This is a genomic window from Rothia sp. 11254D007BW (genome assembly GCF_053548195.1).
The window spans coordinates 2,294,966-2,395,174 of sequence record NZ_JBPWPK010000001.1 but is presented as its reverse complement, the minus strand read 5'-3'; the positions used below and the strand labels follow the sequence as shown (position 1 = coordinate 2,395,174).

The window sequence follows — 100,209 nt, the reverse complement described above, 5'->3', positions numbered from 1 at the left end:
GCTGCGGCGTTGATCTCTGAGATAGTTGCGGGCATGCCCTCGAAGGGGCCTTCCTTAACGGTGACGGCCTCGCCAATCTCAAAGCCGGTCTCAACAGCGGGAGCAGCCTTGGGAGCGGCGCCTGCTTCTGCCTGCTCAGCTTCAAAGACGGGAGCCAGCATGTCGACAACCTCATCGAGGCGCAGGGGAACCGGGTTGTAGGCGTCCTGCCCAACGAAGCCGGTCACACCGGGGGTGTGGCGCACAACGCCCCAGCTCTCGTCGGTCAGGTTCATACGCACCAGAGCGTAGCCGGGGACGCGCACACGGCGAACCAACTTCTTGGTGGTGTTCTTGACTTCCATGACCTCTTCCATGGGGACCTGAACCTCGAAGATGTCATCTTCAGCGTTCATGGTCTGAGCACGGGATTCGAGGTTAGCCTTGACCTTGTTCTCGTAGCCAGCGTAGGTGTGAATGACGAACCATTCACCTTCCTGGCGGCGCAGCTTAGCCTTGAACTCTTCGAGAGGGTCAACGGCGGGCTCGCCAGCTTCTTCAGCTTCAGTGACTTCTTCGACGACCTCAGCGGCTGCTACTTCAACAGCCTCGTGGCCCTCTTCGGTTGCCTGCTCTGCAGGTTCTACGACCTCTTCGGTTTCAGGTGCAACTTCCTGCTCGGACACGCTTTCCTGCTTTCGTCATTGGGGTTTACTTGAAGGCGCGCACGCCCTACATACACAAAAGATTCTACGGGTTAGGCCGCCGTCGGCCTAGCTTCGTGCTTCTAGTTGATGCCGTTACCAAAAATCCAGAAGGCTCCCTGACCGAAAACGTAATCTAGGCCCGAGATGAAGAGCATCATAAAAGCAACGAAGAAAAGAACAATAATCACATACTGCACCAGTTCTTTACCGGTGGGAGTGGTGACTTTTTTGAGTTCTGCGATAACTTCGCGTAAGAACTGGAAAATGCGGCCGAAGAAGCCCAGCTTCTTCTCTGCGCCTGGTTCTTCAGAATCGGCGGTCCTGGCGGCGATTGATTTAGCCATGGTAGGCCCGCCCCTTTCTAGACTCATCATGAACATGAACTGTTCGATTGACAAATAAACCTGTGAGGCTTGAAGCAGGGCGGACAGGACTCGAACCTGCAACCTGCGGTTTTGGAGACCGCTGCTCTACCAATTGAGCCACCGCCCTTTGAAGGTTATCCCTTCAAGGAGGCTTGAGACCCTTGCGGGCACAAACCTAAAGCTGTTCGGTTGCGAACAACGTTATCTACTGTAGAACATATTTTTTGCTTTGGCAATTTGGTGCGCGCCAGCCCCTCTTCAGGCTCCCGCCCACCCTATGATTTAAGGGGTAGGTGCCAGCCGCCGCGCTGGCGTCCGCACCCTTTTTGCCATAACCCAACGGTCCTGCCCGCAGGACGGAAGCGAGAACCTCCCCATGACTGCCCGCGTATCACGCCGCATTGGCGCTATCGCCCCCTCGGCCACCCTCGTCGTTGACGCTAAAGCTAAGGCCCTCAAGGCGCAAGGACGCCCGGTTATCGGCTTTGGTGCGGGCGAGCCCGACTTCCCCACCCCCGACTACATTGTGGACGCCGCCCGCAAGGCTCTTGAGGACCCCGCCAACTTCCGCTACACCCAGGCCGCGGGCCTGCCCGCCCTCAAGCAGGCGATCGTTGAGAAGACCAAGCGTGACTCCGGCATCGATATCGACGCCTCCCAGGTTATCGTGACCAACGGCGGCAAGCAGGCTGTCTACCAGGCCTTTGCCACCGTCATTGACGAGGGCGACGACGTGCTGCTGCCCGCCCCCTACTGGACCACTTACCCCGAGGCTATCCGCCTGGCTGGCGGCAACCCCATCGAGGTCTTCGCGGGAGCCGACAAGGAATACAAGGTCACCCCCGACATGCTGGAGGCAGCCTACACCCCCGCCACCAAGGCTCTGATTTTTGTGTCCCCCTCTAACCCCACCGGTGCGGTCTACACCCCCGAAGAAACCAAGGCTATTGGCGAGTGGGCACTAGAGAAGGGCATCATCGTGCTCACCGACGAAATCTACGAGCACCTCACCTACGACGGCGTACCCTTCACTTCCATCGTCAAGGCTGTGCCCGCCCTGGCTGAGAACACCGTCATTCTCAACGGTGTTGCCAAGACCTACGCCATGACCGGCTGGCGCGTGGGCTGGATGATTGCCCCCGCCGACATCACCAAGGCGGCAACCAACCTGCAGTCGCACATGACCTCCAACGTCAACAACATCGCCCAGCTAGCGGCACTTGAAGCTGTTTCGGGCTCCCTCGACGCCGTCAACGAGATGCATAAGGCCTTCGACCGCCGCCGCAAGACCATCGTTGAGGGGCTTAACGCTATCGAGGGCGTCCACTGCCCCACCCCCAAGGGCGCCTTCTACGCCTACGCCGACGTCACCGGCCTGCTGGGCAAGACCATTGCGGGTAAGACCCCGCAGACCTCCGCTGAGCTTGCCGAAATCATCCTGGAAGAGGCTGAAGTAGCGGTTGTTCCCGGTGAGGCTTTTGGCCCCTCCGGCTACCTGCGTCTGTCATACGCCCTGGGCGATGAAGATCTCGCCGAAGGCCTTGCCCGCATGCAGAAGCTGCTGGCAACCGCAAAGTAGTTTGCCTGATTCGGGTACGCAGGACGCCCCTTTGCCGACTAACCTTCTTGCTGGTTCGCTCTGGCTCGCAAGCTCGCCAGATTCACGCCGAGATTATTTTCCTCGCGCGCTCGGAATCTCGACGCTCATCGACTGCAATTCATGCCAGCCCCAGCCAGTCGGCGCCAGGGGCGTCCTGCGTACCTACTACCTCACCCGACATAAAGTCATCACTGACTCTAACGGCGAGGTTGAAAACATACAGCGCAACCTACCCCACAGCTACCCAACGCAATCCCTCTTTACTACAATAGAAACCAACAAAGACCCACACTTTGGACTGCCTAAACGGGCAAAAACCCAACAGGGTCACCACCATCATTCCCCACCAGGAATAACACAAGGAGTTTCTCCATGAAGATCGGTCTGCTCACCTCCGGCGGCGACTGCCCCGGCCTGAACGCTGTTATCCGTGGCGCTGTGCTCAATGGCGTCAAGACCTACGGCGACGAGTTCGTTGGCTTCCGCGACGGCTGGCGCGGTGTTGTTGAGGGCGACTTCATGGATCTGCCCCGCACCAAGGTTCGCGGCCTGGCCCGTACCGGCGGCACCATCCTGGGGACCTCCCGCACCAACCCCTTCGACGGCCCCAAGGGCGGCCCCGAGAACATCGAGATCATGATGGAGCGCAACGGTATCGACGCTATTGTCGCTATCGGCGGCGAGGGTACCCTGGCTGGTGCTAAGCGCCTGGCTGACGCGGGTCTGCCCGTGGTTGGTGTTCCCAAGACCATTGATAACGACCTGCAGGCAACCGACTACACCTTCGGTTTCGACACCGCGGTTTCTATCGCAACCGATGCTCTGGACCGCCTGCGCACCACCGGCGAGTCCCACCACCGTGCCATGGTCGCTGAGGTCATGGGCCGTCACGTTGGTTGGATTGCCCTGCACTCCGGTATGTCCGGCGGCGCTCACGCTATTCTGATTCCCGAGGTTAAGGTCTCGATGGAAGAGGTTTCTGGCTGGGTCAAGGAAGTTCACGACCGCGGCCGCTCCCCCCTGATTGTTGTTGCTGAGGGCTTCATCCCCGAGGGCTTCGACGATGTGATGGCTGGTAAGGGCCAGGAGAAGGACGGCCGCCCCCGCCTGGGCGGTATCGGCGACTGGGTTGCGCAGGAGATTGAGCGCATCACCGGCATTGAAACCCGTAACACCACCCTGGGTCATATCCAGCGCGGTGGCGCCCCCACCGGCTTTGACCGTGTGCTCTCCACCCGCCTGGGCATTCAGGTTGTCGACATGATTCACGACAAGGAGTGGGGCAAGATGGTTGCCCTGCAGGGCACCGAAATTAAGCGCGTTGACTTTGCTGAGGCCCTTAACGGCCTGAAGACCGTTCCGGTCCACCGCTACGAAGAGGCTAAGGTTCTCTTCGGCCGCTAGGCCACACGCCTCATACTAGAAATGACTGCCTCCCCAAGGATTCTTGGGGAGGCAGTCATTTTTATGGGCACTTGTTTTACCGTTTCTGTGCCGTATCTACCGTGGTGTGGGCTCAGAGAACTCTAGCGCAGAAAGTCCCCCATGTTCCGGCGTCCTGCCACCTGGCCGGCGTCCGGAGCAACAATCACGGTCTGGGTGGCGGCGTACTGGCTGGTTGCGGGGTTGCCGTCGGCGTCCGTATCTCCCCCGTCCACCACGCGCAGGGTGGCGGCGGGGTCAACCGAGCGTTTCAGGACGGCCAGGGCAATAGGCCCAGCCTCGTGGTGCAGGGCCACCGAGGTCACGGTGCCCACCTTCTTCTCGCCGTTCATCACGGCAGAACCGGCAGCGGGCAGGGTGTGCTCGGAGCCGTCCAGGTCGAGGAAGGTCAGGCGGCGGGGCGGGTGCCCCAGGTTGTGCACGCGGGCCACGGTCTCCTGGCCCTTGTAGCAGCCCTTCTCCAGGTGCACGGCGGTACGGAGCAGGTCGAGCTCGTGGGGGATGGTCTTCTCATCGGAGTCCACGCCCACGCGCGGGCGCCAGGCCTCAATGCGCAGGGCTTCAGCAGCCCAGGAACCGGCCAGCTGGGCTCCTTCGACCGCATCGAGCAGGCGGTGGGCGGGCACGATGGTCAGGTAGCGGCGGTAGGCGGACGCCGGGTGCTCGTCTTCCCCAGCGGACGCGTAGGTGTAGCCCCCGGGGGCAATGCCGGCGCCCCAGGGGTCAGTCCAGACGATGCCGCCTGCCAGCACGGCATCCGCGCCCTCAGCCTCGCGCGGGTCAAGGGTGGACCCCAGCACCGCGTGGGTTTCGGTGCGGTCGGTAATCTCAACGCGCAGCATGAACTTCATGCGGTTCAAATACTCGGCCAGGGGCGCAGCCTGGTCTCGTTCGGTGATCAGCCAGACCGCGCCGTCCTTCTCCACAGCGAAAGCAGAGAACTCGATACGGCCCTGCGGGGTCAGCAGAAGAAGCTCGGTGGAGCTCCCCTCCCCCAGCCCGGCTAGGACCTGGCTTGAGAGGGTGGTCAGCCAGCTCAGGCGGTCCTCGCCCGCAACCGTCACCACGCCCAGGTTGGAGTGGTCAACCAGGGCAAGCCGGGTACGGCGGGCCAGGGCCCGCTGCTCAGCAACCGGGTCGCCGTAGTGGGCAGCGACCCCGGCGTCCGCCCCGGACGCCGCAAAGGCGCCCGGGCGAGACAGCAGGGGGCTACGGTAGGCAGTCACTGCTGGTCACCTGTAAGGTTTTCGCCGCCGAACATGGTGGTGCCCAGATCTTCACCGGTCATGGACGAGGTCTTACGCAGCTCAGCCGAAGCGTGCTTCTCAAGCTTGCGGGTTTCGGGGTTAGCGGTTTCCCAGTCCCACATGAGGTTGCCGTTGACCAGGCCCCAGAGGCGTACGGAACCGGCATAGTCCTTAGTGATGTCGTCCTTGAGCATGTTGCCGGTCTGCATACGCACCACCGGGCCCTTAATCATGCCCACATAGTTTTCGGTCAGGCCACCGGGGTGGGCGATGGTGGCCAGCAGGTTGAAGCCGCCGTCCTCGTTGCGCAGGGACTCAACGGACTCAGCATCCTGGTGCACAGGAACCACATCAGCAGGCACCAGACCAGGGCCGACGTCGCCGTCCACCTGAGGGCGGTCAATCTGCCAGAAGCCGGTCTCAACAGTGATGGTGCGCAGCTTCTGGCCCTGGTCATCGAGCAGGAAGCTCTCGGCGCGGTATTCAATGAAGGGCAGGCCGTCCTGGCTGAAGGTAATAATCTGCCCGAAGGGAGTTGATTCTGAGCCCTCATACCAGAGGGAGCCGGTACCCTCCCAGGTGCCCAGCAGCCAGGAGAAGGGCACGAGTTCGGGGGTGAGGTTGGTGGGAATTTCAATAGCCATACACACCAGTGTAGTGCGGGAGAAGTGCGGGCGACAGAGGCGTCCCTCTGACGACTAACCTTCTTGCTGGTTCGCTCTGGCTCACAAGCTCGCCAGATTCACGCCGAGATTATTTTCCTCGCGCGCTCGGAATCTCGACGCTCATCGACTGCAATTCATGCCAGCCCCAGCCAGTCGTCTGCCGGGGCGCCCCCGCTGCTCCCTTCACCTTAGGTGCCCGAAATATAAAGAAAACCGGCCCGCGCGCTACAGTGCGCGGGGCCGGTGTCTAAGCCTGTGGGTTACTTACTTCTGGCCGCGGAAGAGGCCGGTGAGTACAAAACCGATGCAGGTGAAGATAGCCAGACCTGCCAGGCCCAGAAGGACGAGGAAGAAAATTTCAAGTGCAAGAATACTCATACCGCTACACTACCATGCGAGTGAGGAAAGTCGCACATACATAGGCGATGACTCCGATAAATGCTACGGGTGTTACGCCCAGGGTAACGGCGCCGCGGCGGGGCCCTTCCTTGGGGCCTGCCGAGACAACCCGGATGCCGATAAGCCCCAGCAGCAGGCCGACGGCCAGGCCGATGGTGATGACGGGGTAGGCGGTTTCAACGTCCCTGGCTAGGATGGCTAGCCCCACCCAGCCTGCTACCGATACCGAGGCGAGCACACCCGAGACGCAGCTAATGACCGACTCCAGGCGCCCCACAGCGCCTTCGCCGCGGGCTAGTTCTGCCATGAAGCTTGCGACCACGCCCACCGCTGCGATAGCGGGCAGGAAGGCCAGGGGGGAACTGCCGGGGTTGAGCCAGGAGTAGAGCAAGGAGGCTACGCCCGATATCAGCACGATGACGGAGTGAGAGGTGATGCGGCGGCGGCCGCGTAGTTCGGCGATGCCGGTAGCTGCGGGCCAGCCGCCGGCGATGAGAAGGACGGCGCCCAACCCGGCGAGTGCTGCGAGGTCAGGTGAGATAGCTGCGGTGATGACCAAGGCTATGAGGGTGATGAGGGCTGAGAGTGCCACCAGTGTGTAGCGAGAACGGCGGGTTGTGCCGATACGCCCGATGGGCCCTTCGTAGACAGTTTTTTGGCGGGCTCGCCGTAGCTTGGTGAGTTCAGGTACGAAGGTGCGAATGGCACGGGTGTGGGTAGGCTCTTTGGTAGTCACGGGGGCGTTTCATCTTACTGTGTGGTGTACCGGGTGTGTGGGTGCCGGCGTCCTTCTTATCTTCCCGTATTACGAACCTGTTTATCAACGTCTGTACCCTGCGTTTTATACTGAGGGTTGAGTTGACCTGTTCTAGGGAGTGGTGGAGCGTGCTGCATATTGTCGTATTGAGTGATTCTGCGACCGATGGCGCCGACGTCGCTCAGTCGCTGGGTCTTTTAGCCCATCAGCTGTCTGTTCTCCCCCTGGGTGCTGCCCCCTCACTGATTCAGGCTTCTGGGCCGAACGTGGTCTTGGTGGATGCCCGCGACCAGCTGGTGGCTGCCCGTAATTGTGCCCAGCTGTTGAAGGGCTCGGGTTTTTCTGTTCCGCTGCTGATGGTCCTGACCGAGGGCGGTATGGCGGCGGTGGCTCCCCACTGGATGGTGGACGATATTGTGCTTGAGTCGGTGGGTCCTGCCGAGCTTGAGGCCCGTCTGCGTCTTTTGACCTCGCATGTCGCTGAGGAGTCTGAGCCTGAGAGCACGGTGATTCGGGCCGGTGGTATCACGGTCGATGAGGCCTCGTATTCGGCGCGTTTGCAGGGGTCGCCCCTGAACCTGACCTATAAAGAGTTTGAGTTGCTGAAGTTTTTGGTGCAGCACCCCGGGCGGGTTTTTACGCGTGCCCAGCTTCTCTCTGAGGTATGGGGTTATGACTACTACGGTGGTACACGCACGGTTGATGTGCATATTCGCCGTCTGCGGTCGAAACTGGGCCCTGACCATGAGCAGTTGATTACGACGGTTCGCAATGTGGGGTATAGCTTTAACTCGGCGCGGTCGGATTCTAGGTAGGCTTAGAGGAGCTGCGATGTGTGTAGGAGGCGCGTGTGGTCTATGAAATTGTTTCACCCAAGGTTTCGGGTGTTGTGCTAGCTGATTTTGAGCGGTTGGCTGAGCTGGCCCGGCGGCAGGACGGCGCCTCCCCCTTCTCTGAGCAGACCTTTGTTGAGCTGCGCAAGGCAGCTGCGGGGGCGGACGCCGGTGTGCGGCTTTTTGAGGCCCGGCAGGCTGGTGCACCCCTAGGTTTCGCCGCCCTGGTGAGGGAGGGCGAGCTCTGGGTGCTGGAGGCCGCTGTCGCTCCCGAGGCCCGTGGCCAGGGCCTTGGCTCGCCCCTGATAGGCGCGGCGGTTGAGGCTGCCGGTGACGAGCCGCTTCGGGCCTGGGTACACGGTGGTTCTGATACATCTAGCCCTGCCCTGCAGGCGGCAACCCATCTGGCCGATAAGCTGGGCTGGCGCCCTGGCCGCGAACTCTACAAGCTGGGTCTGGCCCTGACCGACGAGGCGCGGGCGAGCGTCCGCGCCGATGCCCAGGCCCGCCCCCTCCCCGCTGGCCTAGCGCTGACCACCTACACCCCCGACCGGGCTGAGGCCTGGGTGCAGGTCAATGCCCAGGCCTTTGCCCACCACCCCGAGCAGGGGCGCCTAACCCTCGATGACCTTGCGGCCCGCACCGACTCGGACTGGTTCCGGGCAGAAGGGTTCTTCCTGGCGGTAGAACAGGACGGGCAGCTGGCAGGCTTCCACTGGACCAAGATTCCTACCGGCCAGGGCGAGCGCCCCGAAGGGGAAGTCTACGCGGTAGGCATCGCGCCCGCCTGGCAGGGTAAGGGGCTGGGTAAGGCCCTGACCCTAGCCGGCATGGCCTACCTAGCCGATGCTACCGACAAGTCCGGCACCCCCCTTGACCGCATCGTCCTCTACGTCGATGCCGACAACACCGCCGCTGTAGCCCTCTACCGCTCCCTCGGCTTTACCCCCCTCACCATCGACCGACAGTACGCACCTGCCCACCCCTAATCTTTACCACCACCCCTCGTATTGAAAGGCACACCATGACCACCACACCGGCAGAAACCCCGGCCCACCCCCATATCAACGGCGATATTAACAAGCTCGAACGCGCCGAAACCCGCGTAGACCGTATCGACGTGGGCGAAAAAATCAAGCAGCCCAACCTCGAAGGCGATTTCGGCAGCGACCGCTTCCTTGACCGCGAAATCAGCTGGCTCGAGTTCAATACCCGAGTGCTCGAACTGGCAGAAGATCCCAACCTTTACCTGCTAGAGCGCCTGAACTTCCTCTCCATCGTCACCAGCAACCTGGACGAGTTCTTCATGGTGCGCGTGGCCGGCCTCAAGCGCCGTATTGCCACCGGCATCGCCGTGCCCTCAGCAGCCGGGCTCTCACCCGAAGAGCAGATGGAAGAAATCTCCGAGGCCGCCCACGCCCTGCAGGAGCGCCAGTACCGTGTCTTCCATGAGCAGGTCTACCCCGAACTGGAAAAGGAAAACATCCGTATCGTCGGCTGGGCAGACCTCTCCTCCGCAGAGCAGGAGCGCCTCTCCCGTTTCTTCCGCGCCGAGCTCTTCCCCGTACTCACTCCCCTGGCTGTTGACCCGGCCCACCCCTTCCCCTACATTTCTGGCCTGTCACTCAACCTGGCCGTCATCGTCCGCAACCCCCAGACCGGCAAGGAGCTCTTCGCCCGCCTCAAGGTGCCCGAAGCCATCGAGCGCATGGTGGCCGTTGACGGCGCCCGCGCGGTCAAGTCCTCCTCGGGCGAGGTCCGCTTCATCCCCCTTGAGGTCATTATCGCCGAGCATCTCGACATGCTCTTCCCCGGCATGGAGGTCGTGGAGCACCACGCCTTCCGCGTGACTCGCAACGAGGATCTTGAAGTTGAAGAAGACGACGCTGAGAACCTGCTCAAGGCCCTAGAAACCGAGCTGCTGCGCCGCCGCTTCGGCCCCCCGGTGCGTCTGGAGGTTGAAGACACCATCAACCCCACCATCCTTGACCTGCTCGTTTCAGAGCTGCGCATCGACGAGCACGAGGTCTACAAGCTCCCCGCTCCCCTCGATTTGCGCGGCCTGTCCGATATCGCCAAGACCAACCGTCCGGCCCTGCACTACCCCAAGCACATCGCCCACACCTCCCGCTGGCTCAACGCCAACGAGACCTCCAAGGCAGCCGACGTCTTTACCGCAACCCGCGACCACGACGTCCTGCTGCACCACCCCTACGACTCCTTCGCCACCAGCGTGCAGGCCTTCCTGGAGCAGGCCGCGGCCGACCCGGCCGTCCTCGCCATTAAGCAGACCCTCTACCGTACCTCCGGTGACTCCCCCATCGTGGACGCCCTCATTGAGGCAGCCGAAGCCGGCAAGCAGGTGCTGGCCCTGGTTGAGATTAAGGCCCGCTTCGACGAAGAGGCCAACATCAACTGGGCCCGCAAGCTCGAACGCGCGGGCGTGCACGTAGTCTACGGCATCGTGGGCCTCAAGACCCACTGCAAGCTCTCCCTGGTCGTGCGCAAAGAGGCAGACGGGCTGCGCCGCTACTGCCACATCGGCACCGGTAACTACCACCCCTCCACCGCCCGCTTCTACGAGGATCTCGGTCTCATCACCTGCGACCCGCAAATCGGTGAGGACGTCTCCCGCCTCTTCAACCAGCTCTCCGGCTACGCCCCGAAGACCACCTACAAGCAGCTGCTGGTTGCCCCCCGCTCCCTGCGTTCGGGCCTGATTGACAACATCAACAAGGAAATCGAGCACAAGCGCGCGGGCCACACCGCCAAGATCCAGATTAAGTGCAACTCCATGGTCGATGAGGCCATCATCGACTCCCTCTACCGCGCCTCCCAGGCAGGGGTTGAGGTCAACGTGGTCGTTCGCGGTATCTGTGCCCTGCGCCCCGGCGTCCCCGGCCTCTCCGAGAACATCAAGGTGCGCTCAGTCCTGGGCCGCTTCCTTGAGCACTCCCGCGTCTTCACCTTCGAGAACGCCGGCAACCCCAAGGTCTACATCGGTTCAGCAGACATGATGCACCGCAACCTCGACCGCCGTGTTGAAGCCCTGGTGCATGTGAAGGCAGAAGCCCACATCAAGTACCTGCTCGATATGTTCGACAACTACCTCTCAGAGAAAACCAGCAACTGGCACCTGGCAGCCGACGGCACCTGGGAACGCCACCACCTGGCAGCCGACGGCTCCCCCCTGCGCGATGTGCAGGCCTACTACCTGGCTAGCCGCGACCAGAAACGCAACAAGCGAGCCTAAGCCGGGCGCAGACGTCCGCGCCTTGCCCACCGCTCACAGCTAAGGGGCATAGAATGTCCTTGGGTTAACATTCGGTTAACTCAAGGACATTCTCAATGCCCGCCCACCCCCCACGGAGCTTCCCACATGCCGCACACCGAGACCTTCTACGCCGCCCACACCCACGACGGAGCGCTCTCGCTCAGCCGGGGCCCCCACAACCGGGCAGCTGTCAACGCAGCAGGCGCCATCATCTGGCGCTGGCACCACGACCAGGTGCAGGTCCTCATCATCCACCGCCCCCGCTACGATGACTGGTCCTGGCCCAAGGGCAAGCAGGACCCCGGCGAAACCCTGCCCGAAACCGCCATCCGGGAAATCCGCGAAGAGGTCGGGCTCAACGTCACCCTCGGCGCCCCTCTGGCGGTGACCGCCTACGAGGTCAAGGGCAAGCCCAAGGAGGTCTACTACTGGGCAGCCGAAGCACCCGCCGGGCAAAAAGCCGTTGCTGACGAGGGCGAAGTGGACGAGCTGCGCTGGGTCACCCCCAAACAGGCCCGCACCATGCTCACCAACGCCACCGACAAAGAGCCCCTCGACGCCCTGCTGGCCCTGGCCCACGCGCAGAACCTGCGCACCCGCCCGGTGATTATCGTCCGCCACGCCAAGGCCAAACCGCGCGCCAGCTGGGCCGGGGCCGAAGGCGAGCGCTCACTTGCGGCTACCGGCAAGCGCCAGGCTCTGGCGGTAGGACGCCTGCTGGAGGCCTGGCAGCCCGAACGCATCATTTCCTCCCCCTGGGTGCGCTGCATGCAGACGGTCTACCCCTATTCGAAGGCCTCTGGCATTTCCATCAAGGAGAAGCGGGCTCTGACCGAAGCCCACCATGCCCGGGCGCCCAAGCACGCCCGTAAGGTGGTCGAGTCCCTCTTTGAGAAGCGGGATAAGTCGGTCATACTCTGCACCCACCGCCCGGTGCTGCCCACCGTCCTTGAGGTTCTGGGCGAGCACCTGAATAAGCAGCTACGCCCCCATCTGCCCGTGCATGACCCTTACCTCAAGCCCGGGGAGATGTGGGTCTTGCAGGTGTCTGTGGCCCACCCCAAGACCGTGGTGTCGCTGGAACAAATTAAGCCTTTTGACGATTAAAGAAGATATGACTGTTATTCCTACCCCCTACGAAGACCTGCTGCGCGAGATTATGGCGACCGGCGATGAGAAAGCCGACCGCACCGGCACCGGCACCAAGAGCGTCTTCGGCCGTCAGATGCGCTTTGACTTATCTGAGAGTTTTCCGCTGATCACCACCAAGAAGGTGCACTTCAAGTCGGTGGTTATTGAGCTGCTCTGGTTCCTGCGCGGGGAGTCCAACGTACGCTGGCTGCAGGAACGCGGCGTGACTATCTGGGATGAGTGGGCGGACGAGGACGGCGAACTGGGCCCGGTCTACGGGGTGCAGTGGCGCTCCTGGCCGGCCGGTGACGGGCAGACCATCGATCAGATTGCCAAGGTGCTTGACTCGCTCAAGAACAACCCCGACTCCCGCCGTCATATTGTCTCTGCTTGGAACCCGGCTGAGGTTGACGACATGGCGCTGCCGCCCTGCCATGCCCTCTTCCAGTTCTACGTGAAGACCCGGGAGGACGGCCAGAAGGAGCTCTCCTGCCAGCTCTACCAGCGGTCTGCCGATATGTTCCTGGGCGTGCCCTTCAACATTGCCTCCTATGCCCTGCTGACCCAGCTGATTGCTGAAGAGGTGGGTATGGTGCCCGGTGAGTTTGTCTGGACCGGCGGGGATTGCCACATCTACTCTAACCACTACGAGCAGGTCACCGAGCAGCTGTCGCGCGAGCCCTACCCCTACCCGCGCCTGCGCATTAAGAATAAGAAGCCCTCAATTTTTGACTACGAGTTTGAGGACTTTGAACTGGTAGATTACCGCCATCACCCCCTCATTAAGGCCCCGATTGCGGTCTAGGTACGGGCACAGCTATGAGTATGAAGGGTAAAGAAGATTCCGTATCGCAATCTCTGCCGGAGCTAGCGGCCATCTGGGCTCAGGCAAGTAACGGGGTGATTGGCCGCGACGGCGATATGCCCTGGTACGCCCCCGAAGATTTAGCCCACTTCAAGGCAGCCACACTAGGAGCCCCGGTCATGATGGGTCGGGTGACCTGGGAGTCCTTCCCGCCCCGCTTCCGGCCCCTACCGGGGCGGCTCAATCTTGTGATTACGCGTTCTGTCTCGCAGGTTGAAGAGAAGGACGGGGCCGTCTGGGTTCCTTCCCTCGATGCGGCTTTGGGGGCGGCGCAGAGTTTAGCTCCGGACGCCCCCACCTACTGGGTCATTGGCGGCGGCTCCCTCTACGCCGAGGCCCTGAGCCGCACCGACCTACCCGGAGTAGCGGGTGGGCAGGTAACCCGGGTGGAGCGCACCCTCTTTGAGGCTGAGATTCCAGGGGATACCTACGCCCCCGAGCTGGGGGCCGACTGGGCTGCAGAAGCCGAGGGCGCACCCGTCCGCTCAGATCGGGGCTATGCACTGACCGCCACCGGTGTGAAGCTCCCTCTCACCATACGGTTCCAGACCCTGCGCAAGACAAAGGCAGCAGGTCAGCGCCAATAGTTTGAAACAAAACGGGCAGGGGAAAGCCGCCCCAGACCGTCCACAATTTTGGCGGCTGCATCTTCCAAACCGTGCTCTTTACCTGTTTCCTCAAAAGCCTCTGGCAGGTAGCTAAGAATCTCTTCTACGAGCTCTTGGGCCCGTTGCCTCGGCAAGCCTAAACGCTGTCCCTCAAACACTAAACCTTCGTCAGAAATCTGAGTAAATCTATAGTTTTTCTTAATTCCCATTGGAAAATAAGCCAAGCTTTCATCCCCGATATGTGCAGCAGCAGAAATCAAATCGTACAACGGGGCAAGCTCACTCCCGCTCTCCCGATGCACCAAAGAATAGTTCTTGGCATGAGCATCTGTACCAACTACGCCTACGTTGAACACCAAGCCTTTAAAGAAGTCCTCTTGAAGACGTAAGCGATCCCCCGGCTTAGTTTTTTGGCGGAACAGTTGGCCTATCTCCCCAGCTCCAGGGCCACCATCACGATGCTGATACTTCTTCTCAGGCGGTATACCCAGTGCTTGCAACAGGTCTTCCTGGTGTACCCGGCGAACAGCATCGTCAAGGATATAACGGTCGTAGCGGGGAACAATAACCGCTGTTAAGCTACTTGTTCTACTCCGCCACAGTTCAGGATCAACAGCATTAAGCCCGCATTTAACGGCTACCTTCATTGTCAAGAACTCAGCAATATCGATATTCTCAACAAAATAATTATCTTCTGTTTTAACAGGCTTAATGATGTGGGTAGTGGCGATACCTGTTCCCGGCTGGACCCATTTACCCTCATGATTTCTGGTCAGTGATAGCTTTGGCTGGGCTCCTGCCACGCTAAATCGAAAAGCTTCAGAAGCAATCAGCGTTTTCCCGCGATAAAGCTCTCTACTTTCTTCTAGTAGTTGTTCAAAATCTGTTTCATTCAGCACGGGTTGCTGAGAAAGGTTAGCTCTCTGTGCGTCGCTACTGCCCTTGCCCGGCGGTAAAAGCTGAAGAGCGCCTGCAACGTCTTGCCCGTAGCGCTCAAGTAAACCAAAAATGGATCCTGCTGATACCCCTGCCGCACGCGCCATATTTTCTAAAGCTTGAGCATTATCGGGTAAAAGGCCTTTAAGGAACGGTAGCGCTACTTTATTTTTATGCGTCCGGTTTCGTTCAGGCATAGACAGGGAAAGGGGCACCGAACTTTCATATCCTGGGGAATAGGCAAAAGTGATTTGCCCATTTTTCTCCATGAATGTGCCACACAGTTCACCATCTAGGTAGGCATTGAGTTCGCTCATGATGCGGCCTTTACTTGAAGCTCTAGGTTTAAAGCCCAAAAAGCATCTAGTACCTTATAGAGCTCAACCGTTGGCTTACCTTGTTCAAGGTCAATGTACCATTTGCGGGATACGCCAATCTTGGCGGCCACTTCTTTTTGAGTAAGACCGAGCTCTTCTCGGCGGAGACGGACGACTTCCCCCACTTCTCCAGTGATGTGCAGGGTTCGTATACCGGTGGCATCTTGCTGTGTCATACCGCAAGTGTAACCGAACGACCACTTTTCCTAAAGTAATCATACGGTTACTTTAAGTAAAGTCACCGTACGATTACACTTTCTCTCACCATACGGTTCCAGACCCTGCGCCGGGAGCTCGTAAAAGCTAGACTGAAACCATGACTTTTACATCTGGTGATTCCGTAGGCTTTGTTGGTTACCGTGGCATGGTCGGCTCCGTGCTCATGAAGCGCATGCTCGAAGAAGGTGACTTCGAGGGTATCAACCCGGTCTTCTTCTCCACTTCCCAGGCCGGTTCAGCAGCCCCCACCTTCGGCGGGGCGCTGGAAGAGTCCACTCTCAAGGACGCCCACGATATCGACGAGCTCGCCAAGCTGCCCGTCATCGTGACCGCCCAGGGTGGCGACTACACCAAGGCAGTACACACCCAGCTGCGTGAGCGCGGCTGGAGCGGTCTCTGGATTGACGCCGCCTCAACCCTGCGCATGAACGATGACGCCGTCATCGTGCTTGACCCCATCAACCGTGACGTCATTGACCGCGGTCTGGAGTCAGGGGTTAAGGACTTCATCGGCGGTAACTGCACGGTCTCCTGCCTGCTCATGGGCCTGGGCGGCCTGTGGAAGCAGGGCCTGGTTGAGTGGGGCACCTCCATGACCTACCAGGCAGCCTCCGGTGGCGGCGCCCGCCACATGCGTGAGGTACTCAAGCAGTTCGGCGATATCAACGGCTACGTAGCAACCGAGCTGGACGACCCCGCGTCCGCCATCCTTGAGATCGACCGCAAGGTGCTGGAACTCCAGCGCTCCGGCGACCTCGACACCACCCAGTTCGGCGTTCCGCTAGCAGGTTCACTGATTCCCTGGATTGACTCTGACCTGGGCAACGGCCAGTCCCGCGAAGAGTGGAAGGCCGAGGCTGAGTCCAACAAGATTCTGGGCCTTGAGGGTGATGACCGCGTGGTTCTTGACGGCCTGTGTGTGCGTATCGCAACCATGCGCTCCCACTCTCAGGCTCTGACCCTGAAGCTCAAGGAAGACCTGACCGTTGAGGAAATCGAGAAGATTATCGATAAGGACAACGAGTGGTCAAAGGTTATCCCCAACACCAAGGACGCCACCGTCGAGGGGCTGACTCCCGTTGCGGCGTCCGGCACCCTGGATATCCCGGTGGGCCGCATCCGCAAGCTCAACATGGGCCCCCAGTACATCTCTGCTTTCACCGTGGGTGACCAGCTGCTGTGGGGCGCCGCAGAACCCGTGCGCCGCATGCTGAAGATTGCGACCGGCACCCTTTAGACTGGTGCTATGACCAAGAACGAGATGCCCCCGACTCACGACTCCCACGAGGAGCTGTGCGGGGGCATTCGTGCTTTAAATTTTAGGGTTGATAAGGGGTCGGACGTCCCGCCCTACTCCCAGCTGCGGCGGGCTATTATTGCGGCACGGGCTTCCGGCGCTCTGGCTGCCGGTGACCGGCTACCGCCCATGCGGGCGCTGGCTGCCGAAACAGGTCTTGCAGTAAACACGGTGGCGAAGGCCTACAAGGAGCTGGAAGCCGCCGGCGCCATTGAAACGCACGGCCGGGCAGGGTCCTTTATTACGGCCCTCGACTCAACCGCGCACAAGGCGCAGACCCTGACCGAAAAGTACATTACAGCCATGCGCAAACTGGGCTTTGAAGACCAGCAGATCCACGAGACTCTGGATCATATGCTGGGGTTCGAAAGCTAGAACCCATTAGACTCAAGAGTCTCTGCAAACCTCACCAGCCCAATTTTTCTCAACCCCACCAGATACTCCGTGTGAGTTACCTCTGGGTTCTTCATGTCTCGCACAATGTCTTCAGCAATTTGTTTGATTCTCTGCGGGTTCAGTGCAAACCGGTCGCAGAGAAAATCATCTGGATGAACGGCCCTCACATCAAATGGAGCTAAAGTCTCTTCAGGGAAGTCTTTCAGATTAAAAGTAACGATAAAGTCAGCACGAGCTCGAACTGCTGCTGCTAAAACATGGCGATCTTTAGGGTCGTTACCCATCTGATGTATCAGCGATTCATACTCACAAACTTCTGCATCTGGGAAGTATTTCTGCATATTTCTCACGCGCTTCTCAGCCTGCCCAGGCGTTCGCATGAACGCTGTCTGCAAGTTGCGTTCTACTTCCTCTAGAATCCCATGCGACCAGAGGGGCCTGTACTCTTTTGCATCTGCTAGGCGCAGAAGTAAGTCGCACGTTGGCATCGGTAGCAGTACACATGCATCGAGAACAGCAGATAGCCCAGACATTAAGATTTTCCTGACGGAATGCGAGTCTGCGCAAAGCTTGGAGGTAGGTCAAAGTAGCTACCGTCTGCTGATGATTCTTGCGTTTGTTCTTGGAGGAAAGCTTTACGCTCTCTTCGCTCTTTCTCTTCATACTGAATCAAGTCTGCGAGAAGCACACGGCGATGGCGGCCAACAGTAGTATAGGGAATATCACCAGATTCGAGAATTTTTACGAGTGTTGGACGAGATATTTGGAGATAATCAGCAGCTTGCTGAGTGGTGAGCTTGGTATCGGTAGGGGTAATCGAAACAGCCTTGTTATGGGCTAAGGCATCAACGATGGTTGTTAGTGTGTCATATATGGGGAAGGGAATGACCTGTTTTTTACCATCTGGCGATAGCAGCGCAGGCTGAGCCCCCTCACCTTCAGTAGAAGCGCTGTGCAAAAAAGAAAAAAGTAGTTCTAAGTCTGCTTCATGGAAGGTGGAGGGTTCAAGAATGGAACGCTGATTATGCTGGGTGACGGTCATACCACCACTATAGCACTATTCGAAATATTCGAAATATTATGATGTTTGCCTGTAGTGGCAGCCCGTTGGGCAGTAGTGGCTGCGGTTGCTGCGGCTGGCCCAGCGGGCGGCGGTGCGACGGCGGTGGGCTCGGTGCCGCTTAGCCTCTATCTGCCGCCAGATGTTCAGCACCTTAGCTTTCGCCCACACGTTCAGGCGGTGGGCCCAGTGGAATTCGGTACCCCACAGGCTCATGCCCATGAAGATGAAAAGCCAGCCGGGGCCGGGCGTCACCAGCATGATAATGCCGGCGACGATGCACAAAAAACCTAGCCCGATGATGAGCAGGCGGTAGAGCAGGAGCAGGGCGGCGTGCCGCCCCATGAAGGCGCGGAAGCGCTCCATACGCCGGTGTAGGCGTCCGCCCTGCCCGCTCTCGATTTCTTTCTCTAGGCTCATGGCGCCCCTGCGTTAGAGAGTGAACCCAACGACCACAGGCTCAGGGACCAGGCGCACCCCGAAGCTTTCCTCGACCCCGGCTCGCACAGCGCGGGCGATAGCCGCGATATCGGCGGTCGAGGCGCCACCGCGGTTGGTGATAGCCAGGGTGTGCTTGGTAGAAAGCGACGCTCTGCCGCCGGCAAGCTCAGCGGCCTCGCCCTCAAGGCCGAAGCCCTTATCGAACCCGGCGTGCTGGATCAGCCAGGCGGCAGAGAGCTTGACCATGCCGTCCAGGGGTTCACCGGCGGGGGTGGTTGCCGGGTAGCGGGGGGCGTCCTCGGGGAGCTGGGCTGCGACGTCCTGCCCCACGATGGGGTTGGTGAAGAAGGAGCCGGTGGAGTAGGTATCGCGGTCGGCAGCGTCCAGCACCATGCCCTTGCCGGCGCGCAGGCGCAGCACGGTTTCGCGCACCAGGCGGGAGTCGGCGCGCTCCCCCACCTCAACACCCAGCTGGCGAGCCAGCTCAGCGTAGCGGACGGGGGCGGACTGGGAGCCGTGCGGCAGCTGGAAGTCTACGGTCAGCACCACATAGCGGGGAGACCCGTTGACGGTGGACTGCTTAAGGATCGAGTCGCGGTAGGCGAACTTCAAGTCGGCGTTAGCGAAGGTCTTGTAGCCGCCGGTTTCGCGGTCCCAGGTGCGAACCGAGGCGATGGTGTGGGCGACCTCAGAGCCGTAGGCCCCCACGTTCTGCACGGGGGTGGCACCCACGGTGCCGGGAATACCGGAGAGGGCCTCGATACCGGAGAGCTCGTTCTCTACGGCGTAGGCTACCAGGTCGTCCCAGGTGTGGCCGGCTTGCACGCGCAGGGTGGTGCCACCGCAGGCGTAGTCGCTCACGGTTTCAATACCGGTTGAAGCGATGTGCACCACTGCCCCGTCAAAGCCCTCATCGGCTACCAGCAGGTTAGAGCCCCCGCCCACCACCAGCAGGTCTTCTCCTGCACGGTCGGCGGCGGTTACGGCATCAATAATTTCCTGCTCGCTGGTGGCCTCAACGAAGAGACGGGCGGGGCCGCCCACAGCGGCAGTGGTCAGTTCACTTAAAAGCTTGTCAGTCACGGTGCCTATTCTACCGGCTCTGCCCGGGTGCCGCCTGCGAGCGTGCTCACCGGGCGCTGGGAGCTGGGCGCGGGCGTCCTGGCGGCTAACGCCCCTAGAGCTTTTCGGTGTGGACGGTGTTGCCCGGCTTCTTGGGTTCCAGCTGGCTGGTGAGCAGTAGGGACACAACCACAAAAACCAGCACGGCGAGCAGGCCGTTGCGGATGCCAAAGTGCTCCCCCAGCAGGCCCAGCAGGGGCGGGCCGCCCAGGAAGGCCGCATAGCCGATAGTTGAGACAACGGAGACGCGGACGGCGGCCTTGAGCGGGTCGTCCGAGGCAGCTGACATGCCGGTCGGGAAGCCGAGGGAGGCGCCCAGACCCCAGACCAGCAGGCCGACAAAGCCCAGGGGCACGGTAGGGGCGAAGATGAAGAGGGCCAGGCCGATAATGGCGAGCGAGCAGGTGGTGCGGAGCACCGGCACCCGGCCAAAGCGGTTGAGCAGGGCGGTGCCGCCAAAACGCCCCACCATCATGGCTACCACGAAGGTGAAGTAGCCGAGAGACCCGATGGTGTTGCTGGTGCCGTAGTCGTGGGTGAGGGCGAGCGCGACCCAGTCGTTGGCGGAGCCTTCGGCCAGTGCCATACCCAGTACGAAGAGGCCGATGAGGATGGTGTGTTTGTCGCGCCAGGCGTCGCGCACCCGGTAGGAGCCGACGGCGGCGATGGCCTGGGTGTCGTCCTGGCCGTAGTTTTCGCTGTGGCAGAACTTGAGGGAGATGAGGACGAGGGCAGCAACCGCTAGCGCGAAGTAGGCCATGTGAACGGCGAAGGGCACGCCCAGGCGGGTGTCGAGTGTGCCGATGGCGGCACCGGCTACGGTACCGATCGAGAAGAAGCCGTGCATGATGGGGGTGACGTAGCGCCCCAGTGCCCGCTCGTTGGCTACGCCCTGCACGTTGGAGGCCACGTTGGAGACAGCGCTGCCCAAGCCCTGAAGCATGAGGCCAAGCAGGGTCACGGGCACGCTGGCAAGGTGCACGCCCAGGCCGATCATGAGCATGCCGGTGACGGTGGTGGTGTAGGCTGCAGCGATACAGCGGATAGCGCCAAAACGGGCAACGAAGGCACCTGAGAAGCTCACGGCGCAGAAGGAGCCGATAGTCATACCCAGCAGCAGCAAGCCCATGGGCCCGGAACTCAGCCCCAGCCCGTTAGCCACATCGGGCAGGCGGGTCAGCAGGGCAGAAACCACTAAACCGCTGGCAAAGAAAAGCCCCAGCACAGCCCTGTACCAGGTCTTAATCTGCCGGTCGGAAAGCTGGGTGCGGGGTTTATGTGCCATGGTGGGTAAGGTCGATTCTCTCGTAGTAAAGCTAAGAGGGCGCGAGTGTGTTTGTGTCCTGCTGTCTATTCTAGTGGTCGTGCACAACAAGGCGCCCGCTCAATCTCTGAACGGGCGCCTTTAGTGCGCAAGGTGGGGGCGTTAAGCGAGCTTCACGAGAGCCTGGGCCTTCATCAGCACCTTCTGCTCCTTGCCCTCGCTGTCGGGAGCGGTGACGGTCAGGTCGATGCGGGCGGTGCGGGCGTCCGCGTCCAGGGCACCGACCTTACCGGCAACCGAGATGACGTTTCCGCCGGTAGCTGGAGAGGCCGCGTCATCAGCATCGGGTACCGGAACCGGTTTGGAGAAGCGGGTCTGGTAGTCCACAATCGCACCGGCGTCGCCTACCCAGTCGGTCACCAGCTGCACGGCAGCGCCCATGGTGAACATGCCGTGGGCGATGACGCCGGGCAGACCCACAGCGGTTGCGAAGCGCTCGTTCCAGTGGATGGGGTTGAAGTCGCCGGACGCGCCCGCGTAGGCCACCAGGTCAGCGCGGGTGACAGGGATCTGACGGGCACCAATCTCGGTACCCTTTTCAAGGGAGTCAAAAGAGATAGCCATGGGTTAGTCCTCCGCCCGAACCAGCAGCGATGAGATGCAGGTGGCGACCTTTTCGCCCTCTACAGTGGTGATTTCTTCGCGGGTGGTCAGCATAGCGCCGGCTCCCATGACGCGCACGCTATCGACGTGCACCTCGGTCAGCAGCTCGTCCCCTGCCACGATTGGGCGGTGGTGGGTGAAGCGCTGGTCAGCGTGGACCACTCGGGAGAAGTCAATACCGGCTTCGGGGTCACTAATCAGGGCGGCGTCTGCCTTCTGGGCCAGAATAATGGCGAAGGTGGGCGGGGCAATCAAGTCGCTGTAGCCTACGCTCTGGGCAGCCTGCACATCAAAGTGCAGGGGGCTGGTGGCCTTCACGGCTGTAGCGAATTCACGGATTTTCTCCCGCCCCACCAGATAGGGCTCTGTGGCCGGGTAGGTGCGGCCTACAATCTCTTGGTTAATAGCCATAGAAACCACTCTACAAACAAAAAACCTGCCAAGCTAATGCTTGACAGGTTATCTGAGCCCCGACCGGGAATCGATCCCGGGACCTCCATCTTACCAAGATGGCGCTCTACCACTGAGCTATCGGGGCGTAGCGGTGGACGGGCTCGATCCGTCGACCTCACGATTATGAGTCGTGCGCTCTAACCAGCTGAGCTACACCGCCACGTATGAACTTTTGGGTTCATACAGAGCCCCGACCGGGAATCGATCCCGGGACCTCCATCTTACCAAGATGGCGCTCTACCACTGAGCTATCGGGGCAACAGATACTAGCTTACGGTACAACCTTTGGAAGACGCAAATCTAGAACCTGTTTTTTTGGGTGTTCTAGGGCACAAGTTGAAATGGTGCCCTATGGGTAAGGTGGCGCAGGCTCGCAGCGAAGCTGCTGGCTCGGATGAAGTGAGCAAGTGCGAGCGCGCGAGCACATAAGAGCGAACGGAATCCGCCGTCAGGCGGGGCGTGAGGGTCAGGCTTGCGCCTATTCCGCCCGCAGATTATTTTCCTCGCGCGCTCGGAATCTGCTGGGCTCCATCGAGCGCGAGCCTGCAGAACCTTATCCTTAGAACTTCTTGCGGCCCTTCTTCTTGCCACCGAAGCCGCGGTCGTCGCGGTCGAACTTTTTCTTTCCGCCAAAGCCGCGGTCGTCACGGTCAAATTTCTTGCCGTCGAACTTCTTCTTGCCGCCGAAGTCCTTCTTACCGAAGCCGCGGTCGTCACGGTCGAACTTGCGTCCGCCTCCGCCGCCCTTGGGGCCGCGGTCGCGCTTGATGTTGATGAATTCGCCGGCTACCTGGGTGTCGCGCAGGCGCTCGAAGAAGTCACCGGGCAGTTCTGCTTCGGGTAGGGAGACGATGGTGAAGTGCTGACGGATGTCGATTGCACCGACCTGCTTGCCCTTGAGGCCGCCTTCGTTGGTGAGAGCACCGACGATAGCTGCGGGTGAGACATGGGAGGAGCGACCTACGTTGAGCTTGTAGTCGACCATGCCTTCTTCGGAGTGGCGGCGGCCGCCGCGGGGCTTGTCGTCGCGGTCGAAGTCGCGGTCACGGTCGCGCTTCTTACTCTTGGGTTCGGGCATTTCTTCGGCCAGGAAGGGGCGACCCTGCTGGGCGATGACGGCCAGGGCTGCTGCGATTTCTTCGCCTTCAACGTCGTGTTCGTTGGCGTAGGCGTCGATGAGTTCGCGGAAGAAGCTGAGATCTTCGGTTTCGATGGTGTCGGTGATCTGCTGGGCGAACTTCTGCTTGCGGTTGGCGTTGACGTCTTCAACGGTGGGCATGTGCATCTGTTCGACCTGCTGGCGGGTTGCCTTTTCGATCTGACGGAGCATGTACTTTTCACGCGGGGTCATGAAGAGGATGGCTTCGCCGGCGCGGCCTGCGCGACCGGTTCGGCCGATGCGGTGCACGTAGGATTCGGTGTCGTGGGGGATGTCGAAGTTGACGACCAGGGAGATACGCTCGACGTCGAGGCCGCGGGCGGCAACGTCGGTGGCAACCAGGATGTCGATGCGGCCATCGCGCAGGGCTTCAACAGTGCGTTCGCGCTGGTTCTGGGGAATATCGCCGTTGATGGCGGCAGCCTGGTAGCCGCGGGCCTTGAGCTTGTCGGCGACTTCTTCGGTTTCCTTCTTGGTGCGGACGAAGGCGATGATGCCGTCGTAGTCTTCGACCTCAAGCACGCGGGTCATGGCTTCGAGCTTGTGGGAGTGCATGACCTGCATGTAGCGCTGGCGGATGTTGGCGCTGGTGGTGGTCTTTGACTTGACGCGAATTTCTGCGGGGTCGTTGAGGTACTGCTCAGCGATCTTGCGGATGGTCTTGGGCATGGTTGCTGAGAAGAGGGCAACCTGCTTGGAGTCGGGGGTGTCTGCCAGAATCTGTTCTACGTCTTCGGCGAAGCCCATGCGGAGCATTTCGTCGGCTTCGTCCAGTACCAGGTACTGCAGGTTGGAGAGGTCCAGGGAGCCCTTTTTCAGGTGGTCGATGACGCGGCCGGGGGTACCGACAACGACCTGGGCGCCGCGCTTGAGGCCCGCCAGCTGGGGGCCGTAGGGTGAGCCGCCGTAGACGGGCAGCACGGTGAAGTCGGGCATTTCGGTTGCGTAGGACGAGAAGGCTTCGGCAACCTGCAGGGCCAGTTCGCGGGTGGGGGCTAGGACGAGTACCTGGGTGTCTTTGGAGATGCCGTTGATGTCGGCCAGTTCTGCCAGGGTTGAGAGGGCAGGTAGGGCGAAGGCTGCGGTTTTGCCGGTGCCGGTCTGGGCTAGGCCGACGACGTCGCGGCCTTCAAGCAGCAGGGGGATGGTTTCAGCCTGGATAGGTGAGGGCTTTTCGTAGCCGACTTTTTCGAGGGCTGCCAGGACGCGGGCGTCCAGGCCCAGGTCGGTGAAGCGGGTGCCGCCGTCCTCGTCCTTTTCTACCTGCTGGGTGGGGGTGTCTACAACCGGTTCCTGGAAGATGGCGTCGGTTGCGGTTTCTGCGTTAACGGCAGTATTTTCAGTCAATGTTGTCCTCATCGAGTGGGGTTTCAGCACTCTCACTGAGGTGGAGGTGCTGTACGGGGTGTCCCCGTGGAATGCTCGCGAGGGGCCTCAAAGATCAGAGGTCTTCGGTTCGTGGGCGCTGGCTATCAGGGGTGCGCGCTTGGGCGAGCTGATTACACATCAGGTTCTCTAGTCGAAGGTTCAACGGTCTGCTTAGCCTAAGTATGTTCGTTGAACGCGCGTGGCCCTGTGGTTGTGTGCCAGTAGCGGGCGTGGGCGCTGAAGAGAAATGGTCGGGGGTTCCCGAGTCTTACGTTTTCAACTCTACCCTAGTTTGGGCGTTTTGGGCCCGGGTGGTGATAGAGGGTACAGCTAGCGGGTGCGGACGGCGATGTCGATGGTGCCGATGGTGCGGTAGTGAATGTAGGTGGCGGTACCGTAGCGGTCGGTGGCGTAGGCGACGGCGCTGCTGGGCGGGTTGCCGCCCCAGGCGCTGCCGAGTTTGTCGACGAGCACGTAGTCGGGGCCGGGTTCCCCGGAGTGGCCGATCCAGTAGGCGGTGTGGTTGGGCACCAGGTAGGTGAGGACGGAGAGGTCGGCAGCTACGGTGGCGCCTTCTGGGATAGCGGCGACGGCTTCAGCCTTCATCTGGTCAGTGGTGGAAGGCTCTGTGGTGGCAAAGTCCGGGTCAGCCAGCTGGGCCAGGGGCTGGTTGGGCAGGAGTCCTAGGCTGATGATGAGGGCGAGCGCGGGCAGGGCTACCGGGGCGCGGTGGCGCAGGGTTGCAAGGATTGTGCGGACGGTGCGCCCGGCGGGTGTTGCCCCGAGCCGATAGGCGGGGAGGTGCGTACGGGCGACGGCTCGGGCAAGCACATCGAGCAGGGCGGTGAAGACGATGGGCATGAGCACGAGGTTGTAGTGCCAGGTGGGTTCCCAGTAGCCCTCTTGGGGTGAAAGGAAACGCCAGATGAGGGTGGGGGCGGCGATGAGGGCGAGGGGGCTGGTGGTCCAGGCCAGGACGCCGGTGAGCAGAAGTAGCCCGAGGGTGGCAGTTTTTTGCCAGGGGTAGAAGAGCTGGGCGAAGGCGCCGAGGGGGTCACCGATAGCCGCTGCGATGTCGAGCTTATCGGAGTAGTCGAAGACTCCCCCGGTATTGAAGTGGGGCAGGATTAGGCCAATGGCGAGCAGGGGCCAGACTATGCCCCAGAGCATGAGCAGGCTGGCTTCGGCGACTGCGGGAGTATTGCCCCAGGAGCGCAGCAGGGTGCGGTAGCGTTCGCGGCGGGGGCGTATAGGGGCGGACACCGAGGGGAAGGCTATGCTGCTGGCGGTTGAGAACCAGCCGGTGCGGGCCAGGGCAACGAGCCCGATCACGAAAACCGTGATGCCGACGTCCTCTTTGACGAAGACCAGAGGGGCTGCCCAGTAGATGGAGCGGCGTAGCAGGGGGGCGGGGGCATCCGTCAGGCGGGTCATGGCCAGGTAGCCCAGGCTCATGACGAGCAGGGGCAGGGCGAAGGCAACCTCGTGGAATTGAACGGCTACAGCCTGCTGGATACCGAAGCTCAGGGCGTAGGCAAGGCCCAGGGCCAGGGCTGCCCAGGGGGCCAGGATTCGCTGGGCAAAACGCACTAGCAGGTAGACAGACAGGGCGACCAGCCCGTTTTGCACATAGAGCAGGGTGGCGGGTGTAGGCCAGAGCCAGTAGAAGGGGGTCAGTAGCACCGTGACGGGGTGGAAGTGGTCCCCCAGCAGGTTGAATCCCTCCCCCTTGATCGGCACAACCGGGGCCTGCCCTGAGGCATATGCCTTAGCCAGCTGCGAGAAGATACCGAGATCCCAGGAGGGCACCACGTAGTGCCGCCACTGCAGCCAGGAGTAGACGCTGTAGAGGGCAAAGACAGCTAGGGCCAGGGCTGCAGCGCTGATACGCGCCCTGATGGGGTGGGCTTCTGCTGGCAGTAGGGGGGAGCTCATGCGCCTTCTTCGTCTGAGGTTGGGGTGGGCGCCACGGGTGCGGCGTCTTGTACGAGTATAGACAGCAAAGTGGTTCTGTGGGTCGGGTAGAGCGGGTGTGAGACGATGGTGAGCATGTTGCGCGCGCATTTTGTTCTGGAACCAACCCACCGGGTCCACCTGGGCCAGACCTTTGCTCCCCTACAGCGCGGAGCCTTTGACCCCCTCTTTCGTCAGGTAGCCGGGCCTGCTGGCCCTGTTTTTTGGGCGACTGCCCGCGAAGCTGGGGTGGGTCTGCTTGTTCGTTTTGCCAGGACGCACCCCGCCGACCTGCGCGCCCCAATTGAGGTAACGATTTGGGCGGGTGCCAGCTCCCCTAGCGGTACATCATCTGCGTCCGCCCTGGAAGCTTTTGCGGCTCGCGTGCCGGGCTGGGTGGGTGAGCAGGACCGCTGGGCCGGCTTCTACGCCTCAGAGGCCTGGGGGCAGCTGCCAGCTAGGCTGGTGCGGGCACGGGCCGAGGCACCGGGGCTGCGGCTACCCTCTGTTGGCCTGCTCTCGCAAAACCTGCTACTCGCCATCACCGAACAACGAGTCACCGGCATCGAGGCTATGGGAGGTATGCGGGCCCTGCTACGCCAGTACGGTGAACCAGCTCCTGCAACCGGGCTCCCCGACCAGCCGCCGGGGCTTGTTATCTTCCCGCAGGCGTCCACCTTTGCCCAGATTCCTGACTGGGCCTACCACCGCGCCGGCTTTGACCGCTCCCGCTCATCTGCCATGGTGCACTATGCGAACCGGGCTGAGTCCTTCGAACGGTTTGCCGCCCAGCACAGCGTGAGCGAACTCGCCCGGGCACTGAACTCGGTTCCCGGTATTGGCCCCTGGACCATCGCAGAAACCCTGCAACGCTACTGCGGCCACCCCGACGCCGTCAGCGTGGGCGACTATCATCTCGCCCACCACGTCACCTACGCCTTCGATGGTACCCGCGGCGATGACGCCCGCATGGTAGAGCTACTTGCTCCCTATGCCGGGCACCGCCAGCGGGTCGTGGCCCTCATTAAGGCCGCCGGGATCAGCGAACCGCGCCGCGGCCCCCGATACGCCCCGCAGGATATGCGGTCCTTCTAAGACGAAGTCGCCCTCCCCCAATTAGGGGGAGGGCGACTTATATAAAGAAAGTTAGTGGCCTTAGGCCTGCTCAGCCTGGGCTGCTTCAGCCTCGGCAACCTGCTTGTGCACCTCGGCCATATCCAGACCCTTGACCGCGTCGATAATCTGGTCGAACTGCTGGGCATTCAGGGCGCCGGGCTGAGAGAAGACGAGAACGCCCTCGCGGAAGCCCATGATGGTGGGGATAGAGGTGATACCTGCTGCGGCGGCCAGCTGCTGCTGGTCTTCGGTGTCGACCTTGCCGAAGGTGATATCGGCGTGCTTTTCAGAAGCAGCTTCGAAGATGGGGCCGAACTGCTTGCAGGGGCCGCACCAATCGGCCCAGAAGTCGAGGAAGAGAATATCTGAGTTTTCGACGTTCTGGGTCAGGTTTTCCTGGGTAATTTCAATGGTTGCCATGAGAAACACGCTACCGGTTTTATCGGGGCTTGTCTAAAGACTGTGGCCGGTTTCTCTGATAATGAAGCTAGCTCACTAGGGGAATAAAAAATCCCGCCTCGTGTGAGGCGGGATTTTCGCTGTGGCAGATGAGGGATTTGAACCCCCGTAGGCAATGCCAGCTGATTTACAGTCAGCCCCCTTTGGCCGCTCGGGTAATCTGCCGTATTCAATTTCTTGAATGTGTTCGTTTGAGCGAACAGTAGAATACTTTACACACTTTTAGGCAGCTTGCCAAACCGAAAGTAGCTTTTGTTGTAAAGACCACTTAAGCGGGCCGACCGGCGCGCTGTGAGAGCGGACGCCGGTCGGGGCTATGTTAGTTAGACGCAGAGCTTGCCGCGAGGGCTTCTTGCTCTAGCAGGAGCGATATTTCAAGGTTTTCCAGGTAGGCATAGGCCTGGTCAGGGGTGCACATGCCACCGCGAATTTCACGGGAAAGGTTTTCTTTCACACCCTCGAATCTGGCAACCAAACCCGAATTGTGAAGGGTCTGGCCGAGACCGCGAGCGAAATCAAAGGACTGATCGCCCTGATGCTCCTCATCTGTCATGGGTTCCGCTGCCTGAGCGGAGGCAAAACCGTCCGCCGCCAAATCTGCAAGGAGAGCTTCGTAAGCTCGTTGCATGGTTTCGTCAGTTACAGCTAGTACCTGGTGCGCTGCCGGAGTGGTTCCTGAGCCGGGCTGTATACCGGCTGCAGCGTGGGCAGCTGTCTTCTTTTCAGCCATGACTTCATCCTCCCAAACCAAGATGAACTTTAGCTGAGAATGGTGTCACAGTTTCATAACGATTGAGATAACCTGCATACCCTCCGAAAAACAGGGTACCTTTGTAGAGAAGCCCCTCCCCGCACCGTTATGTCAGGGGCATAAGTCACACCGTCTACAAGCAGAAGAGGTAAATACCCGTGGCAAGCGATTCATCATTCGACGTTGTTTCAAAGGTCGACAAGCAGGAAGTTTCTAACGCCCTCAACCAGGCCCAGAAGGAAGTAGCCCAGCGCTACGACTTCCGCGGTGTCGGCGCTGAGATTGATTTCTCCGGCGAAAAGATCCTGATTAAGGCAAACTCCGAAGAGCGCGCCCTGGCCGTGCTCGATGTCTTCCAGTCCAAGCTGGTCAAGCGCGGTATCTCGCTCAAGTCCCTGGATTCTGGCGACCCCTACGCTTCAGGTAAGGAATACCGCATTGAGTCCTCCATCAAGGAGGGTATTGCCCAGGACCAGGCCAAGAAAATCTCTAAGCTCATTCGTGAGGAGGGCCCCAAGTCGGTCAAGGCCACCATTCAGGGCGATGAGCTGCGCGTAACCTCTAAGTCCCGCGATGACCTGCAGGACGTCATTGCCCTACTCAAGGGCGCCGACCTTGAGGTTGACCTGCAGTTCGTCAACTACCGCTAGGCACCTGCCCCGTGGCGGACGTCCGCCCCTCAAAACGCGCTCCCCGCATACCTGGTATGCGGGGAGCACTTCTTTAACCTGTTCAGATTTGTACGGTCAACTTTCAGTCAGCGTGACCTGAAGTCTAGAGCTGCCCGTTCTGACGAGCCATATTTTCGAGGCGGGCGATACGGTCAGCCATGGGCGGGTGGGTGGCCATCAGGTTCTTAATCGAACCACCGCCTCGGAAGGGGTTAGCAATCATCATGGAGGCTGCACCTGCGGTTTGGCGGTTTTCGGGGTTCATGGGGTAGCGTGACACCCCGTTTTCCAGCTTGTGCAGGGCGGATGCCAGTGCCAGCGGGTCGCCGGTGAGGCGGGCGCCGTCCTCGTCGGCATCGTATTCGCGGGTGCGGCTAATGGCCATCTGCATGACGGCTGAGGCCAGGGGCGCCAGGAAGGCGATGAGCAGGGTGAAGATGAGGCCGCCACCGCGGTTTTCTTCGCGGTTACCGCCAAACATGGCGCCGAAGGTAGCGAACTGGGCGATAGTACCGATGACAGATGCGATAGCGGCGGCAATTGAACCGGTCAGAATATCGCGGTTGTAAACGTGCATGAGCTCATGGCCAATCACACCGCGCATCTCGCGCTCATCGAGTAGCTGCAGAATACCCTCGGTGCAACAGACCGCGGCATTCTGAGGGTTACGGCCAGTAGCGAAGGCGTTGGGGGTCATGGTCGGGGCAACGTAGAGCTTGGGCATGGGCTGGTTTGCCTTAGCGGAGAGCTCTTCAACGATGGCATAGAGGCCAGGAATCTGCTCGCGGGTAACCGGGTAGGCGTTCATGGAGCGGATAGCGAGCTTGTCGGAGTTCCAGTAGGTGTAGGCTACGGTACCTACCCCGATAAGACCAAAAATCAGGATAAAGATGGAGCTTCGGGTGAAGTAGGCAAACCCTGCTCCGATGAGGAGGAGAAAACCAACCATTGACCCCATCAAGAGGGCTGTTTTGAGGCCGTTGTTATGGCTGTGCATAAAAGAGTCCTTTCGTTGGGGCTTGATTACCAGAGTAGATGTTCTAGCTGGGATATCCCCGGTGTTCCGCTAGAGGCTTGAGAAAAGCGCCTGCTGTATCTCGTACGAGAAGCAGCAGGCGCTTTTATCTAGTAGCACGTGATGTCTTGAATCTTGCTGAGGCCGAGGTAGCCTTCGAGCAGGTAGGCGGCATACGGAGATTCGATAAGGACGGGCGGCAAGTAGGTGGCGAAACCGGAGGCCCAGTTGGCGCCTTCAGTGTCAGTGACGATAAAGGTGATCATGCACATCCGGTTATCTCCGATGGGCTGACCAATAGCGTCCCACGGTATCGATGCTATGAGCTGGTAGTAGTCAGCGCTTCCCTGCCAGGAATCATAGTCTGGAATTGTCGGCTCGACCGGAACGATCGGATCAACAGGCTCAACCGGGTCAGTAGGCTCAACCGGAACAGTCGGGTCGGTAGGGTCAACTGGCTCGACAGGATCAGTAGGCTCAACCGGAACAGTCGGATCGGTAGGTTCAACTGGCTCTACCGGAGTGGTCGGGTCAGTTGGGTCGACGGGAACCGTGGGGTCGACAGGCTCAACCGGGTCAGTAGGTTCAACGGGAACCGTGGGGTCAACAGGCTCTACCGGAACAATCGGGTCGGTCGGTTCAACTGGCTCGACCGGAGTGGTCGGGTCAGTTGGGTCAACAGGTTCTACCGGATCAGTAGGTTCTACCGGAACGGTCGGCTCAGCCGGAACAGTCGGGTCGGTCGGTTCAACTGGCTCGACCGGAGTGGTCGGGTCAGTTGGGTCGACGGGAACCGTGGGGTCGACAGGCTCAACCGGGTCAACAGGCTCAACCGGAACGGTCGGGTCAACCGGAACAGTCGGGTCGGTAGGTTCAACTGGCTCGACCGGAGTGGTCGGGTCAGTTGGGTCGACGGGAACCGTGGGGTCGACAGGCTCAACCGGGTCAGTAGGTTCAACGGGAACCGTGGGGTCAACAGGCTCTACCGGAACAATCGGGTCGGTCGGTTCAACTGGCTCGACCGGAGTGGTCGGGTCAGTTGGGTCAACAGGTTCTACCGGATCAGTAGGTTCTACCGGAACGGTCGGCTCAGCCGGAACAATCGGGTCGGTAGGTTCAACTGGCTCGACCGGAGTGGTCGGGTCAGTCGGGTCAACAGGAACCGTTGGGTCAACAGGCTCAACCGGGTCAACAGGCTCAACCGGAACAGTCGGGTCGGTAGGTTCAACTGGCTCGACCGGAGTGGTCGGGTCAGTTGGGTCAACAGGAACCGTTGGGTCAACAGGCTCAACCGGAACAGTCGGGTCAACCGGAACAGTCGGGTCGGTAGGTTCAACTGGCTCGACCGGAGTGGTCGGGTCAGTTGGGTCAACAGGAACCGTTGGGTCAACAGGCTCAACCGGAACAGTCGGGTCAACCGGAACAGTCGGGTCGGTAGGTTCAACTGGCTCGACCGGAGTGGTCGGGTCAGTCGGGTCGACGGGAACCGTGGGGTCGACAGGGTCAACCGGTTCAACGGGAACTGTCGGGTCGGTCGGTTCAACTGGCTCGACAGAATCAGTAGGCTCAACTGGGTCAGTTGGGTTATCAGGCTCTACCGGAACAGTAGGTTCAACCGGAACGGTCGGGGCAGTCGGGTCGCCAGGCTCAGTAGGTTCAACGGGAACCGTGGGGTCAACAGGCTCGGCCGGAACCGTCGGTTCAACCGGAACAGTCGGTTCAACAGGTTCAGCCGAATCTGTAGGTTCACTAGGAACCACCGGTTCAACGGGAGCCACCGGCTCTACCGGACTTTCAGGTTCTACAGGAACAACCGGGGCGACCGGCTCAACCGGTGCCTCAGGCTCGGTAGGCGCGGTCGGCTCAGTAGGAACCACAGGAGCTTCAGGCTCTGGTGTACTGGGCTCCACAGGGGTCACCGGCCCTACAGGATCAGTCGGCGCAACCGGCTCACCGGGTATAGCCGAATCCACCGGGGCAGAAGGAGCTACTGGAGCACTAGGCTCTACAGGATTAGCAGGTGCTTCAGGGGCGCCAGGCAGCTCAGGATTAGCATTGGGGACTTGCACTGCAACCGGCTCAGCAACGGGCGCAGCGTTCCCCTGCGAAGGGACAGATGGGTTGCCTGCCGACACAGCAGGTTCGGTTTCGCCACTACTAGCTGCCGGGGTAGCAACGTTACTGCCTTGGTCAGCATCGGCCTGCTGGGAGGTAGCATTTTCTGAACCCGCTGCCTGGGCCAAAGAATTTGTGGAGCCCCCGCCGTTAGCGCTGTTATTCCCCTGCACTGCGGAAGGGCCGTTAGCAGCCACAGATGAGCGAAGGGTTTCAGCGGTCATACCGCTAGAAACATTCTGGGGCTCATTCACCAGGCTATCGGTGACTCCAGAATTTTCTTCATTTGCTTGAGCCTTCGGAGTCTGCAGCTGAGAGTCTGCGCTGATGACCGCCGATCCTGCCGAAGAATTATTGACCAGAGCCATGCCACCGGCAACCGCGCCAATAGCGGTTACGACAGCGGCAGCACCCGCTAAAGCCTGGCTGCCGGGCGTCCAGCGTCCGCCCCCCAGCCCTGAGAAGAGACCGCTCTGAGCTCCAGCACCGGCGGCTGCCCCACCGGCTACGCCACCGGCAAGGAAGGGCAGCAGCACCTTGGAACCATCGGTAATAACGGGCACCAAGCCCGCCAGCACGGGGAAAACCCAAACGCGCATGGACTTGTTGATACCGGCCAGGGTCAGATATTCCGAGGTGCAATAGGAGCACACCGACAGATGCAGACGCAAGGCTTCGCTACGTTTTTTGGTCAGGGAGCCACGCACCATAGAGCTCAGGTGAGGTGAGTACTGGGCGCATTCGTCGGTCTTCGGCGCGTTCTGATGGGCCCGCAAGAAACCTTCGCGAAGGCTCTCACGAGCACGGGTTGCCAGCGCCGAAACAGCGTTGGCAGAGAGGTTCATGGTCTGGGCAACTTCGCGAGGCTTCTTATCTTCAACCTCGGTCATCCAGAGCACGGTCTGCCAACGTTCCGGCAAACCGGTAAAGGCACTGATGAGCTCATCGGACTCATGTAATTTCAAGACGGTTTCGTCCAGCGAACCCATTGACTCCAGGTGTTCCTCTTCACTAGGAACTTCCTTTTGAGCAATGAGCCCGTTTTCCGCTGCCAGGTGGGCGATAGTGGTGGCCAGGTACCCACCCATGAATGTTCGGGGGCCCTTACCGTTTTTGAGAGCCTGGAGCACACGCACAAAGGCTTCCGAGACGATGTCTTCTGAGAGGGTGTTGTTAGAGGTGTGCTTATAAGCAATGGCACGAGCCATTGACACGTAACGTTCATACAGAACGCCGAACGAATCTAGCTTGCCTTCGCGGACGTCCGAGAGCAACAGCTCGTCGGTGGGGCCGCCAGTAGCTGGTTGCGCGGTGTTGTGTGATTGCATGAAAATCCCTGGGTTTATGCGAGTTACCCCTAGTTAGAGTGGTGGGGCATTCTATTAGTCTATCGGGATTCTGCCGCGCGTGCAGTAGTTTGTGGAAAGAACAACAGCAGCCCGGCTCCTTACGGACTGCAGGAGCCGGGCTGATGTTGTCCCTAGCGGTAAAGCGGTGCGAGCCTCTCTACCCTCTGTTGAGTGACGGCGGCGCCCTTCCCTGGAGGCACCCCCGCTTGGCGGTGAGTGTGTAGCTTGTGCGCCACCACCCACGAACAGTGTTGGCACTTAGCGTTTCAGTGCCTGCGAAAGCATCTGAAAGTGTATTGGGTTGTGTATATTTGCCCGAGCACAGAACCCGCGAACGGCCCTGTGCGGTGGGGCTGCTTTGGCGTGTGGTGGGCAGAGCCGCTCGATAAGTTCCAGCAGCGGCGGCTCTGCACCTTAACACATCACAGTGTTGGCTCCCTGCCCGTTGGGCTGTTTTCCCCTAGTCCCAACGGAGGCGCCGTTGTGCTCGTCGAATCCCCACGATTGACGGGCACGTTTTATTCCCTTGTTCCCCGCTCTGCTTCCCATAGCAAATTGGGGTGGTGCGCTACCAGGCGATCATGAAACCGGTAGGCACACCCGACAGTTTTTCGCTGTCATAGATAAAGAGTGGCTGGGGCCCGTTTCATGACGCGAAAACAGGAAGTTTTTTTAAAAAACTTTTTCACCAACCCTTAAATACGCCGCTGACAAGCCTTTTCGCAACGCGAAGTTTTTAAAAACTTTTTAGATTCTGGAGGAATGAAGCGGCACTACAGCCCCAACGAGTGGCAAGGACGCGGGCAAACAGCGCCCGAAACAGGACGGGCTGGGTGCACCAACTGGGCACCCTCAACGAGGGGGGGGGGGGGACCCAGCCAACCCTGAGGCAATCCTCAGCCTCACCTTATTGTGAAAGACTCAGAATAAAGATATTATGGTGACATGATGTCAACAACGAGCACCCTCGGAGCCAACGGCTGCAGCCACATCCCCGGCAGCACCGAGCCCCCTGCCAGTGCTTACCAAGAAGCCTGGTCGGCCCAACTCCGAGCCAAGGGACGCCGCGTCACCAAGCAACGCCTCGCCGTACTTGCCGCTGTGCACGACAACCCCCACTCCACCGCAGACGCCGTTGTTACCGCCGTCCGCCAGGAACTACCGGGCATCACCGTACAGTCGGTGTACGTCGTCCTTGCCGACCTCACCGACATCAACATGCTCCGCAAGTTCGAACCACCGGGATCAGCAGGGCTCTACGAGACCCGCACCGGCGACAACCACCACCACGCCTACTGCATCCGCTGCGGCAGGGTCGAAGACGTGGACTGCGCCGTCGGGGCCGCCCCCTGCCTCACCCCCAGCGATTTTCACGGCATGGCACTTCTCAGCGCCGATGTGCTCTACCGAGGCATCTGCGCCGACTGCCAAAACGCCGACGAAAAAGAAGTGGCCCTCGCCCAGCAGGCAGCTGCCAACCAGGCACTGGCCAGCTAGGGCAGAGCGTCATCACCCTCTGCCTGACTACTAGAACCGCCCCTAGAGACAAGCAGAAAACAACCCCACACAGGAAAGTAGGAAAAATGAACAACCCGATTAAGCCCGGTTCATTTACCACCACCACCCAGGGTGCCCCCGTTGCCTCAGACAACGACTCCCTGACCGTAGGTGCCGACGGCCCCATCGTCCTGCACGACGCCTACACCGTCGAAAAGCTCGCCCAGTTCAACCGCGAGCGCGTCCCCGAGCGCGTTGTCCACGCTAAGGGCACCGGCGCATTCGGTGTCTTTGAGACCACCGAAGATGTCTCCAAGTACACCCGCGCAGCTCTCTTCCAGCCCGGTGTATCCACCGAGATGCTGATTCGTTTCTCCACCGTTGCCGGTGAGCAGGGTTCACCCGACACCTGGCGCGACCCCCGCGGTTTTGCGGTGAAGTTCTACACCACCGAGGGCAACTACGACCTGGTCGGTAACAACACCCCCATCTTCTTCATCCGCGACGCCATCAAGTTCCCCGACTTCATTCACTCCCAGAAGCGTCTGCCCGGCAACGGCCTGCGCAACAACGACATGCAGTGGGACTTCTGGAGCCTGCGCACCGAGTCAGCCCACCAGGTAACCTGGCTCATGGGTGACCGCGGCATCCCCGCTACCCTGCGCCACATGGACGGCTTCGGTTCACACACCTACCAGTGGATTAACGCTGAAGGTGAGCGTTTCTGGGTCAAGTACCACTTCAAGACCGACCAGGGCAACGACTTCCTGACCGGTGCTGACGCTGAGCGTATCGCTGGCGAAAACGCTGACTACCACCGTCAGGACCTCTACGAGGCTATCGAGCGCGGCGAGTTCCCCTCATGGACTCTCTACGTTCAGGTCATGCCCTACGAGGACGCCAAGACCTACCGCTTCAACCCCTTCGACCTGACCAAGGTCTGGCCCCACGCCGACTACCCCCTGATCAAGGTGGGTAAGATGACCCTGAACAAGAACCCCGAGAACTTCTTCGCTCAGATCGAGCAGGCTACCTTCTCACCCTCTAACTTCGTTCCGGGTATTGCAGCCTCCCCCGACAAGATGCTGCTGGGCCGTATCTTCTCCTACCCCGATGCCCACCGCTACCGCGTTGGCACCAACTTCGCTGACCTACCCGTCAACTACGCGAAGAACGCTGAAGTGAACAACTACAGCCAGGACGGCGCTATGCGCTACACCTTCAACAGCCCCGACACCCCCGTCTACGCCCCCAACACCTTCGGTGGCCCCCACGCTGACGCTGCCCGCGCCGGTGAGGGTTCTTGGGAAGCTGACGGCGCTCTGGTTCGCGCTGCTGCTACCCTGCACGCTGAGGACGACGACTTCGGCCAGGCTCGCACCCTCTACGCCGATGTCATGGATGATGCTGCTAAGGCTCGTCTGGTAGAGAACATCGCCGGCCACGTTGGTGCTGTTGTCTCTGACGAGATTCGTGAGCGTGCCTTCAAGTACTGGGATTCTGTACACGAAGAGCTCGGTGCCCGCGTCCGTGAAGCCTACAAGCACAACAACGAGAAGAACGACGAGCCTACTCCCCAGACCACCTAAGGTCTGCGGCCGAGCCTAGCTTGTCGTGAAGAAGCCGCCCCCGGCGTCCTGATTTTCAAGGACGCCGGGGGCGGCTTTTCATGTCCGGCACACGGTGCAGCCGGTCTACTGCCCTCAGGGTGAGGGTGTGTGGTGTTAGACGGCGATGTGCTTGGGGGTGTCTTCTTCGTCGCGTTCCTTCTTCTCAAAGGGCCACCACCAGGCAGCTTCACCCAGCATATACATGGTGGCGGGGATGAAGGTGGTGCGGATGAGGAAGGCGTCCATGGCAACGCCCAGGGCTAGGGCGAAGCCGATGGGGCGCACTGCGGTGAGGTGGGAGAAGATGAATCCGGCGAAAACAGCGACCATGATGACGCCGCAGGCAGTCACAACGGCTCCACCCTGCTTGTAGCCCAGTACGACGGCATCGCCTGCCGAGTGGCCCTTGCGGTGGGCGTCGCGCATGCCCGAGACGATGAAGATTTGGTAGTCGACCGAGAGGCCAAACAGGATGCCGATGAGCAGGATGGGCAGGAAGGCCAGGATAGGCCCGGGCTGGGTAACACCGAAGATGTCAGCTAGCCAGCCCCACTGGTAAACAGCGACGACGGCTCCGAACGATGCCAGGGTAGACAGCAGGAAGCCGATAGTGGCCATGACCGGCACGATGATGGAGCGGAAGACAAAGGCCATCAGGACCAGGCAAAGGGCAATCACGACCCCGAGGTAGAGCGGGATAGAGCTTGAGATACGTTCTGAAATCTCGATGTTGGCTACGGTGGAGCCGGTCAGGCCGATGGTGGTTGCGGTAGCTTTTTCGGTTGCTTCCAGTTTGTCGTTCATGGCATGAACGGTGGCGAGGGTGCTGTCTGCCGAGGGCCCTTCACTGGGGAAGAAGGCCAAAATGGCGGTGGCGTTGTCGTCACTGGTAGCGACGATAGCGACGCTTTCGATTTTATTGTTTTTGAGGCGGTCTGCCACGTCGAGGGCGACATCGCGCAGGCGGGCTTCGTCGCCGGGGACGGTGAGGGTAAGTCCCGCGATGATAGGCCCGTTGACGCCTTCACCGAACTTTTCGGAGATGGTCTGGTAGGCCTGGTAGGAGGTTGAGTTGGTGGCCTGGTATGAGCCGTCGGGCAGGCCTAGTCGAAGGGAGGTGGTAGGGATAATCGCCAGTACCAGCACAGCTACCGAAACGAGGGTCATAGCAATGGGGTGGCGGGTCACGAAGCCTCCCCAGCCCTTGTAGGCAGCTTCGATTTCGGCGAAGGCTTCACGGCGGTTACGGGGTACCTGGATTTCCTGGGTGCGGGCCAGGTTGAGCTGTTTCAGTTCCTCCCGTTGAGCGCGGGTGAGGACACGGGTGCCCAGCAGGCTCAGGACGGCCGGTACCAGGGTGAGCGAGGAAGCCACGACGAGGGCTACGGCAAAGGCACCGGCGAAGCCCATGATGGCGAGGAAGGGTAGGCCTGTCAGGCAAAGGGCAGACAGCGCGATGATGTTAGTCATTCCAGCAAAGAGCACGGAGTGACCTGCTGTTGAGTTGGCGGTGCCTACTGCGTCCAGCACGTCTTCTCCATCGCGCAGTTCTTCGCGGAAGCGGTAGAGAATCAGCAGGGCGTAGTCGATACCGACGCCAAGACCCAGCATGAGGGCGAGGACGGGGTCGGTGGCGGTCATACCGATGAAGGCAGTACTGGTGTACACCAGGGCAACGGCGGTCCCGGCCCCGATGAGGGCGAGCACCAGGGGTAGACCGGCGGCTACGACCGCCCCCAGGGTAATCAGCAGGACGATAAAGGCTACGACCAGGCCAATAATTTCTGAGATGCCGAAGACGTCGCTGACGTCTTGGTCGAGTTCGTAGCTGTAGTTGACGGTCAGGCCGGTGTCTTTGAGCGTGTCAAAGGTGCTAAAGACTTCTTCCCGCACCGAGGTGGGCAGGGAGTTAGTGTCTTGGTTGAAGGCGATATTGACGATGGCTGCGGTACCGTCTTCGCTCACCGTGTTCGTATCGGCCGCCGCATCTAGTTCGCGCTGGGCAGCATCGACCTTATCCTGGTTGGATCGCAGGGTGGTGCGGGCTTGTGCCAGGGCGGTTTCTTGAGCCGCCAGGTCGGGGGCTAGTGCCGCAATTTCTTCTGAGCTCAGCCCCTGAGGTAGGGCTGCTTTAGCGGCATCTAGCTGGGCCTGTCCCTCATCAATTTGCGCCTTGGCTTGGGCTAGCTGGGCTTTAGCGTCCTCAAGTTGTACGGACGCCTGGGTCACCGCATCTGCTGCCACGAAGGGGTCAAGGGAACCAGCAACCTCGGGCAGCTGGTCGATCGTAGTAACAGCCTGGGCGATTGCCTGCTTCTGGGTGTCATCGAAACCGTTGTCGGCTTCAAGAACCACGTAGCCGCTAGAGATACCGTTGTCGGGAATCTTGGCTTGAAGGTCTTCCCGCACAGCTTCAAAAGAAGCCCCCGGCATGGTGTAGTTAGCCGTTGCACCGCGTGCTAGGGTCAGTGCCCCAACGGCTGCAAGAATCAGAAGTACCAGCCATATCACGATGGTGGCTCGGGCATGACGAGCCGCGGTGAGGCCGAGCGTGCGCAGGGCGCCTGTCATGGGGGAACTCCTGAAGTAAGGGGGTGGGGGTTTACTGAGATTCTACTACTGAAATGAGCTGGCGCACCTGTTCCATAGGGAGAGTGGCGTGGGGTGCCAGAGCGTTGATGCGTACAGCGCTACTTTCACCGGCGGCAAAGAGTTTGAGGGCCTCGAGTGCCGGGGCGCTACGTACCACCAGGGTCGGGTCAAGAGCAGCAACTTCGGCAGCTGTTGTAAAGACTAAGGCGACGTTTTCTTCGCTGTCATCGTCTTTCTTAAGCATGACAGGGTGGCCTACCGGGTCATCTGCACGTACACCCAGCAGGAGCACAGACGCAGGGGCTGTGAGAGCCATCAGCAGATCATGCATATTTTCTTCAACGAGAGCTCGTTGGGCAGGCATGTTATGCGGGGACCCAATCACCCACTGGATCTGGGCTTTTTCAATAAAGCACTCGTGCTCGCTACCGGGGTCCAGCACCAGCACGTCTATCGTTTCGTCGTGGGCTACCTGCAGGAAAACCTTCATGGCGTGTTCTACCACCAGGCGGGGGTGAGGGGCGTTCAGCACCTGAGCTGAGTAGGTTTTAGCAGGTTCAGTTGCTGAGTAGGCGGTCAGTGCCCTCATTCCGTTAGCGAGGCGCAGCACCTGGTAGTTGAGCTGAGGGGTACCCTCAGGAGTCACCGTGCTCTGGGAGATATCCATGATGAGATTGCCACCCTGGGCGGTGCGGACGACGTTCGCTAAGGACTGCTCGCTCCTGGCGGTTGCGAAGCCCGCCAGGGCCTCAGTCAGATAGCGGTTGACGGGGCCTACAGGCAGGGCACCTTCCCCACCGGTTTCAGCGAAACCTGCGCCCCGGCGTCCTGCCAGACGCACGGCAGCCCAGTCAGGCACGTGCTCGGGGTCGCGGGGGAAAAGTTCAAAGTGGGCGCGAATGTCGCGGGCACTCAGGCGGCCCTCGCCGTTCCAGTCCACCGGCTCGTGGGCACGGTCGTAGGACGCCCCAATCTGGTACTGGGGCTCAGGCCAGTTGCTGGCGGTAATCACCACAGATGCGGTGAACCAGGTGCCCTCCCCCTCAACAAAAGAGGCGTGCTGCAGCTGCTCAATAGCGGGAAGCACAGGGCTATTAGATTTCACCGGCCCCACGGTGCCCACATAATCCTGCTCATCGCGTGATTCAGTAATGCGCACAAATACAGTTTCAGAGAGGGGCTTGATATCGAGTACCAGCTCATTCCAGCCGGGTTCAACCTTGACCGTGCCCAGCATCCAGCTACCAATAGCGTTCAAGGCATCTTGCACCATAGCGGGGCGTTCAATCTCGGTGTAACGGGGCGAAGAAGGCGACATACTGTTCCTGAAGGTTTGGGCGAAGCAAAGCCCTATCGGCGCTACCGGAGGTAAAGCCAAGGGGCGCGAGTTATCTACCCCATTAAACCAAGAAACTACCCGCCTCGGGGCAGAGCACACCCGCCTTCTTCCTGAGTGATTCTCCCCTAGTTTCAAGGAGGGTGCTGAATATGTCAGAAATTCAAGCTCTTACCACGGCAAAAAGGTGCGGGAGCCCCATAAGAGTTGCTAGCCTTGACCGTATGACTACTACACTGCAGGATCTGATTGACGATTCAATCTTTATCTCCACCGAGTACCAGGCCCGTCTTGCTGAAATCAGCGGCGGCGCAGAATGGACGGTGGATTTCTCTGCACCGTCATTCACCCTCCAGTCTGATGCTTCCGTAAGCCTCACCCCCTACCTGCTGGGTACTGAATCCGAGAACCGCGGTTCCTGGATTTGGTCGTGGCAGGAGCTCGGTCACTTCCCCGACCGCGTCGTTTCGGCAGCAATCCAGGCGCGTGAAGGCGGAGCGAAGCACAGCATCTCTGAGCTCACCACCGATGAGCTCCCCCTCGACTCGGGTCTGGCCCGCAAACTGACCCTGGCCTCTAAGGCGCTGACCGGCGTCTACGCCCACTACCCCGTGACTGCCGGGGCAGGCGTCCGTGCCTGGATTCTGCTCGATGGCAGCCAGCTTGAACTTGAGGCTCCCACCGTCAACCGTATGGGCCAGGTTATGGCACAGGCCCTGCAGACCGGCACCGCCGTGAACCACCTACGCGCCGTAGATTCCTACGCCAAGCTGCGAGGCGCCCACATTGCCTGGGACACCGAGGCAACCGCCGTCATCACCGCTTCGGACGGCGCCCTGCGCCTCTGGTTCGATAACGGCAAGATTTCGGGTATCGAGGCTGCTGAGCCCCAGGTCGGTGCCGACGAGCTGGCTCGCCTGGCGCAGACTGCCCGTGACCTACGCGAACAGCTTGCTGCTGAGCGTCAGGGCATCGAAGCTGTAGCAGCCCAGGAGGCCGCTGCCCAGGTCGTAGCCCGCGAAGAGGCTAACCGCCTGGCTGCTGAAGAAGCTGCCCGTGAGGACGAGGCCCGCGCCGAAGCCGCCCGTGCAGCCGAGGCTGAAGCTCTGGCCGCTGAACAGGCCGCCATCGAAGCTCGCGAAGCTGAAATTGCTGCCGCTGAAGAACGCGCTGCAGCTGAAGCAGCTGAGGCCGAGCGTCTTGAGAAGGAACGCGCCGAAGAGGCTGCCCGTGAGGAAGAGGTCGAAGGTACCATCACCACCGACCGGGTTTACCCCAACGCAGAGCAGCCCTACGACCGCGAACCTGCCGAGGACGCCCGCCCCGGCCGTGTCACCACCAGCGCTATCGCCGATGAAGATATCGTGCGCGATGAGCCCGTTCAGGTAGAGGAGCCTCAGACTGGTTCCGTTGCTGCGGAGCAGGTTATCGAAGAAGCTGAGCACACTGAGCAGGCCCCCGCCGGCTACGAGCAGGTTGACGAGCCTGCCCGCCCTGCCTCAGACATCCGTCTGGCTGGCCAGGCACCCGATCTTGAGGCTGAACGTGCAGAAGCTGCGACTAAGCCCAAGCCCAAGGAAGAAAAGAAGGGCTTCTTCAGCCGCTTCTTCGGCCTCTAGGCTTCATCCCGAGCACCTGTCAGTGGCTACCCGGTATGCACCGGGTAGCCACTTTCTCGTAGCGCCGCTGACTCACATTCCCCGTGAGCGGTAGAAGTCCCTACCTAACGCAGAACCCACACACCACCGAGAGAAGCACGAGGAACGCAACGGTGAGCACAGCCAAAAATGAGCAGGTAGTAGGCGGTCTCTACGCCTTTTTCTGCTACCTGATCTGGGGGCTTTTCCCCCTCTACTTCATGCTGACAGCCCCAGCCACTCCCCTAGAGATCGTGGCGGGCCGCGTGCTGTTTTCGCTGGTCTTCTGTTTAGCCCTGCTCCCGCTCACCCGGCAGGTCAAAAACCTGCTGACGGTGCTAGGCAACCTGCGCCAGGTCGGCCTTCTACTGGTCGCTAGCTTGCTTATCTTCGGCAACTGGCTGCTCTACGTCATTGCCACCACCAGTAACAACGTCATGGAAGCCTCCCTGGGCTACTACATCAACCCCATTGTCTCGGTCGCCCTAGGCGTCGTCTTCCTGGGTGAGCGCCTGCGCCCCCTCCAGTGGGCCGGTATCGGTGTTGCTGCGCTCGCGGTGCTGGTGATGGTGGTCTTTTACGGCTCAGTCCCTTGGCTGGGCCTGGGGTTGGCTTTCACTTTCGGCTTCTACGGGCTGGTCAAGAAACGGATTGGGGCGGTGCCGGCCCTGGTATCTCTGACCATGGAGACCCTGCTCCTGACCCCTCTGGCAGCTGTACTGATGTGGTACTTTGCGCACAGCGGTCAGCTTACCCTGCTGACAGAAGGCCCAGCCCATTTCTGGATTCTGGTAGCCAGCGGCGTCCTCACGGCGGTGCCCCTGCTTCTCTTTGCGGGAGCCGCTACCCGCGTCCCGCTCTCTGTGCTGGGCATGGTGCAGTATGTTGGCCCTACCCTGCAATTCCTCGTTGCCCTGTTCGTGACCCAGGAACACCTCTCAGCAGGCCGCTGGGCAGGCTTCGTGCTGGTGTGGGTCGCCGCGGCCTTCTTCATCACCGACTCCCTGCTCACCCAGCGCAGGGCACGAACCCGCATGCCGTCCGCCGAGGTTCCCTCCCCCGACACCAACACAGGTATGCTGCCCCAGATCAAGAACGACTAGGCAAGGCCCAAGTCGGCTGAGACAGCCCCACAGAAAAACAAGCACATAAAAGCAGCCCAGGCCCGCAATCAAGGGGTCTGGGCTGCTTTTATGCTCTGGCGGTGCTGAACCTACCGGGCTGATTCTACGGGGCTAAATCTACTGGGCGGTGGGGTTGAGCACGCGGGAGAGGAAGAGCTGGGTGCGCTCGTGCTGGGGGTTGCCGATGACGGCGTCGGAGGGGCCCTCTTCGACGACCACGCCGCCGTCCATGAAGACCACGCGGTCAGCCACATCGCGGGCGAAAGCCATCTCGTGGGTTACCACGATCATGGTCATACCCTCGGCGGCAAGCTGGCGCATGATGGAGAGCACGTCGCCCACGGTCTCGGGGTCAAGAGCACTGGTGGGCTCGTCAAAGAGCATGAGGGCGGGGTTCATGGAGAGGGCACGGGCGATAGCGACGCGCTGCTGCTGGCCGCCGGAAAGCTGGTCGGGGTGGCGGGCTGCCTTATCAGCTAGGCCTACCTTTTCGAGGTTGGCCAGGGCGATTTCTTTGGCTTCGGCTTTAGAGCGCTTGAGCACCTTGACCTGGGCAACGGTGCAGTTTTCGAGCACGGTCAGGTGGGGAAAGAGGTTGAACTGCTGAAAAACCATACCCACGGAGCGGCGCATGGCGTCGATATCAACATCGGGGTCGGTTACCGAGTGACCGGCCACCTCGATGCTGCCGGAGTTAGGGGTTTCGAGCAGGTTGACGCAGCGGAGCAGGGTGGACTTACCCGAGCCGGAGGGGCCGATCAGGCAGACGACCTCGCCGGGGGCTACCGACATGTCGATGCCCTTGAGCACTTTGACGTCGCCGTAGGACTTATGCAGGTTGGTAATGGTGACGGACGCTGGTGCGGTCTGAAGAGTCATGGCTGGTTCTTCCTGGGGTAGGTGGGTGCTTTACTTGCGGGAGCGGGCCTTGGCGCGCTTTTCGAAGTGGCGGGCAAGGAAGCCCAGCGGGACGGTAATAATCAGGTAGCAGGCGCCTGCCAGGACGAGCGGGGTGAGGCCCGCGCCGGAACCCGAAATGCCTTCACGGCCGAACTTGGTCAGTTCGTACTGGGCTACCGACATACCGAGCAGGTAGACCAGGGAGGAGTCCTTGGTCAGCAGGATAATCTCGTTGGTGAGCGGGGGCAGGACGATGCGGAAGGCCTGAGGGATGATGACGGTGACCATGGCGCGGGTGTGGCTCATACCGAGTGAACGAGCTGCCTCGTACTGGCCCTTGGGCACAGCTTCCAGGCCGGCGCGCAGTACCTCACCGATGTAGGCAGCCGACACCATACCCAGGGCCAGCATGACGGTGACGTAGTTGTTCAGGCGCAGGCCGAAGGCCAGGGGGATGCCGTAACCGAAGGCAATAAAGACCAGCAGCGCGGGCAGACCGCGGAAGAGCTCGATGTAGAGCGAAGCTAGCCAGCGGTAGGGGGCAACCGATGAAATCTTCATCAGTGCCAGCAGAACACCGCCAGCCAGGCCCACCACGAAGCCTAGGGCCGTGTAAATCAGGGTGTTCTTGAGGGCAACGGTGATGATGTTGGGGAACTGCTGGGCAATAATCTCAGGGTTAAAGGCCTTATCGCGCAGGGTTCCCCAGTCAGCGACAAGAATAACGACGAGTGCGATGATAGCCAGCAGGGCGTACTGGGCGTAGCGGGCGTAGGTTTGTTTCTGCCGGGTCGACAGTGCCATGGGTGGTCTTCCTTTTGTTCCCCGGTTGCCCGGGATCATATCGGCGAAGGACGGGAGATAAACGGGTGAGGGGTAGGCTGCGTCTGCGCTAGCCTACCCCCGTTGGTGAGCTTGGGTTTATGCTACTACCCGTTATCCGTGATTACTGGGATACGCCCAGGTATTTTTCGCGCAGGTCTGCCAGACGGCCGTCCTCTTCCATCTTCTTGAGGGTGGCGTTGGCGGAGTCAAGCAGGGCGGTGTTCTCGGTCGCTACGGCACCGGCAATCTGCTCGCCAGTCTCGATTTCCTGGACTACAGAGAGGGATGAGTCAGAGGTCAGCATCTCAGACAGCACCGTGATGTTACCGACGATGGCATCGACCTGGCCGGTCTGTAGTGCCTGCAGGAGCAGGCCGTTGTCTTCGTACTGAACAGTGTTAGCGCCGGCGTCCTGGGCGTACTTTTCGCCACTGGTAGCCTGCTGTACGCCGATGTTACGGCCGGAGAGGTCAGCGTCGCTCTTGATGTCGGAGCCAGCGGGAACCAGGATCGCCAGGTTGTCGTCGACGTAGGAGTCGGTGAAGTTCATGACGGTCTTGCGCTCATCGGTGATAGTGATGCCAGACAGGGCAATGTCGCACTGCTTGGAAGAAAGGGCTACACCGGACTGGATGCCCTCGAAGCTGGTAGTGAACATTTCGGCTTCGACGCCCAGGTCTGAGGCGATAGCTGCTGCGATATCGGCGTCCAAACCAACAATCTTGCCGTTTTCTTCGTATTCGAAAGGAGCGTAGGGAGGGTTGGTGCAGACGGTCAGCTTGCCCTCTGAAATCAGGGAAACGCCTGACTCGGTGGTGGTACCGGTGCTAGAGGAGCCACAGGCGGTGAGCATCAGGGCGGCTGCTGCGAGAGCGAAGGGGGCCTTCTTCATGGTGTACCTCGTATCTAAAACTGTGTAGGTGCGATGTGCTTTGAGCTTTATTCTGCCCCGCTATGCGTAAAAATGCAAACCTATGCATGAATATTCATTATGAATTTTTTACACACCCCCAAGGTGAGCTTTAGACACAAACATGACAAAATAGGCAGGGTGAACCGAGCAGACCTTAACAAAAAGACCACCGACATCTCCTCCATGTTCGATCAGGTAGCCGAACGCTACGACCTGATGAACGGCATCATGTCGCTGGGCCAACACATCTACTGGCGCAAGCAGACCGTTGCTGCGGTCGACGCCCACCCCGGCCAGAAGGTCCTTGACGTCGCCGCCGGAACCGGCACCTCGTCCGAGCCCTTCGCCGACGCCGGTGTTAAGGTCATCGCTGCCGACCTCTCCGAGGGCATGCTAGCCGTAGGCCGCCGCCGTCGCCCCGACATCGAGTTCGTGCAGGCGGACGTCACCGCCCTTCCCTTTGCCGACGAAGAGTTTGACGCCGTCACCATGAGCTACGGCCTGCGCAACGTCGCCGACTACCCCCAGGCCCTGCGCGAGCTCTACCGCGTGACCAAGCCCGGCGGACGCATCGTCATCAACGAGTTCTCCACCCCCACCTTCGCCCCCTTCCGCGCCATCTACCGCAACTACATCATGAAGCTGATTCCACCGATTGCGCGCAAGGTCTCTTCTAACCCCGAAAGCTACGAATACCTGGCCGAGTCCATTCTTGCCTGGCCCGCCCAGGACGAGCTGGCCCGCCACTTCACCGAAGCAGGCTGGCAGAACGTTCAGTACAAGAACCTGACCGGAGGCATCGTAGCCCTGCACCGCGCTTATAAGCCCGAGCAGTAAACCCGGTAGACTTACACCAGCAGCTTGCCGCGGCTCTGGGCCGCAGCCACCCACCGAAGAAATGTGAAAGACACCGTGACTGAACCCACCAGCTCCCCTATGAGCGTTGAAGCGCTCATGCCCGAAGCTGACTTCAACCTGCCCAAGGGGTTTGAACTCATTGCGCAGGACGCTGAACTCGGCCCCAAGATTCTTGAGGCCCTTTCTGAGGTTGAGCAGCGCCTAGAACGCGCGGTTGCCCAGACCAACCACCTGGCAGACGTAGCCTCCCGCCACCTGCTTTCTGCCGGTGGCAAGCGGGTGCGCCCCCTGCTCACCCTGTTGGCAGCAGAGGCCGGTGGTGGCATCAACGACCGGGTCATCGACGCAGCTGTTGTCGTTGAGCTGACCCACCTGGCCACCCTCTACCACGACGACGTTATGGACGACGCCCCCAAGCGCCGCGGTGTAGATACCGCCCAGAACATCTGGGGCAACTCGGTCGCCATTCTGACCGGCGACCTCATCTTCTCCCGCGCCTCCCTGATTGTTTCCGAACTGGGTGGCCGCGCTCTAGCTGTGCAGGCCCAGACCTTTGAACGCCTGGTACTGGGTCAGCTCTTTGAAACCACCGGCCCCGAGAAGAACGAAGACATTCTCAGCCACTACATTAAGGTCATCGAGGGCAAGACCGGCTCCCTCATCGCGGCAGCCGGCTCCTACGGCACTATCCTGTCGGATTCCCCCGAGGCAACCGTGCAGATGCTGGCCCGCTACGGCGAGCTGGTAGGCGTGGCCTTCCAGCTGGCCGATGACGTCATCGACGTCACCAGCTCGGGTGCGGCATCCGGCAAGACCCCCGGCACCGACCTGCGCGAGGGCGTCCCCACCCTGCCCACCATCCTGCTCGACCGGGCTGCCGCAACCGGCGACCTGGAAGCCCAGCACGTCCAGCAGCTGATTCAGGGCGACCTGACCAGCGACGAGGCTCTAGCCGAGGCCGTTGCAGCGCTTTCGGCCCACCCGGCCACCACTGAAGCCTGGAAGATTGCCTACCAATGGGCTGATGACGCTATTGCGGCCATCGAGCCCCTGCCCGACTCAGTGGTCAAGGAGGCCCTCAAGTCCTTCGCTCACGCCGTCGTCCACCGCGACGCCTAGAGCTACTCCCGGCGGGAAACCGCCGGGATTTTTTTACCCAATTTTCTATCCACTATTTGAGATTTATTTATCACTTGCTAGCCTGAACCCACATACTACAAAAGATTCATTCACACTTAGCCCTGCGGAGGACTACTCACATGAGTTCAAACCCCACCTCGGCGCCCAAGAAACGCGAAGGCTTCTCAAGCCGCAAGGTCTTTATCTTTGCAGCTATCGGTTCAGCCGTTGGCCTCGGTAACATCTGGCGCTTCCCCTACGTCGCCTACGATAACGGCGGCGGCGCCTTCATGATTCCCTACCTGGTCGCCCTGCTGACCGCGGGTCTGCCCTTCCTCTTCTTTGACTACGTCATCGGTCACCGCGCCCGCGCGTCCTCTCCCCTGGCCTTCCGCCGCCTGAACCGCAAAACCGAGTTCATCGGCTGGTGGCACATGGGCATCAACTTCATCATCGCTATCTACTACGCAGCGATCCTCGCCTGGGCCGCCCGCTACTTCATCTACTCCTTCACCCACGCCTGGGGCGACGACCCGCAGACCTTCTTCTTCGCGGACGTCCTGCAGCTGGCTGACCCCGTAGCCCTCACCTTCGATTTCGTGCCCGGCATCCTCTACCCCCTGATCGGCATCTGGGTGCTTCTGGCCCTCATCATGTCCCTGGGCGTGCAGAAGGGCGTGGGCCTGGCTAACGTCTTCTTCATCCCCGTGCTGGTCATCATGTTCCTGGTCATGGTCGGCTACTCACTTACCCTGGACGGCGCAATGACCGGCCTCGATGCCCTCTTCACCCCCGACTGGGCCGCTCTGACCGAGCCCGGTGTCTGGGTTGCAGCCTACGGCCAGATCTTCTTCTCCCTGTCCATCGGCTTCGGCATCATGATCACCTACGCCTCCTACCTGAAGAACAAGACCAACCTGACCGGCTCCGGCGCGGTTGTGGGCTTCGCTAACTCCTCCTTCGAGCTGCTGGCCGGTATCGGCGTCTTCGCAGCCCTGGGCTTCATGGCAACCGCCGCTGGCACCCAGGTCTCCGAGGTAGCAACCTCAGGTATTGGCCTGGCCTTCATCGCCTTCCCCACCATCATCTCCCAGGCCCCCGGCGGCACCCTGATCGGTGTGCTCTTCTTCGGCTCCCTGCTCTTTGCAGGCTTCACCTCCATGATCTCCATCGTCGAGGTTATCGTTGCCGGTGTTGAAGACAAGTTCAACCTGGGCCGTGTGCGCTCCACCCTGCTGGTCATCGCCCCCATCGCGGTAATCTCAACCCTGCTCATGGCCACCACCTCCGGCCTCTACGTCCTGGATATCCTGGATAACTTCGTCAACCAGTTCGGCATCCTCGCCGCAGGCCTGGTCTCCATCTTCGTAGTTGCCTACCTGCTACGCGCCCTGCCGATCTTCCGCGACCACCTCAACGAGCGTTCGTCCTGGAAGATGGGCAAGCTCTGGATGTTCCTGCTGGCAGGCATCACCCCCGTCATCCTGGGCTACTCCCTGATCAACACCTTCATCGACCTGATCAACGAACCCTACGAGGGCTACCCCGACCAGATGCTCAACATCTTCGGCTGGGGCATGGTCATCACCCTTCTGGTTGTAGCTATCATCATCTCCATGCTGCCCTGGTCTAAGACCTCACGCGCAGCCCTGACTCCCCCGGCTCCCCCGGTTGCAGGCGGCAAGGTCGTTCACGGACACGTAGACACCACCGCGCAGTCGGCAGCCCAGTCAGCCACCGAAAAGGAAGGTGCCTAGCATGAGCTCCATCGCCATCGTTATGCTGATTGTCTCTATCGCCTTGATCTGGGGCGGCCTGGGCCTGGCCCTGATTCATCTCTCCCGCAACCCCGATGATTCGGTGAGCGAGGTAGAGTCCGACGAAACCGCTATCCCCTGGGCCGCCGAAACCGCCCAGAAGTAACCCGGCTCCCCGCAGAGAAAAGCCCCTCCACACGCAGGTGTGGAGGGGCTCTTACGTTACGATTCAGCGCAGACGGGCGCCTGCAGGCTCGTAGCGAAGCTGCTGGCACCGGGGCTGGCGTGAATCGCTTGTGAGCGTCAGCGAACCAGCGAGAGGGTCGGCAGCGAGCATGAGCCTGCGGGCGCCCGAGCCCCGCCACTGCTCGAAGACCCTACGGCCGCACCACCCTGACGCTGATTCCGTTCTCGCCCCAGGCTGCTGCGAGTTCTTCGAGCTGTGCAGTGTGCGGGGTGGTGAAGAAGCGGCGGACGGCCGGGGCGAATTTCTCGTGCTGGGCTAGTTGGCCGTGTTCCAGGGTTGAGAAGATTCCGCCGCCCCGGTCGTCGTAGACCAGCACGTCGAGGTTGGGTTTGCGTTCGAGGGGGCCGATGTTGAGGGAGCCGGTGTCGTGTAGGAAGGTGAGGTCCCCGACGAGCACGCGCACCGGGCGGTTGAGGGCCAGGGAGATTCCGGACGCGGTGGCGATGGTGCCGTCGATGCCGGCTAGGCCGCGGTTGGCAAAGACCAGGGGTGAGGCTGCCAGGGAGGGGGCGATAAGGTCAAGGTCGCGGATGAGGTTGGATGAGCCCACCATCAGCACAGCGTCATCGTCTAGGCAGCCCCGCCAGGTGGTGTCGGCGAGAGAGTAACCTGCGGTGCGGTCGGCTGAGCTCGCCCCGGGTTGGGCGTTCAGGGTGTAGGCGCCTGCCCGGTAGTCGGCGACCTGCTGGTTCAGTTCCCGGGCTAGTTCCTGCCCGGCTTCGCTCCAGCTGGTCGTCCAGTCGTGGCCGTCCTCGGTGGTAGCTCCCCGACCTGTGCCTGCGAAGTCGGCCAGTTCAGCCAGGGTCGCGATCTCCCGCAGGTCAAGGGCCCCGGGCTCATACCAGGGGGCAGGTGAGGGGGCGTAGAGGGTGCGTTCTACCGCGGAGTTGGTCAGCAGGGTGGCAACCGGCCGGGAGAGGGTGGGGTGACCGAAGATAACGGCCCGCTCAATCTGCTGCCCCAGGTGCCCTGCCAGTACCTGCCGGTAGGCGGGCACAGCCAGGGGTGAGAAGCGGGCGTTCGATGAGGGTTCGGCCAGCAGGGGTAGACCCTGCTGCTGGGCAAAGGCCTGGGCGATAGGCCCTGCCCCGTCACCGGCCACCACGACGGTACGGCGGGTGGTACCGGCGCCGTCCGTCCGCCCAGCCCCCTTGCCAGTTCCTGCGCGTAGCCAGCTAGCTGCGCTGGGGTCAGCCGGGGGTAGTGGGGTGGCAGGTGCCGGTGGGTTTTCGGCCAGCGAGCGCGCCCACCGTTCTAGGATCTGCTGGTCTAGAGGGTTGGGGGTAAGCGGGGTGTCAAGGGCCAGGTTGATCTGGACGGGGCCCCGCGGGGTGCTTGAGGGAACGTCCCAGTTATCTGCTGAACGCCCGGTCAGTGCAGCGAGCGCCGCGTTGAGTTGGGCGCTCTGGGAGTCTGCGGGGTCGGCTGTGTAGTTTTCGAGGGTGCAGGACGCCCGTGTGTGGGCGGGAGCAATCGCTTGCTGGTCGGTGGTTTGGTTGGCACCGGTGCCCTGGAGCCGGGCAGGGCGGTCGGCCGAGAGCAGGGCCAGGGGTGCGCCAGCGTGGTAGGCCTCCATGAGGGCCGGGAGGCACTCGCCCACGGCGGTGCCGCTGGTGGTGACCATGCCGACCGGATGGCCGCTGGCCTTGGCCAGCCCCAAGGCGGTGAAGGCGGCACTGCGCTCGTCGATACGCACGTGGGCCTCTAGTACCCCGGCCTGGTCCAGGGCTGCTAGGGCGTAGGCCAGGGGGGCGGAGCGTGAGCCCGGGGCTAGCACGACATGGCGCATGCCTGCCCGTACCAGGGTATCGAGCACAGAAATTGCGGTCACGAATGAGGGGGAAGGTGCATCAGTCACCCCACCAGTTTACTCGCTGCGCTCAGCGCTGGGGCCAGTCCGGTTTCCCGCCAAGACCTTCTCGGAGGCAGAGCAGGGCAGGCTTCGGTGGGCTAGGGCGGGCCCTAAGCTGCCGCCTGGTCTAATATGCGGTAGCAGGCCTCGATACGGCGATGCCACCAGACGGTGCGTTCGGGGCTGGCTGCTGCCTCTTCGAGGAGCCGGGGGTCAGGGGCGATATCGCGCAGGGGCAGGTAGCCGTCTCGGGCTACGAGGGGGCTGGGGGTGACGTCCTGAGCCAGGAGGGAGACCGTGCCCAGCCCGCACCCGTAGGGCAGCTGGGGCAGGGCAGCGGCTAGAGCCGCGCCGGTACGAATACCCACCGAACTTTCAAGAGCCGATGAGACAACCGCAGGTAGGGCGGCCTGCTCCACTAGCTCTAAGGCCCGTCTGACTCCTCCCAGAGGTGCGGCCTTAATAATCATCAGGTCAGCTGCTCCCAGACGGGCGACCCGTAACGGGTCATCGGCCTTACGCACAGCCTCATCGGCGGCGATCAGCAGAGGGTTACCCCGGACCCGCAGTGCCTCGCGCACCCGGGCTAGGCCCTCGATACCCGGAACAGGCTGCTCGGCGTAAAGCAGGTCGTAGTCAGCCAGCTCGGTCAGGGCGCGGACGGCCTGGCCCTCCTCCCAGCCGCCGTTGGCGTCAATCTTCAGGCGAGCCCCGGGGCAGGCCGCGCGGACGGCCGCTACCCGGGCCAGGTCCTGGGCCAGGGATTCTTCAAAGGGCAGCCCGGCCTCAGCCACCTTGATTTTGATTTCCCGCACCTGCCCCTGGTAGCGGGTTAGCACGTCCTCTACCGCCTGAGCAGGCACCGCTGGAACCGTGGCATTGAGGGGAATACTGGTGCGCAGTGGTTGCGGGTAGGGCAGCCAGGCCGCCTCGATAGCGCAGGCTAGCCAAGCGGATGCCTCCACGGGCTCATATTCGAGGAAGGGGGCAAACTCGCCCCATCCTTCCGGCCCCTGAATCAGAGCGGTTTCACGTAGGCTGACACCGCGGAACTTCACCCGCATAGGCAGGGCTACTACACGGGTCGCCGACAAGATTTCTTCAAGCGGGGGCAGGGGAACGTTAAGGGGCAGGGCGCTAGCTGTCATACTTTCTAATCTACTCTTCTACCGCTTCTGCGGGGCTGTGTTCAGGTGCTCGCGCAACATTAGGGGTTCTCTCAGGAAAGTCCCATGTGAGTTTGCCACAATAGCACTACAGGCTGAGCCTGTTAGCTCTTAGCAGGGTCTAGGGCTGAAATAGCAGGTACAGCTTGGTAGGCTCGTTGAGGTGTCTACACGCAGCAGAAAGGTCTTTGGGGATAACTGTGAGTTTTGAGAAGCGCGATTCTAACGCTGTTTCTGGCACACCCGACGATGCCACCGAGGTGCTAACGCCCCAGACCTATAACGACCGCACGGTTGCCCTACCGACCAGCCCCGGTGACGACGCCACCGAGATGCTTCCTGCTTCTCGGGCACGGGCTACTTTTACAGATGATGACGCCACCGTGGTACTCCCTGCCGCGCCTTCTGCGCCCCAGGGCGAGGTTCTGAAAGCTAAGCTCCAGGCCGGTACCGCCAGTGGCCTGGCGGCAGCTAAAACCGGTTTTGCCGCCGCGCAGGCAGCGGCCCAGGAGGCAGCGCACCGGGTCAAGAAGGAACGTGCCGCCCGGGCGGCGAGCAAGGCCCGCGCCCAAGCGGCGGCCCCGCGTCCGGACGCAGTCAGCGCCCACCGGGCGCCACAGGCTAGCTACGGGGCCCCTGCCGCTGCTCAGCAAGGACGCCCCCGCCCCGGCCACCCGGCGCAGGGCTACGGCCAGGCGCCCTACAGCAGCCAGGCTCACTCAGGGGAGTACTCCCCCTCGGGCCGGTTGCATATGCTCACTCCCTCGCATATTCGGCAGACTCGCCCCTCGCTCTGGACGCTGATCCAGCACTTCTTTGCGGCAGGAACCCTCTTCTGCCTTCTGGTGGCAGCCTTTGTTTTCTTTATTACAACGTCAACCGGCCAGGAGCTCGACGAGATTTCCTTCCAGGAGTTCTCCTACCAGTTCATGACCTACACTGAGCAGACCTCTACCCTGCTCGACTTCATTCCCACCGCCGCCGGTATTACCGCGGCTATCGGCATTCTCTTTGTGCTGCTGTGGAAGCACCGCTTTGTGCCCGCCCTGGTGGGTGTGGCCATTGCCGCCGGTGCTAACCTGACCACCCAGCTGCTGAAGAACTACATCATCGTCAAGCCCAACCTGGGTATTCAGGAGGCCCTGGGCAACTCAGCGCCGTCCGGTCACACGACCTTTGCGGCGGCTGCGGGCCTGGCCCTCTTCCTGGCCTCTCCCAAGCGCTTCCGCCCCACCGTGGCCCTGATTAGCATGGTCTTTACGGTAGCGGCCGGTTACTCCACCGTGGTCAATGGCTGGCACCGCCCAGCCGATGTGGTCACAGCTATTCTGGTCACCGGTCTCTGGGGCGTATTAGGGCTCGTGATTCTGCGTTTCATGCGATCAGAGGAACTCGATATGAGCGATACCCAGCGATCAGGGCTGATCCTGGTTCCCCTGCTTTCTATCTCGGGGTTCTTCTCGGGCTTCTGCGCCCTAGCCCTCTACTGGGTTACCTACACCAACCCGATTCCCGGCTCTGCCTTTATGGCAGCTATCTGTCTCATCGGGGCGGTAGCGGCTCTAACCACCAGCACGCAGATTGCCCTGCTACGCCCCCAGAATAAGAAGCGCAGCGCCTACCGGAAGGTCTGGGCTTACTAATACAGACTGGATTCAGTTTAAAGACAAGAGCTACCCGGCATTGAGCTGGGTAGCTCTTTCTGTCTCGCGCCTAAGCTTCTGAGCAAATCGTGCGAGGTGCTTCTAACCCTGCCCCAGGGTAATGGGGCCGGTCAGGCCAGAGGCAGCATCCCCCTCAAACGTGACGGTCGAGAGCCCCTGCCCCTCAGCCTCACGGGCTTCAAGCTTCGTGAGACGGTCGAGCAGAATTCGGGTGGATCCCCCCGAATAGGGTAGCTGGTACATGGAGGCTGTCGTTGCCCCCTTGACCTTCTTCAGGGCAGAGTCAGCAATTTTCTGTACGGCGTCTTCCATGGTGTCGGCCATACGCTCGATGAAGGAACTCTCCACCGGGGTGCCGTGCCCGGGAACGAAGATGCGGTAGCGGTCGAGCCCTGCCAGGGTGCGTAGGGTGCTAACCCACAGTTCGGGGTAGGAGTCGTCGAAGGCGGGGTCTGAGCCCTGCTCGATGATGTCACCGGCGAACAGGACGTCGTCTACCCCTACCAGCACGTCGCCGTCGGTGTGGGCCAGGCCCAGGTACATGAGGGTCACGGCCCGCTGGCCCAGTTCTACGCGGGTAAAGGCCGGACGGGTACCGTCGCCGGGCAAGAACCGGGTGGGTACAACAAGCTGAGTGTTAGGGCCAGCCTGGTGGGCCATCTCGGGTTCTAGCACCTCAACGTAAAGACGCTGGCGGTCGCCGTAGCTTTCGATAGCGCGGGCGGCGCGGGGGTGGGCCCAGATGTCGGTGACTCCGTCAGCTGCGAACACGGCGTTGCCCATGAAGCGGTCGAAGTGCGCATGGGTGTTGACCGCAACCAGAGGAAGCTCGGTGACCCGTCGCACGGCTCTCAGGATCTCGGCTCCCTGACGGGGCCCGGCGCCGGTGTCAACCACCATAGCCTTCTCTGCGCCCACAATCAGACCGGAGTTAAGACGGTAGTTATCCGTTGAGATCTGATAGATACCATCGGCAATTTCAAGAGTTCTAGCCATACTCTCTAAGGTACTTGAAATAAAAGGTGCCTACCGTGTTTACGAGTGGCTAAGCAGTTATTTCTCACCACACTGCCCTTCTTTAACGGTGTTACGCAGGTTGAGCGCAATCTTATGTCATAAAAAGATGTATCACCTTAGCTACCAGCTCATCAGGGGTAGCTGCCCTCAACCCGCTAGCTTCCCCTGGGCACTAGACTAGTGGGGTGATGTCTATCAAAACCGCTCCTGTTCCCGTTCCCTGCGGCCGTTATGCGCCTTCCCCTTCCGGTGACCTGCACCTGGGCAACCTACGCACCGCCCTACTGGCCTGGATGATGGCCCGTACCGCGGGAGGCCGTTTTGTGATGCGGGTGGAGGATTTAGACCGGGTCAAGAAGGGGGCGGCAGAGCGTCAGCTGGCCGACCTTGCCGCCCTGGGCATCGACTGGGACGGGGAGGTGCTCTACCAGTCCACCCGCCTAGATGCCTACGCGGACGCCCTTAACCGTCTGTGCGAGGCCGGGCTAGTTTACGAGTGCTACTGCACCCGCAAAGAAATTCAGGAGGCCTCCAGTGCCCCGCACGGCGCCCCCGGCGCCTACCCCGGCACCTGCCGCAACCTCACCGAGGCAGAAAGGGCTGAGCGCAGGCAGCTGAGGCCGGCGTCCTTGCGCCTCAAAGCCCAGGTGAGCAAATGGACTGTCACCGACCGTTTCGCCGGGGAATACACCGACGCTGTCGACGATTTTGTGCTGGTGCGGGCCGACGGGGTCTACGCCTACAACCTGGTGTGTGTGGTCGATGACGACTACCAGGGGGTCACTGAGGTGGTGCGCGGCGACGACCTGCTGCCCTCGGCTCCCCGCCAGGCCTATCTAGCGCACCTGCTGGGGTTGCAGGTGCCTGTCTACGCTCATGTCCCCCTGACTCTCAACACCGAGGGCAAGCGCCTGGCTAAACGGGACGGGGCCGTGACCCTTGCTGAGCTCACCGCCGCCGGGGTCAGCACCGACCACATCATGCGCATGATTGCTGCCTCTATTCCGCTGCCCCCGCTCACCGGGGCGAGCGCTGGCGAAAGCGGCCCCCACCTGCCCGAAACCGCCGCTGAGATGCTCTCTGTCTTTAGCCCAGACCGTATCAAGCAGGCCCCCTGGACGGTGGTAGACCCGCTGCTCGAAAGCACCTGCGGGCTTTAGGAGGCGCTGTGAACCTCGCTGACCGCATACCGGCCGAACGCCGGGGCACCGCTGCCCTGCTTCTAATCCTCACTGGTTCCCTGGGTATTCAGATTTCAGCTGCGATTGTCTCGGTGCTCTTTGCTAGCGTTGGCCCCACCCAGGTCGCCGCCCTGCGTGCCCTGATTGCCGCCATAGTCCTGTGGGCGCTGGTGCGTCCTAACCCCCTTGCCCTGCGGCGGCGGGACCTTCCCCAGGTGCTGGTCTACGGGCTGGTGCTGACCCTGATGAGCGTCTGTTTCTACAATGCGGTGCACCATATTCCTTTGGGCGTGGCGGTGACCTTTGAATACCTGGGTGCCTTTGTGGTGGCCCTGCTCGGTGTGCGGCGCCTGCGCGACGGGCTCATCGCCTTTTTCGCTCTGGCCGGGGTTGTGATGATTGCCGGGCCTACACTCGCGGGGGACGCCCACCCTATCGGCTTTATCTGGGCCCTCGGGTCAGCCGCCTCGATGGCCGGCTACACCATTTTCTCGGCCCGCATGGGTTCAGCGTCCGCCGCGACCAGCGGCCTGCGCGGCACCACCATGTCGCTGGCTTTTTCGGCCCTCATCCAGCTGCCCCTGTCAGTGCCCGCTATGGCGGGGCTGGACGCGGACGCCTGGTTCAAGCTGGCGCTCTCCGCCATCGTGGGCGTAGCCCTGGCCTATTCTGCCGATAACATCGCCGGGCAGCTGACCAGCGCCGCCGTCATCGGGGTGCTCTTCTCCATCGACCCCGTGGTAGGGGCCATCGTGGGCACCTTCATGCTGGGTGAAGTGCTCTCTGCCTGGTCCTACCTGGGCATTGTGCTCATCGCCGCCTCCGGCGCCTACATCGTCTGGCGCACCAACAGGTCAGCCATCGCGGTAACACTGCATACATCGGCCCTACCCGTGATAGATCCACGCTCACAGAAGCACTCTTAAGAAAAGCTCACCGTTTTTGTACGAAGATTCTAAATAGCTTCAGGCGGTGAGATAGTGTCACCCAGACCCTCAGGGTGTAAGCTAACGCACAGACCAAAACGTGTGCCTCAGCAAATACCTCAAGTAATCTAAACAGGATACTTTAGAGAAACTGCACATAAGGGAAGGTGCGCCGACGCACCCACCCCAGCCCGCACGTCCTCGCCTACAACCCAAGGGGAGCTCATGAGCAACACCACCTACCAGCTGATAGCCCTGGCTATCTACTTCACCGCCATGGTCGGCATCGGCATCTGGGCCAAGTCCAAGAACAACAACCTCGACGACTACGTACTCGGCGGGCGCTCCCTCTCCCCCACCGCAGCGGCCCTGTCAGCGGGTGCCTCAGACATGTCGGGCTGGCTCCTCATGGGCCTACCCGGCGCCCTCTACATCACCGGCCTGGCTGAAGCCTGGATTGCCATCGGCCTAACTGCCGGCGCCTGGCTTAACTGGAAGTTCGTAGCACCCCGCCTGCGCGCCTATACAGAGGTCTCCCGCAACTCGGTGACCGTCCCTTCCTTCTTCCACAACCGCCTGCGCGACCCCCGCGGCATCATCCGCATCTTCGCTGCCCTGGTCATCCTGATTTTCTTCACCTTCTATGTCTCTTCCGGTATGGTCGCCGGGGGTGTCTTCTTCCAGTCCTCATTCGGCGGTAACTACCACACCGGCATGCTGCTGGTCGCCGGCATCACCGTTGCCTACACCCTCTTCGGTGGCTTCCTGGGTGCAACCTACACCGACGTCGTCCAGGGCCTGCTCATGCTCACCGCCCTCATCGTCCTACCGATTATGGCCCTGGTTTACGTCGGCGGCTTCTCGGGCCTTGAAACCACCATCGAGTCCGTTAACCCCACCGCCCTCTCCTTCTTTGCGGGCACCACCGTGTTGGGCATTCTTTCCTCAGCTGCCTGGGGTCTAGGCTACTTCGGCCAGCCCCACATCATCGTGCGCTTCATGGGTCTACGCTCAGCCCAGGACGCCACCGCCGGCCGCCGCATCGGCATCACCTGGATGATCGCCACCCTGGTCGGTGCCATGAGCGCCGGTCTTATCGGTATCGCCTACTTTGCCCGCCACCCCGAAGCGACCCTGACCGACACCACCAATGCTGAGTCAGTCTTCCTGGATATGTCCCAGATTCTGCTCCACCCCCTACTGGCCGGGTTCGTGCTGGCAGCGGTGCTGGCGGCTATTATGTCGACCCTTTCTTCCCAGCTGATTGTCTGCTCATCTGCCCTGGCTGAAGACCTCTACAAGCTCACCAGCGGCGGCAAGGAACTCTCAGACGCCAAGGGCCTCTGGCTAGGCCGCGCGGGCGTGCTGGTTGTCTCTGTTATCGCAGGCCTGCTGGCCTGGAACCCCGACTCCTCTGTGCTCTCCCTGGTCTCCTTCGCTTGGGCTGGCTTCGGCGCAGCCTTCGGCCCCATCGTGATTCTCTCCCTCTACTGGCGCAAGCTCACCGCACTTGGCGCCGTCGCGGGTATGGTGGCAGGCACCATCACCGTCTTCGTCTGGGGCTACAACGAGGTGCTCTCGGGTTACATGTACGAGATTGTGCCCGGCTTCCTGGTCAACCTGCTCTTTGCCTACCTGGTGTCGGTTGCCACCTACAAGGGTGACTCCGCCACCGCCCGCGAAATCAACGAAGAGTTCGACCGCGCAGTGGAGCTCTCCCGCTAAGCTAGTTTCCGCTAGAACCGCCAGCCAAGGTCCTTCTTTTATCAGGACGCCGCACCCCGCTCCCCTGCCCCTCATGCAGGAAGCTGGGGGCGGCGTCCGTCCTTTCTTCCGCTGAATGGCGGCAAATCTCTGCTGAATGTAACCGAAAGCTTCATGTGCGTGTTCTTTGAACGCGCAGATGAAGTTTTCGGTTACGCACAAGGAACCAGCAGCGGGGACGCCCTGGGTAGACTGGTGGCTATGACTAACGAACTTCCTGCCAAGGTTTCTGATATTTTTGACCCCCGGGCCTGGCGCCTGGTCGAGGGCTTTGAAGACCTGACCGACATCACCTACCACCGACAGGTAGAACGCAACGAGGCCGGTGAGATTCTGCGCGACCTACCAACCGTGCGCATCGCCTTTGACCGGCCCGAGGTACGCAACGCCTTCCGCCCCCACACCGTCGATGAGCTCTACCGGGTGCTGGATCACGCCCGCATGACCTCCAACGTGGGTACCGTACTGCTGACCGGCAACGGCCCCTCAGCCAAGGACGGCGGCTGGGCCTTCTGCTCCGGCGGCGACCAGCGCATTCGCGGTCGTGACGGCTACCGCTACGCCGAGGGTGAGACCCGCGATTCCATCGACCCGGCCCGCGCAGGGCGCCTGCACATCCTGGAGGTTCAGCGCCTGATTCGTACCATGCCCAAGGTGGTTATTGCCCTGGTGTCGGGCTGGGCTGCCGGTGGCGGCCACTCCCTGCATGTGGTTGCTGACCTGACTATTGCGTCAGAAGAGTACGGCAAGTTTAAGCAGACCGACGCAACCGTTGGATCCTTTGACGCCGGCTATGGCTCTGCCCTGCTGGCCCGCCAGGTAGGCCAGAAGTTTGCCCGCGAGATTTTCTTCCTGGCCAAGGAGTATGACGCCCAGCGCATGTACGAAATGGGCGCTGTGAATGACGTAGTGCCCCACGCCGAGCTTGAGAAAAAGGGCCTGGAGTACGCAGCCCACATTGCCCGTCAGTCCCCGCAGGCGATTCGTATGCTCAAGTTCGCTTTCAACCTGCCGGACGACGGCATGGTCGGCCAGCAGGTCTTTGCCGGTGAGGCCACCCGCATGGCCTACATGACCGACGAAGCCGTCGAAGGCCGCGATGCTTTCCTTGAGAAGCGCGACCCCAACTGGGAGAACTACCCCTACTACTTCTAGCCGCCCACCGGCGTCCGCGCACCCGGCTCAGAGCCGCGCAGGCTAAGTGCCCACCCGACTCTCGTACTGCCCACCTTCTCTGTGGGCAGTACGAGAGTCGGGTGGGCTTTCGTTCCCTGAGCAAAAGAATAAGACGATACTTCCCCTGCAGCGTGCGGTATTCCAAAGGAAAAACATTAGCTCTTGAAGATACCGCCTCGCAAGCGTACAGTTTTCTGTACAGGAGGTTCTGATGAAAACTATGACCTACACCGAGTCCCGCGCCAATTACGCCCAAGTACTCGATATCGCAGTAGAAGACCTTGAAGAAGTCGTCATCACCAGGGCAGGGCACGAACCTGCCGTCATTCTTTCACTTGCCGAATACGAATCACTCAAAGAAACCGCTCACCTCTTACGTTCGCCTGCCAATGCCCGTAAGCTACTCGATGCAATCGACGAACTTGAAGCAGGTGGAGGCTCCAACCAGGCACTCCTCGAAGATTAGGCAACGGCGTGGAACTTATCTGGAGCAATCAGGCCTGGGAAGATTACCTGTGGTGGCAAAGGCAAGATCGCAAGGTTCTCAAAAGAATCAATACCCTACTCAAAGATATCCAACGCAACGGCAACGAAGGTATTGGCAAGCCAGAGGCCCTGCGCAACAACCTCTCCGGCTACTGGTCACGCAGAATTACCGAAGAACACCGGCTGGTCTACAAAATCGTGGGCAACTCTGTGCGCATTGCTGCGGTGAGGTACCACTACGAGTAGGACGCCCCACCCCGTCTTCTCCACGGAAGGTAGGGCGGGGCGTCCTTGCGTTCAGCTCGGGGCTAAGCCTCAGGGCCTGCCATGCGCCGGGCAGCTTTGCGGTTGTCAATGGCTCGTTCTTCGAATTCCAGCTCGATGATACGCAGCTTGTTCTTGCGGTGCCAGGTCAGCAGCACGTTAACCAGAAAGACCAGGAAAACCAGCATGAAGACCAGGTAGGCCAGGCCAATCACAGAAAGAACGGCTTCCCCAGTAGTGGGCACCAGCGGATTAGTAGCAAGTACAGTCATGATTAGGCTCCCTTGTCGGTGTTACCTGTGGCATTCTCACCCAAGCCCAGGCGCTTACGAATCACCCGAATCTCGGTCTTATTTTTCTTATGAAACCCCAGAAGCACTACAAAGAAGAGCACCAGCAGGGCCAGGTACAGTAACAAAAGTGCGATTTCTGCACCGGTTACTTCAAGCATGGGTTGGCTCCTATCTCGACCTTGAGAAGCAGAAGGTGTTACCTACAAGATTACCAAGTAGGCATACTATTTGGCAATAATCACCAGGCGTAGACTAAAAAGAGCCATGACACTAGATTCCCTTACCCCGCTCCCTGCACCCGTCCTGCCCGAGCCGGGAGGCGCCGTCCGCGTCGGAGCAAATCAGCCCGCCAGCCCCGCCCAGCAGGTCACCGAAGCCCTGCACACCTTCAGCACCCGCTTTGCAGAGCTAGAGAGAGGGCAGGACGCACCCGCCCTGGTGGTCACGACCAGCGGCTCCACCGGTACCCCCAAGCAGACGGTACTCTCTACCTCAGCATTACGTGCTTCGGCTCAGGGCACAGAAACAGCCACTGGGACAAGCAGCGCCCAGTGGCTCCTGGCTCTGCCCCTGCAGTACGTTGCCGGGGCGCAGGTGGTGGCGAGGTCTGCCCTGGCAGGTACCGCCCCCGTCCTGACTGCTTCAGTCAGCGAGGGCACCCGCTTCACGGCCCAGGATTTCATCCGCTCCGCCGAAAAGCTCTCAGCCCCGCAACGGCTGGTCTCCCTGGTACCCACCCAGTTACACCGCCTGCTCGAAACCCCGGTGGGTGCCCTCCGCGAAGAAACCCTCGCGGCCCTGCGTTCTTTCTCCGCAATTCTGCTGGGCGGGGCACCGGCCAGCGCCGACCTCATCGCAACCGCCCGCGCCCTGGAGCTCCCCGTAGTGCGCACCTACGGGTCGGCCGAAACCGCCGGGGGCTGCGTCTACGAGGGCAAGCCGTTGCCGGGCGTCCGCGTGCAGATAGAAGCCGATGCCGCCGACCCGCAAGCCCCCGGACGCATCTGGCTGGGCGGGCCAACCATTGCCAGCGGTTACGCCAATGACCCTCAACGCACCGCCGCCCACTTCTTTGTAGACAGTCAGGGAACCCGCTGGTACCGCACCGACGATCTGGGCACCCAAGACCTGCGCACCGGAACCCTCACCGTAGCGGGCCGAGCCGACGACGTGCTGATTTCCGGCGGCATCAAAACCAGCGCGGCAGCCGTAGCTACCGCCCTCGAAAGCCACCCGGCCGTGCGCGAAGCCCTGGTGGCCGGGGTTCCAGATGCCCGCTGGGGTACCGCCATCACCGCCGCCGTCACCCTGGTGGCGGGCAACAGCGCACGCGCTTCTGAGCTTGCGGACGCCATCCCCCAGCTGGTGGCAAAAAAGCTGGGGACGGCGTCCGCCCCCAAACTCGTTAAGGTGCTCCCTGACATGCCGACTCTTCCCACCGGCAAGCCTGACCGGCGGGCCGTCCAGGCGCTCCTTGCAGAAGCCTGGAAAGCCCAGTCGGCAAACCGGGGTAGGTCACGCGGCCACTAGCGGGCGTCCACCGCTAAAAAGTGAGAGAATGGTGTGTATTTGTGGCGTAGCGACGCCACATCGAAACTTGGGTTGATAAGGAGCACAACAGTGGCAACGGTTGCACAGTGGATTGAAGGGGCGCGTCTGCGCACGCTCCCTTTGGCGGCAGCTCCTATCATTGCTGGTTCTGCGGCCGCCTACGAGGTGCACCAGTTCAAGCCCGGCCGCGCCCTACTGGCCTTCCTCGTGGCCTTCTTCTTGCAGGTGGGCGTCAACTACGCCAACGATTACTCCGATGGAATTAAGGGCACGGACGAGGTCCGCGTGGGCCCCCTGCGCCTGGTCGGCTCGGGCGTGGCCAAGCCCTCCCACGTGAAGATGGCAGCCTTTATCTGCTTTGGTCTGGCCGGCCTGAGCGGGCTGGCCCTGATTATGCTCTCGCAGCAGTGGTGGTTCCTGGCTATCGGTGCCTCGGCTGTGCTGGCGGCCTGGGGTTACACCGGCGGCAAGCACCCCTACGGTTACATGGGCCTGGGCGATATTTTCGTCTTTATCTACTTTGGCCTGGTCGCCACCCTCGGCACCATGTTTACCCAGAGCAACCAGCTGACTCTGAGCTCCTGGGTCTTCGCCGTCGCCCTGGGGCTTTTCTCCTGTGCCCTACTGATGGCTAATAACGTACGCGATATTCCCACCGACATTGAGGCGGGTAAGAAGACCCTAGCGGTGCGCCTGGGCGACCGCGCTTCGCGCATCACCTACGCAGCCGAGATGGGACTAGGCCTGGCGCTGACTGCCCTGCTGGTACCCCATAACCCCTGGTATGCCCTGGCCTTTATTCTGATTGGGCCGGTCGTTCATTCAGCCCTGGTGGTGCTCTCAGGGGCTCTGGGCCGCGACCTCATTCCGGTGCTCAAGCAGGCGGGCATTATTGCGCTGATTTACTCGCTTCTGGTGGCTCTTGCCGTGGTCCTTTACCCGCTCGAAATCTTTGCTGAGCGGGCTACCGTCTTTACCGGCTACTAAAGACCCTGGCTACGTCGGGCCGCTTCGTCTAGCTCGTCTTCAAACGCCTGATTTTCATCTTCAACCCTTGTTTTCTTGGGCTTGTTCTTGCGGCGGATCATGCGGTTAAAGTCGGCTGCTGCGGCGTCGTGCAGGCGGGGGAAAGCCAGGTAACAGATGGCGAAGCCAATGATGGCCCCGAAAATAATAGCCAGAATGAAGCCCACGCCAAAGTAGTAGGAAGCAAAAAAGGCGGCGGCTGAAAACAGCAGGCGGAGCAGGGAATACTTCAGAAAATTCACCCCCTCATTCTACCAACCTGCTGGTGGTGCCTAGAGGAGGCAGGCGCGTCCGCTCATCTAGCACGCTGTGAGCGCACAAAGCGGGGTGGGCGGGGCCTGTCGTGGAAAAATGGGGGTATGGGTAGAGCTATTTTGATTATTGGCGGCGCCGCTCTTCTGCTGGGCGTGTGGATTTATTCGATTCTGGATGCCGCCCAGACCGACCGTTTGCGCGTTCGCACCCTGCCCAAGGGGGCCTGGCTTGCTGTGCTGGTGCTCTTTCCACTGCTGGGGTCGGTGCTGTGGTTTTGGCTGGGGCGGCCGCGCGGGTCGCGCCACGGGTCTTTTGGGGCGCCTGTTGCTAAGCCTCCGGTGGCTCCCGATGATGACCCTGAGTTTTTGAAGTTCCTTGAGGCCCGGGCCCGGCGCGAACGTCAGGACGCCGAGTGGCAGGAACGTAAAAAGCGCAAGGACGCCGGTGGGCAGGGCTCTGCCCAGGGCGAGGAGGCCACCGAGCCGGACGACGAGTCCTAGTTTTTTCGAACCCCACGTTTTGTCACGAGCCCCACGGTTTACAGGTGGGGCTCGTGACAAAGTATGGGGTTCGCTCTTATTTCTTGGCCTGGCGGTAGGCCCGGTAGTGCCTTCTGGTTTCAAGTACACCCCCGATGACAATGACAACTAAGAGTGGCAGGCGCCAGGTCAAGCTAGCGTAGTCATCGGTCGTATATAGGCCGTAGCCCCATATACCGAATATTGCGAGCATGAGTAGAGAGTGCAGATAGAGACGGTAGGGCTTGACCTTCTTTTGTTCTGAGAGGGAACGGGCATAGGCTACCGGGTGGCCGAATTCTTCGAGGTAGCTACTTCCGCTTTCATACGCGTGCTCTTTGACTCTGGAAATTTCTTCCCGCACGCGGGCGTCTGAGATATCGCCGCGCCCCCTCAACTCCTGCTTGAATCGAGCAAGCCAGGTTTCATCGTCCTGGTAATCTTCTTCCTCATCTAGGCCTGTAACCTGCGGGGGTGAGGGCAGCAGAAAGCCCGCAGCTGTTCCCAAAACACCCAGCCCCAGGGCTGCCACTAGGTGGGCCCAGTGGGGCAGGCGCTGGGTGAAAACCTCGTAGGAGGCAAATAGACCAAGGCCGATAGCTGCTGAGCCGGCCAGAATAACGAGCGCTGTCAGAAGTACGGCAGCGGTAAAGCCAAATTTTTTACGGCTATGTTGGAAGGTAACGAGCTGAGCAAGAAAAAGCATGCCCAAGGCCCCGGGAAGAAGATAGAAGCCCAGCGGCTGGGAGCTCGGCCTATCGCTGGGTAGTACACTGACCACCCAGAAAAGGATGCTAAAGAATGCCCCGGTGAAGAAACCTGCCACCATTACTTCTTTGAGGGCCCATGGCTCGTCTTTGGAAAATACCTGGGTCCCCTTTTCGCGCCAGGTGGTGATTTTTTCTGCGGCCCATTCCTGAGGGCTACCGTAGAGTTCGGTGGCGCTTTCGCCGCTTTCTGCGATCTGTCTAATGACGCGGTTGATGGCGCTTTCGCTGGTTACTGCTTTGACACCGTTTGTAGCGAGGGTCGCAAAGGCAGTTTGTACCCAGTCTTTGTCTGCCGGGTTGTCGCTGGCTTCTTCGATTGCGGCGGTCAGGCGTTCGTAGGGGTTGTTTGCCATGTCTCCTCCTTGAGTCATATAGAAACGTCTGGTGGGTTTAGGCTCCGAGGGCGCTAGTGAGCCGGGCCAGGGTAGCTCGTTCGTCGGCGAGCTGGCGGGCGCCTGCGTCCGTCAGCCGGTACTGGCGGCGGGCGGGGCCGCTCTCCCCTTCCGTCCAGGTGGTGGTGACGTACCCGGCTTCCTCCAGTTTGGACAGTGCCGGGTAGAGGGAGCCGCCGCGCAGGCGTCCGTAGCCCATCTCTTCCAGGCGGGTAGCCAGGCCGTAGCCGTGCAGGTTTTCTTGAGCCAGGCAGGCCAGGACGGCGGTGGGCAGGGTTGCCCGCACCAGGGCCGGCGGGTAGGTGGTGGGGTTCATGGGCACCTCCTTCTGTACCTAAGTACAACATATACCTAGATAGGTTTCAAGACTTTTGTCGATTATTACCGAACAGCACCTACGCAGAAGCCCCCGCATACAATGTGCGGGGGCTTCTTTGAACCTGTGGAAAAGCGTCAGCGATAAACCGGTTTACAGACCCGAGTAGGAGTGCAGGCCCGAGAAGTACACGTTGACCACGGTGAAGTTGAAGATGATGCAGAGGTAGCCTGCGATGGAGAGCCAGGCGCTGGGCGGGCCTGACCAGCCGCGGGTGGCGCGGGCGTGCAGGTAGGCTGCGTAGACGACCCAGATGATGAAGGTCCAGACTTCTTTGGTGTCCCAGCCCCAGTAGCGGCCCCAGGCTTTCTCGGCCCAGATGGCGCCGGCACCCAGGGTGAAGGTCCACATGGCGAAGCCTACGGTGTTGAGGCGGAAGGAGAAGTTTTCGAGGGCGGTGGATGACGGGATGAGGCGCATGAAGCCGAGGCGGACTAGGGAGCTATCGTTGCCTTCGATGATGTGGCGTTCGCGGGAGGTTTGTACCAGCTGCAGGATTGCCATGGCGAAGGTGATGGTGAAGATGGCTGAGGCGAGCACGGCAATGGACACGTGGATGACCAGCCAGTAGGACTGCAGAGCGGGCACCAGCTGGCCTACAGGGGTGGGGTAGGCGATGGTGGCTGCGGTCATCATGGTCAGGGCGAGGCCAGAGACCAGGGTGCCTACAAAGCGCAGGTCGCGGAAGATGAGGAAGCCCAGGTAGACCACGACTACGAGCAGGGCGCCGGTGGTGCAGAACTCGTACATGTTGCCCCAGGGCACGCGGTTAGCAGCAAAGGCGCGGGAGAGCACACCGGCCAGGTGAATCAGGCAGCCCAGGGCCAGAATGACCACACCGGCGCGGGCGGCAGGTCGGCGTTCGCCGCTACCGTAGCGCATCTCTGAGTCGGCGACGTGACCGGCGATCTTTGCAGCTGCTGATTTCTTGTAGCCCATGCCGCGTTCGCCGGTGCCCTGTTCGGTGCCGCTAATGCGAGCTGAGCGGGCATTTTTGACGCGGGCACCGGCACCCACGAGTTCCTTTTCAGTTTCGGGGGCCGTGGCGGCTTCAAGGCGCTTGGTGGTGCGGGAGTGGGCAGCGACGTCCCAGGCAAAGGCTACGAAGGCCACCATGTAGGTGATCGCCGCAAGGTACATAAAGAGTTCGCTCCAGCGGGCGAGCTCTATATTGACTTCTGACATGGTGTTCTCACTTCACAGGTTGAGGTAGGGCGCGGACGCCGGTGCCCGGCCGGGTTGCCCCGGGGCGGGCGGTGGGTAGGTTAGGCTTCATCAAATTCTAGTCCCCACCGCTCTGCGAAGAGGTCGGTGAGTTTGTCGGCTTCGGTGGCGAGGCGGGGGTCTTCGCCGCGGGCCAGGAGGCCGTATTCGACGGTGAGTACGCGGTCTGGCCCGGTGCCGCTTTCGGTGGCTCGTACCCAGACGCGGCGGCGGGCGACGAAGACCGAGATCAGCAGGCCGCCAAAGAGCAGGGTTGCTGAGACCAGGGCAATCGGGCGACCGGGGTCTGACCTGATCTCAATGCCAGCGTAGCGCTTAACACCCAGGAATTCGATAGTTCCGTGGCCATCGGGCAGGGTGGCGGTGTTGTTGCTGGCATCGAGCACAATGCCGTTACCGGCGGCCATGGTGTTGAGCGGGCTCAGGCTATCAACATCGAGTACATACACGTTTTGGGGCACGCCGTTATCGAGCCCGAGGTCGCCCGCGTAGCTTTGGAGCACCAGCATGGGGTTAAGCAGGTCTGAGTCGATAGAGGTGGGGGCGCTGCCGGTGGTGCGTTCGCCGGTGGGCAGGAACATGCCGACGAAGCCCAGCTGGTCGGGGTGGGCGTCCGGAACCTTCAGCACGATAGATGAGAGGTAGCTACGGCCCGAGGGTAGGCCCACCACGGGCCCCTCGTAGGCAACAGAGCCGTCAGTGTTGGTGATACGGACGACCGGCGAGTAACCGTTGCCCAGCAGGTAGATAGAGGTTCCCTCAAAGTAGATGGGTTCATTGACTCTGAGGGTCTGCTCGCGCTGTTCACCGTCTGCACTGGTGAGGGTGAAGTCAGCTTCGTAGTTGATATCTGAGCCGTAGGTGGGTGAGCCTTCCTGACGGTCGTATTCGACGGTCAGGTTGTTGAGGGTGGCTGAGTAGGGCACCAGCCAGTCGGGGTTGTAGTTGGTGCCGGGGCTGAAGGAGTCATAGGCAACCAGGGAGTTGACGAAGGTTTCGTCCTCGGTCACCACGCGCTGGCCGCTGTAGCCAAAGAGGGAGCCAAGCGCTACCGCAATCAGCACGCCGATCATGGCCAGGTGGAAGAGAATGTTTCCCAGTTCGCGCAGGTAGCCGCGTTCAGCAGCAACGTTCACGACTCCCGGAGCTTCTTCGCGCACCTCGATACGGTAGTGGCGCTTTTTCAGCACGGCCGCAGCGTCCTCAATAGCGCGGGAGGCTGTTAGCTCCCCGGCACCCGCGCCTACCGGAATGGTGAGGGTGCGGTGCTGGGGTAGGCGGGAGAAGTTCTTGGGGGTGCGGGCGGGCCCTGACCGCATGGCTTGATAATGCTTGGTAGCGCGGGGAAGCACGCAGCCAATCAGGGACACAAAGAGCAGAATATAGATAGCCGCAAACCAGACCGACGAGAAGACGTCAAAGAGCTGGAGCTTATCAGCGATAGGGCCCCAGGTGGGGTGCACCTCGATGTAGTCGGCTACAGCGGCGGGGTCCTGAATACGCTGGGGAAAGACCGAACCGGGCACAGCGGCGACCGCCAGCATGAGCAGCAGGAAGAGGGCGGTGTTCATCTTGGTCAGCTGCGTCCATGCCCAGCGGAGCATTTCCAGCGGGCCTAGGGCCGGGGCGTCCTGAGTCTCTGCCATGTTTTCCTTGCTATCTTCGGTTCGGTGCGTCAGTGTGGGGTGTGTTTAGATGGGGAGTTCGTAGACCGGCATGCTGGCCTGGAACCAGGACATCAGCTGCGTCCAGAGGCCGGTCGCCAGAAGCAGGCCGATGATGATGAGCATGATGCCGCCCAGGCGCTGGAGCAGGAGTCGGTTTCGGCGGGCCCAGCCCATGGTGTTGACGCCGCGGGCAACGCCCAGCGCCACGAGCAGGAAGGGGATGCCTAGTCCCAAGCAGTAGGCCAGGGTCAGAAGCACCGCCTTGGTGTTATCGGAGCCTCCGGTGTAGACCAGGGTCTGCACGGCCGCGAAGGTCGGGCCGATACAGGGGGCCCAGCCCAGACCAAAGGTGATGCCCAGAATCGGGGCGCCCCAGAGGCCGGCCGGGGGTTTGGCTTCAATTTTGCGGTCGCGTTGGAAGAAGTCGAAGCGGCCCATGAAGACCAGACCCATCACAATCACCAGCAGGCCCAGCACCAGGTTGACCCAGCCCTGCCCACGCAGCCAGGGGGCCGCCCCCAGCTGGGCTAGGACCACAGACATAAGCACGAAGATAAAGGAGAAACCCAGCACAAACAGGCCGATACCGGTGACCATACGCAGGTTGCGGCGGCGGGGGCTCATCTCTCCCCCCGATAGGCCGGTCACGTAGCCCAGGTAGCCCGGCACCAGCGGTAGTACGCAGGGGGAGGCAAACGAGACCAGGCCCGCCAGTGCCGCAAGGGGCAGGGCGAGCCAGAGGGAGCCGTCGAGAACGATATTGCCGAAGCTAGGCACTGACCTGGTCTTCGAGCAGGGTGCCCAGCACAGACTTGTCGATTTGCCCCAGAATACGGGCCGCTACGCGCCCTTCAGCGTCGAGGACGACCGTGGTCGGCACCGCCTGGGCAGGCACGTACTTGCTCATGGCAAGCAGCACCTTGCCGGTCACGTCGCGGAAGGAGGGGTAGGGCACGGAGAAGTTCTTCTCAAAAGCCTCAGCGGTCCCCTTTTCGTCGCGCACGTTGGCCCCGTAGAAGGCGACCTTCTCACCGTAGGTGTCGTGCAGTTCGTTGAGCCAGGGAGCTTCCACGCGACAGGGGGCGCACCCTGCGTACCAGAAGTTCAGCAGCACGGGCTTACCGCGCAGGTCTGCGGCGGAGACGACGGTACCGTCAAAAAGTTCGCTTTCGAAGTCAACGGGTTCACCGCGCTCACCAGCAGCGTATTCGGTGACGCTACCATCACCGGCGATGTAGCCCTTGGAATCTCCGGCATCTGCCTGGGCAGCCAGGGAGTCCTGGCTTGATGAGCAGGCAGAGAGCAGGCCAACAGTTCCTAAAGCGGCGATGCTCAGGGCCTGTTTGCGGCTCACACGGGTGGGGAAAGAGGTAGACATGAATTACAGGTCTTTCAGGTCAGTGTAATGTGCGCTTACAGTCGGTGCCATTATGACCCCGGTAACTGAATAACACCTGAATAGAGCTCGGCAGCAGGCTCAACATAGGAGAGTTTTGGCTTGCCAGGGGCGAAAATATTGGGGAAGGTAAAACTTGTAATGGAAGCTAAATTGCACTGGCGACTGCGCGGGTCGTGCGGCAACGCCCCACCCTCTACAGAGGTGCGGGCCATCCAGATGGGTAGCTGGTGCGAGACAATAATCGCCTCAGCGCCGTCCCCGCCCTTCTCGTAGGCGGTGCGGGCGGCGTCCTTAATAGCCTCAGCCATGCGCGTTACCTGGTCCCGGTAGGGTTCACCCCAGGACGGACGCAGGGGGTTGAGCAGGTGCTTCCAGTGGCGGGGGTTGTTCAAGAGCTCCTGCTTATTCACGTGCAGACCCTCAAAGTAGTTCCCGGCCTCAATCACGCGTTCATCGGGCTGGGCAACCAGGCCCAGCAGTTCCTCGATGGGGGCAGCCGACTCGCGGGTGCGGGTGAGCGGGGAGCAGACCAGGTGCACGATGTTGGCACCGGCGTCCGCGCGGCGCTTGAACTCTTCGGCAGACAGGCGCACCATCTTCTGACCCGTCTCAGACAGGTGGTAGTTGGGCAGACGCCCATACACGATACGGTCGGGGTTGTGCACCTCGCCGTGGCGCATCAGGTGCACGGTGACAGTTGCCGAAGAAGTATTCATATCTCTAGTCTCTCAAACCTAGTCAGTAAGCGCTAACCAGCAACCCCGCCGGTTTACTCCGCCAGTTTCTTCTCAATAATCTTCGCCAGGCGTTTGGCATTGACCTGCCAGAAGTCCTTAACCTCACCATCAACCCGCAGCACCGGGATCTCGGTGCGGTGACGCTCCAACAGGTCGGGGTGCTCTTCAACGTTGATTTCTGTATAGGTCAGCCCGTAGCTGCCTACCACCTGGCCGGTCGTCTCCCGAGCAGCTTCGCACAGATGGCAGCCGGGCTTAGTGAGCAGTTCAATGAGTGGTGTAGCCATTACTCCACTCTAACCCGTCGCTCCCCCACGAGGCGAGCGGGCTCGTCCGCCCCGAAAAGTCCGGTGATACAGCGCGAGCCCCGCACCGAAACAGGTGCGGGGCTCGCGGTGAAGAATTTACTTCTTGTTGCGGCGCTGGTGGCGAGTCTTGCGAAGAAGCTTGCGGTGCTTCTTCTTAGACATACGCTTGCGGCGCTTCTTGATAACTGAACCCATTGGATTCACCTCACTTATTAAATAGTGGTCGATACCCGGCCGACAGCAACCACCCGGGGGCGGTAGGTCGGTAGCTATCCGGGCGCTATACCGGTATAAACGCTCCAAAGCACGCATAAAGGGCATAGCAATACCCTCGGCGTGAAAAAACGCTCTCTCCCAAGCCTACAGGCAAACAGGGCTTTTCGCCGACTGTTCACCGGCAAGTGAGAGCATTTTCTCGTTTTATCTGCCCTCTAGCGGTCGCTAGTGGCGTACTCGTAGCCCTCGCGCAGAGTAGCGGCCTCTTCTTCGGGATCCCCCTCCGCATCGGCGTCAAAGAGTTCTTCGTCGGCTTCAGTATTGCCCTGAACGGGGGCGCTTTTACGGAAACCAAAATATCCAACAACGTCAAAACGCTTTTTGGAGGGCTGATTTCTGTCGCCCTGCGGGGCTACGGCTTTAGCACCATCGCTGGCAGTTTCTTCCCTTGCGTCCTGCGACTCGGGGGCCTCGCTGGCCGTGGGCGTCTCGGCTTCCTGGGAGGCTGCTGCCCCGGGGTCAGGGCTGGCGGCAGAGCTAGCGGCGCGGACGACCGGGCTCACCGTCCCTCGCCTCCGGCGGCTTACGCTCTTGGCAGGGGGCAAATCTGCTGTAGGGGCTACTTCGATAGGTTGGATGGTGGTGAGAGCTTCAAAGAGCTCAGGCTCAATGGGGCCGCCCCAGTCTTCTGGCACCAGCTCCTGGGTCTCTACCTCAATGGGTTCAAGATTGACCCCGCTACCGCCCTGATCCGAGGTATCAACATCTACCGGGTGGCCCGCTTCAGCAAAACGCTCCTGCAGGTTAGCCTTGAGCAGGGTCTGGGCTAGCACCGCGTCACCGGAGCGGGCAGCATCGACAATAGCCCGGTACTCCATACGCAGGCGAGACGACGTAGCGCTCCACAGCGGCACCTGGCTGACCAGCTCAAAGCGGGCCTCAATCATGGCATCTCGTAGGGTAGCCAGCAGGGCGGAGGTCAGAACATTACCCGAGAGCCGCCCTAGCTGGATGTGGAAGTCTGCTTCCAGGTCATGGAAATCGCTGAGACTAGTAGCAGGATCCTGCATAGCCTCAAGGATGCGGTCCAGCTCTTCAAAGGCCGACTGGTCGTAGCTGGGGCCGGCAAGAGCGTGGTTTTCTAGGAGCAGGCAGGTTGCCAGTAGATCCTGACGAGGAGACCGCGAACTAGCCAGGTAGAGGCTAACCGCCGGCCCAGCGGAGGCCGCAGGCTCCCGAACCAGCTGGGCGATAATGCTCTTCTTCCGCCCCTCGTAAAGCCTGAGCACCCCAATTTCCTCGCAGCGCTTGAGGCTCTCTCGCATGTGGTTCTGACTGATACCCACCTCGCGGGCCAGCACCCTGTCATCGGGCAGGTCATCGCCCAGGTGTAGGGTCTGGTTAATCAGTTCATTCTCGATCCAGTCGAGAAGCTGCTGATGGTGTGCCATACAGTCTTACAGTGTCCTTTGAAATAGCAGGGAATGAGAGGGCAAAAAATCTAGCGGGAGCTACGGCGGCCCCAGCGGGTGAGCTTAGCCAAGAGACCTCGTTCGTCGCTGGCACCCTCGTCAGTCTGCCCATGGGCCTGGTCCTCGCTCGCCTTAGCCCGGGCCTCAGCATCGGCTACAACCTGGCGGGCAGCTGCCAGGGAATCCTCGTGCTCAGCTACAGCCGCAGTGGGCTCTACTTCTACTGCTTCTGCCTCAACGGTTTCTACGGCCTGTACCTGCGATACCAGGCTCTTCCGGTTTTCTTGAGCCGCTACAGCCTTGAGGGCCGTTTCCTGGGCCATCACTTGTTCGGGGGTGGGCACCTTGAAGCTAATCGGCCCTTCGTCCTTTGTATCCAGGCTCAGGTTCTGGGCAAGCTGGCGCACCTGCTCGCTCACAGCGTCCTGCTGGTCCACGATGCCCTGTTCTACCTCAGCGACAAGGTCGCCCTCATCTGCTACCCGGTTTTCAAGCACGGGGGTAAAGGGGGTTAGCGGAGTGAAAGTAATACCGGCGGTGTTGGGGTGGGGCACGTCCACGGCCGGAGCGGACGCCTTGTCCTGCTGCTCAGGAGCAGACTGGGTAGCGGTCGAGCTTTCTCCGGCCTCCTCTGCCTGTATTTCTTCGAGGGCAGGGGCGGCCAGCAGCCCCTCCGCCCAGGCTGTAACGGTGGTCAAAGGCGTGGGGGTAATGGAGTAGAACCGCTTTTGGCCTACGGCTTCGGTTTCAACCAAACCGGCAGTGCGGAGTACCTTGAGATGCTTAGATACGGTGGGCTGACTGACGCCCAGCTCCTCAACGAGCTCGCCAACGGCTAGTCGTTCGACGGCTAGTGCCTGGAGGATGTGTCGCCGCGTGGGGTCGGCGATAACAGCAAATACGTCGTCTTTCATACTGACATCTTTACACATATATACCCACAATTGCATGTTTGACCAGCAGAAATGGGGACACTCTTCGTCTATACCCAGCTAGCACACAGAAATTTTGGGTCCAACGTTACGCCTTAACACTCCATCGCCTCGTCGCTAGTCGTACCAGGGGTCAAGACCCCACAGGGGGAATACTTCCTTGCGGGTGGCCATAATGCTGCGGTCTACACTGCTGGCTGGGTCATAGCCAACCTCCCAGGAATACCACCAGAGGTCCACGGGATCCCCCATCATGGTAGGCACCTTGGTACCATACTTTTCAAGCATATAAGCCTGCCATGATTCCGGAGTTGGCATATTTATATCGAGGGGCTGCCCGGCCGCCACCGCAATAAGGTGGCTCCAGGAGCGGGGCACAGCGTTATAGATGGAGTAGCCCCCTCCCCCGGTGGCAATCCATCGCCCCTCGCACAGCTCGTCCGCCAGAAGAGAAATGTGGGCGGCAATCTCTCGCTGCCCATTGATGCTGATGTTCAGGTGCGACATGTCATCGGCCAGGTGGGAGTCGCAGCCGTGCTGGCTGACGATTACCTCGGGCTGGAACTGCCGCAGTAGGCTAGGGACCACCGCGTCAAAAGCTCGAAGCCACCCTGAATCGGTAGTGCTTTCGGGCATGGCGATGTTAACCGAGGTTCCGGCAGCCAACCCTTCGGGGCCCACTTCGTTGGCGAAACCTGTACCAGGAAAGAGAGTCATGCCGCTCTCGTGCAGGGAAATGGTCATGACATTAGGGTTATCCCAGAAGATACTTTGCGTACCGTCCCCGTGGTGGGCGTCCACATCGATATAGACGACCCGCTGCACCCCCGCTTCAAGCAGGCGGGCTATACCCACGGCGCAGTCGTTATAGATACAAAAGCCGCTGGCGTGATCGCGTGAGGCGTGGTGCATGCCCCCACCGAAGTTAACGGCGTGCTTGACCTTACCGCTCAAGATAGCTTCGGCAGCCTGGTAGGTGCCCCCGGCGAGTCGGGCGGAGGCCTCGTGCACCCCCTCAAACCCGGGGGTATCTTCGGTACCCAGCCCACAGCTGGCAATGGTTAGCGTAGGGTCGGCACTGATTTTTTGCACCGCGTCGATATAGGGGTAGTCATGGGCCAGCATGAGCTGGTGCACGGTGGCAATTTCGGGTTCTTCAAGCTCTACCTGCGGGAGGTCAAAAATCCCTAAATCACGCGCCAGCTTAGCCGTGGCGTCAAGTCGCGAGGGGTGCATGGGGTGGTAGTCGCCAAAATAGTAGTTGGCCATGGCGGGAGTCCAGAGCACACGCACGTCGGTGGGCGTGAGGCTGTCGATAATAGCCACCAGCACTACCTCCTTTGGTAAGTTGAGTCACACTTACCATTAAACACATAAAAACTCTGCGGGCACCACACCCCGCTTGTATGACACGCAGACTACGCTAGAGACGGCAGAAGAAAGCGAGGTGAAGAACGTGGGCAAAATTGTGCGCAAGGTCCAGGAGCGCAAGCGGGTTCTGGACGCCATGGAACAGGGGCAGCTGGAATACCAGCAGCTCCTTCAGATTGTTAAGTTTTCGGCAGCCTTTCAGGCTCGCTTGGCCCACCTGCGCGATCTGGTAGACCGCCTCTTTGGGTCGTCGTCCTCGCGTATTGCCATTGCAGCCTTCTTGCTGGTCATTATTTTCTTCTCGCTCATGCTCTACACCCCCTGGGCCTCACGCGATGGCCAGCAGGTGGAGTTCCACCACGCTGTTTTTACGGCGACTAGCGCCGTGACTGTCACCGGTCTCACCACGGTTTCCACCGCCGAACAGTGGACTTTCTTTGGCCAGCTCATGATTCTCTTAGGTTCGCAGATTGGTGGCCTCGGCACGCTCACCCTCACCTCCATCCTGGCGCTGGCGGTGGGGCGCAAGCTGGGGTTGCGCTCCAAAATTATCGCCCAGGAATCCCTCAATATCGGACGCCTGGGTGAGGTTGGCTCAGTGCTCCGCACCGTGGCCTTCACCTCCATCGCCATTGAGGCCCTGATCGCCTTCACGCTTATCCCCCGCTTCCTGGTGCTGGGGGAGCCCCTCTGGCAGGCAGTCTGGCACGGCGTCTTCTATGCGGTCTCATCCTTCAACAACGCGGGCTTCACCCCCCACTCAGACGGCATTGTACCCTACGGCCACGACCTCTGGATTCTCTTCCCCATCGCCCTGGGCGTCATGGTGGGCTCGCTCGGCTTCCCCGTCATTCTGGTGCTGCGCAACAACCTGCGCTTTAGCAAGTGGAACCTCAACGCCAAGCTCACCATCATCGGCACGCTGGTGCTCTTCTTCCTGGGCTCCTTTGCCTGGGGTGCCCTGGAGTGGGGCAACGACCGCACCATCGGCGCCATGGGCGCAGGCGATAAAATCCTCAACGCTGCCTTTGCCTCGATTATGACCCGCTCCGGCGGCTTCAACCTGGTCGATATGGCAGATATTCACCCGGTCACCATGTTGCTGACCGACGTGCTCATGTTCATCGGCGGCGGCTCGGCCTCCACTGCAGGCGGTATCAAAATCACCACCATCACCGTGGTCTTCCTGGCGATCCTGGCAGAAGCACGCGGCGACCAGTTCGTCGTGGCTTTCAACCGCACCATTCCCGATGCTGTACTCCGTATCGCTATCTCCGTAATTATGATGAGCTTCGTGTTTGTACTGGCAGGCACCACCGCTATTATGCTCATCAGCCAGGTCGGCCTCGACAGGGCTCTCTTTGAAGTCGTCTCGGCCTATGCCACCTGCGGCCTGTCTACCGGGCTCTCGGCCGAGCTGCCACCGTCCGGAACCTATATTCTCTCCATCCTCATGCTGATCGGCCGTATCGGCACCATTACCATAGCTACCGGCCTGGCGATGCGCTCCCGCCGCCGCCTCTACAAATTCCCCGAAGAAAGGCCCATCATTGGCTAGAAAAGATTTCCGCCCCGCCCATAGTGCCCCCGTGCTGGTGATTGGCCTAGGACGCTTTGGTTCGGCTACCGCTGCCCAGCTCGTCCGCCAGAATAAAGAGGTTCTTGCTGTTGAGAAAGACCCCGTCCTGGTGCAGAAATGGTCGGGCGATCTCACCTACGTGGTGGAGGCCGACGCCACCGATATGAATGCCCTGCGTCAGCTGGGGGCCCAGGACTTTACCGCCGCCGTAGTGGGTGTGGGCACCTCTGTGGAGGCCTCGGTGCTGATTACCGCCAACCTGGTGGACCTGGGCATTGAGCGCATTTGGGCTAAAGCTATCACCCCTTCTCATGGCAAGATTCTCTCCCGTATTGGAGCACACCGGGTTGTTTACCCGGAGTCGGACGCCGGGGTACGAGCAGCCCACCTGGTCTCCGGGCGCCTACTGGACTTTATCGAGTTCGATGACGATTTCGCCATCGTCAAGATGTACCCACCCAAGGAGACCCACGGCTTCACCCTGGCAGAGTCTGATGTGCGGTCTAAATACGGGGTGACCATTGTGGGGGTAAAATCACCGGGTGAAGAAATTACCTACGCAACCCCCGACACCCGGGTTTCTTCACGCGATTTATTAATCGTTTCAGGCCAGGTAGATCTTATTGAAAGATTTGCCGCACGACCCTAACAGGTTTATACCTACAAGAAGCGGTTGACCATACCCTATACCCACCTGAGCATAGAAACCACCCAGGTGTCTTCCGAAATAATTCGGCTTTTTTCAGATTTCAGGGTGCATAAACTCATAAATTGGCATATAGTTGTAACTACCTCTAAAGGTGCGAGTGATTACTGAACGGTCCGCGAACCCGTTCAAGTAGCTCAAGGCCTGAAGATTCCTCAGATGGTTCCCCCTAATCCCATCTGCTTCAGGTTGCGAGCCTTCTCTTGAAGCCGGATCCCTACCGGCAGAAGAGAAAGCTGAAGGCCAGTCCGATTCCCTACGGACTGGCCTTTAGTGTATCCAGACTGCTTTTGTTTGCAAGGAAAAGCAGGCTGCTTACCTCAGCCCCATCAGGGGTTTTGGTAATACAGCCTGCTTTTACAGATCCTCTTTTTTAGACTAGGCCTGTACTATTTTTCGGAGCTGAACTCTTCGGTCATTTCCTCGTTCCGAGCTAGGCAGGCCCGCATAGCGGTCTCCGTCAGCTCAAAAAGGCCACCATCAATATAGGCGGTAATCGCCTTATCTGTGGTTCCCTGGGGGCTGGTGACCGCCTTACGGAGATCCTGGGGGTTGGGGTCAGCGTCCAGCAGGTAGCCCGCACCGGCTACCGTAGCGGCTGCTAGCTCGGTAGCAGTTTTTTCGTCCAGGCCCAGCTTAACTCCAGCACCGGCCATGGTTTCTGCGAGCAAGAAGGCGTAGGCAGGGCCCGAACCAGATACGGCGGTCACCGCCCCCATCTGCTCTTCCTCGACCTCAATCACCCGGCCGGCTGCCCCCAGGACCGAAGCGGCGGCGTCCTTAAGCTCCTCCGTCACGGTCTGCCCCACTGAGATAGCAAGCACGCCCTTGCCCACCCGCGAAGGAGTATTGGGCATGCAGCGGATTGCGGGCTGCCCCTCGGGCAGGGCCCGCTGTAAGGCTTCCAGGGTGATACCGGCAGCAACCGACACCACTACAGTATTCTCACCCAGAGCCGGTGAAATTTCGCGGGCAAGATCAAGGATCGCGTAGGGCTTGACACCCAGCAGTACCACGTCGGCCCCTTCAGCGGCTTTGAGGTTAGCCTGGGCGTCGTCCTCGCCCGCCAGAATCGTGACCCCCTGGGCTCCCTCCCCCAGCTTCTCCCGCAGTTTCGCAATGCTGGTGTGCGACCCAACGGTTGCGCGCACAGAGGCGGGATCAGTACCCGCAGCAAGCAGGCCCGAGGCGATAGCTCCGTTCATGGAGCCGGTTCCGATAAAAGCAACAGTAGTCATGATGTTCTCCTTCGAATATGACACGTACGATAACGCGGCCCAGGCTCGTGCTCGCTGCCGACCCTCTCACCTGGTTCGCTAGCGCTCACAAGGTGATTCACGCCAGCCCCGAGCCAGCAGCTTCGCTACGAGCCTGGGCCGCGAATTCTCCTGATACGCACCGAGATTGTTTCCTCACAGGCTCCCCAATCTCAGCACTTATCGAGCTAGGTGGGTACGGGCGAACTGCAGGGTCTCGTAGAGCATATCGTCGCGGGCCCCTGCGCCCTTTGCCTTACGGGTTGACACTTCAGCGCAGACAACGCCGTCGAAATCACTGGCTGCGATGTACTGCAGGGTCTCGGCGACGGGCTGGGTGCCGTGGCCGGGTACCAGGTGTTCGTCCATGACCTTATCACCGGATCCGTCGGTCAAATGCACGTGCCCCAGACGGGAGCCGATGCGTTTGACGGCTTCGAGGGAGTCGTCCCCGGCTGCGGCTGCGTGGGAGAAGTCCCAGGTCATCCAGTCGTAGTCGAAGCGGGAGGGGTCCCAGTGGGGGGCGTACATCTCTACCGCGTGGCCTTTGACTGACCAGGGGTACATGTTCTCTACCGCGATTTTGACATTTTCCAGTTCAGATATTTCTCGCACGCCCGCCACGAAGTTCTTGGCGTAGAGCTTCTGCCAGCGGAAGGGCGGGTGGGCGACGATGACGTCCGCCCCTACAGCCTTGGTCATTTTGGCCGCCATCTGCATCTTGTTCCAGGCCCGGCCCCAGACCTGCTGGGTTAGGAGCAGGGTGGGGGCGTGAATAGCGGAGATGGGAATCTGGTATTTCTGGATTAGGTCGAGCAGGTCGTGGGGCTCTTGGGAGAGGGCCGAGTGGGTGATCATGACTTCCACGCTGTCGTAGCCCAGGTCTACGGCGGTTGAGAAGGTTTCGGGTACGCCGAGCGGGAAGAGGCAGGAGGTAGAAAGTGCCACCGGCACGGGTTTGCGGGCGGACGGGCTCTTGGGTGCGTCGGTGCTCATGGCTAGTCCTGCACGAATTCAGCGAGGGAGCGGGGGTCGATCATGGCTTCGGGCCCCTGCTGGGAGAGGTAGTTCATGCGTCGTAGTACCAGGCCCTCGCGCAGGGCCCAGGGGGAAACGCGCATGCGGTCTACGCCGAAGACGGCCATGGCGGTTTCTGCCGCGATAGCCCCGGCTAGCATCTGTTCAGCGCGGACGTCTGAGACTCCGGGCAGGCCGGCGCGTTCTTCGGGAGGCATAGCTTCCAGGCGGCGGGTCCAGAGTTTGAGGTCTTCGAGTGACATTTCGCGCTTGACGAAGGAGCCTGCCGAGTAGGGGGCTGCCCCGCAGATACGGGCGAGGGAGCGGAAGGTTTTGGAGGTGCCCACGACCATGTGGGGCTGCCCGTAGGCCAGCAGGGTCTCGGCAACGGGTTCGAGGGTTTCGCGCACGTACTTGCGGAGTTTTTTGATTTCCTTGGGGGACGGCACGGGGGCGCTGAACCAGTCGCCGGTCAGGCGGGTGGCACCCAGCGGCACGGAGATTGCGTCGTCGGGGTAGGCGTCCATGCCGGTGGAGAACTCGAAGGATCCGCCACCGATGTCGAAGTTGAGAATACGGCCGGCGCCCCAGCCCTGCCAGTGGCGCACGGCGTGGTAGGTAATGGCGGCTTCCTGGTCGCCGGTGATTTCGGTGAGGTTGACGCCGGTCTGGTTCTGCACGTGCTGCAGCACCTCGGGGCCGTTCTTGGATTCGCGAATGGCGCTGGTGGCAAAGGCTAAGAGGTCTTCCGCCCCGTGCTCAATCGCGTAGAGCACTGCGGACTTCACGAAGGCGGTGAGGCGGTCGCGGCCCTCGTCGGTGATGTTGCCGTCCGCGTCGATGTAGCGGACGAGCTGTAGGGGCTCCTTATGGGCTGCGGTGTAGGCTTCGGGGCGGGAGCCTAGCTGCCCCTCAATCAGAAGCAGGTGGCCGGTATTTGAGCCAATATCGAGCACGCCTAGACGCATGGGTCCCCCTTGAGTGGTGACAAAAAGTTTTCCTGCCTACCAGTGTACAAGGACGGGACCCATGCGATAACCGGCTACTCGCCCGCTTTCTGAGCGGTGCTCTTCTTGGTCGTAGTCTTCTTGGCTGTGGTTTTTTTAGCCGTGGTTTTCTTGGCCGCCGGCTTCTTGGCGGCGGTCTTGCGCTTAACCGGGCCCTTAGCTCGTTTCTCAGCGAGCAGCTCAACCGCGCGGGTGTGGGTCAGGGACTCGATGGTTTCGCTGCGGGGCACCGTAATGTTGGTGACGCCGTCGGTGATGTAGGGGCCGAAGCGGCCGTCCTTCACCACAATCTTCTTTTCAGAGACCGGGTCTACGCCGAGCTCAGCGAGCGGGGGCTTGGCGGCGCCGCGTCCGCGCTGCTTGGGTTGGGAGTAGATCTCCAGGGCCTGCTCCAGGGTGATAGAGAAAATCTGGTCCTCGGTCTCCAGAGAGCGGGAGTCGGTGCCCTTCTTCAGGTAGGGGCCGAAACGACCGTTCTGGGCGGTGATTTCGGTACCCTCAGCGTCGGTACCGACCACGCGAGGCAGAGCCATAATCTTGAGGGCGTCGTCCAGGGTGACGGTCGCCAGATCCATGGACTTGAAGAGGGAGCCGGTGCGGGGCTTCTCAGCCTTGGGCTTCTTCTTGGGCTTGGGCTTACCGTTCTTGTAGTACTCGGTGGGCTGGGCCTCCATCCAGGCGGCAATTTCTTCCTCGGTCATCTCGGGGATGACCTCGGTGACGTAGGGGCCGAAGCGGCCGTCACGGGCCACGATGGTGCGTCCGGTTTCTGGGTCTACGCCGAGTTCACGGCCGTCGTTCTTACCGGCTTCCAGCAGTTCAGCGACCTTCTCTTCGGTCAGCTCATCGGGTGCCAGATCAGCCGGTACATTGGCGCGGATGGGGTCCTTGATTTCGCCGGTTTCGGTGTCAATCTCGCCGCCGGTCTCAAGGTAGGGGCCGAACTTGCCCACGCGCAGGTTGACCCCGGGGGCGACCTCTACAGAGTTGATTGCGCGGGCGTCGATGTCGCCCAGGTTATCAACGATAGGCTTGAGACCGCGCTTGTCTCCCCCACCGAAGTAGAAGTGAGACAGCCACTCGGGGCGGGCCTCTTCACCGCGGGCAATGCGGTCAAGGTCTTCTTCCATTTCGGCGGTGAACTCGTAGTCCACGTACTTGGCGAAGTGCTCTTCGAGCAGGCGGACGACCGAGAAAGCGGTCCAGGAGGGCACCAGGGAGCCGGAGCGGTTATTGACGTAGCCGCGGTCCATGATGGTCGAGATAACGGCTGCATAGGTTGAGGGGCGGCCAATACCGAGCTCGTCCATAGCCTTGACCAGGGATGCCTCGGTGTAGCGGGGCGGGGGTGAGGTTTCGTGGCGGGCAGCTTCGATGTCGCTGCCGCGCAGGGTGTTACCCTCTGCCAGGTTGGGTAGGCGCTTGTCGTCCTTACCGTCCTTGGTCTCGCCCTTACCTTCTTCTCCGCGCTTGACGTCCTGGCCTTCCTCGTAGGCAGCCAGGAAGCCGCGGAAGGTGATGACGGTACCGGAGGCTGCGAATTCAGCATCCCGGCCGTCGGCGGCGGTTGCCGCAAGGCGGACGGAGGCGGTGGAGCCCTTGGCGTCAGCCATCTGGGAGGCGACGGTGCGCTTCCAAATCAGCTCGTAGAGGCGGAATTCGTCGATGCTCAGCGCATTCTTGACCTCGGCGGGGGTACGGAAGGAGTCCCCCGCAGGGCGGATCGCTTCGTGGGCTTCCTGGGCGTTCTTGGACTTGGAGGTGTAGACGCGCGGGGAGGCGGGCACAAAGTCAGCGCCGTACAGCTCAGCTGCCTGCTTGCGGGCAGCCTGGGTCGCCTGGTCAGACAGAGCAACCGAGTCGGTTCGCATGTAGGTGATGTAACCGTTCTCGTAGAGGCGCTGGGCCACCTGCATGGTGGAGCGGGATGAGAAGCGGAGCTTACGGGCGGCCTCCTGCTGCAGGGTTGAGGTGGTGAAGGGAGCAGCGGGGCGGCGGGTGTAAGGCTTAGTGTCGACCGAGCGGACGGCGAAAGCGGCGGACGCCAGCGCGCTAGCCAGGGAGCTGGCTGCGGCTTCGTCCAGGTGGGCGACCTTGCCGCGGGCGCTGGTCTTGAGGGTGCCGTCGTCGGCAAAATCCTTGCCGGTAGCCACGCGGGCACCATCAACAGCGGAGAGCTTGGCGGTGAAAGATTCGGAGGCGGAGGTGGTGAAGGTACCGGTGAGGTCCCAGTAGGTGGCTGAGCGGAAGGCCATGCGTTCGCGCTCACGCTCTACGACCAGGCGGGTTGCCACAGACTGCACGCGCCCGGCTGAAAGGCCGCGGGAGACCTTGCGCCAGAGCACCGGTGAGAGCTCGTAACCGTAGATACGGTCGAGCACACGGCGGGTTTCCTGGGCGTCCACCAGGTTGTTATCAATGTCGCGCAGTTCGTTGAAGCCACGCTGGATCGCTTCTTTGGTGATTTCGGGGAAGGTCAGACGGTAGACGGGCACCTTGGGCTTGAGCACCTGCAGCAGGTGCCAGGCAATGGCTTCACCTTCGCGGTCACCATCGGTTGCCAGGTAGAGGGCATCGGACTCTTTGAGCAGGCGCTTGAGCTCGGTGACCTTCTTCTTTTTATCGGGGTTGACCACGTAGTAAGGTTCAAAGCCCTCGTCAACGTTGACAGCGAACTTGCCGACGGGGCTCTTTTTGAGCTCATCGGGCAGCTCTGAAGGCTGGGGAAGGTCGCGGATATGCCCCATGGAGGATTCAACGATGAAGGCATCGCCCAGGTACCCGCTGATGGTTTTTACCTTCGAGGGGGATTCCACGATCAGCAGTGACTTGCCGTGCTCGGTGGTTGCCTGAGTGGGCACAGAGGGCTCCTTGGGGTTGGTTTTACGCGTGTATGCATAACAATAGCCGACTTACCGCGCTTCGTGTCTACTTAGACCGGTGTGACCTTTGAGAGCTGAGAGCGGGGCGGGCGTCAAAGACCCGCCCCGCCGCGAGGTTTAGAGCTCGTCGGTGGGCTCTGCCCCGATTTCGAACTCGCGCCCGCTGACGCTTACCGGCTCTACCTCAACCCAGTTGGTCTTGTAGGTTGGTGAGTAGGTGCGCAGGCCCAGGGCTTCGACCGCGTCGAGGTCGGTTTCGCTGGTGAGCCAGTGGGCGTTGCCGTGCACGACAACGGAGCGGGCTGTACCGTCGATGACCTCGTCAATTTCGAAGGCGGCTTTGCGGCTGATGACGACTTCTGAGAGCTTCTGGCCGGCTGCGGTGCGGAAGTAGATTTTTTTCTCGTGCACCACAAAGTTGACGGGGTAGATATCTACCTCCCCGCCAACAGCCAGGGCCAGGCGGCCGAACTCGTGGGCGGCAAGCAGCTCCCAGCAGCGGTCTTCAGACAGGGTTTTAATAGGATTCTCTACCATGGCCCCAGTCTAGTCTCCCTGGTCAATCCGCAAAAAGCCCTTTTCGAGCAGTTCGCGCATGTTACTGATTAATACTTGTCTGGGTTCTTCGGTCTCCCAGCCTAGGAGGGCAGCCAGGGCACCCACGATTTGCCCGGCGGTCAGGTCACCGTCGCAGGCCGAGACAAAGCCGGAAGTCTCAGTGGTTTCTAGGATGGTGCGGCGCAGGCCTGCCCCCGCCCGCAGCAGAATAACCGAGGGGTGCTCGGAGCCGGGGGTGGAGTGGCGTTCTTCGGTGACGTCGCCCGCTACCACCAGGTGCTTCTCTAGCAGCTCGGCATCGCTCAAGGCGGTGACCTGATCAAAGTGCTCCACCGCCTCGGTGATGAAGGGGGCGATGGGCTGCTGGATGGGGTAGGTGATTTCTTCGAAGCGGTGCAGGCGTTCCCCTGCGGACGCCGGGTTCGGCTTACGCAGCCAAATCATGCCAAACCCGATGGAGCCAACGCCGCGGGAGGCGAAGTCGCGCAGGTAGGCGGTGTAGGCGGCTTCAAAGTGGGCGGGATCGCGGTTTTCGCTGGCGTCGCGCAGCCAGGTTTCGGCGTACTGTTCTGGTTCAAGTACCTCGCGCTGGATGAACCAGGCTTCGGTCTCATCCCCCACCCAGGCGCGGGGGCGGTCTGCCCAGTCGACGGGGCCGTCCTGCCCGTCAACGGGGATTTCCCAGTTACCCAGCATCTGGGCGCGCCCACCGGGGGCGAGCACGGTGGGTAGCTGCTGCACCAGAGTTGAGACGATACCGTCCCCTGCCATGCCGCCGTCGCGGTAGGTGAACTGGTCTTCGGGGGTTTCATGGTCGCTGCGCGGGGTGATAACAAAGGGCGGGTTAGAGACCACCAGGTCAAAGGTTTCACCGGCGACCGGCTCCAGCAGGGAACCTAAGCGCAGGCTCACGCGCTCTTCGAGGTTGGTCGCGTCAAGGTTCAAAGCGGACGCGTTGAGCAGCAGGTTGAAGCGGGTAAAGGCCAGGGCGCGCTCAGAAATATCGGTAGCGGTCACGTGACGGGTGTGGGCCAGCAGGTGGAAGACCTGGATGCCGCAGCCGGTGCCCAGATCGAGGGCCCGGTCTACGGGGGTTCGCTCGGTGAGCTGGGCCAGGGTAAGGGAGGCATGGCCGATACCCAGCACGTGGTCCTTCCGCAGGACGCCGGGGCGCTGGTGGGCGCCCAAGTCGCTGGCTACAAAGAGTTCGGTTCCATCGTCGGCGGCGTGCGGCCGCAGGTCTACGGCGGCCTGTACCAGGCCGTCCTCGGTGGGCTCCGCCAGCCCCAGATCCAGCAGCAGGTCCAGGCTACCTGCCCCCAGGGCGTCCTCAAGGTCCCCACCGGGCAGGGCGGTGCCAAAGAGGAAGAAGCGCACCAGCTGGGCCAGGTTCCGCTGGGCGGTGGTAAAGGTTTCTGATGTGGCCTCCTGCCCCAGAATCTGGCGCACCCGGTAGAGGCCGGGCACCACCTGGTCGCGGGTCATGGCCTCAAAAGCGCGGGCCCCCAGCAGCTCCTCGATACCGTCGTAGGTGTAGTTGAGCTCGGTCAGGGCAGCGTGCAGGCGGGTGAGGGCGGCAGTATCGGCGCTGACGGGGGCACCGGGAACACGAGAAAAATCAGAAGTCATCACGCTCTCTATTTAACCGTATGAGCGGTACGGTAGAGACATGTTATTTGCTTTCTCAGTAGCTCCCACCGGCGGTGGCGACCCCTCCGGGTCCGTCCACGAGGCCGTTGCAGAAGCCGTCCAGATTGTCCGCGACTCAGGTCTCCCCCACCGCACCGACGCCATGTTCACCACCATCGAAGGTGACTGGGACGAGTGCATGGCCGTCATCAAAGCCGCCACCGAAGCTGTTGGCAAGTACGGCAACCGGGTCTCCCTGGTACTCAAGGCCGATATTCGCCCAGGTCACGATTCAGGCGAACTCACCGGCAAACTCGACCGCCTCGAAGAAGCCATCGCCCGCAGAGCTGAAGGCTAATGCGTATCTGGTCTGTGCACCCCTCTCTGCTCGATGCCAAAGGGCTAGTGGCCTGCTGGCGTGAGACCCTGCTTGCCCAGAAAGTGCTCCAGGGGCTCACCCAGGGCTACACCAACCACCCCCAGCTGAACCATTTCAAAGCCTCTAGTGACCCCCTGGCCTACATCTGCACCTACCTGCACGGGCTGGCTGATGAGGCTGATAGACGGGGCTATAACTTCAACCGCAGTTTGCTGGTGCTCCCCGCTCAACCTGAGTTGTCACCGCTACCGGTTACCGACGGCCAGCTAGACTACGAAATCTCATTTTTGGCAGAAAAAGTAAAAGCCCGTTCCCCGCAGTGGTATGACCAGCGTTTTTCCACGTCACCCACTAAAGTCACCCACCCACTCTTCACCGTCGTACCCGGCCCCATCGAAAACTGGGAAAAGGTTAAATAGTAATCAAGGTGATTTTTTCTAGAGGTCTGGGTTATATTTACCTTATGGCAAATGCAGAAAAAATTGCCGAACTGGAAAAGTCCATCGCTGACTGGAAGGAAAAGGCCGCTAACGGTGGCCCCGACTTCATCGCAGAGATTATCGAGAAGCTTGAGGCCGAACTGGCCGTAGAGCAGAACTCCTAAAGATTTTTCCCTTCGGTATTACCACACCAGTTCAACCGTTATCCAGGGGCGCGCAAGCGCGCACATACTTTAGAGAGAAATACCTCCCGCATATCGCACTGCGGGAGGTATTTTATTGTTTCTTTAAGCGGCCTGCGGGCTCGTTACAGCCTGCCAGAGATACATACGGTAGTTCTCGTCGGTGATTTCACCGGGCCCGTACACTTCTAGGCAGACGCCGGTAGGCTCCAGCCCCTTCGAGGGGATAAAGGTGCTGGCCAGGTGGTTGAAGCCCGCCTTGATATGGGCAGGGGGGACGCCCGGGGTAATAGCCCCCTGTACCAGGACGGTAGCGTACATAGCAGCCGGTACCATCACGCCGGTCAGCCCCAGGGCTGCAACGTCCTTAATGCCGCCGGGCACAATGAAACCCGCCGTGTAGGTAAAACCGGTATCGTCGGCGTCCGGCATGACGACGCCCACCTTCTGCAGCTTTTCTACCGCAGCCAGGCGCTGGGCGGCCAGGGCGCCCCCTCCCGATTCAAGCGTGCTGTAGAGGCGCTCCCACCAGGAACCGAAGTCGCTCTCTTCGGTCGCGGGGTCGGTGACGCCGGCGACCATGAAGGTACCGTACTCAATCAGAGCTGTCTCGTAAGCCGGGGTTTTCTGCTCACTCATACTGACGCTGCTGCAGCCTCGCGCTCGGCCTCTGCTTTGGCCTGGCAGTCGGGGCACAGGAGCACCAGGTCACGCACCCCGTCCACATCGAGGTTGACGAAGGTGTTGGCCTTAGCGCCGCAGTGTTCGCACTCGCCGATTGTGACGGTGTCGGGTGAGAAGTTCATGTGCTGGCGCTTGTCAAAGATGTAGAGTGAGCCCTCCCAGAGGCCGGAGTCGCCGTACTTTTCGCCGTAGCGCACGATGCCACCGTCAATCTGGTAAATCTCTTTGAAGCCGCGGTTCTTCATCAGGGCCGAAAGAATTTCGCAGCGGATACCGCCGGTGCAGTAGGTGATAACGGGCTTGTCTTTAAGGTCATCGTACTTGCCCGATTCGATCTCTTGAATGAAATCGTGGGTGGTGCGTACATCGGGCACAATAGCGTTCTTGAACTTGCCGATTTTTGCTTCGAAGGCATTGCGGCCGTCGAAGAAGACGACCTCGTCGCCGCGTTCTTCAACCAGCTTGTTCACTTCTTCGGGCTTCAGGTGCACGCCGCCGCCCACCACACCGTTTTCATCGACGATGAGTTCATCGGGGGTACCGAAGGCGACAATCTCGTCGCGGGCCTTTACCGAGAGGCGGGGGAAGTCGCTAGCGCTACCGTCGGACCACTTGAGTTCGAGCTTTTCGAAGCCCGGGTACTGGCGGGTAGTCTTACCGTACTGTTTCAGGGCGTTGATGTCACCGCCCAGGGTACCGTTGATGCCATGCTTAGAGATCAGGATGCGGCCGGTCAGGCCCAGCTTCTCACAGAGGGCACGCTGCCACAGCATCACGGCCTTGGGGTCGGTGACAGGGGCAAAGCAGTAGTAGAGGATAATTTTTTCTTGAGACACACCCCTATTTTAGACCTTATGCCCCTCGGTGGGGCGGCGACTGGCGCTTCTAGCCCAGGCGGAAGCGGCGCCCGGTCATTTTCTGCGGGGTCAGCTCCACAAACTCCAGCTTCTCGGTATCGAGCCAGGGCTCAAGGTTGAGCTTGCCAACGTAGTCAATGTCGCGGGTTTCAGTCAGCAGGCGGGCTGTGGCAAAGACATTGACCGAGTAGGCGTGACTGCCCTCTGCCCTGTCGAACTGCACGGTTACTTTCTCGTTCATCAAAAGCTGGGTGAGCTTGCTACCTGAGGCGGTGCGGAAGAAAATGCGAACCCCGTCGGTCACAATATTGAGCGGGGTGATGTGCACGTAGCCGTCCTCGCCTACCGTACCCAGACGGGCAAACCGGGTGCCCTCAATCAGCTCCCAAATCTGCTCTTCGGTGAGGACCGTGACCACAGGCTCCTGCTCGGTGGTCTTCTTACCCTGAATGTTCATTGGAATACTCATAGAACCCATTATCCCACCCCTTATAGTGCAGGTCACAGATAACGGGGGTAGAAAGAGCAAATATTTACGCGCGCTCTCGCGGTGCCATAATAGACGGGTGCCTACCGATGCCCTTCCCTCGTGCTCACACCCAGCCGGAGCCCCGTCCACTCGCGCTCCCCAGCCCGGTGAGTTGGCCGTGGTGCTCGACCAGCTGGGGCTGGCGTCCTTACCTGAGCAGGTCACCCATGTGCGTACCCTGCCTGCCCGGCGCGCTGAAACTGCCCCCTGGCCTTCCTGGGCCCACCCGCGGGTGGTTGAGGCCTACCAGAACCTAGGGGTCGCCGATCCCTATCTACACCAGGTGCAGGCGGCAACGGCCGCGCACGACTCCCCCGGCAACCGGCACGTCATTCTGGCAACGGGAACCGCCTCGGGTAAGTCCCTGGCCTACCAGCTACCCGCCCTTGACGCTATCTACCGGGGCGAATTCGAGACCCAGGCTAGCGGCTTTGATTCAGGACGGGCAACGGCCCTCTACCTCTCCCCCACCAAGGCCCTGGCGGCAGACCAGCTGGCCTCCCTACGCAACCTAGGACTTCCCGGGCTCGTTGCTGAGAGCTACGACGGCGATACCCCGCAGGCCGACCGCCGCTTTATTCGCGAGCGCGCCAACTTCATTCTGGCTAACCCGGATATGCTGCACCACGCCATCTTGCCCAACCATGCCCGGTGGGCTGGTTTTTTGCGCAAGCTCAAGTATGTGATTGTGGATGAGGCCCACGGCTACCGGGGCGTCTTTGGGGCCCATGTTTCTCTGCTGATGAGGCGCTTGCGACGGGTATGCCGCTACTACGGTGCTACCCCGGTGTTTATTGGGGCATCTGCTACCAGTGCGGAGCCTGCTGAGTCTTTTGCCCGGCTGATTGGGTCGCGGCCCACCGCGGTTACTGCGGTAACTGAGAGCACCGCCCCGCGCGGTGCTACCCACGTGCTCTTGTGGGAGCCGGAGTTTACCGATGCGGCTGCGGTCAATGACAAGCTTTCTGCCCACGCCAACGGGGTGAGCGTCCGCCCCGGCGCCCAGGGCAGTGGGGCGGGTGAGAACGGGGCGCCGGTGCGTAAGTCGGTCATTACCCAGAGCGCTGAGATGCTCACTGACCTGGTGGTGAATCGTACCCGCACCATCTCTTTCATCAAGTCCCGTCGCGGGGCTGAAGCTATCGCGCAGACCGCTGGCCGCTATCTCGATGAGGTTGAGCCCGGTCTTTCTGCCCGTATCGCAGCCTACCGGGCAGGCTACCTGCCCGAGGAGCGGCGGGCCCTTGAGGCCAGCCTGCGCCGGGGGGAGATTCTGGGCGTAGCCTCGACCAACGCCCTAGAGCTGGGTATTGATATTGCGGGGCTGGATGCCGTGCTGGTGGGCGGCTGGCCGGGCACGCGGGCGTCCTTCTACCAGCAGATAGGACGAGCGGGCAGGGCAGGACAGGACGCTTTTGCCGTCCTGATTGCCAGCGAAGACCCCCTCGATACCTACCTGGTGCACCACCCCGAAGATATCTTTGACCGGCCGGTTGAAAAAACCGTTTTCGACCCTGAGAACCCCTATGTGCTTAGCCCGCACCTGTGTGCTGCGGCAGCTGAGATTCCCCTGCGCCGGGAGGAGCTCATGGTCTTTGGGCGCACCACCGAGGCGCTGTTGGGCCGCCTGGTGGAGCAGGGCTACCTGCGGCAGCGGGCTACCGGCTGGTTCTGGACCCACCCCGAGTCTGCCAGTAACTTTGTGAACCTGCGCGGGGGTGGTTCTCCCCTGCAGATTATTGACTGCGAAACGGGTGCCGTGATTGGCAGTATGGACGACGGCCACGCCCACTCCCAGGGCCACCCCGGCGCTATTTACACTCACCAGGGCAAGACCTATGTGGTGGAAGATCTTGATGAGGACAACAAGGTTATTGCGGTCTCGGCAGTGAGCCCCGATTATTACACCCAGTCCCGTGATATCACCGAAGTGACCGTACTGGGTGCTGAGGAAACGCGGCAGCAGGGGCAGGTGTCGTTGAACTACGGCAGGGTGCGGGTTCGTTCCCAGGTGGTGGGCTACCAGCGGAAGTCCCTGGTGGGCCAGCAGGTTCTGGGTGATGAGCCACTTGACCTTGCCCCGCAGGAGTTGCAGACCAGGGCTATCTGGTGGGCTATGCCCGCTACCCTGTTGCACGCTGCGGGTATTCATGAGAGGGATATCCCCGGTGCCCTGCATGCCGCTGAGCACGCCGCTATCGGTCTGCTCCCCCTGGTAGCTACCTGCGACCGGTGGGATATCGGTGGTTTATCGACCGCCTTTCATATCGATACCGAACAGCCCACGATTTTCGTCTACGACGGCCACCCTGGCGGGGCTGGCTTCGCCGAGCGGGGCTTTGAGCAGGTGGGCCACTGGTTGCGGGCCACTCTCGATACGATTTTGGCCTGCGAGTGCGAGCTGGGCTGCCCCTCGTGTGTGCAGTCCCCCAAGTGCGGTAACCGGAACGAGCCCCTACACAAGGCGGGTGCCGCCCGGCTTTTAGCTGCCCTGCTCGTTGAGGCCGATGAACTCACCGATGAAGAGCGCAGAAAACTGCTCAAGCCTTTAGGCCCGGCGGCTGAAAGCCCGGTAGCTGGGGAAACAGGAGCCGGGAGTTACGCGGTGGGACACCGGGTAGAGGGGAAACCTACCCCGGTGAGTGTAGCTGAGTCTTTGACCGGCTTCGCCGCTACCGACGACCCCTTCTAGCCTTGCTATAGCGAGCGGGGCTGGCCTCGGTTATGAGGAATCAGGTGGCCCAGCCCGGGATATGCCCTCAGCGGGACCAAGGAAAGCGAAGGGGCCGGTGATATCAACGAGGGTGCGGACGTCCACCGTCCCGCCCAACCCGGCGGGCTGGCCGCAGCCACCCAACCGGGCCCCGTTGGACTGGGCAACGCGCTCGGCGACCGCACAGGGTTCTCCGGGGGCAAGGCCGCGGGCTACGTCCGCTGCGGCAAGAGCCGCTAGATCCGCTGCTGCCGCTGCCCGGTGCTGCGCGGTAATGACCCCAATGAGCCCGGCACAGGTAGCCCCGAGAATAAGAAGAGCGCAGACCAGGCCCACCGTGGCAACGGTGCTGCTTCCTCGTTCCCACTCAACTTCGCGATTCATGGGTCAGCGCTCCCGGTGGTGGCGCTGTATTCGGTGAGGGCCCGTGCATCGGCGGTAAGCGTCCAGCCGCTGACCTTTCCCACAACTCCCGGAGCCTGCCTGCTCACCGTTACGACCGTCATGTCGTCATCATGAACCAGGGTGACGGTAGCTGCGGGGTCTATCTCCTGCACGATGCGGGTTACGGTCTCGGCTGTTTCCCCGCGGGCTGCTGCCCGGGCTCCCAGGCGAGCGCCCTCTTCCAGCTTGAGCTGCACGATACCGGTTGCAGCAGCTCCCAGCACCAGGGCCAGAACAAACACAAGAGCTGGGAGTATCACCGCAAACTCGGCAGTGCTTGACCCTCTCTCATCTTCTGGTGCAGCTAGGGTCTGCACGGTATCACCACCTTAATCTTGGGCTGAGGATTCCAGGGTTTTCAGGTATCGATGACGGATTTTCTTGTCTCTGTGCCCGGGCGGTTTAGCCCGGGTACAGAGACAGAAGGCGGTCTACGCACCGGTTGAGAGAGCTGTTTGCACCAGCCCCAGCAACATCTGGCGGACTTCTTCAGATTTGAGAATGACCACGAGCAGACCCGCAAAGCCTACGGCCGCCAGCATGACGATTCCGTATTCGGCGGTCGTAGCGCCCGCTTCGGGGTCATCGAGACCGGCCTGAAAGACCTGGCCTTCTACAGGTGATGTGGGGTGGGTGTTCGACACGGTTTCCTCCTTGATATGGTGCTCCTCGGCAGCCTTGCCGAGGCGCTGTGTTCTTTCGGGTGAACTCGGGCGAAGACGGGGTAAGGGGCGGGTTGAGGTAGTGAGAAAGACGCCGGGGCCTTCACCCGAGGTATCTGTAGCTTTCCAGTTGCCTGAGATGGCGTAAAGAGTAGTGTTACCTGTGGATAAGGGCAGCGGGCCTGCTCTCCTGTCTTTTCAGGGAGCAAAGCTCCCAGCACCTTCTTCAGCGGTGTAGCCATGACACCTTTATGACGCCTCAGCACCCTCCACTGGGTACCTGTGGACAACCTGTCCGTACCGCCTGCCCGCTTCTAAAAAAGCGCCGGAAACAGGGCAATGAGAACGGGCACCACTCCCAGGCAGATAAAGGACGGCAGCGAGCAAGCTCCCAGCGGCACCACCAGTTTGACGCTCAGCCGGGCAGCTGCCTTCTCGTAGGCCCGTTGCCGGTGGCGGCGCTGCCGCTGGGCCAGAACCCTCACCAGCTGGGCGCTCGGTGCACCCGTGCTCAGCGTCAGCCCCAGCGCCTCATACAGGCCTACGAGCCCCGGGGCAACCGGTTGCTCCCAGGCGTCCGCCCAGCTCTGCCCCTGATAGAGACGCTCCACCACAGCGGTCAGTTCTGCCTCGTATCTTCCCTCTTCAAGCTGGCCCAGCTGGTGCAGCACCGCAGGGATTGAAAGCCCTGCCGCGAGCATGGTGGCCGCCATATCCAGGTAGAGGGCAGCATCTAGTTCAGGAGCGGACGCCCGGGGCTGCTTCCCCGCTCTCGGTAAAGCCAGCATCACTGCCCCTCTTCCGCGCGACGAATCAGGCGGGCCGTCCAGCGGTTGCCGCACCAGGCCAGCGCCAGCCCCAGACCCCCAACAAGAGCCCCGGGAACTGAGCCTAGAAGCACCCCTAATGGATCCGTACCCATCAGGATTCCCAGCCCCAGCCCCACAAAAGGCAGCCAGGAAAGGATTCGACCGGTAGCCCGCGGCCCGCTCAAAGCCGTCTCCCGCTGCTGGCGAAGGTCAATTTCCGTCTCCAGGTAGCGGGCTAGACGCTCAAACACCTGGGCTAGTGAGGCGCCCGTCCGCTCCCCCACCTGCCAGCAGGCTGCCACCCTAGCGGCTCCCTGCCTCACACTCTCGCGCAGCTCAGCCTGCCCGGCAGCCTGCAGATACACACCGGCTAGGGGCAGGCCCTTCTGGGCTTGGGCGCTCGCGGTCTCAAAAAGCTGGGCCATCTGGGCCCGGGCACCTTCGAGGCCCTGCTGCTGACGCGCGGACGGCCGCAGCTTTCCCACAACTGCGAGCAGGCTGGATTTCTGCTCGGTGCGCTCTTCGCGTTCTAGGCCCACCAGATAGGCCGCCACGTGGGTACATGCCTGCGCCGGTGAGCACCCCGCGCGTAGCAGGGCGGCAAGACGCCAGATGGCATCGGGCCATAGCTCCAGCTCTTCTAAGCCCACAGATTCGCTGCGAACCCCAAGACTTTTCAGACCATTGACCGGCATCAGGCACCCACCCCCGTGCTCTGAGGTAGCCCGGCTGCCTGCTGGAGCTCTTCACCACCGGGGTGCCAGCGCAGGTAGGTGCCGCGACGGCGCGGCTCCACAGTGCAGACCGGCTCAACGGCAAGGTTGTGCCCGCCTACCAGCCGGTAAACCCCGCGTACTATACGGTGCTTACCCTCACGTTCAAGGTGCACAATATAATCCAGCGCCGTCGCAGCTTGCAGAGCCACAGCCTGGCTACTTACCCCAGCGAGAGCCCCCATGGCGTAGAGCCGGGCAGGCACAGACCCTGCGGAGTTAGCGTGCACCGTGGTACCGCTTCCGGAGTGGCCGGTGTTCATGGCCGTCAGCATGTCCATGACCTCAGCCCCGCGGCACTCACCCACCACCAGCCGGCTGGGCCGCATGCGAAGGGCCTGCCGAATCAGCTCTGCCAGCCCCACCTCGCCCTGGCCCTCGGCGTTAGCGGCCCGGGCCTGCAGGCTCACGGTATGCGGGTGATCTAGCTGTAGTTCAGAAGTGTCTTCTACCAGCAGTAGCCGCTCACCGGCGTCCGCCTCCTGCAGCAGGGCACCCAGCAGGGTGGTCTTGCCGGTCCCCGTTCCTCCGCTGACCAGCAGATTAGCCCGCGAGCGCACCAGCTGCCGCAGAACCTGCTCCAACTCGCGCCCCATCATGCCGTGCTCTTGTAGTTGCCGCAAGGACGGGCGCTGGGCCGGTTGAAGACGCAGGGAGAGCAGGGTGCCGGAGCGGCTCAGGGGTGGGAGCAGGGCGTGGATGCGGATTCCCTGCTGGGTTTGGACGTCTGCAGCCGGGTAGGCGTCGTCCAGGCGGCCGCCAGCCGATAGGATCAGCCGGGTGGCAAGTGCCCGGACGGCTTCGTCGTCGGGGAAGGTAATGGTAGCCCGGTGCAGGGTACCGGCGGCCTCGTACCAGACATCCTGGGGGCCGTTGACGAAAATATCGGTCAGCCCTTCTCTGCTCACCAGGGGTGTGAGCGGGCCCAGGTCGGTCTCGGCCGGTTCTACCGCTAAGACCGGCACATCATCGGGTAGGTCTGTGGGGAGGGGCTCAAAGAAATGGCGCCGCGACCGGCGCACACGCATCTCAGTATCGGGCATGGCTACCTTTCAGGGTAGGCCCCTGCCCCGGTATCTTTCTCTTGTCTCTCTTTATGCCACAGAAGAAGTGCCGTGTCTAGCCCTGTGAACAGCGCAAACGGCATAATAGAAAGATGTACATCGTGCTTGGCCCAGCGACCTCCCCCGGCGATACGCCCCTGTGGGAGGCCATTACGCTGAACGACACCGGCTCAGGCACCCACCGCATTTTCCCTTTCGCTAAGCTCCCCGACTTTGTGCGCGCGGTAGAAGCCCAAAACCCGCACCGGGTGATTCGCTGGGCTTGGGCGGACGCCCGCGAGCTCATGCCCGCCCTGCTGGCAGCTGGGGTCTCGCCGGCGTCCTGCCACGACCTGCGCCTAGCCCAACGAATCCTGGCAACCGCCGCCACCCGCGCCGCCAACCAGCTGCCCTACACCCCCACCTGCGACCTCAACCGCACCCCCGAGCCCCCGCCCGGGCATCTGCCCGCCCGGCGGCAAATTGAGGGGCAGACCTCCCTCTTCGACGACCTGGGCCCAGCATCGCCCGAAGCTCAAGGAAAAACCGGGCCAACCGCGTCCGCCCTGCTCACCGAGCTGCGCACCCAGCTAGAGGCCGTCGCAGCCTCCCCCGCCCCCGCCCGGCTCTCCCTGCTCTTGGCCGCAGAATCCCAAGGTGCCCTCATCGCCGCCGAGATAAAGCACTACGGCATGCCGTGGAACCGCACCATCCACGAAAAAATCCTCGAACACGCCCTAGGACCGCGCCCCACAGGCTACGACCGGCCCTATAAGATGGAGCGCCTAGCCGCCCGTATCCGCGAAGAACTCGGTGCCCCCAACCTCAACCCCGACTCCCCCCAAGAAGTCCTCAAAGCCCTCCAGGCCGCCGGTCACTCGGTCACATCCACCCGCAAATGGGAACTCACCGAATGGGCCAACGCCGTGCCCCACCTGCGCGAAGAACGCTGGCAACTCGTCCGCCCCCTGCTCGACTACAAACGCCTCGCCCGCCTCTACACCGCCAACGGCTGGAACTGGCTCGACACCTGGGTAACCAACAACCGCTTCCACCCCACCTACGAAGTTGGCTCCGCCGCCACCGGCCGCTGGGGCGGGCACGGCGGCGGGGCCATGCAAATCCCCAAGGACGTCCGCCCCGCCATCCGCGCCGAAGAAGGCATGATGCTCACCGTCGCAGACGCCGCCCAAATCGAACCCCGCATCCTTGCCGTCATGAGCGGCGACCGTGCCCTCGCCGTCGCCGGACGCGGCACCGACCTCTACCTCGGCATCGCCCAGATTGGCGAACGCACCGGCAGCGTGCTCAACGACCGCTCCCACGCCAAAATCGCCCTACTGGCTGCCATGTACGGAGCCACCACCGGCGAAGGCGGGCAGCTCATGCCCCACCTCAAAAAAATGTTCCCAGCCGCCATCGGCCTCACCGAACGTGCCGCCGACGTAGGCCTCCGCGGCGGGCAGGTCACCACCTACCTGGGGCGCACCTCCCCAGCCCCCTCCCACGCCTGGTTCCAAGCCCAACGCAACCAGGTCACCGCAGCCGACGAACGCGCCGCCCGCTCAGCCGCCCGCGCTCACAGCCGCTTCACCCGCAACTTCGTCATCCAGGGAACAGCCGCCGAATGGGCCATCATCTGGATGGCCCAAATCCGCAAACGCCTCCGCACCGAACGCCGCTTCGGCAAACGCATGCAAACCCGCCTGGTCTACTTCCTCCACGACGAAATCATGCTCTACGGGCCAGTCGGCGAATCAGCCCGCGCCGCCGAAATCGTGCGCGAATCAGCGCAAGCTGCCGCCGAACTCATCTTCGGCCCCACCGACGTCGAATTCCCCGTCACCGTGGTCACCACCGACGACTACTCGCAGGCTAAATAGGCTAACTCCCAGCTTCCCGGGTGCGCTTCTTATCCCAGGGTTCTTCCCAGCCCAGCTCTTCAAAGACTCGGGACAGCAGGTTGCCGGTGAATCCCCAGATGGTAAAGGGGTCGAAGTCGCCGGTCACCTCAAAAGCCGGGGATTTGTGCCTGGTCCGGCCGCGAGTCACCGTCACGGTCAGCCGGTTAGCCGGGTTCAGCAGGTCTGCCACCGGCACGCGCACCACCAGGGTTGACTCGTTCCGGTCTACTGCCGCCACAGGGGTCGGTAGGTCCCACCAGCCCAGTACGGGAGTCACCCGGTAGTTACTCACCGGCAAATCAACCGCCGGGAGCTGACCCAGCAGTCGCACCCCCTCAGCCTGCAGACCGGTCTCTTCCACAGCCTCCCGCAGGGCAGCCACCTGCTGGACGGTTCGGCCGGTACGGGCTGCCTCGTCGTAGTCCTCAGGGTCGATCCGCCCGCCGGGTAGGGCAGGCTGACCGGCGTGATGGCGCAGGGCATCCGACCGAACCAACACCAAGAGGTCAATGTCCGAAGCAACCGTGCCGCACCCGGTATTCTGCGCCGGAGCCTCATCAAGCACCCCCATCAGCACCAGCACAGCGGCCTCTTTAACGGTGCCCGGGTCCATCTGCCCAATCGGCCACGAATCCTCGGGGCGCACAACGCTCGGGGCCCGCTCCGCCAACTCCTGCAGGGCCGCTAGGGCGGGGTGCTGCCCCACTATCTCTTCCCCGAACATCTCTTCCCTATGCACTGAGCATCCACCCCTCTTCCCGCAGCTGACGACGGGTAGCGCCCTGCACAAAACGCAGGTGCAGGCGCTCACGCCCCGGGGCCATCTCGTACTTGAGCAGTTTCTCTGCCGCTACCGGGTCGGTTTCACCGGCGCCGTAAGCCGGGCAAAGATCGGCAATGGGGCAAGCCCCGCAGGCCGGTTTTTGGGCGTGACAGATGCGGCGGCCGTGGTAGACCAGCCGATGGGAAAGCTGCGTCCAGTCCTTGGGTTCAAACAGCTCGGCGACGTCGCGTTCGACCTTAACGGGGTCTTCTTCGGTGGTGAAGCCAAAGCGGCGGGCCAGGCGGCCGAAGTGGGTATCGACGGTAATTCCCGGCTTGCCAAAGGCGTTACCCAGCACCACGAAAGCGGTTTTTCGCCCTACCCCGGGGAGCTTAACTAATTCCTCAAGCCTGCCCGGTACCTGCCCGCGGTAATCTGCCACCAGCTGGGCTGCCAGATTCACGATTGCTTTGGCCTTGGAGCGGTAGAAGCCCAGGGGCCGCACGATGTCTTCCACGTCTTCAATCCGCGCGGATGCCAGCGCCGCCGCATCGGGGTAGCGGGCAAAAAGTTCGGGGGTGGTGGCATTGACGCGCACGTCGGTGGTTTGAGCTGAGAGCACGGTAGCCACCAGAAGCTCAAAGGGGTTATCAAAGTCGAGTTCGGCAACCGCATAGGGGTAGGTCTCCCCCAAAATACGGTTGATTTTGCGGGCACGACGGGTGAGCGCTAGGGGGCTTTCGGCCTCACCGCGAGCTGCCGCGCGGGCGTGCTTTCGGGCGGACGCTCGCGCTTTAGCTTCGGGCACAGAGCGGGTTTCGAGCTGGGCGAGCTCATCAGGGCTAAGAGGTAGGTCTGCATTCAGGGGCATATCCCAAGCCTACCCCTGCCCTCCCTTGCGGTACCTGGGGTAGCTGG

General features: G+C 61.3%; 97 protein-coding genes and 5 tRNA genes. 37 read left to right on the top strand and 65 right to left on the bottom strand.

The genetic code is table 11. The features are described from left to right. From nusG to ACEE43_RS10875, 3 genes are all read right to left on the bottom strand, one after another. The coding region (nusG, locus tag ACEE43_RS10885; protein WP_449122317.1) for a transcription termination/antitermination protein NusG at window positions 1-665 on the bottom strand (665 nt) is incomplete at its 3' end. 101 nt (window positions 666-766) lie between these two features. Next, window positions 767-1,030, bottom strand: coding sequence for a preprotein translocase subunit SecE (gene secE, locus ACEE43_RS10880; RefSeq protein ID WP_237194772.1), 264 nt, complete (start codon window positions 1,028-1,030; stop codon window positions 767-769). A gap of 75 nt (window positions 1,031-1,105) precedes the next feature. After that, a tRNA-Trp gene (locus ACEE43_RS10875) sits at window positions 1,106-1,178 on the bottom strand. 249 nt (window positions 1,179-1,427) lie between these two features. On the opposite strand from ACEE43_RS10875, the gene ACEE43_RS10870 reads away from it, so the two are divergent. Together ACEE43_RS10870 and ACEE43_RS10865 are read left to right on the top strand one after the other, a co-directional pair. Further along, window positions 1,428-2,630 carry a pyridoxal phosphate-dependent aminotransferase gene (locus ACEE43_RS10870; protein WP_237237124.1) on the top strand — a complete coding sequence of 401 codons (1,203 nt, stop codon included), beginning with the start codon at window positions 1,428-1,430 and terminating at the stop codon, window positions 2,628-2,630. A gap of 393 nt (window positions 2,631-3,023) precedes the next feature. Next, complete coding sequence (locus ACEE43_RS10865) at window positions 3,024-4,055, top strand: 6-phosphofructokinase (RefSeq protein WP_237184882.1); 1,032 nt, start codon at window positions 3,024-3,026, stop codon at window positions 4,053-4,055. 122 nt (window positions 4,056-4,177) lie between these two features. Here ACEE43_RS10865 and ygfZ read toward each other — a convergent pair whose 3' ends face one another. The 3 genes from ygfZ to ACEE43_RS10850 form a co-directional block, all read right to left on the bottom strand. After that, complete coding sequence (ygfZ, locus tag ACEE43_RS10860; protein ID WP_449107426.1) at window positions 4,178-5,320, bottom strand: CAF17-like 4Fe-4S cluster assembly/insertion protein YgfZ; 1,143 nt, start codon at window positions 5,318-5,320, stop codon at window positions 4,178-4,180. Then, window positions 5,317-5,985: an FABP family protein gene (locus ACEE43_RS10855; RefSeq protein ID WP_449107425.1), complete on the bottom strand. Its 669-nt coding sequence runs from the start codon at window positions 5,983-5,985 to the stop codon at window positions 5,317-5,319. Before ACEE43_RS10855 ends, ygfZ begins: the two co-directional genes overlap by 4 nt. 403 nt (window positions 5,986-6,388) lie before the next feature. Then, window positions 6,389-7,141, bottom strand: coding sequence for a hypothetical protein (locus tag ACEE43_RS10850; protein WP_449107424.1), 753 nt, complete (start codon window positions 7,139-7,141; stop codon window positions 6,389-6,391). Between the two features lie 149 nt (window positions 7,142-7,290). Here ACEE43_RS10850 and ACEE43_RS10845 point away from each other — a divergent pair, with 149 nt between their 5' ends. From ACEE43_RS10845 to ACEE43_RS10820, 6 genes are all read left to right on the top strand, one after another. Next, the gene (locus ACEE43_RS10845) at window positions 7,291-7,977 is read left to right on the top strand and encodes a response regulator transcription factor (RefSeq protein WP_449107423.1); all 687 of its coding nucleotides are present in this window, start codon (window positions 7,291-7,293) and stop codon (window positions 7,975-7,977) included. Between the two features lie 35 nt (window positions 7,978-8,012). Continuing rightward, window positions 8,013-8,984 (top strand): mycothiol synthase, encoded by a 972-nt coding sequence (mshD, locus tag ACEE43_RS10840; protein ID WP_449107422.1) that lies wholly within the window; start codon window positions 8,013-8,015, stop codon window positions 8,982-8,984. A 35-nt stretch (window positions 8,985-9,019) separates the two neighbouring features. Further along, entirely contained in the window at window positions 9,020-11,248 is a 2,229-nt protein-coding gene (locus tag ACEE43_RS10835; protein WP_449107421.1) for an RNA degradosome polyphosphate kinase, read from the top strand. Between the two features lie 126 nt (window positions 11,249-11,374). After that, on the top strand, window positions 11,375-12,376 hold the full coding sequence (locus tag ACEE43_RS10830; protein ID WP_449107420.1) for an NUDIX hydrolase: 1,002 nt from the start codon (window positions 11,375-11,377) through the stop codon (window positions 12,374-12,376). A gap of 7 nt (window positions 12,377-12,383) precedes the next feature. Beyond that, a complete protein-coding gene (locus tag ACEE43_RS10825) occupies window positions 12,384-13,205 on the top strand; it encodes a thymidylate synthase (RefSeq protein WP_449107419.1) in 822 nt (273 codons plus the stop codon). A 20-nt stretch (window positions 13,206-13,225) separates the two neighbouring features. Continuing rightward, the gene (locus tag ACEE43_RS10820; RefSeq protein ID WP_449107418.1) at window positions 13,226-13,852 is read left to right on the top strand and encodes a dihydrofolate reductase; all 627 of its coding nucleotides are present in this window, start codon (window positions 13,226-13,228) and stop codon (window positions 13,850-13,852) included. Here ACEE43_RS10820 and ACEE43_RS10815 read toward each other — a convergent pair. Together ACEE43_RS10815 and ACEE43_RS10810 are read right to left on the bottom strand one after the other, a co-directional pair. After that, window positions 13,840-15,126 (bottom strand): HipA domain-containing protein, encoded by a 1,287-nt coding sequence (locus ACEE43_RS10815; protein WP_237236791.1) that lies wholly within the window; start codon window positions 15,124-15,126, stop codon window positions 13,840-13,842. The genes ACEE43_RS10820 and ACEE43_RS10815 overlap by 13 nt on opposite strands. Beyond that, window positions 15,123-15,362: a helix-turn-helix domain-containing protein gene (locus ACEE43_RS10810; protein ID WP_237184912.1), complete on the bottom strand. Its 240-nt coding sequence runs from the start codon at window positions 15,360-15,362 to the stop codon at window positions 15,123-15,125. Before ACEE43_RS10810 ends, ACEE43_RS10815 begins: the two co-directional genes overlap by 4 nt. A gap of 140 nt (window positions 15,363-15,502) precedes the next feature. Here ACEE43_RS10810 and asd point away from each other — a divergent pair, with 140 nt between their 5' ends. Beyond that, window positions 15,503-16,642 carry an aspartate-semialdehyde dehydrogenase gene (asd, locus tag ACEE43_RS10805; RefSeq protein ID WP_449107417.1) on the top strand — a complete coding sequence of 380 codons (1,140 nt, stop codon included), beginning with the start codon at window positions 15,503-15,505 and terminating at the stop codon, window positions 16,640-16,642. A gap of 9 nt (window positions 16,643-16,651) precedes the next feature. Then, window positions 16,652-17,077, top strand: a complete 426-nt coding sequence (locus ACEE43_RS10800) for a GntR family transcriptional regulator (RefSeq protein WP_449107416.1) — start codon at window positions 16,652-16,654, stop codon at window positions 17,075-17,077. On the opposite strand, the gene ACEE43_RS10795 is transcribed toward ACEE43_RS10800, so the two are convergent. The 12 genes from ACEE43_RS10795 to ACEE43_RS10740 all read right to left on the bottom strand — a co-directional run bounded on the left by ACEE43_RS10795 (window position 17,074) and on the right by ACEE43_RS10740 (window position 26,563). Continuing rightward, window positions 17,074-17,631: a PIN domain-containing protein gene (locus ACEE43_RS10795; RefSeq protein WP_272878566.1), complete on the bottom strand. Its 558-nt coding sequence runs from the start codon at window positions 17,629-17,631 to the stop codon at window positions 17,074-17,076. The genes ACEE43_RS10800 and ACEE43_RS10795 overlap by 4 nt on opposite strands. Beyond that, window positions 17,631-18,140, bottom strand: coding sequence for a helix-turn-helix domain-containing protein (locus tag ACEE43_RS10790; RefSeq protein ID WP_449107415.1), 510 nt, complete (start codon window positions 18,138-18,140; stop codon window positions 17,631-17,633). The genes ACEE43_RS10795 and ACEE43_RS10790 overlap by 1 nt, the downstream gene beginning before the upstream one ends. Window positions 18,141-18,176: 36 nt before the next feature. Then, window positions 18,177-18,578: a PGPGW domain-containing protein gene (locus ACEE43_RS10785; protein ID WP_449107414.1), complete on the bottom strand. Its 402-nt coding sequence runs from the start codon at window positions 18,576-18,578 to the stop codon at window positions 18,177-18,179. A 12-nt stretch (window positions 18,579-18,590) separates the two neighbouring features. After that, the gene (locus ACEE43_RS10780) at window positions 18,591-19,682 is read right to left on the bottom strand and encodes a UDP-N-acetylmuramate dehydrogenase (RefSeq protein ID WP_237241562.1); all 1,092 of its coding nucleotides are present in this window, start codon (window positions 19,680-19,682) and stop codon (window positions 18,591-18,593) included. A 94-nt stretch (window positions 19,683-19,776) separates the two neighbouring features. Beyond that, a complete protein-coding gene (locus ACEE43_RS10775; RefSeq protein WP_449107413.1) occupies window positions 19,777-21,006 on the bottom strand; it encodes an MFS transporter in 1,230 nt (409 codons plus the stop codon). A gap of 141 nt (window positions 21,007-21,147) precedes the next feature. Beyond that, window positions 21,148-21,609, bottom strand: coding sequence for a MaoC family dehydratase (locus ACEE43_RS10770; RefSeq protein ID WP_449107412.1), 462 nt, complete (start codon window positions 21,607-21,609; stop codon window positions 21,148-21,150). A 3-nt stretch (window positions 21,610-21,612) separates the two neighbouring features. After that, window positions 21,613-22,059 (bottom strand): FAS1-like dehydratase domain-containing protein, encoded by a 447-nt coding sequence (locus ACEE43_RS10765; RefSeq protein ID WP_449107411.1) that lies wholly within the window; start codon window positions 22,057-22,059, stop codon window positions 21,613-21,615. A 55-nt stretch (window positions 22,060-22,114) separates the two neighbouring features. Further along, window positions 22,115-22,186: transfer RNA gene (locus ACEE43_RS10760), tRNA-Thr, on the bottom strand. A 1-nt stretch (window position 22,187) separates the two neighbouring features. Further along, a tRNA-Met gene (locus tag ACEE43_RS10755) sits at window positions 22,188-22,261 on the bottom strand. 26 nt (window positions 22,262-22,287) lie between these two features. Next, window positions 22,288-22,359, bottom strand: a tRNA-Thr gene (locus tag ACEE43_RS10750). A gap of 301 nt (window positions 22,360-22,660) precedes the next feature. Next, the gene (locus ACEE43_RS10745) at window positions 22,661-24,619 is read right to left on the bottom strand and encodes a DEAD/DEAH box helicase (RefSeq protein ID WP_449107519.1); all 1,959 of its coding nucleotides are present in this window, start codon (window positions 24,617-24,619) and stop codon (window positions 22,661-22,663) included. A gap of 339 nt (window positions 24,620-24,958) precedes the next feature. Further along, window positions 24,959-26,563, bottom strand: a complete 1,605-nt coding sequence (locus ACEE43_RS10740) for a DUF2079 domain-containing protein (RefSeq protein WP_449107410.1) — start codon at window positions 26,561-26,563, stop codon at window positions 24,959-24,961. A gap of 114 nt (window positions 26,564-26,677) precedes the next feature. Between ACEE43_RS10740 and ACEE43_RS10735 the strand changes: the two genes are divergently transcribed. Then, window positions 26,678-27,676, top strand: coding sequence for a DNA-3-methyladenine glycosylase family protein (locus tag ACEE43_RS10735; RefSeq protein WP_449107409.1), 999 nt, complete (start codon window positions 26,678-26,680; stop codon window positions 27,674-27,676). Window positions 27,677-27,736: 60 nt separating this feature from the next. On the opposite strand, the gene ACEE43_RS10730 is transcribed toward ACEE43_RS10735, so the two are convergent. The 3 genes from ACEE43_RS10730 to ACEE43_RS10720 all read right to left on the bottom strand — a co-directional run bounded on the left by ACEE43_RS10730 (window position 27,737) and on the right by ACEE43_RS10720 (window position 28,886). Further along, window positions 27,737-28,117, bottom strand: coding sequence for a thioredoxin family protein (locus ACEE43_RS10730; protein ID WP_135012472.1), 381 nt, complete (start codon window positions 28,115-28,117; stop codon window positions 27,737-27,739). 122 nt (window positions 28,118-28,239) lie between these two features. Then, window positions 28,240-28,321: transfer RNA gene (locus tag ACEE43_RS10725), tRNA-Tyr, on the bottom strand. Between the two features lie 154 nt (window positions 28,322-28,475). Further along, on the bottom strand, window positions 28,476-28,886 hold the full coding sequence (locus tag ACEE43_RS10720; protein ID WP_449107408.1) for a hypothetical protein: 411 nt from the start codon (window positions 28,884-28,886) through the stop codon (window positions 28,476-28,478). 179 nt (window positions 28,887-29,065) lie between these two features. Here ACEE43_RS10720 and ACEE43_RS10715 point away from each other — a divergent pair, with 179 nt between their 5' ends. Further along, window positions 29,066-29,557, top strand: coding sequence for a YajQ family cyclic di-GMP-binding protein (locus tag ACEE43_RS10715; RefSeq protein WP_237184942.1), 492 nt, complete (start codon window positions 29,066-29,068; stop codon window positions 29,555-29,557). Window positions 29,558-29,681: 124 nt separating this feature from the next. Here ACEE43_RS10715 and htpX read toward each other — a convergent pair whose 3' ends face one another. After that, the gene (htpX, locus tag ACEE43_RS10710; RefSeq protein ID WP_135012477.1) at window positions 29,682-30,575 is read right to left on the bottom strand and encodes a zinc metalloprotease HtpX; all 894 of its coding nucleotides are present in this window, start codon (window positions 30,573-30,575) and stop codon (window positions 29,682-29,684) included. A 128-nt stretch (window positions 30,576-30,703) separates the two neighbouring features. Then, on the bottom strand, window positions 30,704-34,036 hold the full coding sequence (locus ACEE43_RS10705; protein ID WP_449122316.1) for a sigma-70 family RNA polymerase sigma factor: 3,333 nt from the start codon (window positions 34,034-34,036) through the stop codon (window positions 30,704-30,706). 969 nt (window positions 34,037-35,005) lie between these two features. Between ACEE43_RS10705 and ACEE43_RS10700 the strand changes: the two genes are divergently transcribed. Together ACEE43_RS10700 and ACEE43_RS10695 are read left to right on the top strand one after the other, a co-directional pair. Next, a complete protein-coding gene (locus tag ACEE43_RS10700; RefSeq protein ID WP_449107627.1) occupies window positions 35,006-35,554 on the top strand; it encodes a Fur family transcriptional regulator in 549 nt (182 codons plus the stop codon). 86 nt (window positions 35,555-35,640) lie between these two features. After that, entirely contained in the window at window positions 35,641-37,143 is a 1,503-nt protein-coding gene (locus ACEE43_RS10695; RefSeq protein WP_237194843.1) for a catalase, read from the top strand. Window positions 37,144-37,278: 135 nt separating this feature from the next. Here the strand turns inward: ACEE43_RS10695 and ACEE43_RS10690 are convergent, their stop codons facing one another. Together ACEE43_RS10690 and ACEE43_RS10685 are read right to left on the bottom strand one after the other, a co-directional pair. Further along, window positions 37,279-39,735, bottom strand: a complete 2,457-nt coding sequence (locus ACEE43_RS10690) for an MMPL family transporter (RefSeq protein ID WP_449107615.1) — start codon at window positions 39,733-39,735, stop codon at window positions 37,279-37,281. 31 nt (window positions 39,736-39,766) lie between these two features. Continuing rightward, window positions 39,767-41,074 carry an SseB family protein gene (locus tag ACEE43_RS10685; protein WP_237194848.1) on the bottom strand — a complete coding sequence of 436 codons (1,308 nt, stop codon included), beginning with the start codon at window positions 41,072-41,074 and terminating at the stop codon, window positions 39,767-39,769. A gap of 242 nt (window positions 41,075-41,316) precedes the next feature. Here ACEE43_RS10685 and ACEE43_RS10680 point away from each other — a divergent pair, with 242 nt between their 5' ends. Next, on the top strand, window positions 41,317-42,711 hold the full coding sequence (locus tag ACEE43_RS10680) for a DUF6882 domain-containing protein (protein ID WP_449107614.1): 1,395 nt from the start codon (window positions 41,317-41,319) through the stop codon (window positions 42,709-42,711). Window positions 42,712-42,863: 152 nt separating this feature from the next. Next, entirely contained in the window at window positions 42,864-43,832 is a 969-nt protein-coding gene (gene rarD / locus ACEE43_RS10675) for an EamA family transporter RarD (protein ID WP_237194851.1), read from the top strand. A 138-nt stretch (window positions 43,833-43,970) separates the two neighbouring features. On the opposite strand, the gene ACEE43_RS10670 is transcribed toward rarD, so the two are convergent. The 3 genes from ACEE43_RS10670 to ACEE43_RS10660 all read right to left on the bottom strand — a co-directional run bounded on the left by ACEE43_RS10670 (window position 43,971) and on the right by ACEE43_RS10660 (window position 46,470). After that, window positions 43,971-44,732, bottom strand: coding sequence for an amino acid ABC transporter ATP-binding protein (locus ACEE43_RS10670; protein WP_449107613.1), 762 nt, complete (start codon window positions 44,730-44,732; stop codon window positions 43,971-43,973). A 30-nt stretch (window positions 44,733-44,762) separates the two neighbouring features. Continuing rightward, on the bottom strand, window positions 44,763-45,557 hold the full coding sequence (locus ACEE43_RS10665; protein ID WP_237184958.1) for an amino acid ABC transporter permease: 795 nt from the start codon (window positions 45,555-45,557) through the stop codon (window positions 44,763-44,765). A 142-nt stretch (window positions 45,558-45,699) separates the two neighbouring features. Continuing rightward, a complete protein-coding gene (locus ACEE43_RS10660) occupies window positions 45,700-46,470 on the bottom strand; it encodes an ABC transporter substrate-binding protein (protein ID WP_237241574.1) in 771 nt (256 codons plus the stop codon). 99 nt (window positions 46,471-46,569) lie between these two features. Here ACEE43_RS10660 and ACEE43_RS10655 point away from each other — a divergent pair, with 99 nt between their 5' ends. From ACEE43_RS10655 to ACEE43_RS10640, 4 genes are all read left to right on the top strand, one after another. Further along, the gene (locus ACEE43_RS10655) at window positions 46,570-47,328 is read left to right on the top strand and encodes a demethylmenaquinone methyltransferase (protein ID WP_423817185.1); all 759 of its coding nucleotides are present in this window, start codon (window positions 46,570-46,572) and stop codon (window positions 47,326-47,328) included. Window positions 47,329-47,427: 99 nt separating this feature from the next. After that, window positions 47,428-48,468, top strand: coding sequence for a polyprenyl synthetase family protein (locus tag ACEE43_RS10650; protein ID WP_449107626.1), 1,041 nt, complete (start codon window positions 47,428-47,430; stop codon window positions 48,466-48,468). A gap of 140 nt (window positions 48,469-48,608) precedes the next feature. Then, complete coding sequence (locus tag ACEE43_RS10645) at window positions 48,609-50,225, top strand: sodium-dependent transporter (protein WP_449107612.1); 1,617 nt, start codon at window positions 48,609-48,611, stop codon at window positions 50,223-50,225. Window position 50,226: 1 nt separating this feature from the next. Beyond that, window positions 50,227-50,391 carry a methionine/alanine import family NSS transporter small subunit gene (locus ACEE43_RS10640; protein WP_449107611.1) on the top strand — a complete coding sequence of 55 codons (165 nt, stop codon included), beginning with the start codon at window positions 50,227-50,229 and terminating at the stop codon, window positions 50,389-50,391. A gap of 211 nt (window positions 50,392-50,602) precedes the next feature. On the opposite strand, the gene menD is transcribed toward ACEE43_RS10640, so the two are convergent. Both menD and ACEE43_RS10630 read right to left on the bottom strand, forming a co-directional pair. Further along, a complete protein-coding gene (gene menD, locus ACEE43_RS10635) occupies window positions 50,603-52,330 on the bottom strand; it encodes a 2-succinyl-5-enolpyruvyl-6-hydroxy-3-cyclohexene-1-carboxylic-acid synthase (protein ID WP_449107610.1) in 1,728 nt (575 codons plus the stop codon). A gap of 104 nt (window positions 52,331-52,434) precedes the next feature. Then, window positions 52,435-53,472, bottom strand: coding sequence for an o-succinylbenzoate synthase (locus ACEE43_RS10630; RefSeq protein ID WP_449107609.1), 1,038 nt, complete (start codon window positions 53,470-53,472; stop codon window positions 52,435-52,437). A gap of 218 nt (window positions 53,473-53,690) precedes the next feature. Between ACEE43_RS10630 and ACEE43_RS10625 the strand changes: the two genes are divergently transcribed. Continuing rightward, on the top strand, window positions 53,691-55,133 hold the full coding sequence (locus ACEE43_RS10625; RefSeq protein WP_449107608.1) for a phosphatase PAP2 family protein: 1,443 nt from the start codon (window positions 53,691-53,693) through the stop codon (window positions 55,131-55,133). A 102-nt stretch (window positions 55,134-55,235) separates the two neighbouring features. Here ACEE43_RS10625 and ACEE43_RS10620 read toward each other — a convergent pair whose 3' ends face one another. Then, on the bottom strand, window positions 55,236-56,150 hold the full coding sequence (locus ACEE43_RS10620; protein WP_237199588.1) for an MBL fold metallo-hydrolase: 915 nt from the start codon (window positions 56,148-56,150) through the stop codon (window positions 55,236-55,238). Window positions 56,151-56,359: 209 nt separating this feature from the next. Between ACEE43_RS10620 and gluQRS the strand changes: the two genes are divergently transcribed. From gluQRS to ACEE43_RS10590, 6 genes are all read left to right on the top strand, one after another. Further along, the gene (gluQRS, locus tag ACEE43_RS10615) at window positions 56,360-57,331 is read left to right on the top strand and encodes a tRNA glutamyl-Q(34) synthetase GluQRS (RefSeq protein WP_449107607.1); all 972 of its coding nucleotides are present in this window, start codon (window positions 56,360-56,362) and stop codon (window positions 57,329-57,331) included. An 8-nt stretch (window positions 57,332-57,339) separates the two neighbouring features. Next, complete coding sequence (locus tag ACEE43_RS10610; protein ID WP_449107606.1) at window positions 57,340-58,278, top strand: EamA family transporter; 939 nt, start codon at window positions 57,340-57,342, stop codon at window positions 58,276-58,278. Window positions 58,279-58,503: 225 nt separating this feature from the next. Continuing rightward, window positions 58,504-60,003 (top strand): sodium/proline symporter PutP, encoded by a 1,500-nt coding sequence (gene putP, locus ACEE43_RS10605; RefSeq protein ID WP_449107605.1) that lies wholly within the window; start codon window positions 58,504-58,506, stop codon window positions 60,001-60,003. Between the two features lie 240 nt (window positions 60,004-60,243). After that, window positions 60,244-61,197: a 1,4-dihydroxy-2-naphthoyl-CoA synthase gene (locus tag ACEE43_RS10600; protein ID WP_449107604.1), complete on the top strand. Its 954-nt coding sequence runs from the start codon at window positions 60,244-60,246 to the stop codon at window positions 61,195-61,197. A 232-nt stretch (window positions 61,198-61,429) separates the two neighbouring features. Beyond that, window positions 61,430-61,684 (top strand): type II toxin-antitoxin system Phd/YefM family antitoxin, encoded by a 255-nt coding sequence (locus tag ACEE43_RS10595; RefSeq protein WP_237184989.1) that lies wholly within the window; start codon window positions 61,430-61,432, stop codon window positions 61,682-61,684. Between the two features lie 8 nt (window positions 61,685-61,692). Continuing rightward, window positions 61,693-61,950 carry a Txe/YoeB family addiction module toxin gene (locus tag ACEE43_RS10590; protein ID WP_237184991.1) on the top strand — a complete coding sequence of 86 codons (258 nt, stop codon included), beginning with the start codon at window positions 61,693-61,695 and terminating at the stop codon, window positions 61,948-61,950. 62 nt (window positions 61,951-62,012) lie between these two features. On the opposite strand, the gene ACEE43_RS10585 is transcribed toward ACEE43_RS10590, so the two are convergent. Beyond that, on the bottom strand, window positions 62,013-62,240 hold the full coding sequence (locus ACEE43_RS10585) for a hypothetical protein (RefSeq protein ID WP_237184992.1): 228 nt from the start codon (window positions 62,238-62,240) through the stop codon (window positions 62,013-62,015). A 2-nt stretch (window positions 62,241-62,242) separates the two neighbouring features. After that, window positions 62,243-62,419 (bottom strand): hypothetical protein, encoded by a 177-nt coding sequence (locus ACEE43_RS10580; protein WP_449107603.1) that lies wholly within the window; start codon window positions 62,417-62,419, stop codon window positions 62,243-62,245. A 106-nt stretch (window positions 62,420-62,525) separates the two neighbouring features. Here ACEE43_RS10580 and ACEE43_RS10575 point away from each other — a divergent pair, with 106 nt between their 5' ends. Both ACEE43_RS10575 and ACEE43_RS10570 read left to right on the top strand, forming a co-directional pair. Continuing rightward, a complete protein-coding gene (locus ACEE43_RS10575; protein WP_449107602.1) occupies window positions 62,526-63,791 on the top strand; it encodes an AMP-binding protein in 1,266 nt (421 codons plus the stop codon). A 90-nt stretch (window positions 63,792-63,881) separates the two neighbouring features. Further along, the gene (locus ACEE43_RS10570; protein ID WP_449107601.1) at window positions 63,882-64,799 is read left to right on the top strand and encodes a 1,4-dihydroxy-2-naphthoate polyprenyltransferase; all 918 of its coding nucleotides are present in this window, start codon (window positions 63,882-63,884) and stop codon (window positions 64,797-64,799) included. Here ACEE43_RS10570 and ACEE43_RS10565 read toward each other — a convergent pair. After that, entirely contained in the window at window positions 64,796-65,080 is a 285-nt protein-coding gene (locus ACEE43_RS10565; RefSeq protein ID WP_237199596.1) for a DUF4229 domain-containing protein, read from the bottom strand. The two genes, ACEE43_RS10570 and ACEE43_RS10565, sit on opposite strands and share 4 nt — an antisense overlap. A 117-nt stretch (window positions 65,081-65,197) precedes the next feature. Between ACEE43_RS10565 and ACEE43_RS10560 the strand changes: the two genes are divergently transcribed. After that, window positions 65,198-65,593 carry a PLD nuclease N-terminal domain-containing protein gene (locus tag ACEE43_RS10560; protein ID WP_449107600.1) on the top strand — a complete coding sequence of 132 codons (396 nt, stop codon included), beginning with the start codon at window positions 65,198-65,200 and terminating at the stop codon, window positions 65,591-65,593. Between the two features lie 76 nt (window positions 65,594-65,669). Here the strand turns inward: ACEE43_RS10560 and ACEE43_RS10555 are convergent, their stop codons facing one another. From ACEE43_RS10555 to ACEE43_RS10500, 12 genes are all read right to left on the bottom strand, one after another. After that, window positions 65,670-66,734 (bottom strand): hypothetical protein, encoded by a 1,065-nt coding sequence (locus ACEE43_RS10555; protein ID WP_449107599.1) that lies wholly within the window; start codon window positions 66,732-66,734, stop codon window positions 65,670-65,672. A 37-nt stretch (window positions 66,735-66,771) separates the two neighbouring features. Next, a complete protein-coding gene (locus ACEE43_RS10550) occupies window positions 66,772-67,089 on the bottom strand; it encodes a PadR family transcriptional regulator (protein ID WP_449107598.1) in 318 nt (105 codons plus the stop codon). A gap of 153 nt (window positions 67,090-67,242) precedes the next feature. Continuing rightward, entirely contained in the window at window positions 67,243-68,334 is a 1,092-nt protein-coding gene (gene ccsB / locus ACEE43_RS10545) for a c-type cytochrome biogenesis protein CcsB (RefSeq protein WP_449107597.1), read from the bottom strand. 80 nt (window positions 68,335-68,414) lie between these two features. Beyond that, entirely contained in the window at window positions 68,415-70,019 is a 1,605-nt protein-coding gene (gene resB / locus ACEE43_RS10540) for a cytochrome c biogenesis protein ResB (RefSeq protein WP_449107596.1), read from the bottom strand. A gap of 45 nt (window positions 70,020-70,064) precedes the next feature. Further along, the gene (locus tag ACEE43_RS10535; protein ID WP_185174184.1) at window positions 70,065-70,817 is read right to left on the bottom strand and encodes a cytochrome c biogenesis CcdA family protein; all 753 of its coding nucleotides are present in this window, start codon (window positions 70,815-70,817) and stop codon (window positions 70,065-70,067) included. Next, a complete protein-coding gene (locus ACEE43_RS10530) occupies window positions 70,810-71,418 on the bottom strand; it encodes a TlpA family protein disulfide reductase (RefSeq protein WP_449107595.1) in 609 nt (202 codons plus the stop codon). The genes ACEE43_RS10535 and ACEE43_RS10530 overlap by 8 nt, the downstream gene beginning before the upstream one ends. Before the next feature lie 50 nt (window positions 71,419-71,468). Next, window positions 71,469-72,155, bottom strand: coding sequence for a histidine phosphatase family protein (locus ACEE43_RS10525; RefSeq protein WP_237241591.1), 687 nt, complete (start codon window positions 72,153-72,155; stop codon window positions 71,469-71,471). Between the two features lie 53 nt (window positions 72,156-72,208). Continuing rightward, complete coding sequence (locus tag ACEE43_RS10520) at window positions 72,209-72,463, bottom strand: glutaredoxin family protein (protein ID WP_449107594.1); 255 nt, start codon at window positions 72,461-72,463, stop codon at window positions 72,209-72,211. A gap of 117 nt (window positions 72,464-72,580) precedes the next feature. Beyond that, window positions 72,581-72,679 carry a 30S ribosomal protein bS22 gene (locus tag ACEE43_RS10515; RefSeq protein ID WP_005504750.1) on the bottom strand — a complete coding sequence of 33 codons (99 nt, stop codon included), beginning with the start codon at window positions 72,677-72,679 and terminating at the stop codon, window positions 72,581-72,583. 236 nt (window positions 72,680-72,915) lie between these two features. After that, window positions 72,916-74,151, bottom strand: coding sequence for an FCD domain-containing protein (locus ACEE43_RS10510; protein WP_449107593.1), 1,236 nt, complete (start codon window positions 74,149-74,151; stop codon window positions 72,916-72,918). A gap of 50 nt (window positions 74,152-74,201) precedes the next feature. Then, complete coding sequence (locus tag ACEE43_RS10505; RefSeq protein WP_449107592.1) at window positions 74,202-75,086, bottom strand: metalloregulator ArsR/SmtB family transcription factor; 885 nt, start codon at window positions 75,084-75,086, stop codon at window positions 74,202-74,204. Window positions 75,087-75,221: 135 nt separating this feature from the next. Then, the gene (locus tag ACEE43_RS10500) at window positions 75,222-76,373 is read right to left on the bottom strand and encodes an acetoin utilization protein AcuC (RefSeq protein ID WP_449107625.1); all 1,152 of its coding nucleotides are present in this window, start codon (window positions 76,371-76,373) and stop codon (window positions 75,222-75,224) included. Window positions 76,374-76,560: 187 nt separating this feature from the next. On the opposite strand from ACEE43_RS10500, the gene ACEE43_RS10495 reads away from it, so the two are divergent. Together ACEE43_RS10495 and ACEE43_RS10490 are read left to right on the top strand one after the other, a co-directional pair. Continuing rightward, window positions 76,561-78,033: a TrkH family potassium uptake protein gene (locus tag ACEE43_RS10495; RefSeq protein WP_449107624.1), complete on the top strand. Its 1,473-nt coding sequence runs from the start codon at window positions 76,561-76,563 to the stop codon at window positions 78,031-78,033. Continuing rightward, window positions 78,026-78,703, top strand: coding sequence for a potassium channel family protein (locus ACEE43_RS10490; RefSeq protein WP_185174178.1), 678 nt, complete (start codon window positions 78,026-78,028; stop codon window positions 78,701-78,703). Before ACEE43_RS10495 ends, ACEE43_RS10490 begins: the two co-directional genes overlap by 8 nt. A 446-nt stretch (window positions 78,704-79,149) precedes the next feature. Here ACEE43_RS10490 and proC read toward each other — a convergent pair whose 3' ends face one another. From proC to ACEE43_RS10460, 6 genes are all read right to left on the bottom strand, one after another. After that, window positions 79,150-80,001 carry a pyrroline-5-carboxylate reductase gene (gene proC / locus ACEE43_RS10485; RefSeq protein WP_449107623.1) on the bottom strand — a complete coding sequence of 284 codons (852 nt, stop codon included), beginning with the start codon at window positions 79,999-80,001 and terminating at the stop codon, window positions 79,150-79,152. Window positions 80,002-80,196: 195 nt separating this feature from the next. Continuing rightward, window positions 80,197-81,012 (bottom strand): sugar phosphate isomerase/epimerase family protein, encoded by an 816-nt coding sequence (locus ACEE43_RS10480; protein ID WP_449107591.1) that lies wholly within the window; start codon window positions 81,010-81,012, stop codon window positions 80,197-80,199. 2 nt (window positions 81,013-81,014) lie between these two features. Then, on the bottom strand, window positions 81,015-82,001 hold the full coding sequence (locus tag ACEE43_RS10475; RefSeq protein WP_449107590.1) for a Ppx/GppA phosphatase family protein: 987 nt from the start codon (window positions 81,999-82,001) through the stop codon (window positions 81,015-81,017). Window positions 82,002-82,075: 74 nt separating this feature from the next. Further along, the gene (topA, locus tag ACEE43_RS10470; protein ID WP_449107589.1) at window positions 82,076-84,901 is read right to left on the bottom strand and encodes a type I DNA topoisomerase; all 2,826 of its coding nucleotides are present in this window, start codon (window positions 84,899-84,901) and stop codon (window positions 82,076-82,078) included. Between the two features lie 138 nt (window positions 84,902-85,039). Further along, window positions 85,040-85,459 (bottom strand): pyridoxamine 5'-phosphate oxidase family protein, encoded by a 420-nt coding sequence (locus ACEE43_RS10465; protein ID WP_449107588.1) that lies wholly within the window; start codon window positions 85,457-85,459, stop codon window positions 85,040-85,042. A 9-nt stretch (window positions 85,460-85,468) separates the two neighbouring features. Further along, entirely contained in the window at window positions 85,469-87,109 is a 1,641-nt protein-coding gene (locus ACEE43_RS10460) for a DUF7059 domain-containing protein (protein ID WP_449107587.1), read from the bottom strand. Window positions 87,110-87,149: 40 nt separating this feature from the next. On the opposite strand from ACEE43_RS10460, the gene ACEE43_RS10455 reads away from it, so the two are divergent. From ACEE43_RS10455 to ACEE43_RS10445, 3 genes are read left to right on the top strand one after another with little or no spacing between them, the layout of a single operon-like run. Further along, the gene (locus tag ACEE43_RS10455; protein WP_237194928.1) at window positions 87,150-87,467 is read left to right on the top strand and encodes a thiamine-binding protein; all 318 of its coding nucleotides are present in this window, start codon (window positions 87,150-87,152) and stop codon (window positions 87,465-87,467) included. Continuing rightward, window positions 87,467-87,907 (top strand): pyrimidine dimer DNA glycosylase/endonuclease V, encoded by a 441-nt coding sequence (locus tag ACEE43_RS10450; protein WP_449107586.1) that lies wholly within the window; start codon window positions 87,467-87,469, stop codon window positions 87,905-87,907. Before ACEE43_RS10455 ends, ACEE43_RS10450 begins: the two co-directional genes overlap by 1 nt. Before the next feature lie 44 nt (window positions 87,908-87,951). Next, the gene (locus ACEE43_RS10445; protein ID WP_237199616.1) at window positions 87,952-88,092 is read left to right on the top strand and encodes a hypothetical protein; all 141 of its coding nucleotides are present in this window, start codon (window positions 87,952-87,954) and stop codon (window positions 88,090-88,092) included. A 123-nt stretch (window positions 88,093-88,215) separates the two neighbouring features. Here the strand turns inward: ACEE43_RS10445 and ACEE43_RS10440 are convergent, their stop codons facing one another. The 3 genes from ACEE43_RS10440 to ACEE43_RS10430 are packed head-to-tail and all read right to left on the bottom strand — an operon-like array spanning window position 88,216 to window position 90,120. After that, a complete protein-coding gene (locus ACEE43_RS10440) occupies window positions 88,216-88,749 on the bottom strand; it encodes a GyrI-like domain-containing protein (protein WP_237204699.1) in 534 nt (177 codons plus the stop codon). Further along, entirely contained in the window at window positions 88,746-89,630 is an 885-nt protein-coding gene (gene trhO, locus ACEE43_RS10435; RefSeq protein WP_185174169.1) for an oxygen-dependent tRNA uridine(34) hydroxylase TrhO, read from the bottom strand. The genes ACEE43_RS10440 and trhO overlap by 4 nt, the downstream gene beginning before the upstream one ends. Window positions 89,631-89,679: 49 nt before the next feature. After that, window positions 89,680-90,120, bottom strand: a complete 441-nt coding sequence (locus ACEE43_RS10430) for a pyridoxamine 5'-phosphate oxidase family protein (RefSeq protein WP_237185039.1) — start codon at window positions 90,118-90,120, stop codon at window positions 89,680-89,682. A gap of 178 nt (window positions 90,121-90,298) precedes the next feature. On the opposite strand from ACEE43_RS10430, the gene ACEE43_RS10425 reads away from it, so the two are divergent. Beyond that, window positions 90,299-92,872, top strand: a complete 2,574-nt coding sequence (locus ACEE43_RS10425) for a DEAD/DEAH box helicase (protein ID WP_449107622.1) — start codon at window positions 90,299-90,301, stop codon at window positions 92,870-92,872. Window positions 92,873-92,902: 30 nt separating this feature from the next. Here ACEE43_RS10425 and ACEE43_RS10420 read toward each other — a convergent pair whose 3' ends face one another. The 6 genes from ACEE43_RS10420 to ACEE43_RS10395 form a co-directional block, all read right to left on the bottom strand. Then, window positions 92,903-93,277, bottom strand: a complete 375-nt coding sequence (locus ACEE43_RS10420) for an Rv3654c family TadE-like protein (RefSeq protein WP_449107585.1) — start codon at window positions 93,275-93,277, stop codon at window positions 92,903-92,905. Beyond that, a complete protein-coding gene (locus ACEE43_RS10415; protein ID WP_237206130.1) occupies window positions 93,274-93,654 on the bottom strand; it encodes a TadE family type IV pilus minor pilin in 381 nt (126 codons plus the stop codon). Before ACEE43_RS10415 ends, ACEE43_RS10420 begins: the two co-directional genes overlap by 4 nt. Window positions 93,655-93,768: 114 nt before the next feature. After that, window positions 93,769-93,981: a DUF4244 domain-containing protein gene (locus ACEE43_RS10410; RefSeq protein ID WP_237194936.1), complete on the bottom strand. Its 213-nt coding sequence runs from the start codon at window positions 93,979-93,981 to the stop codon at window positions 93,769-93,771. A 332-nt stretch (window positions 93,982-94,313) separates the two neighbouring features. Then, complete coding sequence (locus ACEE43_RS10405; RefSeq protein ID WP_283490365.1) at window positions 94,314-94,787, bottom strand: type II secretion system F family protein; 474 nt, start codon at window positions 94,785-94,787, stop codon at window positions 94,314-94,316. Then, window positions 94,787-95,458 (bottom strand): type II secretion system F family protein, encoded by a 672-nt coding sequence (locus tag ACEE43_RS10400; protein ID WP_449122315.1) that lies wholly within the window; start codon window positions 95,456-95,458, stop codon window positions 94,787-94,789. Before ACEE43_RS10400 ends, ACEE43_RS10405 begins: the two co-directional genes overlap by 1 nt. A gap of 44 nt (window positions 95,459-95,502) precedes the next feature. Beyond that, entirely contained in the window at window positions 95,503-96,624 is a 1,122-nt protein-coding gene (locus ACEE43_RS10395; protein ID WP_449107583.1) for a TadA family conjugal transfer-associated ATPase, read from the bottom strand. A gap of 113 nt (window positions 96,625-96,737) precedes the next feature. Between ACEE43_RS10395 and ACEE43_RS10390 the strand changes: the two genes are divergently transcribed. Beyond that, window positions 96,738-98,507 (top strand): bifunctional 3'-5' exonuclease/DNA polymerase, encoded by a 1,770-nt coding sequence (locus tag ACEE43_RS10390; protein WP_449107582.1) that lies wholly within the window; start codon window positions 96,738-96,740, stop codon window positions 98,505-98,507. A gap of 1 nt (window position 98,508) precedes the next feature. On the opposite strand, the gene ACEE43_RS10385 is transcribed toward ACEE43_RS10390, so the two are convergent. Then, window positions 98,509-99,234 carry an NUDIX hydrolase gene (locus ACEE43_RS10385; protein WP_449107581.1) on the bottom strand — a complete coding sequence of 242 codons (726 nt, stop codon included), beginning with the start codon at window positions 99,232-99,234 and terminating at the stop codon, window positions 98,509-98,511. A gap of 25 nt (window positions 99,235-99,259) precedes the next feature. Then, window positions 99,260-100,162, bottom strand: coding sequence for an endonuclease III (gene nth, locus ACEE43_RS10380; RefSeq protein ID WP_449107580.1), 903 nt, complete (start codon window positions 100,160-100,162; stop codon window positions 99,260-99,262). Between the last annotated feature and the right edge of the window lie 47 nt (window positions 100,163-100,209).

What these genes read in the sequence shown, in the direction of transcription:
- ACEE43_RS10630 (WP_449107609.1), bottom strand. Translation starts at nt 53,472, where the DNA reads ATGACAGCTAGCGCCCTGCCCCTTAACGTTCCCCTGCCCCCGCTTGAA.
- ACEE43_RS10520 (WP_449107594.1), bottom strand. Translation starts at nt 72,463, where the DNA reads ATGGCTACACCACTCATTGAACTGCTCACTAAGCCCGGCTGCCATCTG.
- ACEE43_RS10720 (WP_449107408.1), bottom strand. Translation starts at nt 28,886, where the DNA reads ATGGCTGAAAAGAAGACAGCTGCCCACGCTGCAGCCGGTATACAGCCC.
- ACEE43_RS10800 (WP_449107416.1), top strand. Translation starts at nt 16,652, where the DNA reads ATGACCAAGAACGAGATGCCCCCGACTCACGACTCCCACGAGGAGCTG.
- ACEE43_RS10585 (WP_237184992.1), bottom strand. Translation starts at nt 62,240, where the DNA reads ATGACTGTACTTGCTACTAATCCGCTGGTGCCCACTACTGGGGAAGCC.
- ACEE43_RS10420 (WP_449107585.1), bottom strand. Translation starts at nt 93,277, where the DNA reads ATGAATCGCGAAGTTGAGTGGGAACGAGGAAGCAGCACCGTTGCCACG.
- ACEE43_RS10455 (WP_237194928.1), top strand. Translation starts at nt 87,150, where the DNA reads ATGTTATTTGCTTTCTCAGTAGCTCCCACCGGCGGTGGCGACCCCTCC.
- ACEE43_RS10440 (WP_237204699.1), bottom strand. Translation starts at nt 88,749, where the DNA reads ATGAGTGAGCAGAAAACCCCGGCTTACGAGACAGCTCTGATTGAGTAC.
- ACEE43_RS10650 (WP_449107626.1), top strand. Translation starts at nt 47,428, where the DNA reads ATGAGCGTTGAAGCGCTCATGCCCGAAGCTGACTTCAACCTGCCCAAG.
- ACEE43_RS10695 (WP_237194843.1), top strand. Translation starts at nt 35,641, where the DNA reads ATGAACAACCCGATTAAGCCCGGTTCATTTACCACCACCACCCAGGGT.
- ACEE43_RS10550 (WP_449107598.1), bottom strand. Translation starts at nt 67,089, where the DNA reads ATGAACCCCACCACCTACCCGCCGGCCCTGGTGCGGGCAACCCTGCCC.
- ACEE43_RS10430 (WP_237185039.1), bottom strand. Translation starts at nt 90,120, where the DNA reads ATGAGTATTCCAATGAACATTCAGGGTAAGAAGACCACCGAGCAGGAG.
- ACEE43_RS10770 (WP_449107412.1), bottom strand. Translation starts at nt 21,609, where the DNA reads ATGGCTATCTCTTTTGACTCCCTTGAAAAGGGTACCGAGATTGGTGCC.
- ACEE43_RS10515 (WP_005504750.1), bottom strand. Translation starts at nt 72,679, where the DNA reads ATGGGTTCAGTTATCAAGAAGCGCCGCAAGCGTATGTCTAAGAAGAAG.
- ACEE43_RS10785 (WP_449107414.1), bottom strand. Translation starts at nt 18,578, where the DNA reads ATGAGCCTAGAGAAAGAAATCGAGAGCGGGCAGGGCGGACGCCTACAC.
- ACEE43_RS10405 (WP_283490365.1), bottom strand. Translation starts at nt 94,787, where the DNA reads ATGCTGGCTTTACCGAGAGCGGGGAAGCAGCCCCGGGCGTCCGCTCCT.
- ACEE43_RS10740 (WP_449107410.1), bottom strand. Translation starts at nt 26,563, where the DNA reads ATGAGCTCCCCCCTACTGCCAGCAGAAGCCCACCCCATCAGGGCGCGT.
- ACEE43_RS10620 (WP_237199588.1), bottom strand. Translation starts at nt 56,150, where the DNA reads ATGGCTAGAACTCTTGAAATTGCCGATGGTATCTATCAGATCTCAACG.
- ACEE43_RS10705 (WP_449122316.1), bottom strand. Translation starts at nt 34,036, where the DNA reads ATGCAATCACACAACACCGCGCAACCAGCTACTGGCGGCCCCACCGAC.
- ccsB (WP_449107597.1), bottom strand. Translation starts at nt 68,334, where the DNA reads ATGTCAGAAGTCAATATAGAGCTCGCCCGCTGGAGCGAACTCTTTATG.
- ACEE43_RS10835 (WP_449107421.1), top strand. Translation starts at nt 9,020, where the DNA reads ATGACCACCACACCGGCAGAAACCCCGGCCCACCCCCATATCAACGGC.
- putP (WP_449107605.1), top strand. Translation starts at nt 58,504, where the DNA reads ATGAGCAACACCACCTACCAGCTGATAGCCCTGGCTATCTACTTCACC.
- ACEE43_RS10450 (WP_449107586.1), top strand. Translation starts at nt 87,467, where the DNA reads ATGCGTATCTGGTCTGTGCACCCCTCTCTGCTCGATGCCAAAGGGCTA.
- ACEE43_RS10735 (WP_449107409.1), top strand. Translation starts at nt 26,678, where the DNA reads ATGTTGCGCGCGCATTTTGTTCTGGAACCAACCCACCGGGTCCACCTG.
- ACEE43_RS10460 (WP_449107587.1), bottom strand. Translation starts at nt 87,109, where the DNA reads ATGACTTCTGATTTTTCTCGTGTTCCCGGTGCCCCCGTCAGCGCCGAT.
- ACEE43_RS10825 (WP_449107419.1), top strand. Translation starts at nt 12,384, where the DNA reads ATGACTGTTATTCCTACCCCCTACGAAGACCTGCTGCGCGAGATTATG.
- ACEE43_RS10595 (WP_237184989.1), top strand. Translation starts at nt 61,430, where the DNA reads ATGAAAACTATGACCTACACCGAGTCCCGCGCCAATTACGCCCAAGTA.
- ACEE43_RS10510 (WP_449107593.1), bottom strand. Translation starts at nt 74,151, where the DNA reads ATGGCACACCATCAGCAGCTTCTCGACTGGATCGAGAATGAACTGATT.
- asd (WP_449107417.1), top strand. Translation starts at nt 15,503, where the DNA reads ATGACTTTTACATCTGGTGATTCCGTAGGCTTTGTTGGTTACCGTGGC.
- ACEE43_RS10820 (WP_449107418.1), top strand. Translation starts at nt 13,226, where the DNA reads ATGAAGGGTAAAGAAGATTCCGTATCGCAATCTCTGCCGGAGCTAGCG.
- ACEE43_RS10640 (WP_449107611.1), top strand. Translation starts at nt 50,227, where the DNA reads ATGAGCTCCATCGCCATCGTTATGCTGATTGTCTCTATCGCCTTGATC.
- ACEE43_RS10700 (WP_449107627.1), top strand. Translation starts at nt 35,006, where the DNA reads ATGTCAACAACGAGCACCCTCGGAGCCAACGGCTGCAGCCACATCCCC.
- ACEE43_RS10580 (WP_449107603.1), bottom strand. Translation starts at nt 62,419, where the DNA reads ATGCTTGAAGTAACCGGTGCAGAAATCGCACTTTTGTTACTGTACCTG.
- ACEE43_RS10395 (WP_449107583.1), bottom strand. Translation starts at nt 96,624, where the DNA reads ATGCCCGATACTGAGATGCGTGTGCGCCGGTCGCGGCGCCATTTCTTT.
- ACEE43_RS10660 (WP_237241574.1), bottom strand. Translation starts at nt 46,470, where the DNA reads ATGAAGAAGGCCCCCTTCGCTCTCGCAGCAGCCGCCCTGATGCTCACC.
- resB (WP_449107596.1), bottom strand. Translation starts at nt 70,019, where the DNA reads ATGGCAGAGACTCAGGACGCCCCGGCCCTAGGCCCGCTGGAAATGCTC.
- ACEE43_RS10390 (WP_449107582.1), top strand. Translation starts at nt 96,738, where the DNA reads ATGTACATCGTGCTTGGCCCAGCGACCTCCCCCGGCGATACGCCCCTG.
- ACEE43_RS10505 (WP_449107592.1), bottom strand. Translation starts at nt 75,086, where the DNA reads ATGAAAGACGACGTATTTGCTGTTATCGCCGACCCCACGCGGCGACAC.
- ACEE43_RS10790 (WP_449107415.1), bottom strand. Translation starts at nt 18,140, where the DNA reads ATGACCGTCACCCAGCATAATCAGCGTTCCATTCTTGAACCCTCCACC.
- ACEE43_RS10765 (WP_449107411.1), bottom strand. Translation starts at nt 22,059, where the DNA reads ATGGCTATTAACCAAGAGATTGTAGGCCGCACCTACCCGGCCACAGAG.
- ACEE43_RS10600 (WP_449107604.1), top strand. Translation starts at nt 60,244, where the DNA reads ATGACTAACGAACTTCCTGCCAAGGTTTCTGATATTTTTGACCCCCGG.
- ACEE43_RS10690 (WP_449107615.1), bottom strand. Translation starts at nt 39,735, where the DNA reads ATGACAGGCGCCCTGCGCACGCTCGGCCTCACCGCGGCTCGTCATGCC.
- ACEE43_RS10870 (WP_237237124.1), top strand. Translation starts at nt 1,428, where the DNA reads ATGACTGCCCGCGTATCACGCCGCATTGGCGCTATCGCCCCCTCGGCC.
- ACEE43_RS10680 (WP_449107614.1), top strand. Translation starts at nt 41,317, where the DNA reads ATGACTACTACACTGCAGGATCTGATTGACGATTCAATCTTTATCTCC.
- gluQRS (WP_449107607.1), top strand. Translation starts at nt 56,360, where the DNA reads ATGTCTATCAAAACCGCTCCTGTTCCCGTTCCCTGCGGCCGTTATGCG.
- ACEE43_RS10525 (WP_237241591.1), bottom strand. Translation starts at nt 72,155, where the DNA reads ATGAATACTTCTTCGGCAACTGTCACCGTGCACCTGATGCGCCACGGC.
- htpX (WP_135012477.1), bottom strand. Translation starts at nt 30,575, where the DNA reads ATGCACAGCCATAACAACGGCCTCAAAACAGCCCTCTTGATGGGGTCA.
- ACEE43_RS10865 (WP_237184882.1), top strand. Translation starts at nt 3,024, where the DNA reads ATGAAGATCGGTCTGCTCACCTCCGGCGGCGACTGCCCCGGCCTGAAC.
- ACEE43_RS10730 (WP_135012472.1), bottom strand. Translation starts at nt 28,117, where the DNA reads ATGGCAACCATTGAAATTACCCAGGAAAACCTGACCCAGAACGTCGAA.
- ACEE43_RS10685 (WP_237194848.1), bottom strand. Translation starts at nt 41,074, where the DNA reads ATGTCGCCTTCTTCGCCCCGTTACACCGAGATTGAACGCCCCGCTATG.
- ACEE43_RS10500 (WP_449107625.1), bottom strand. Translation starts at nt 76,373, where the DNA reads ATGGCCAACTACTATTTTGGCGACTACCACCCCATGCACCCCTCGCGA.
- ACEE43_RS10475 (WP_449107590.1), bottom strand. Translation starts at nt 82,001, where the DNA reads ATGCGTCTAGGCGTGCTCGATATTGGCTCAAATACCGGCCACCTGCTT.
- nth (WP_449107580.1), bottom strand. Translation starts at nt 100,162, where the DNA reads ATGCCCCTGAATGCAGACCTACCTCTTAGCCCTGATGAGCTCGCCCAG.
- ACEE43_RS10830 (WP_449107420.1), top strand. Translation starts at nt 11,375, where the DNA reads ATGCCGCACACCGAGACCTTCTACGCCGCCCACACCCACGACGGAGCG.
- ACEE43_RS10645 (WP_449107612.1), top strand. Translation starts at nt 48,609, where the DNA reads ATGAGTTCAAACCCCACCTCGGCGCCCAAGAAACGCGAAGGCTTCTCA.
- ACEE43_RS10745 (WP_449107519.1), bottom strand. Translation starts at nt 24,619, where the DNA reads ATGAGGACAACATTGACTGAAAATACTGCCGTTAACGCAGAAACCGCA.
- ACEE43_RS10795 (WP_272878566.1), bottom strand. Translation starts at nt 17,631, where the DNA reads ATGTCTGGGCTATCTGCTGTTCTCGATGCATGTGTACTGCTACCGATG.
- ACEE43_RS10480 (WP_449107591.1), bottom strand. Translation starts at nt 81,012, where the DNA reads ATGAGCACCGACGCACCCAAGAGCCCGTCCGCCCGCAAACCCGTGCCG.
- ACEE43_RS10815 (WP_237236791.1), bottom strand. Translation starts at nt 15,126, where the DNA reads ATGAGCGAACTCAATGCCTACCTAGATGGTGAACTGTGTGGCACATTC.
- secE (WP_237194772.1), bottom strand. Translation starts at nt 1,030, where the DNA reads ATGGCTAAATCAATCGCCGCCAGGACCGCCGATTCTGAAGAACCAGGC.
- ACEE43_RS10530 (WP_449107595.1), bottom strand. Translation starts at nt 71,418, where the DNA reads ATGTCTACCTCTTTCCCCACCCGTGTGAGCCGCAAACAGGCCCTGAGC.
- ACEE43_RS10445 (WP_237199616.1), top strand. Translation starts at nt 87,952, where the DNA reads ATGGCAAATGCAGAAAAAATTGCCGAACTGGAAAAGTCCATCGCTGAC.
- ACEE43_RS10465 (WP_449107588.1), bottom strand. Translation starts at nt 85,459, where the DNA reads ATGGTAGAGAATCCTATTAAAACCCTGTCTGAAGACCGCTGCTGGGAG.
- ACEE43_RS10775 (WP_449107413.1), bottom strand. Translation starts at nt 21,006, where the DNA reads ATGGCACATAAACCCCGCACCCAGCTTTCCGACCGGCAGATTAAGACC.
- ACEE43_RS10655 (WP_423817185.1), top strand. Translation starts at nt 46,570, where the DNA reads ATGAATTTTTTACACACCCCCAAGGTGAGCTTTAGACACAAACATGAC.
- ACEE43_RS10810 (WP_237184912.1), bottom strand. Translation starts at nt 15,362, where the DNA reads ATGACACAGCAAGATGCCACCGGTATACGAACCCTGCACATCACTGGA.
- ACEE43_RS10560 (WP_449107600.1), top strand. Translation starts at nt 65,198, where the DNA reads ATGGGTAGAGCTATTTTGATTATTGGCGGCGCCGCTCTTCTGCTGGGC.
- ACEE43_RS10555 (WP_449107599.1), bottom strand. Translation starts at nt 66,734, where the DNA reads ATGGCAAACAACCCCTACGAACGCCTGACCGCCGCAATCGAAGAAGCC.
- ACEE43_RS10855 (WP_449107425.1), bottom strand. Translation starts at nt 5,985, where the DNA reads ATGGCTATTGAAATTCCCACCAACCTCACCCCCGAACTCGTGCCCTTC.
- ACEE43_RS10575 (WP_449107602.1), top strand. Translation starts at nt 62,526, where the DNA reads ATGACACTAGATTCCCTTACCCCGCTCCCTGCACCCGTCCTGCCCGAG.
- ACEE43_RS10670 (WP_449107613.1), bottom strand. Translation starts at nt 44,732, where the DNA reads ATGACTCTTCAGACCGCACCAGCGTCCGTCACCATTACCAACCTGCAT.
- ACEE43_RS10665 (WP_237184958.1), bottom strand. Translation starts at nt 45,557, where the DNA reads ATGGCACTGTCGACCCGGCAGAAACAAACCTACGCCCGCTACGCCCAG.